General features: G+C 66.2%; 100 protein-coding genes, 1 pseudogene and 1 riboswitch (2 of these 102 only partly in view). Of the genes and pseudogenes, 55 read left to right on the top strand and 46 right to left on the bottom strand.

Annotated features, from left to right (window positions below):
* The 7 genes from HZ989_RS05495 to HZ989_RS05465 form a co-directional block, all read left to right on the top strand.
* A protein-coding gene (locus HZ989_RS05495) for a LamG domain-containing protein (protein WP_209322621.1) crosses the window boundary here: on the top strand, positions 1 to 2,055 show its 3' portion. 1,743 nt of this gene lie to the left of the window's left edge; 2,055 of the gene's 3,798 nt are visible here — the last part of the coding sequence; its start codon lies beyond the left edge, outside the window; it ends in the stop codon at positions 2,053 to 2,055.
* Between the two features lie 118 nt (positions 2,056 to 2,173).
* Positions 2,174 to 2,956: a glycoside hydrolase family 88 protein gene (locus tag HZ989_RS05490; protein ID WP_209322620.1), complete on the top strand. Its 783-nt coding sequence runs from the start codon at positions 2,174 to 2,176 to the stop codon at positions 2,954 to 2,956.
* Positions 2,950 to 4,152, top strand: coding sequence for an alginate lyase family protein (locus tag HZ989_RS05485; protein WP_245162468.1), 1,203 nt, complete (start codon positions 2,950 to 2,952; stop codon positions 4,150 to 4,152). Before HZ989_RS05490 ends, HZ989_RS05485 begins: the two co-directional genes overlap by 7 nt.
* 314 nt (positions 4,153 to 4,466) lie before the next feature.
* Positions 4,467 to 7,319, top strand: coding sequence for a TonB-dependent receptor (locus tag HZ989_RS05480; RefSeq protein ID WP_209322619.1), 2,853 nt, complete (start codon positions 4,467 to 4,469; stop codon positions 7,317 to 7,319).
* A 129-nt stretch (positions 7,320 to 7,448) separates the two neighbouring features.
* Entirely contained in the window at positions 7,449 to 9,335 is a 1,887-nt protein-coding gene (locus HZ989_RS05475; RefSeq protein WP_209322618.1) for a hypothetical protein, read from the top strand.
* Positions 9,336 to 9,392: 57 nt separating this feature from the next.
* The gene (locus HZ989_RS05470; protein ID WP_209322617.1) at positions 9,393 to 9,578 is read left to right on the top strand and encodes a hypothetical protein; all 186 of its coding nucleotides are present in this window, start codon (positions 9,393 to 9,395) and stop codon (positions 9,576 to 9,578) included.
* Between the two features lie 153 nt (positions 9,579 to 9,731).
* Positions 9,732 to 11,105, top strand: a complete 1,374-nt coding sequence (locus tag HZ989_RS05465) for a DUF4861 family protein (RefSeq protein WP_209322616.1) — start codon at positions 9,732 to 9,734, stop codon at positions 11,103 to 11,105.
* 91 nt (positions 11,106 to 11,196) lie between these two features.
* Here HZ989_RS05465 and ccoS read toward each other — a convergent pair whose 3' ends face one another.
* The 8 genes from ccoS to ccoN are packed head-to-tail and all read right to left on the bottom strand — an operon-like array spanning position 11,197 to position 18,928.
* Positions 11,197 to 11,430, bottom strand: coding sequence for a cbb3-type cytochrome oxidase assembly protein CcoS (gene ccoS / locus HZ989_RS05460; RefSeq protein ID WP_245162511.1), 234 nt, complete (start codon positions 11,428 to 11,430; stop codon positions 11,197 to 11,199).
* 32 nt (positions 11,431 to 11,462) lie between these two features.
* On the bottom strand, positions 11,463 to 13,631 hold the full coding sequence (locus HZ989_RS05455) for a heavy metal translocating P-type ATPase (RefSeq protein ID WP_209323049.1): 2,169 nt from the start codon (positions 13,629 to 13,631) through the stop codon (positions 11,463 to 11,465).
* Positions 13,628 to 14,116 (bottom strand): FixH family protein, encoded by a 489-nt coding sequence (locus tag HZ989_RS05450; RefSeq protein ID WP_209322614.1) that lies wholly within the window; start codon positions 14,114 to 14,116, stop codon positions 13,628 to 13,630. The genes HZ989_RS05455 and HZ989_RS05450 overlap by 4 nt, the downstream gene beginning before the upstream one ends.
* Complete coding sequence (ccoG, locus tag HZ989_RS05445; RefSeq protein WP_209322613.1) at positions 14,113 to 15,645, bottom strand: cytochrome c oxidase accessory protein CcoG; 1,533 nt, start codon at positions 15,643 to 15,645, stop codon at positions 14,113 to 14,115. Before ccoG ends, HZ989_RS05450 begins: the two co-directional genes overlap by 4 nt.
* A complete protein-coding gene (gene ccoP / locus HZ989_RS05440; RefSeq protein ID WP_209322612.1) occupies positions 15,642 to 16,544 on the bottom strand; it encodes a cytochrome-c oxidase, cbb3-type subunit III in 903 nt (300 codons plus the stop codon). Before ccoP ends, ccoG begins: the two co-directional genes overlap by 4 nt.
* Entirely contained in the window at positions 16,537 to 16,710 is a 174-nt protein-coding gene (locus HZ989_RS05435; RefSeq protein WP_209322611.1) for a cbb3-type cytochrome c oxidase subunit 3, read from the bottom strand. The genes ccoP and HZ989_RS05435 overlap by 8 nt, the downstream gene beginning before the upstream one ends.
* Complete coding sequence (gene ccoO / locus HZ989_RS05430; protein WP_209322610.1) at positions 16,707 to 17,444, bottom strand: cytochrome-c oxidase, cbb3-type subunit II; 738 nt, start codon at positions 17,442 to 17,444, stop codon at positions 16,707 to 16,709. The genes HZ989_RS05435 and ccoO overlap by 4 nt, the downstream gene beginning before the upstream one ends.
* 8 nt (positions 17,445 to 17,452) lie before the next feature.
* The gene (gene ccoN, locus HZ989_RS05425) at positions 17,453 to 18,928 is read right to left on the bottom strand and encodes a cytochrome-c oxidase, cbb3-type subunit I (protein ID WP_245162510.1); all 1,476 of its coding nucleotides are present in this window, start codon (positions 18,926 to 18,928) and stop codon (positions 17,453 to 17,455) included.
* Between the two features lie 281 nt (positions 18,929 to 19,209).
* Here ccoN and HZ989_RS05420 point away from each other — a divergent pair, with 281 nt between their 5' ends.
* A complete protein-coding gene (locus HZ989_RS05420) occupies positions 19,210 to 19,470 on the top strand; it encodes a hypothetical protein (protein ID WP_209322608.1) in 261 nt (86 codons plus the stop codon).
* A complete protein-coding gene (hemA, locus tag HZ989_RS05415; protein WP_209322607.1) occupies positions 19,470 to 20,714 on the top strand; it encodes a 5-aminolevulinate synthase in 1,245 nt (414 codons plus the stop codon). Before HZ989_RS05420 ends, hemA begins: the two co-directional genes overlap by 1 nt.
* A 160-nt stretch (positions 20,715 to 20,874) precedes the next feature.
* On the opposite strand, the gene HZ989_RS05410 is transcribed toward hemA, so the two are convergent.
* The 3 genes from HZ989_RS05410 to HZ989_RS05400 form a co-directional block, all read right to left on the bottom strand.
* Positions 20,875 to 21,537, bottom strand: coding sequence for an OmpW family protein (locus HZ989_RS05410; RefSeq protein WP_209323048.1), 663 nt, complete (start codon positions 21,535 to 21,537; stop codon positions 20,875 to 20,877).
* Between the two features lie 103 nt (positions 21,538 to 21,640).
* Positions 21,641 to 23,035, bottom strand: a complete 1,395-nt coding sequence (gene hemN, locus HZ989_RS05405) for an oxygen-independent coproporphyrinogen III oxidase (RefSeq protein ID WP_209322606.1) — start codon at positions 23,033 to 23,035, stop codon at positions 21,641 to 21,643.
* Between the two features lie 96 nt (positions 23,036 to 23,131).
* The gene (locus HZ989_RS05400; RefSeq protein ID WP_245162467.1) at positions 23,132 to 23,938 is read right to left on the bottom strand and encodes a helix-turn-helix domain-containing protein; all 807 of its coding nucleotides are present in this window, start codon (positions 23,936 to 23,938) and stop codon (positions 23,132 to 23,134) included.
* On the opposite strand from HZ989_RS05400, the gene HZ989_RS05395 reads away from it, so the two are divergent.
* Both HZ989_RS05395 and manD read left to right on the top strand, forming a co-directional pair.
* On the top strand, positions 23,925 to 24,395 hold the full coding sequence (locus HZ989_RS05395; protein ID WP_209322605.1) for a hypothetical protein: 471 nt from the start codon (positions 23,925 to 23,927) through the stop codon (positions 24,393 to 24,395). The two genes, HZ989_RS05400 and HZ989_RS05395, sit on opposite strands and share 14 nt — an antisense overlap.
* 135 nt (positions 24,396 to 24,530) lie before the next feature.
* Positions 24,531 to 25,799, top strand: coding sequence for a D-mannonate dehydratase ManD (gene manD, locus HZ989_RS05390; RefSeq protein WP_209322604.1), 1,269 nt, complete (start codon positions 24,531 to 24,533; stop codon positions 25,797 to 25,799).
* Here manD and HZ989_RS05385 read toward each other — a convergent pair.
* A complete protein-coding gene (locus HZ989_RS05385) occupies positions 25,789 to 26,067 on the bottom strand; it encodes a hypothetical protein (RefSeq protein ID WP_209322603.1) in 279 nt (92 codons plus the stop codon). The genes manD and HZ989_RS05385 overlap by 11 nt on opposite strands.
* Before the next feature lie 259 nt (positions 26,068 to 26,326).
* Here HZ989_RS05385 and HZ989_RS05380 point away from each other — a divergent pair, with 259 nt between their 5' ends.
* The 4 genes from HZ989_RS05380 (at position 26,327) to HZ989_RS05365 (ending at position 32,533) form a co-directional block, all read left to right on the top strand.
* Positions 26,327 to 27,157, top strand: a complete 831-nt coding sequence (locus tag HZ989_RS05380; protein ID WP_209322602.1) for a general secretion pathway protein GspK — start codon at positions 26,327 to 26,329, stop codon at positions 27,155 to 27,157.
* A 259-nt stretch (positions 27,158 to 27,416) separates the two neighbouring features.
* Positions 27,417 to 28,937, top strand: coding sequence for a hypothetical protein (locus HZ989_RS05375; RefSeq protein ID WP_209322601.1), 1,521 nt, complete (start codon positions 27,417 to 27,419; stop codon positions 28,935 to 28,937).
* A gap of 79 nt (positions 28,938 to 29,016) precedes the next feature.
* A complete protein-coding gene (locus HZ989_RS05370) occupies positions 29,017 to 31,665 on the top strand; it encodes a TonB-dependent receptor domain-containing protein (protein ID WP_209322600.1) in 2,649 nt (882 codons plus the stop codon).
* Between the two features lie 154 nt (positions 31,666 to 31,819).
* Positions 31,820 to 32,533, top strand: a complete 714-nt coding sequence (locus tag HZ989_RS05365) for a hypothetical protein (protein ID WP_209322599.1) — start codon at positions 31,820 to 31,822, stop codon at positions 32,531 to 32,533.
* Here the strand turns inward: HZ989_RS05365 and gspD are convergent.
* Genes gspD through gspG form a run of 5 tightly spaced genes read right to left on the bottom strand, consistent with a single transcriptional unit; the run spans position 32,530 to position 36,825 of the window.
* Positions 32,530 to 34,599: a type II secretion system secretin GspD gene (gene gspD, locus HZ989_RS05360; RefSeq protein ID WP_209322598.1), complete on the bottom strand. Its 2,070-nt coding sequence runs from the start codon at positions 34,597 to 34,599 to the stop codon at positions 32,530 to 32,532. The two genes, HZ989_RS05365 and gspD, sit on opposite strands and share 4 nt — an antisense overlap.
* A 9-nt stretch (positions 34,600 to 34,608) precedes the next feature.
* Positions 34,609 to 35,508 (bottom strand): type II secretion system protein N, encoded by a 900-nt coding sequence (locus tag HZ989_RS05355; protein WP_209322597.1) that lies wholly within the window; start codon positions 35,506 to 35,508, stop codon positions 34,609 to 34,611.
* Positions 35,505 to 35,873, bottom strand: coding sequence for a type II secretion system minor pseudopilin GspI (gene gspI / locus HZ989_RS05350; RefSeq protein ID WP_209322596.1), 369 nt, complete (start codon positions 35,871 to 35,873; stop codon positions 35,505 to 35,507). Before gspI ends, HZ989_RS05355 begins: the two co-directional genes overlap by 4 nt.
* The gene (locus tag HZ989_RS05345; RefSeq protein WP_209322595.1) at positions 35,870 to 36,361 is read right to left on the bottom strand and encodes a GspH/FimT family pseudopilin; all 492 of its coding nucleotides are present in this window, start codon (positions 36,359 to 36,361) and stop codon (positions 35,870 to 35,872) included. The genes gspI and HZ989_RS05345 overlap by 4 nt, the downstream gene beginning before the upstream one ends.
* Positions 36,361 to 36,825, bottom strand: a complete 465-nt coding sequence (gene gspG, locus HZ989_RS05340; protein ID WP_209322594.1) for a type II secretion system major pseudopilin GspG — start codon at positions 36,823 to 36,825, stop codon at positions 36,361 to 36,363. The genes HZ989_RS05345 and gspG overlap by 1 nt, the downstream gene beginning before the upstream one ends.
* 175 nt (positions 36,826 to 37,000) lie before the next feature.
* Between gspG and gspL the strand changes: the two genes are divergently transcribed.
* From gspL to HZ989_RS05320, 4 genes are read left to right on the top strand one after another with little or no spacing between them, the layout of a single operon-like run.
* Positions 37,001 to 38,059: a type II secretion system protein GspL gene (gene gspL, locus HZ989_RS05335; RefSeq protein ID WP_209322593.1), complete on the top strand. Its 1,059-nt coding sequence runs from the start codon at positions 37,001 to 37,003 to the stop codon at positions 38,057 to 38,059.
* A complete protein-coding gene (gene gspM, locus HZ989_RS05330) occupies positions 38,056 to 38,547 on the top strand; it encodes a type II secretion system protein GspM (protein ID WP_209322592.1) in 492 nt (163 codons plus the stop codon). The genes gspL and gspM overlap by 4 nt, the downstream gene beginning before the upstream one ends.
* The gene (gspE, locus tag HZ989_RS05325; protein WP_209322591.1) at positions 38,544 to 40,031 is read left to right on the top strand and encodes a type II secretion system ATPase GspE; all 1,488 of its coding nucleotides are present in this window, start codon (positions 38,544 to 38,546) and stop codon (positions 40,029 to 40,031) included. The genes gspM and gspE overlap by 4 nt, the downstream gene beginning before the upstream one ends.
* Positions 40,031 to 41,254, top strand: a complete 1,224-nt coding sequence (locus tag HZ989_RS05320; protein ID WP_209322590.1) for a type II secretion system F family protein — start codon at positions 40,031 to 40,033, stop codon at positions 41,252 to 41,254. Before gspE ends, HZ989_RS05320 begins: the two co-directional genes overlap by 1 nt.
* A gap of 10 nt (positions 41,255 to 41,264) precedes the next feature.
* Here HZ989_RS05320 and HZ989_RS05315 read toward each other — a convergent pair whose 3' ends face one another.
* On the bottom strand, positions 41,265 to 42,017 hold the full coding sequence (locus HZ989_RS05315) for a hypothetical protein (RefSeq protein ID WP_209322589.1): 753 nt from the start codon (positions 42,015 to 42,017) through the stop codon (positions 41,265 to 41,267).
* Here HZ989_RS05315 and HZ989_RS15305 point away from each other — a divergent pair.
* The 3 genes and pseudogenes from HZ989_RS15305 to HZ989_RS05305 all read left to right on the top strand — a co-directional run.
* A pseudogene (locus HZ989_RS15305) lies at positions 41,966 to 42,103 on the top strand (hypothetical protein); the annotation flags it as partial. The gene HZ989_RS05315 and the pseudogene HZ989_RS15305 overlap by 52 nt on opposite strands.
* A 3-nt stretch (positions 42,104 to 42,106) precedes the next feature.
* Positions 42,107 to 42,646 carry a type II secretion system protein GspJ gene (locus HZ989_RS05310; protein WP_245162466.1) on the top strand — a complete coding sequence of 180 codons (540 nt, stop codon included), beginning with the start codon at positions 42,107 to 42,109 and terminating at the stop codon, positions 42,644 to 42,646.
* Between the two features lie 594 nt (positions 42,647 to 43,240).
* Complete coding sequence (locus tag HZ989_RS05305) at positions 43,241 to 44,347, top strand: hypothetical protein (protein WP_209322587.1); 1,107 nt, start codon at positions 43,241 to 43,243, stop codon at positions 44,345 to 44,347.
* 375 nt (positions 44,348 to 44,722) lie between these two features.
* Here HZ989_RS05305 and hfaB (HZ989_RS05300) read toward each other — a convergent pair whose 3' ends face one another.
* From hfaB (HZ989_RS05300) to HZ989_RS05275, 6 genes are all read right to left on the bottom strand, one after another.
* Complete coding sequence (gene hfaB / locus HZ989_RS05300) at positions 44,723 to 46,015, bottom strand: holdfast anchoring protein HfaB (protein WP_209322586.1); 1,293 nt, start codon at positions 46,013 to 46,015, stop codon at positions 44,723 to 44,725.
* Positions 46,012 to 46,878 carry a holdfast anchoring protein HfaB gene (gene hfaB, locus HZ989_RS05295; RefSeq protein WP_245162465.1) on the bottom strand — a complete coding sequence of 289 codons (867 nt, stop codon included), beginning with the start codon at positions 46,876 to 46,878 and terminating at the stop codon, positions 46,012 to 46,014. Before hfaB (HZ989_RS05295) ends, hfaB (HZ989_RS05300) begins: the two co-directional genes overlap by 4 nt.
* Positions 46,879 to 46,910: 32 nt before the next feature.
* Positions 46,911 to 47,405, bottom strand: coding sequence for a holdfast anchoring protein HfaA (gene hfaA / locus HZ989_RS05290; protein WP_209322585.1), 495 nt, complete (start codon positions 47,403 to 47,405; stop codon positions 46,911 to 46,913).
* A 70-nt stretch (positions 47,406 to 47,475) separates the two neighbouring features.
* A complete protein-coding gene (locus HZ989_RS05285; RefSeq protein WP_209322584.1) occupies positions 47,476 to 48,090 on the bottom strand; it encodes a hypothetical protein in 615 nt (204 codons plus the stop codon).
* 441 nt (positions 48,091 to 48,531) lie between these two features.
* Positions 48,532 to 49,749 carry a cation:proton antiporter gene (locus tag HZ989_RS05280; protein WP_209322583.1) on the bottom strand — a complete coding sequence of 406 codons (1,218 nt, stop codon included), beginning with the start codon at positions 49,747 to 49,749 and terminating at the stop codon, positions 48,532 to 48,534.
* Between the two features lie 15 nt (positions 49,750 to 49,764).
* A complete protein-coding gene (locus tag HZ989_RS05275) occupies positions 49,765 to 50,784 on the bottom strand; it encodes a cupin-like domain-containing protein (protein WP_209322582.1) in 1,020 nt (339 codons plus the stop codon).
* 116 nt (positions 50,785 to 50,900) lie between these two features.
* Between HZ989_RS05275 and HZ989_RS05270 the strand changes: the two genes are divergently transcribed.
* Both HZ989_RS05270 and HZ989_RS05265 read left to right on the top strand, forming a co-directional pair.
* Positions 50,901 to 52,415: a tryptophan halogenase family protein gene (locus HZ989_RS05270; RefSeq protein ID WP_209322581.1), complete on the top strand. Its 1,515-nt coding sequence runs from the start codon at positions 50,901 to 50,903 to the stop codon at positions 52,413 to 52,415.
* Between the two features lie 368 nt (positions 52,416 to 52,783).
* The gene (locus HZ989_RS05265; RefSeq protein ID WP_209321105.1) at positions 52,784 to 53,740 is read left to right on the top strand and encodes an IS481 family transposase; all 957 of its coding nucleotides are present in this window, start codon (positions 52,784 to 52,786) and stop codon (positions 53,738 to 53,740) included.
* A gap of 170 nt (positions 53,741 to 53,910) precedes the next feature.
* On the opposite strand, the gene HZ989_RS05260 is transcribed toward HZ989_RS05265, so the two are convergent.
* Entirely contained in the window at positions 53,911 to 56,691 is a 2,781-nt protein-coding gene (locus HZ989_RS05260; protein ID WP_209322580.1) for a TonB-dependent receptor, read from the bottom strand.
* Positions 56,692 to 56,981: 290 nt separating this feature from the next.
* On the opposite strand from HZ989_RS05260, the gene HZ989_RS05255 reads away from it, so the two are divergent.
* Positions 56,982 to 58,790 (top strand): alpha-amylase family glycosyl hydrolase, encoded by a 1,809-nt coding sequence (locus HZ989_RS05255; RefSeq protein ID WP_209322579.1) that lies wholly within the window; start codon positions 56,982 to 56,984, stop codon positions 58,788 to 58,790.
* Between the two features lie 11 nt (positions 58,791 to 58,801).
* Entirely contained in the window at positions 58,802 to 60,439 is a 1,638-nt protein-coding gene (locus HZ989_RS05250; RefSeq protein WP_209323045.1) for an alpha-amylase family glycosyl hydrolase, read from the top strand.
* A 2-nt stretch (positions 60,440 to 60,441) separates the two neighbouring features.
* On the opposite strand, the gene HZ989_RS05245 is transcribed toward HZ989_RS05250, so the two are convergent.
* Entirely contained in the window at positions 60,442 to 61,494 is a 1,053-nt protein-coding gene (locus HZ989_RS05245) for a LacI family DNA-binding transcriptional regulator (protein WP_245162464.1), read from the bottom strand.
* Positions 61,495 to 61,570: 76 nt separating this feature from the next.
* Between HZ989_RS05245 and HZ989_RS05240 the strand changes: the two genes are divergently transcribed.
* The 9 genes from HZ989_RS05240 to HZ989_RS05200 all read left to right on the top strand — a co-directional run bounded on the left by HZ989_RS05240 (position 61,571) and on the right by HZ989_RS05200 (position 77,327).
* Positions 61,571 to 63,634: a glycoside hydrolase family 97 protein gene (locus tag HZ989_RS05240; protein WP_209322577.1), complete on the top strand. Its 2,064-nt coding sequence runs from the start codon at positions 61,571 to 61,573 to the stop codon at positions 63,632 to 63,634.
* The gene (locus HZ989_RS05235) at positions 63,631 to 65,151 is read left to right on the top strand and encodes an MFS transporter (RefSeq protein WP_209322576.1); all 1,521 of its coding nucleotides are present in this window, start codon (positions 63,631 to 63,633) and stop codon (positions 65,149 to 65,151) included. Before HZ989_RS05240 ends, HZ989_RS05235 begins: the two co-directional genes overlap by 4 nt.
* Positions 65,148 to 66,074, top strand: a complete 927-nt coding sequence (locus HZ989_RS05230) for an alpha/beta hydrolase (RefSeq protein ID WP_209322575.1) — start codon at positions 65,148 to 65,150, stop codon at positions 66,072 to 66,074. Before HZ989_RS05235 ends, HZ989_RS05230 begins: the two co-directional genes overlap by 4 nt.
* Before the next feature lie 15 nt (positions 66,075 to 66,089).
* Positions 66,090 to 68,498 (top strand): glucan 1,4-alpha-glucosidase, encoded by a 2,409-nt coding sequence (locus tag HZ989_RS05225; RefSeq protein WP_209322574.1) that lies wholly within the window; start codon positions 66,090 to 66,092, stop codon positions 68,496 to 68,498.
* A 32-nt stretch (positions 68,499 to 68,530) separates the two neighbouring features.
* Positions 68,531 to 68,738, top strand: a riboswitch (cobalamin riboswitch).
* A 150-nt stretch (positions 68,739 to 68,888) separates the two neighbouring features.
* On the top strand, positions 68,889 to 70,850 hold the full coding sequence (locus HZ989_RS05220) for a TonB-dependent siderophore receptor (RefSeq protein ID WP_209322573.1): 1,962 nt from the start codon (positions 68,889 to 68,891) through the stop codon (positions 70,848 to 70,850).
* A 96-nt stretch (positions 70,851 to 70,946) separates the two neighbouring features.
* Entirely contained in the window at positions 70,947 to 71,816 is an 870-nt protein-coding gene (locus HZ989_RS05215) for an ABC transporter substrate-binding protein (protein ID WP_209322572.1), read from the top strand.
* 5 nt (positions 71,817 to 71,821) lie between these two features.
* The gene (locus tag HZ989_RS05210) at positions 71,822 to 72,799 is read left to right on the top strand and encodes a FecCD family ABC transporter permease (RefSeq protein WP_371812982.1); all 978 of its coding nucleotides are present in this window, start codon (positions 71,822 to 71,824) and stop codon (positions 72,797 to 72,799) included.
* Complete coding sequence (locus HZ989_RS05205; RefSeq protein WP_209322570.1) at positions 72,796 to 73,581, top strand: ABC transporter ATP-binding protein; 786 nt, start codon at positions 72,796 to 72,798, stop codon at positions 73,579 to 73,581. The genes HZ989_RS05210 and HZ989_RS05205 overlap by 4 nt, the downstream gene beginning before the upstream one ends.
* A gap of 338 nt (positions 73,582 to 73,919) precedes the next feature.
* Positions 73,920 to 77,327 carry a TonB-dependent receptor domain-containing protein gene (locus tag HZ989_RS05200; RefSeq protein ID WP_245162463.1) on the top strand — a complete coding sequence of 1,136 codons (3,408 nt, stop codon included), beginning with the start codon at positions 73,920 to 73,922 and terminating at the stop codon, positions 77,325 to 77,327.
* A 122-nt stretch (positions 77,328 to 77,449) separates the two neighbouring features.
* Here the strand turns inward: HZ989_RS05200 and HZ989_RS05195 are convergent, their stop codons facing one another.
* The 3 genes from HZ989_RS05195 to HZ989_RS05185 are packed head-to-tail and all read right to left on the bottom strand — an operon-like array spanning position 77,450 to position 80,926.
* Positions 77,450 to 79,072: a family 43 glycosylhydrolase gene (locus tag HZ989_RS05195; protein WP_209322568.1), complete on the bottom strand. Its 1,623-nt coding sequence runs from the start codon at positions 79,070 to 79,072 to the stop codon at positions 77,450 to 77,452.
* A gap of 25 nt (positions 79,073 to 79,097) precedes the next feature.
* The gene (locus HZ989_RS05190; RefSeq protein ID WP_209322567.1) at positions 79,098 to 79,268 is read right to left on the bottom strand and encodes a hypothetical protein; all 171 of its coding nucleotides are present in this window, start codon (positions 79,266 to 79,268) and stop codon (positions 79,098 to 79,100) included.
* A gap of 56 nt (positions 79,269 to 79,324) precedes the next feature.
* Positions 79,325 to 80,926, bottom strand: coding sequence for a pectate lyase (locus HZ989_RS05185; protein ID WP_209322566.1), 1,602 nt, complete (start codon positions 80,924 to 80,926; stop codon positions 79,325 to 79,327).
* A 180-nt stretch (positions 80,927 to 81,106) separates the two neighbouring features.
* On the opposite strand from HZ989_RS05185, the gene HZ989_RS05180 reads away from it, so the two are divergent.
* The 7 genes from HZ989_RS05180 to pelA all read left to right on the top strand — a co-directional run bounded on the left by HZ989_RS05180 (position 81,107) and on the right by pelA (position 88,760).
* Positions 81,107 to 82,237 carry a fumarylacetoacetate hydrolase family protein gene (locus tag HZ989_RS05180; RefSeq protein ID WP_209322565.1) on the top strand — a complete coding sequence of 377 codons (1,131 nt, stop codon included), beginning with the start codon at positions 81,107 to 81,109 and terminating at the stop codon, positions 82,235 to 82,237.
* Positions 82,234 to 82,992, top strand: a complete 759-nt coding sequence (locus HZ989_RS05175) for an SDR family NAD(P)-dependent oxidoreductase (RefSeq protein WP_209322564.1) — start codon at positions 82,234 to 82,236, stop codon at positions 82,990 to 82,992. Before HZ989_RS05180 ends, HZ989_RS05175 begins: the two co-directional genes overlap by 4 nt.
* Positions 82,993 to 83,036: 44 nt before the next feature.
* Positions 83,037 to 84,470 (top strand): sugar porter family MFS transporter, encoded by a 1,434-nt coding sequence (locus HZ989_RS05170; protein ID WP_209322563.1) that lies wholly within the window; start codon positions 83,037 to 83,039, stop codon positions 84,468 to 84,470.
* Between the two features lie 62 nt (positions 84,471 to 84,532).
* Complete coding sequence (locus HZ989_RS05165) at positions 84,533 to 85,975, top strand: aldehyde dehydrogenase family protein (RefSeq protein WP_209322562.1); 1,443 nt, start codon at positions 84,533 to 84,535, stop codon at positions 85,973 to 85,975.
* 3 nt (positions 85,976 to 85,978) lie between these two features.
* Positions 85,979 to 86,833, top strand: a complete 855-nt coding sequence (locus HZ989_RS05160) for an SMP-30/gluconolactonase/LRE family protein (protein ID WP_209322561.1) — start codon at positions 85,979 to 85,981, stop codon at positions 86,831 to 86,833.
* A complete protein-coding gene (locus tag HZ989_RS05155) occupies positions 86,830 to 87,702 on the top strand; it encodes an aldose 1-epimerase (protein WP_209322560.1) in 873 nt (290 codons plus the stop codon). The genes HZ989_RS05160 and HZ989_RS05155 overlap by 4 nt, the downstream gene beginning before the upstream one ends.
* A complete protein-coding gene (pelA, locus tag HZ989_RS05150; protein WP_209322559.1) occupies positions 87,699 to 88,760 on the top strand; it encodes a pectate lyase in 1,062 nt (353 codons plus the stop codon). Before HZ989_RS05155 ends, pelA begins: the two co-directional genes overlap by 4 nt.
* A 51-nt stretch (positions 88,761 to 88,811) precedes the next feature.
* On the opposite strand, the gene HZ989_RS05145 is transcribed toward pelA, so the two are convergent.
* Positions 88,812 to 89,567 carry a FadR/GntR family transcriptional regulator gene (locus tag HZ989_RS05145; RefSeq protein WP_209322558.1) on the bottom strand — a complete coding sequence of 252 codons (756 nt, stop codon included), beginning with the start codon at positions 89,565 to 89,567 and terminating at the stop codon, positions 88,812 to 88,814.
* A gap of 162 nt (positions 89,568 to 89,729) precedes the next feature.
* Here HZ989_RS05145 and HZ989_RS05140 point away from each other — a divergent pair, with 162 nt between their 5' ends.
* The 7 genes from HZ989_RS05140 (at position 89,730) to HZ989_RS05110 (ending at position 101,639) form a co-directional block, all read left to right on the top strand.
* Positions 89,730 to 91,526: an IlvD/Edd family dehydratase gene (locus tag HZ989_RS05140; RefSeq protein ID WP_371812981.1), complete on the top strand. Its 1,797-nt coding sequence runs from the start codon at positions 89,730 to 89,732 to the stop codon at positions 91,524 to 91,526.
* 90 nt (positions 91,527 to 91,616) lie between these two features.
* Entirely contained in the window at positions 91,617 to 92,405 is a 789-nt protein-coding gene (locus tag HZ989_RS05135) for an ImuA family protein (RefSeq protein ID WP_209322556.1), read from the top strand.
* Positions 92,296 to 93,861, top strand: coding sequence for a DNA polymerase Y family protein (locus tag HZ989_RS05130; protein WP_245162462.1), 1,566 nt, complete (start codon positions 92,296 to 92,298; stop codon positions 93,859 to 93,861). Before HZ989_RS05135 ends, HZ989_RS05130 begins: the two co-directional genes overlap by 110 nt.
* Complete coding sequence (locus HZ989_RS05125) at positions 93,858 to 97,238, top strand: error-prone DNA polymerase (RefSeq protein ID WP_209322555.1); 3,381 nt, start codon at positions 93,858 to 93,860, stop codon at positions 97,236 to 97,238. The genes HZ989_RS05130 and HZ989_RS05125 overlap by 4 nt, the downstream gene beginning before the upstream one ends.
* A 44-nt stretch (positions 97,239 to 97,282) precedes the next feature.
* On the top strand, positions 97,283 to 98,806 hold the full coding sequence (locus HZ989_RS05120) for a UxaA family hydrolase (RefSeq protein WP_245162461.1): 1,524 nt from the start codon (positions 97,283 to 97,285) through the stop codon (positions 98,804 to 98,806).
* Positions 98,807 to 98,893: 87 nt separating this feature from the next.
* On the top strand, positions 98,894 to 99,556 hold the full coding sequence (locus HZ989_RS05115; protein ID WP_209322553.1) for a DUF305 domain-containing protein: 663 nt from the start codon (positions 98,894 to 98,896) through the stop codon (positions 99,554 to 99,556).
* Positions 99,557 to 99,581: 25 nt separating this feature from the next.
* Positions 99,582 to 101,639, top strand: a complete 2,058-nt coding sequence (locus tag HZ989_RS05110) for an LVIVD repeat-containing protein (protein WP_209322552.1) — start codon at positions 99,582 to 99,584, stop codon at positions 101,637 to 101,639.
* A 40-nt stretch (positions 101,640 to 101,679) separates the two neighbouring features.
* Here HZ989_RS05110 and HZ989_RS05105 read toward each other — a convergent pair whose 3' ends face one another.
* From HZ989_RS05105 to HZ989_RS05095, 3 genes are read right to left on the bottom strand one after another with little or no spacing between them, the layout of a single operon-like run.
* On the bottom strand, positions 101,680 to 102,840 hold the full coding sequence (locus HZ989_RS05105) for a glutathionylspermidine synthase family protein (RefSeq protein ID WP_209322551.1): 1,161 nt from the start codon (positions 102,838 to 102,840) through the stop codon (positions 101,680 to 101,682).
* Between the two features lie 12 nt (positions 102,841 to 102,852).
* Entirely contained in the window at positions 102,853 to 103,596 is a 744-nt protein-coding gene (locus HZ989_RS05100) for a PspA/IM30 family protein (RefSeq protein WP_209322550.1), read from the bottom strand.
* 15 nt (positions 103,597 to 103,611) lie between these two features.
* Entirely contained in the window at positions 103,612 to 104,055 is a 444-nt protein-coding gene (locus HZ989_RS05095) for a YjfI family protein (RefSeq protein WP_245162460.1), read from the bottom strand.
* 343 nt (positions 104,056 to 104,398) lie between these two features.
* Between HZ989_RS05095 and HZ989_RS05090 the strand changes: the two genes are divergently transcribed.
* From HZ989_RS05090 to HZ989_RS05065, 6 genes are all read left to right on the top strand, one after another.
* Positions 104,399 to 105,061: a YjfK family protein gene (locus HZ989_RS05090; protein WP_209322548.1), complete on the top strand. Its 663-nt coding sequence runs from the start codon at positions 104,399 to 104,401 to the stop codon at positions 105,059 to 105,061.
* A gap of 12 nt (positions 105,062 to 105,073) precedes the next feature.
* Positions 105,074 to 105,487 (top strand): DUF350 domain-containing protein, encoded by a 414-nt coding sequence (locus HZ989_RS05085; protein ID WP_209322547.1) that lies wholly within the window; start codon positions 105,074 to 105,076, stop codon positions 105,485 to 105,487.
* Positions 105,488 to 105,495: 8 nt separating this feature from the next.
* The gene (locus tag HZ989_RS05080) at positions 105,496 to 106,110 is read left to right on the top strand and encodes a DUF1190 domain-containing protein (protein WP_209322546.1); all 615 of its coding nucleotides are present in this window, start codon (positions 105,496 to 105,498) and stop codon (positions 106,108 to 106,110) included.
* 92 nt (positions 106,111 to 106,202) lie between these two features.
* Complete coding sequence (locus HZ989_RS05075) at positions 106,203 to 107,516, top strand: UDP-glucose/GDP-mannose dehydrogenase family protein (RefSeq protein ID WP_209322545.1); 1,314 nt, start codon at positions 106,203 to 106,205, stop codon at positions 107,514 to 107,516.
* Positions 107,517 to 107,527: 11 nt separating this feature from the next.
* Entirely contained in the window at positions 107,528 to 107,803 is a 276-nt protein-coding gene (locus tag HZ989_RS05070) for a DUF4160 domain-containing protein (RefSeq protein WP_209322544.1), read from the top strand.
* Complete coding sequence (locus HZ989_RS05065) at positions 107,793 to 108,074, top strand: DUF2442 domain-containing protein (protein WP_209322543.1); 282 nt, start codon at positions 107,793 to 107,795, stop codon at positions 108,072 to 108,074. Before HZ989_RS05070 ends, HZ989_RS05065 begins: the two co-directional genes overlap by 11 nt.
* Here the strand turns inward: HZ989_RS05065 and HZ989_RS05060 are convergent, their stop codons facing one another.
* From HZ989_RS05060 to HZ989_RS05000, 13 genes are all read right to left on the bottom strand, one after another.
* Complete coding sequence (locus tag HZ989_RS05060; RefSeq protein WP_209322542.1) at positions 108,075 to 108,476, bottom strand: hypothetical protein; 402 nt, start codon at positions 108,474 to 108,476, stop codon at positions 108,075 to 108,077.
* Positions 108,473 to 109,888, bottom strand: a complete 1,416-nt coding sequence (locus HZ989_RS05055) for an NAD(P)(+) transhydrogenase (Re/Si-specific) subunit beta (protein WP_209322541.1) — start codon at positions 109,886 to 109,888, stop codon at positions 108,473 to 108,475. The genes HZ989_RS05060 and HZ989_RS05055 overlap by 4 nt, the downstream gene beginning before the upstream one ends.
* The gene (locus tag HZ989_RS05050; protein ID WP_209322540.1) at positions 109,885 to 110,232 is read right to left on the bottom strand and encodes a DUF86 domain-containing protein; all 348 of its coding nucleotides are present in this window, start codon (positions 110,230 to 110,232) and stop codon (positions 109,885 to 109,887) included. The genes HZ989_RS05055 and HZ989_RS05050 overlap by 4 nt, the downstream gene beginning before the upstream one ends.
* On the bottom strand, positions 110,229 to 110,531 hold the full coding sequence (locus tag HZ989_RS05045; RefSeq protein WP_209322539.1) for a nucleotidyltransferase family protein: 303 nt from the start codon (positions 110,529 to 110,531) through the stop codon (positions 110,229 to 110,231). Before HZ989_RS05045 ends, HZ989_RS05050 begins: the two co-directional genes overlap by 4 nt.
* Positions 110,531 to 110,914 carry a hypothetical protein gene (locus HZ989_RS05040; protein WP_209322538.1) on the bottom strand — a complete coding sequence of 128 codons (384 nt, stop codon included), beginning with the start codon at positions 110,912 to 110,914 and terminating at the stop codon, positions 110,531 to 110,533. Before HZ989_RS05040 ends, HZ989_RS05045 begins: the two co-directional genes overlap by 1 nt.
* The gene (locus HZ989_RS05035; protein ID WP_209322537.1) at positions 110,911 to 111,210 is read right to left on the bottom strand and encodes a hypothetical protein; all 300 of its coding nucleotides are present in this window, start codon (positions 111,208 to 111,210) and stop codon (positions 110,911 to 110,913) included. The genes HZ989_RS05040 and HZ989_RS05035 overlap by 4 nt, the downstream gene beginning before the upstream one ends.
* Complete coding sequence (locus tag HZ989_RS05030; RefSeq protein WP_209322536.1) at positions 111,207 to 111,500, bottom strand: hypothetical protein; 294 nt, start codon at positions 111,498 to 111,500, stop codon at positions 111,207 to 111,209. The genes HZ989_RS05035 and HZ989_RS05030 overlap by 4 nt, the downstream gene beginning before the upstream one ends.
* Entirely contained in the window at positions 111,500 to 111,844 is a 345-nt protein-coding gene (locus HZ989_RS05025) for an NAD(P) transhydrogenase subunit alpha (protein WP_209322535.1), read from the bottom strand. The genes HZ989_RS05030 and HZ989_RS05025 overlap by 1 nt, the downstream gene beginning before the upstream one ends.
* Complete coding sequence (locus HZ989_RS05020; RefSeq protein WP_209322534.1) at positions 111,844 to 112,983, bottom strand: Re/Si-specific NAD(P)(+) transhydrogenase subunit alpha; 1,140 nt, start codon at positions 112,981 to 112,983, stop codon at positions 111,844 to 111,846. Before HZ989_RS05020 ends, HZ989_RS05025 begins: the two co-directional genes overlap by 1 nt.
* 164 nt (positions 112,984 to 113,147) lie before the next feature.
* On the bottom strand, positions 113,148 to 113,423 hold the full coding sequence (locus tag HZ989_RS05015; protein WP_209322533.1) for an aa3-type cytochrome c oxidase subunit IV: 276 nt from the start codon (positions 113,421 to 113,423) through the stop codon (positions 113,148 to 113,150).
* 68 nt (positions 113,424 to 113,491) lie between these two features.
* Positions 113,492 to 113,707 carry a BrnA antitoxin family protein gene (locus HZ989_RS05010; RefSeq protein WP_245162459.1) on the bottom strand — a complete coding sequence of 72 codons (216 nt, stop codon included), beginning with the start codon at positions 113,705 to 113,707 and terminating at the stop codon, positions 113,492 to 113,494.
* Between the two features lie 19 nt (positions 113,708 to 113,726).
* On the bottom strand, positions 113,727 to 114,026 hold the full coding sequence (locus HZ989_RS05005) for a BrnT family toxin (RefSeq protein WP_209322531.1): 300 nt from the start codon (positions 114,024 to 114,026) through the stop codon (positions 113,727 to 113,729).
* Positions 114,027 to 114,064: 38 nt separating this feature from the next.
* Positions 114,065 to 115,343 carry the 3' portion of a M3 family oligoendopeptidase gene (locus HZ989_RS05000; protein WP_209322530.1) on the bottom strand. The gene runs 530 nt beyond the window's last position, so only the last 1,279 of its 1,809 coding nucleotides appear in the window; its start codon lies off the right edge, out of view; the stop codon is at positions 114,065 to 114,067.

Genomic DNA, 115,343 nt, shown 5'->3' with positions numbered 1-115,343 from the left:
GTCTTTCTCGACACCCGGGACCGCATACTGGACAACGATCACAGCCTGTACCTGACCGTGGCCGCCGCCGCTTCCGACTTCAGTGCCGGGAGCCTGGACGGCATGGGCGTCCGCCTGATCTTCAAGACCCGCGACGCCGCGCGTGCCGAGCATGTCGCCGACCGTCTGATGCAGATAAAGGACAACTACGGCTTTCTGGTCGAGGAACGCCAGATCACGCGGGACCTGGCGCTGTTCGACCGGTTCTATCGCGACCTGACCGATCTGCTGAGGATCGATCCGGACAATGTCGAGGGTCGCGCCTACTGGAGCGAATGGAACGCGGCCCAGCCCCTGCCCGACTTCGTCCAGCCGATCCCTCCCGCCGGCGTTCCCCTGTGGGCCTTCCGTCAGACAGAGGCACTGAAGCAGGTGCGTCATTTCGTGAACTGGTGGATCGACAACCGCCAGGTCAACGGCGAGTTCGGAGGCGGGATTTCCGACGATACGGACCTGACCAATCAGTGGGTTGGCCCGGCCCTGATGGGGGTCGATCCGGACAAGCTCAACGCCTCGCTGAATGCACTCGTCGAAGCGAGCTATCGCAACGACATGTGGGACCAGGGCCTCAACCGGATCCAGACCGACGAGCTTCACACCTACGAGGAAGGCATCAACGCCATCAGCCAGGCGGCCTTGCTGAACCGCGGCGATCCCGTCGCTATCGAGCGGTTGATGGCGACGGCGCGGCGTTACGCCGACATCACGGCGATCAATGCGGCCGGCCATCGGCACATCATCTCGAACAACTTCGGCGGTTCGCTGTTCGCCCGCGAAACGCCATGGGACTGGTCGAAGGGCCAGTCGCATCTGATCCTGCATCCCGGGATGCTCCTGGTTGACTACAACGGGTCTCCGGAACTGAGGTCACTGCTGCTCGAACTGGCGGACGGTTACGTCGCCCATCGTCAAACCGGCACCGACGGGACGATCTCCTGGCCGGCGGACATAAACTGGACGACGGACGCACAGCGCGGGTCCGGGCTTGGGCCGACCGCGATGTTGCTGTGGGCTGCGTGGCGGTGGACGGGTGCCGCTGCCTATCTGGAGCCACTGGGAGATCCTGCGCGCTCGGCAGAGTTCGCGAACGTCAACAGCGACGTCGGCCGCGACCTGGGCCGACCGGAGCTCGATCAGCGCTATGTGGACCTGGCCAGTGCGCCGGACGCACCGGCCGATGCCCTGACCTTCGCTGCCGCCGAGACAGGAAACCGTGAGCCGCTGGAACGCCTGTATGCCCGCGAGCTTCAGTCGGCCTCGGTGCGCATGCGCATGCAGACCGAGGACCACTGGTGGACCGACCGCGTGGAGGTGCCCAGCGTGCAACTGCAGCGCGCGAGGCTGGGCGGCGTCGCCCACGCCCGCAACCGCATCGTTCCGGGCCACAGGATCAGCTGGCGCTTCGACGATCCCGAAGACGCTCTCGGAACGGCCATCCTCGTGCGCGAACCGGCCGCAGACGGGTTTCGCGTCGTCGTCTGGAACCTGTCGAACCGGCCCGTGCGCGCGGCGATCACGGGGGCCGAAATCCAGCCCGGAACCTGGCGCGTCACTCAGGGACCGGATGGGGACGGTGATGACCGTGCCGACACGGCGGAGGCCCGGACGGTCCCGTTCGGACCGGGCGAGGCCCTGCCGCTGATCCTGCCACCCGATGCGAGTGTTCTGGAGTTCCGGCTTGTCGAAGCCGGGCCGGCGATGGCGATCCGCCCGGATGTCGGGATCGGCCGGTCCGATGTGACCATCGACGGCCACCAGATGACGGTGTGCGTTCACAGCCTTGGGTCCGTCGCCTCACCCTCGGGGCGGGTGGTCGTGGAAACGGCCCAGGGCGTGCCCCTCACCAGCGCCCCGTTCGAAGCGCTGGAGGCCCCGAACGATCTTCGGCCGAAGGTCCAGACGGTGACCCTGACCCTTCCGTCCCTGGTACCGGAGGACAGCCGGATCCGGCTGGTTCTCGACGGCGAGCCGCTCGAGATCAGCCGCCAGAACAATGTGGTCCCGTATGCGCCCTAGAACCGTGCGTCTCGGTTCCCTCTTGCTCGCGGTCGCATCGGTCTCGGGGTGCGTATCCGTGCCGGAGGCTCCGCCACCGACATCGATTTCAGCGACCAATCCGGCATGGAGCGCCGGTGTGCTGGAGGTCGTCACGCCGCTGGTCGAGCGCCGTCTGGCGGCGAACGGTCAAGGACGGATCGAGGCGGGCCATCCTCTTTTGCCACTCGGCCTGGACGCCCTCGGCCGGGCAAGCGGCGACCCGCGATACTTCACCGCGGCCGCACAGGCCAAAGTGACCGGCGCAGAAACGATCCCGATCACAATACCCCGTATCTGCGCCGGGTCTGACTGTCGGAGCAACGATCTGCTCCGGGGTTCCGATCTCTGGGTCGGGCCATGGGTAGGCGAGTCGGGACGGGCCAAGGTCGCTTCGCTCGACCTGGCATTCCGGCGTATGGCGCTGACCCTCTTCGACCGCGAAGCCCTGCTGTTTCATGCCAATGAAGACGCCATCGGCGAACGGCATTTCGACGCCAAGATCAATGCGACAGCCTTCGCCGCCCTGACCCGAATGGTGGATGCCTTGCCCGCTGAAGACCTGGCTCGCCTCGAGTATGTCGCCCTGTACCGTGAGATGGCACGCACGGTTACCCGCACCCAGGGGCCCGACGCCTTGTGGCACGCGCGCCTCGACGATGGGTCGACGCCGGCCGATATGGGTGCCTCGGCGTTGTTCGTGTTCGGGCTGACGTGGGGTCTGAACACGGGAATGCTGAGCTTCAACGAGGGCGAAAGCGCGGCCCTCAACGGCTGGGACGCTCTTCGGACCCCTGATCGTCTCGCGGCGTTCGAACATGATGACGCAGCCCTGGGAGCGCTTTTGCTCGCCTCGGCCCAGATGGCGGAACGCCGATGGTAGGCCAGGTCACGCCCGGAACATCAGGACGGTCGTGGCCGGTATCGCGCGCCGCAGCCTGTCTGCTGGCGGGCCTCCTGATCACCCTTGCCGCCCTGGCGCATGGCGAGGCCAGGGCCGAAGGGCAGTCCATGCCGCCGGTCTTGATCGAGGAACCCGCATCAGGGTTCGCCCTGTTCGGGCCGGGAGCCGAAGATCGCTTGCCGACCCATATCGGCACCATGGCGGCCGACGCCGTGATCGCCAATGCCACGGTTGGCCTGTCCAGACCACCGGGTGCCATCCCCGTGATCCACACCGAGGGCACCCTCCCCGGCCGAGGCATTCGAGAGATCAGTGGCCGGGCGCGAGAGGACTTTCCGATCTCCCTGTCTCTGGGTCTCGCCTATCGGCTGACGGGCGAGCGTCGCTACGCGGAGCGCGCCGAGGTCTATCTGATGGCCTGGGCGGAGACCTATCGCTGGTCCTTCAACCCGATCGACGAAACCGGCTTCGATACCCTGATCATGACGACCGATCTTGTTAGCGACGCCCTGACGCCGGACGGCAAGACCCGGATCGACGCCTTCTGGCGAGCCCTTGCGATCGGTTACCTGGACGCCATGGACGGCACCCCGATCAACGCAGGCACGAACTGGCAAAGTCACAGGATCAAGCTGGCAACGCTCGCGGCCTATCGGATTGGTGATCCGGCGCTGATCGACCGTGCCAGGGCCGCCTATCGCCGCCACGTCAGCAACAACGTTCTTGCCGACGGGACCGTCCACGACTTCCACGAGCGTGATGCGATCCACTACGTCACCTACAATCTGGATCCCTTGATGACGGCGGCTCTGGCGGCAAGGGTTCATGGTGAGGATTGGTTCGGATGGCGGAATCCTGCCGGTGCTGGCGCACGCGATGCCGTCTCCTGGCTCCTCCCCTACGCGGATGGCAGGCTGACCCATCAGGAGTTCGTCAACTCCCGGATCAAGTTTGACGCAGACAGGGCGCGAGCCGGGCAGCCGGGCTATGCGGGGATGTGGGACCGCGCCGGCGCGGTCAATACGCTCGGAATTGCCAGCTTGCTGGAGCCTGAATTCTGCGACCCGTATGCTGCCCTGAAACGGGCGACAGGGCGTCCCGCAGCCGTCTGGATCGATTGGCTTGGACCAGCGTCGGCAAACCTGGCCGTATGCACGCCTCCAAACCGGACATGATCCGGATGACGTGGTGATGTCCTGGAGGTCCTCGTTGCCGTCGCCGAACGTAGCGACGGCCGGTCGAAAGCGGCATCGACACCGGCTATGGGGCCGCGCGGGTCTGGCGGGACCGCATCGAGCTGACGTTTACACCTAAGGTCCACAGAAGCGTGTCCGGACGATCTACACCATCACTCATTGGTGTCGGCATCTCGTTGTTGCCCGAACAATGACATAGGCAGCACTTGACGAGCTGAATGACACCGGTATCAATGAGGGATTGAACCGAAAAAGCTTCACCAAGAAGCAGACGGTCAGGGGGAGAGAAAACGATGATTCTGCGATCCATTCTGTTCGGCACCGTCGCAATGGGTGCCATGGCGACGAGCGCGTTGGCCCAGACACCACCCACGCCACAGGAAACAATGGTCGATGAGGTGGTCGTCACCGGCTTCCGTCGGTCGCTGCAGGCCGCGATCGATGTGAAGCGCAACGAGAATTCGATCGTCGACTCCATCAGTGCGGAGGATATCGCCGACTTCCCCGACCTCAATCTCGCCGAATCGCTTCAGCGCGTTCCCGGGGTGCAGATCGATCGTGACGGCGGCGAGGGCCGCTCGATCAACGTCCGGGGTTTGAGCTCCGACTTCGTCCGGGTTCGTCTGAATGGCCTCGAAGCCCTGGCGACCACCGGCGGCCGCGACCAGGGGCGCGCCAACCGCAACCGGGGTTTCGACTTCAATGTCTTCGCCTCGGAGCTGTTCAACAGCATCACCGTGCGCAAATCGCAGGAAGCCTCGGTCAATGAGGGTTCGCTGGGGGCCACCGTCGATCTGCAGACGGCCCGCCCGTTCGACTATTCGGGCTTCACCTTCGCCGCCGGAACCCAGGCCACCTACAACGACCTGTCGGAGAACACAGGCCCCCGCGCAACCGCGCTGATCAGCAATCGCTGGCTGGATGGCCGTCTGGGTGCGCTGGTCTCCGCCGCCTACAGCAAGCGCGAAACCTTCGAGGACGGCTCCAGCTCGGTCGGCTTCCGGGTCCCTGCCGACGACGGCTGCGTGCCCACCACGGTGGCCGGGGTCATCACCTCCTACGTCAACTCCACGCGCTGCTACCAGTCGGTCGGAACGATCACGACCGCCGACGGCCGTACGCTGACGGGTCTCGCGGCCCAGGCAGCGGCCCATCTGGCGGCCCATCCGCGCATTCCGCGCTACGGCCGCATCACCTACGATCGCGAGCGCCTGGGCGTCACCGGGTCCATCCAGTTCGATGTGACCGACCGAACGCGACTGACGTTCGACTCGCTCTACGCCAAGCTGGACCAGACCCGGAACGAGGAGTTCCTGGAGATCATCAGCCCCGCGCGTGAAGCCGGCGTCCAGGGCTTCCGGGCCATGGATCTGGTCCGCGGCGTCATCGACAACAACGCGACCCTGATCAGCGCGACCTTCGACGACGTCGACGCCCGCACCGAACAGCGCATCGACGTCCTGTCGACGGAGTTCACCCAGAACGCCCTGACCCTGACCCACGAATTCACCGATACTTTCCGGTTCCGCGGGCTGGTCGGCAGCTCCGAAGCCATCGGGTCCAACCCCCAGCAGACGACGGTCTCGTTCGATCGCTATGACGTCGACGGCTACAGCTACGACTATTCGGGCAACAAGAACGTCCCGGCCTTCAACTACGGCTTCGATGTCACCAACCCGGCCAACTGGGCGCTCAGCCCTTCGGCCACGCTGGGCGACGCCTCGATCATCCGTCTGCGTCCGAACAAGACAGAGAACACCTACGACACGATCGAGGCCGAGTTCACCTGGGACTTCAACGACAGCCTGACCTTCCGTGCCGGAGCCTCGCAGAAGGAGTTCGGCTTCTCGGTGGTCGAGAATCGCAAGGCGGTCGAGGCCGTCCCGGCGACCGCCCTTGCGCTCCTGGCGGCCCGCGGGGTCACGATCGACCAGTATTCGACCCGCGTCACCAGCCTGAACCGGGGATCCCTGACCCTGCCTGGCTCCACGCCCGCGAGCTGGGTCATCCCGGACATTGCCAAACTCGATGCGCTGATCGGTTTCAGCTGCAATTGCGTCAATGATTTCGGTGACTTCCGGGTGACCCCGTTCGCGGGTGAAACGCGGGCCGTGAACGAGACATCGAAAGGCATCTTCCTGCAGGCCGACTTCCAGACCTCGCTGATGGACATGCCGGTCCGGGGCAATCTTGGCGTCCGCTATGTCGAGACGGAAGTGAATGCGACCGGTCTGCTGGGGACCCGCACCCTCAACCTGACCAACACCTACGAAGACACCCTGCCTGCTCTGAACGTCTCCATCGAGCCGGTCAGCGATCTGATTGTGCGCTTCGCCGCCGCCAAGGTCATGGCGCGACCAGCCCTCAACCAGCTCACCCCGGGTGGTACGGTCGCCCAGGGCGTGGCGGACGTCACCCTGACCGTCGGCAACCCGTTCCTGGACCCCATCCGCGCCACCAACTACGATCTGAGCGTGGAATGGTATCCCTACGACGAGGCCCTGTTCAGCTTCGCCCTGTTCCACAAGTCCATCGATTCCTTCGTCCAGACCGTGCGTGAACGCCTGCCCTTCTCGGAGACGGGTTTCCCGAACGACATCCTTCCGGCAGGCGTCCTGCCCTCGTCGGACGTCATCTTCACGTCCAGCCGTAACACGCCGGGCGGGGATCTGGACGGGTTCGAGATCACGCTGCAGACGCCGTTCAACTTCCTGCCCGAGACGTTCCGGGGCCTGGGCGGCCTGTTCAACTACACCAAGGTCGAATCCGAGGTCGAATATATCGTCAGCCCGACCCTGGGCACCACGACCCGGCAACCCATCGTCGGTCAGTCGCCCTCCTCATGGAGCGGCACGCTCTACTACGAGAAGGGACCGTTCGAGGCGCGGGTCTCGGCCACCTATCGTGACGAGTATCTGATCCGCGTTCCCGGGGCCAACAGCAACGACGTCGAAGGCAAGGCCGAGTCGACCAACATCGACATGTCCATGTCCTATGACATCGGAGACAGCCTGACCGTCTCGTTCGAGGGGATCAACCTGACCGACCAGTATGACGAACGGTGGATCAACAGCCGACGCAAGAACAACCTGAACTACGAACACACCGGCCGCGAGTTCGTGTTCGGGGTTCGCTACCGGTACTGACCCGTCTACGCCGCTCACCTCCTCATCCTGCACTCTCTTCCCTGAAGTGACTAAACCGGCACCCATGTGGTCAGGGCCACGGTGCCGGCATCTTTTTACGACGCCATTCGGCCAAAGAAGGGGACGCGCGTGAGCGGCATCACTACCGGCCTTCGACCCGCCTGCGTCGCGATGGTCGCGGCGCTTGCCGTCGGGTGCGCGACGCCACCGGCCGTCCAGGCAGCGCCCGTCCCGGTGCCGCCCGTCCCGATGAACCGGACCGTGACGGAACGGCTCAACCCCCAGGTCGAGGCACTGCTGGTCCGGCTGATGACCGAGCGGCGCGACATGGTGATCGACGGACAGCGGGTCTTCGGGACGACGGACAAATTCCTGCCCGGCAAGATCGCCGTCGGCATGGCCAATCTGATCCTGGAGACTCCGGCGGACGATCCCCGGCGCGCCGTCTATATCCGCGGTTTCCGGGACATCACGGCCATGACCGTGGACGACGTCAACACGGAATGGGGCATCTACTATTCTCTACTCGCCCTGCACCGGCTGCAGAAGGCCGGCCTGCTCGAGGCCGCTGTCGATCCCGGAATTCTGGCACGGCTGAGGACCCAGCTGGACTGGCGCAGCTTCGTCCGGGAAGCCGACCTGACCCTGATCAACCTGCCCAACAACTACTATGGTGTCGCCTACAGCGTGGCCCAGTTGCGGAACCTGCTCGGCTGGGAAGATGCCGCCGCCGCCGACGCCCTCCTGGCCAAAACCCTTGATCACTATGCCACCTATTCGGATTTCGGCTTCGCGGACGAGACGGATGGGCAGGGTCGCTTCGACCGCTACAGCGTGCTTCTGATCGGTGAGATCGCCCAGAGGTTCATCGATGTCGGTCGCGAGCCGCCCGAACAGGTCAAGGCCTGGCTCCGCCATTCCGCCGAACTCATTCTTCTCCGTGCCGGTCCCGCTGGGGACGGTTTCGAGTACGGCCGCTCGATCGGGGCCTACGGGGAAACGGCCATGCTGGAGGTGCTGACCGCCGCCGCCGTGCTCGGCTTACTGACGCCCGAGGAGATGGACGTCGCCTATGCCTTCTCCTGCGCCATCACCGCCCGCTACATGGACTTCTGGGTGGACCCGGACACCGGCTCGGTGAACCTGTGGGACAAGGGACGGCGCACCGATGCCTATCGTGCCAGGCACCGGATCCTCGGCGAGAACCTCAGCCTCGCGCGACAGCACGTCTACACCAATGCGCTATGGAATCGGCTGGGATACAGGGACAGGATCCCCACGGCCGACCTGGCCGCCTGGCGCGCTTCCCGGCCCCGGGCGACCCTGACCTGGTTCGACCGCGGCGAGCAGGATCGGGCCCTGCTGACGGTCGTCGATGGTACCCGGCTGTTCGGCCTTCCCGTGATCAACGGGGGGGCGGGCCAGCACATGAACAATCCCTATTTCCCGATTCCCTACTCGCCGGGGCTTGTCGCCGGCTCGCCTGACGCGGATTTCCCCCAGCTGATCACGCGCGTCACCCTTGACGACGGCACGGTGCTGCAGCCCCTGGCCTATCATCGCAATGTGGTCATGACCGAGACCGGCGACGCGGTTCTGTTTCAGATGGACCAGCCGGCGATGGACCGGATGGGAGAGGCCGCCCCGCGCCCGGACGACCGCATACGCGCCGAAACCACCTATCGCTTCACCCCCGGTGCAATAGAGCGAACCGATCTATACACGCCCTCCACCGCGCTCGGCCCGCTCGACCTTGATTTCGAGTTCGCGGGGTACCAGCCGATATCCGGGATGACGCGCGACGGCGATGGCTGGACCATCCAGTACGTCGGCGAAAGCCTGCAGAGTCTTCGCGTGACCGGGCTGGAGACCTGCGAGACCCTTCCAGTGCAGCCCGTCCATGCCAGCCCGACGGGCAGGTTCGCGAGTGTCGTCCACTGCCATTCGAACGGCCGCCCGGCGCACGTGCCGATCAACCTTGGATGGCGCATGACCTACGCTGACGCGGGGCACTGACGGCGCGCAACTGAAGGGTGGCAGGTCAGTTCCCCTGAGGTGATCCGGACCGTAGTGATGATGTTCGTGAAGCACCCGGCAGCGCTATGGCACGTCGAGACTCTGCTGGCCAAGCGCGGCATCGACATCTGTTACCAGACGGTGCGCCCCCGGTGGATCCGGTTCGGTCCGATGTTCGCCGCCGAGATCCGCAGGAAGCGGGTCTTCACCTCCTGGCGGGGCATATCGTCGGGGTCGACGTGAAGATCAGTGGGACATGGCCCTCACGCCCCCTGCCCTGACTGTGTCGCGTGGAGATGTGTTAGCGTCGCTTCGACAGCATCGGCCGACGGGCATATCGACCGGACCTTGAATCAGCAGTATTGGCCGGCTGATCGGCTATCCTGGGGGGCACAGATGATCGGCTCATTCATTGCGGTTTTCCTCGGCCTCGCCGCCGATCCTGCGCAGGCCGACGGCGCGTGGTACACGCAAGGGACGTTCGAGCCCGTACGGCGGGTCGCGATCCAGGTCCGAAATCCCCTCGACGTCGCGCGAACCAACAGCCCGGTGATCATCCAGAGATCCGATCTGGGGCCGCTTCAGGATATCCACGAGCTCCAGATGACCCTGGTGGATCCGAAGGGCGTCCCGAACGCGGAACCGTCCGCCCGTCAACGCGCGCTTGAGGGGGCTCACGGCCAACTGGCCGAAACCAATGGCCATGCCTTTCCCTACCAGTTCGACGATCTGGACCAGGACGGGCTGTGGGACGAACTGTTCTTCATGGCCGACTTTGCTCCCGGCGAGACAAAGACCGTCTATGTCTATCTCGGAACCCAGGAACGGGGATGGGCCGCCCACCGGACCCATGCCGCGACCGGCAGCTACATGCGCCACACGGTTCCGTTCTGGGAGAGCGAGACCTTCGGCTGGAAGCTCTGGTATCCGACCGACATCGACGTCTACGCCAAGCGCACGCCGCAATTGATGAGCCAGCGCCTGTATATGGAGAACCTCGATGGTTATGCCGTCTCTCTGATCGACCCGGGACTGGGATCGGACATCATGAGGGTCGCGTCGTCGTTCGGCGGCGGCGGAATCGGCCTGATCGAGGATCCGGCGCACCCCGAGGTCATCACCCGCCCCCGCTTCGGGCCCGGCTCGGAAGGCAACTTCAACGGCGGCCCAGTGTCGTCGCCGCGATACGCCTTCACCGTTCTGGCCAATGGACCGGTCCGCAGCATGGTCCGGATCCGTACGATGAACTGGAACACACCTCACGGCTCCTATGAGCTGGACCAGGTCTATAGCAGCTATGCCGGGCAGGATTATTCGACCGCCCGGGTCGCCCTTCGCCAGATCGACCCTGCAGGCCCCGCCCCACGGTTTGTGGTCGGTATCCGCAAGCATCTGAACGAGGACACCTATGTGCAGGAGGGCGGACTGGTGGTCTCCGCAGCGCCTGAGGTGATCCGCAATCCCGATGATCTGGAACAGGTTCAGCCCGACATGACGGTCGCCTACGCCGGGACGGCCCTGGTGGTGCCCGATCGGCTTTCGCCGACCTACGCCTTCGCGCCACAGGACGAAGGCAATCACGTCATGAGCATGCCGATGACCGCCGACGGCCGGTTCGATTATCTTCTGGCCGCCGGATGGAGTGAAGGCCCGAACCGGCGGACCGCAAGTGCGTTCGCCGACTATGTCCGCACTGTTGCAGGCGAATACAACGCCCCCGTGGTCTTTGTATCGATCAGCTCCGAGATACGAACTTCAGAGGCACCGTGACGGCACCGCCGAGGCTGGCGGACCATCGCACCACCGCCACCGTTCGGGGTTGGCGGTCTCGTCCTGACTCCACGCGTCGAAGCCTCCGGACTCATCTCGGCGCGCTCCCGAACCGCCTTCGACGACAATCCCGGCGTTCGGCCTGTTTCGAGGCGTCAGCGCCGTCATCGCCGCCTCCATGTCCCGCCGACGCCGGACCGGGACGTGGAGACGCGATCGGATTCGGTTCGTCGATGAGTATCCGTTCGGCGGCACCCTTCACGTCGTCGTACTGGCCCGAGCGAAGCGTCCAGACGAATGCCACCACCGCAACAAGACCGAGCATGACCGAAAACGGCGCGAGAATGAGAAGGATGTTCATCGGGCGGCGCGCAGCCTGAGCGCGTTCAGGGTGACGACCAGCGACGACCCTGACATCGCCAGGGCTGCGACGAACGGGTTCACCAGACCGATCATGGCGGCAGGTGCGGCGACCAGGTTGTAGAGCGCGGCAAACCCGAAGTTTTCCAGCGCGCGCCGACGCGATGAACGGGCGACGTCCAGTGCTTCGACGACCGCCATCAACCGGTCCTGGGTCAGGACCAGATCGGCGGCGTTCTGGCTGGCCTCGATCGCCGATCCCGGGGCGATCGCGGCGTGAGCGCGCGCGAGGGCCGCGGCGTCGTTGAGGCCGTCTCCGACCATCAGAACCTTTCGCCCGGCGGCGGCAAGACGGTCGACGGCCTCGGCCTTGTCCTCGGGCAGAAGCCCGGATCTCCAGGCCTTGATGCCGACGCTGTGTGCCACCGCTTCGACCACGCCCGCCTGATCGCCGGACAGGATCTCGACGGTCAGTCCACGGGCCAGCAGGGCCGCCACTGTCTGCGCCGCGTCCGGCCGCGGCGTGTCGGAGAAGCGCAGTCGCACCTTGGGCCCGTCCTCGAAGCCGAACCAGAGTTCCGTCTCGGACCCGCTCAGGGTCGGAACGCCGACGAAGGCCGACCGGCCCAGACGGGCGCGCCGACCATCGATCAGACCTTCGACGCCGAGGCCGACGTGCTCGATCACGTCCGTTGCAACCGGCCCGTCACCCGCGACACGGGCGACGGCGCGCGCCATCGGATGGTTCGAGGCCCGGGCCAGGGGTGCCGCCATGGCCACCACACACCGGGGTGTTTCGATCAGGACGGGCCGACCCTCGGTGACGACGCCGGTCTTGTCGAAGACGACGTGATCGACCTCGGCCAGCCGCTCCAGGGCGGCGCCGGATTTGACCAGGACGCCCCGGCGAAACAGCCGGGCGGAGGCCACGATCTGAACGGCCGGAACCGCCAGCCCGAGGGCGCAGGGGCAGGTGACGATCAGGACGGCGACAGCGCGGATCAGCGCCTCGCGCGGGTCGAGTCCCAAGGCCCAGCCGCCGGCGAAGGTCAGCAAGGCTGCGGCGTGGACCACCGGGACATAGAGCGCCGCCGCGCGATCGGCGAGACGCACATAGCGCGACCGGGACTGCGCCCCGGCGTCGATCAGCCGGGCGATTTCCGCCAGGGTCGAGTCCTCGGACCCGGCCTCGGCGCGGAGGGTCAGCAGGCCGGCCAGATTGACCGCCCCGGCCCGGCAGAGCTGGCCCCGCGCGACCCGTTCCGGCGCGCTCTCCCCGGTCAGCAGGCTGTTGTCCAGCAAGGCCTCGCCGTCCTCCAGAATGGCGTCGACCGGGATCCGGTCGCCGGGCCGGACCCGGATGCGATCACCGGACGCGACATCGCCCAGCGGGATCGACCGTTCACGACCGGCCCCATCCACGAGGCAGACGGTCGGTGCCTGCAGGGCCAGAAGATCCCCGGCGGCGCTGCGTGCGCTGGCCTTCAACCGATGATCGAGCCAGCGCCCGATGAGCAGCAGGAACAGCAGGGAGACCGCGGCGTCAAAATAGGCGTCGCGTCCATTCAGGATCGTCTCCGAAAAACTGATGGCCAGGGTCAGGATGACGCCGACCGAGATCGGCACATCCATGTTCGCACGGCCGGCCCTCAGCGACCTCCAGGCGGACTCAAAGAAGGTCATTCCGGCGAAGATCGCGCAGGGTGCGCCCACCGCCGCCGACATCCACATCATCATCGTCCGGGTCGCCGGGCCCAGTTCCTGGTCGAAAAGACCGGCCCAGAGGGGCACCGAGAACATCATGGCGTTCATCGCCCCGAAACCGGCGACGGCGAGGGCCAGGATCAGCTTGCGTCCCTCGCGATCGCGCTGTTGCAGGGCAGCGCCCGGATCGTACGGCGTGGCGGGATAGCCCAGGCTGGCGAGGGTCCCGATGACGCGGCCCGGATCGATCGCCCCGGCGGACACCTCGATGGCCAGTCGGCCGGTCGAGAGATTGAGGCGGGCGGACAGGACGCCGGGCAGGGCCGAGACCTCGCCTTCGATCTTCGAGATGCAGCCAGCGCATCGCGCGCCCGTGACCAGGAGATCAAGCCTGTCGCGGCCGTCCTCCCGCCGTCGGACAAAGGCCGACATGTCGCGTCCGATGGCGGCATCCAGGGTCATGGCCATGTCAGTCTCCTTTCGGCGACGATCCGCCGCCCGGTGCCGTCGGTCGCATCGATGCGCACATCCCAGACCCCTGTGAGGGCAAGGGCGGCCTGATACCGACCGGGCTCGATCTGGGTCAGCCGGACCTGGGCACGGCCCTGTTCTGTGGCCGGCCGCTGGAGCAGTGCGGACGCTGTCAGATCAGCCAGCGGTGCGCCGTCCCGGTCCTCCAGCAGGACTTCGAGACCCGCTGGCGTGGCCCTTGCGCCCGCCCGCCAACCCAGGGCGTCCTGGACGCGCAGCCGTTCAAGCTCGGCGTTGTAGATCAATCCGGTTTCGTAGGGTTTGGCCTCGACCTGGCCAGGGTGGGTCCGGTAGGCGATGACGAGAAAGCTCATGTCCACGGTCACGACCACGGCAAAGAAGGCCACGACCCCGGCGGCGACATGCCAGCCCTTGATCGTGAACGGGGGTCGGGACAGGGCGGCGGGGATCATCATCGGTCGTGGTTTCCGTAGTCGAAGGCGGTCCTGACGACCTTGGTGTCGCCGCCGGAAATGATCTGGAAGGACGCGTCCTGGCCCTCGTCATCGTCGTCATCGTCGTCCTCGCCCCCCTCCCCGGCCCTGGCGTCCGCAGCGGCGGCCGGGACGGTGACGAACAGACGCAGCGACGTCACGACATTGGGGGCCAGGTCCACCACCAGGGGGCCGGAGCCGGGGTGGCCGGGATCGGTCAGGACCGCGCCAGGGACCCCCGCATAGCGAATCTGGACCGTTGCCGTCTCGAAGCCGTGGTTGGCGAGCTTCAGGGTATAGCCGTTGCGCACCGCGCCATCCTGCAGCTGGACATAGGCCGGGTTGCGGTCTCTCAGGGCGTGGGCCCCAATGGCCTCCCGCGTGCGGAAGCCCTGGATCATCAGGCCGCTGACCAGCACAAGGGCCCCGGCATAGTACAGGGTGCGCGGACGGATCAGCCTGTGTTGCGGCTTGCGGCCCTCACAGCGTGCAGCGACGGCCGCATCGGTGTCATAGGCGATCAGGCCGCGCGGGCGTTCGACCCGGTCCATGATCTCGTCGCAGGCGTCGATGCACAGGCCGCAGTTGATGCACTCCAGCTGTGCGCCCTTGCGGATGTCGATGCCCATGGGACAGGCGACCACGCACTGGTTGCAGTCGATGCAGTCGCCCCGCCCGGTCCAGGTTTCGGTCTTCTTGTGCGGGCCGCGAGGTTCGCCCCGGTCGTAGCGATAGGTGACCTGGAATGACTGGTCGTCGAGCATGGCCCCCTGGATGCGCGGCCAGGGGCACATATAGGTGCAGACCTGTTCGCGCATGTGGCCGGCGAAGACATAGGTGGTGAAGGTCAGGATGGCGCACGACACATAGGCGGTCATCGGCGCGGTCCCGACCCAGAAGGTCCGGATCAGGTCCGGCGCATCGTGGAAATAGAAGATCCAGGCCCCGCCGGTCCCGAAGGCGACTCCGATCCAGACCGCATGCTTGCCGACCTTGCGCCACAGCTTGTCGAAGGACATGGGCGCAGCGTCCAGCCGCATGCGCGCGTTCCGGTCGCCCTCGAACAACCGCTCTATATGGATGTAAAGGTCGGTCCAGACGGTCTGCGGGCAGGCGTAGCCACACCACAGTCGGCCGAACAGGGCGGTCACCAGGAACAGGGCGAGCGCCGCCATCACCAGCAGCCCGGTGATGAAATACACCTCCTGCGGCCACAGCTGGATCATGAAGAAATAGAACCGGCCGCCATCGAAGTCGACGAGCACCGCCTGGTCCGGCAGGGCCCCCGGGCGCTCCCACCGAATCCACGGCGTGATGTAGTAGATCGCCAGCATGACGATCAGCAGCGCCCATTTCAGCCAGCGCCACGGGCCGTGGACGAGTTTGGAATAGATCGGCGTCCTGGCCTTGTAGAGGCCCGCGGGGCGCGCCTTCTCGCGCTGGCGTTCGGCGACGGAAACCGGACCCGTCGTCGGCGCGCGCTCGCGGGTCCGGTCGATGATGATGGTCATGGCGCGGGGGCTTCGACCTTCGCGACCGAGGGCTCGCCGCCGCCGGCGTTGACATGGATGTAGACCGCCAGGGCCTTGATCACCGCCGGCGAGAAGCGATTGCCCCACATCGGCATCACCCCGTTGCGGCCGTTCTGAAGCTGGCCGGAGATGGCAGCCCGGTCGGAGCCGTTCAGCCATTCCCGATCGGTCAGATTGGGCGCACCGAACTCGCGCGACCCCGTGCCCGTGGGCATGTGGCAGGCGGCACAGTTGGCGGCGAACAGGGGCGTGGCACGGGCGACGGCGGCCCGATCAGCCTCGCGGCCGGACAGGGCGATCACATACTCGGTCAGATCGCCGATCTGGGCTCCGGTCAACAGGCCGTCGCGACCGAAGGCCGGCATCATCGACATCCGCGTCTCAGGGTGACTGGAGCGGACGCCGACCCGCAGCGTATGCTCGATCTCCTCAAGCGAGCCCCCCCAGAGCCAGACGTCGTCGCGCAGGTTGGGATAGCCCTTGGCACCCCCGCCGCCCGCGCCGTGGCAGCTGGCACAGTTGTCGCCGAACACCGACTGGCCGACGGCCAGGGCATGGGCCTGCATCGCAGGGTCCGCCTCGATCTGCTGAAGGGAGGCCGAGGCCAGTATGGCGTCGCTCTGCCCGCGCTGGATCTGAAGGGCGTTCAGCTCCTTCACCACATCGGCCCGGGCGGACTGCTTCAGCAGCCCCGGCGTGTAGCCATGAAGCCCCGGCCAGGCCGGCATCAGGATCCAGTAGACCACGGCGAAGGCAATGCAGCCGTAGAAGATCCACAGCCACCAGCGCGGCAGCGGGCTGTCCAGCTCCTTGATGCCGTCCCATTCGTGGCCGGTCGTCTCGATGCCGGTGTGGTCGTCGCGCTCGCGGTCAGACATGGTCGCCCTCGTCCTTCTCGAGCGGGAGTTGGGCGAGGCGGCGGAAGGCCTCGCCATTACGGGGCCAGAGCGCATAGGCGAGGCCGGCAAAGAAGATCGCGCCGAAGTAGACCAGCCCGCCCTGCTGGGCGAAGCGGGCCACGGTCTCGTAGTCCAGGCCGCTCATCGCATATTGTCCGGATCTTCGGCCTGATAGGTGCGGAAATCGACCATCGTGCCGAGTTGCTGAAGATAGGCGATCAGGGCGTCCATCCTGGTCAGACGCGCCGGATCGCCGTCGAAGTCGCCCTGGATGATACGGGGGCCGTATCGGCCCCGCAGGGCGGAGGTTTCGCTGGCGTAGGGATCGACCTGGGCCCGGGCGTCGGCCTCGGCGTTCTCGATCTCGTCGTCGGTATAGGGCACGCCCACCGTCCGCATCGTCGCCAGCTTGGCGCGAATGGCGTGCAGATCCAGATCCTTGTCGGCCAGGAAGGCGTAGGGAGGCATGTTGGACTCGGGCACCACCGAGCGCGGATCGCCGAGGTGCTGGCGGTGCCACTCGTTGGAGTATTTGCCGCCGACCCGTGCCAGGTCCGGCCCGGTGCGCTTGGAGCCCCACTGGAACGGATGGTCATACATGCTCTCGGCGGCGAGACTGTAGTGGCCGTAGCGTTCGACCTCATCGCGCAGGGGCCGGATCATCTGGGAGTGGCAGCTGTAGCAGCCCTCGGCAATGTAGATGTCGCGACCCGCCAATTCGAGCGGGGTATAGGGGCGAACGCCCTCGACCTCCTCGATCGTGCTCTCGACCCAGAACAGCGGCGCGATCTCGACGATGCCACCGATCGAGACGACGATGACGATGCCGAGGATCAGCAACAGAGAGTGCCGCTCAAGCGGTCCGTGTTTCTTCCACATGGCGATCCTCACTCGGCCGGCAGCAGGTGCGGCGCGATCGCCGTCTCGGAGGACTCCGAGGACGGCATGCGGATCGTTCGCCACAGGTTGTAGGACATGATGAGCGTGCCGCTCAGGAACATCAGGCCGCCGACGGTGCGGATGACGTTCTCGATGTGCTTGGCGGCGACGGTCTCGATGAAGCTGTTGGCCAGGTAGCCGTCGGGCGTGTACTCGCGCCACATCAGGCCCTCCATGATGCCGGAGACCCACATCGCGGTGATGTAGAGAACGATGCCGGTGGTCGCGATCCAGAAATGCCACTCGACCAGGGCGTTCGAATACAGACGGTCCTTCTTCCAGAGCCAGGGGACCAGGCAGTATATCGCGCCGAAGCTGATGAAGCCGACCCAGCCCAGCGCCCCGGAGTGGACGTGTCCGATGGTCCAGTCGGTATAGTGGGACAGGGCATTGACCGTCCGGATGGACATAAGCGGCCCCTCGAACGTCGACATGCCGTAGAAGGCGATGGCCACGACCATCATCCGCACCACCGGATCGGTGCGCAGCTTGTCCCACGCCCCCGAGAGGGTCATCAGGCCGTTGATCATCCCGCCCCAGGACGGCATCCACAGCATGATCGAGAAGGTCATGCCCAGGGTCTGCGCCCACTGGGGCAGGGCGGTGTAGTGCAGGTGGTGCGGGCCAGCCCAGATGTAGATGAAGATCAGTGACCAGAAGTGCACGATCGACAGGCGGTAGGAATAGACCGGCCGTTCGACCCGTTTGGGCACGAAATAGTACATTATTCCCAGAAAGCCGGCGGTCAGGAAGAAGCCGACGGCGTTATGGCCGTACCACCACTGCACGAGGGCGTCCTGGACACCGGCGAAGACCGAATAGCTGCGCGCTTCCAGCAGACCCACCGGAACGGCGGCATTGTTCACCAGATGCAGCAGGGCGACCGTGACGATGAAGGCCAGGTAGAACCAGTTGGCCACATAGATGTGCGGTTCCTTGCGCTTCCAGATCGTGCCGAGGAAGACCAGGAGATAGGCGACCCAGACAATGGTCAGCCAGATGTCGACGTACCACTCGGGCTCGGCGTATTCGCGCGACTGGGTGATGCCCGCAAGATAGCCGGTGGCCGCCAGGACGATGAACAGCTGGTAGCCCCAGAAGACGAACCACGGCCACATGCCGCCTGCCAGGCGCGCCCGGCAGGTCCGCTGCACGACCCAGAAGGAGGTGCAGATCAGGGCGTTTCCGCCGAAGGCGAAGATCACGCCGGATGTGTGGAGCGGACGCAACCGGCCGAAGTTCAGCCAGCCGGCTTCCGGGAAGTAGAAGATGTCCGGCCAGGACAGCTGGGAGGCGATGACCACCCCGACCAGCATTCCCACGACACCCCAGAACATGGTGGCGATCACCCCGGCGCGAATGACGCCGTCCGAGTAGCGCAAGGGATCGGCTCGGAACCGTCCGTTGTTGATGCCCAGCGTCATGGCCGCAAGCGAAAGCACGCCGGCGATGAGCAGGATGGTTCCGTGGAAGCGGAATGCCGGGTCGTCGGTGAAGGCCGTCGCCAGAAGGGCGATGACGGTCAGCACCCCGAGGGTCACGAAGAGCGTGATGGCCCCGAACTGGAGTTCGTCAGTCTGTGGTCGATTCGGCATGCACGCCCCCTTGTCTCCGGGGGCTTTGCCGCACCGCTGCGGCGTCCGCTTTGATCTATCGCAAAGCAGAATGGCGACGTTCGGGATGTTATGGTCGGCGGAGGGCCCCGATGCCGATCACTGACGACCTGGAACGCAAAATCATCGCCGGCGGCCTGCTTGGTCTGGCGTGTTCGTTGGGCGGCCTCGCCTCGGCACTGACCGTCCTGGCCCTGGACCACATGGCGATGACCGCCACGCTTTGCGGACCGACGAGCGGACATTGCATGGCCTGTTTCGGAGCCGTCGCCTGCTGGACGGCCACCCTAGGAGCGGCTGCCGCCGGCACGTCACTGCTGCGCTTCAATGCCGTCCATGGAGCGAGGGCATGATGCGCGACACCACGAGTCGTTTCGACTACACCGCCGCATTCCAGTCCGCTGTCGATCAGGTCAGGGACGAGGGCCGCTATCGGGTCTTTGCCGATCTGAAGCGGGTGCGGGGTCAGTTCCCCCGGGCCGTGCGGCGTCGCGCGGACGGGACCGAGCAGGACTGCGTGATCTGGTGCTCCAACGACTATCTCGGCATGGGCCAACACCCGGCCGTGCTGGAGGCCATGTCGGCCGAGCTGGACGCCGTGGGCGCCGGGGCCGGGGGCACGCGCAACATCAGTGGCACGACGCGCTCGGCGGTCGATCTGGAGGCCGAGCTGGCAGCCTGGCACCGGAAAGAAGCGGCGCTTCTGTTCACCTCGGGCTATGTGGCCAATGAGGCGACGTTGACGACGCTGCAGAAGATCCTGCCGGGTCTGATCATCTTCTCCGACAGCCTGAACCATGCCTCGATGATCGCGGGCATCCGGAACGGCGGCTGCGAGCGGCATGTCTTCCGGCACAACGACCTGGTGCATCTGGAGACCCTGCTGGCGGCGGCCCCGGCCGATGCGCCCAGGCTGGTGGCGTTCGAGAGCGTCTATTCGATGGACGGCGACATCGCCGACCTGGCAGGCACCATCGCCCTGGCCCGGAAATACGGGGCCCTGACCTATCTGGACGAGGTCCACGCCGTCGGCCTGTACGGCGCGACCGGGGCGGGCGTGGCCGAGCGGGACGGGGTGCTGGACGGCATCGACATCGTCGAATGCACCCTGGGCAAGGCCATCGGCGTGATGGGCGGCTATATCGCCGCCGACGCCGTGATCGTGGACGCGGTCCGCAGCTGGGCCTCGGGCTTCATCTTCACCACCTCCCTGCCGCCGGCCCTGACGGCGGGAGCCCTGGCCTCGGTCCGTCACCTGAAGACCCACCCCGAACTGCGCGACGCCCATCAGGAACGGGCCGCGACCCTGAAGCGCCGCTTTGCCGAGGCCGGCATTCCGGTCATGCCGTCCGAGAGCCATATCGTCCCGGTCTTCGTCGGCGATCCGGTCCATGCCAAGATGATCTCGGACATGCTGCTGGAAGACCACGGCATCTATGTCCAGCCGATCAACTATCCGACTGTGCCCAAGGGCACCGAGCGCCTGCGCTTCACCCCCTCGCCCAACCACGACGACGCCATGATGGACGCCCTGGTCACGGCCATGGACCGGCTGTGGACCCACTGCAACGTCGCCCGGATGCCGGTCGCGGCGTAGAGCTTGATCGTTTGAGGTGGACCCGCTGTCGGCTTTCACCCATGGCCGGGCGGCTAAGGGAAAGTATGTGTTCTCCTTCCCCGGAGGCTGCGGGTCAACGCAACCGAAGAACGCGCGACGCGCAGGCGACGGCCGTCGGAGACGACCGCCGCCGGCATGGTCAGAACTTGCGGCCGATACCGAGCGAAACGACCCATGGATCGAGGTTCACGTCGCTTTTCAGCGTAGCGGCGTTGATGGTGGCATCGGTGTTGAACCAGACTTTCTTGACGTCGACATTCACGGTCCAGGGGCCGGAAACAGCAATGTCCGCGCCTGCCTGAAGCGCATAGCCGAGGCCGTCGTCCAGCTTGACGTCGAAGCCGTTCCTGTCCTCGCCGCTGAAGAACAGCATGTAGTTCAGACCGGCACCCGCATACGGACTGACGCGCGCCTCCGGTGCGGGACGATACTGGAGCGTGACCACGGGCGGCAGCACCCAGGTCTCGTGAACCGCCACATCGGTTGTGCCGCCCTGGGCCCGGATCTCATGGCGCGTCGCGCCCAGAATCGCCTCGACCGAGATATTGTCGGTCAGGAAGTAGGTAAAGCCGAGCGTCGGCATGACGTCATCGCCCACATCGACATTCAGACCTGTGGCGGCACCGGCGGCGGTGGTGATGGCATCGTCGGCGCTGGAGGCCACATCGGTGATCCGGCCGGTGACGATCCAGTCGCCCTTGCGGGCGACTTGCCAGTCCTGGGCGGAAGCGGGCGCGGCGAGCGCCGCGAGGGCGATGCCGGTTCCGAGGGCGGCGATCCGGAGGGAGTTGTGCGAGCGCATCTTGAGGTCCACGACGCGGTCCGGTCGCGGAATGCGTCCGGTTGGAGGCGTCGCGGATGGTGTGAACCGGGTGCCGGTCGGACGCCTTGACCTATCGCAAACCTCAGATCATGCGCCCGTGTCTGCCGGTGGCCGGAGCGAGCGATGTGTCGAACGCGGCGCAGATCAGACGCACAAAGGGTCGACCCAGATCGGTCACCGAAACGCGGTCGTTTTCGCAGACGACCAGGCCGTCGGCGACCAGCGGCGACAGTCGCGTCAAGGCTGCCGAGAACCGATCCGGCGCGGGACCCTGCGAGCGCTCCATCTCCGCCAGGCTCACGGAGAAATCACACATCAGCCGCTCGATGACCTCGGCGCGGCGGCGGTCGTCCTGGGTCAGGGCCAGCCCGCGCGCGACAGGGAGCCGGCCCTCGGTCACGGCGGCGCGCCAGTCGCGCTCGATCGTGTGGTTCTGCGCATAGCCCGTCGTCGTCCGCCCGATCGAAGAGGCGCCGAGCCCGATGAGGGTCGCGGCATCATCGGTCGTATAGCCCTGGAAATTGCGATGCAGCCTGCCCGATCGCGCCGCGATCGCCAGGCTGTCTTCTGGCAAGGCGAAATGATCGAGGCCTACGGCCTGATACCCGGCGTCGGTGAGATAGGCAGCGGCGGCCTGGCTCTGGGCGAATCGTTCTGCGGGTCCTGGCAGGTCGGCTTCGTTGATCAGCTTCTGATGCGGCTTCAGCCAGGGCACATGCGCATAGCCGAACAGCGCGATGCGCGCAGGCCTCAGGGTCGTTACCTGGTCGAGGGTGGTGAGCAGGTCATCCCTGGTCTGCAGCGGAAGCCCGTACATCAGGTCCAGGTTGAGCGATCCGACGTCGGCGGCGCTCAGCCAGTCGGCGGCGCGGGAGACCGTCTCGAACGGTTCGAAGCGATTGACCGCCTGCTGCACGCGGGGCGACAGATCCTGCACGCCGAGGCTGGCCCGGCTGAGGCCGTTGCGGGCCGCTGCGCGGACCCAGGTCCGGGTCAGGCTTGAGGGGTCGAGTTCGGCCGCGATCTCGGGCTCTGAAACGAAGGCAAAGGCCTCGCGAAGCCCGGCGAAGAGCCGGTCGAGATCATCGGTGGCCACCATGTTCGGCGTACCGCCGCCCAGATGCAGCCGGGCCACGCGCTGACGTCTGCCCAGCGCCGCTTGCGTCAACCTCGCCTCCTCGATCAACAGATCGATATAGCTTCGGATGGTCGCGGAGCGATTGACCGCGCGCGTGTTGCAGGCACAGTACCAACAGAGCGTCCTGCAGAACGGGATATGGACGTAGAGCGAGGCCGCTTCGTCGGCCGGTACCACAGCGAGCCACTCCTCCCACTCGCCGGGTCCGACATCAGGCATGAACTGCGCTGCCGTCGGGTAACTGGTGTAGCGAGGCAGATTGGCGTCGTATCGCCCGATCAGGGACGCGGCCCGAAGCGCGCGTTGCGTCTCCCCGCAGACGGCATGTGCCAGGGTCATGGTCAGGCTCCGTAGCGTCGATCCCCGCGACCGACGTCACAGCCCGCCTAGAGCCGCCTCCGGGCACGGTCTTTGACCTCGGTCAAACCGTGGTGATCAAGCCTCGCCGTCTGCCAGTGCGCGGAGCCTGTCCGGCTGTTCGATGCGGATTTCCGTGAGCGACATCAGCCGGATCACGCCCTGTGTCTTCAGACGGGTGAAGACCCGGCTGACGGTCTCGATCGTCAGGCCGAGGTAATCGGCGATCTCGGCGCGCGTCATGGGCAGGTGAACACGGCCCGAAGGTCCCGGCCGCGCGGGGTCGTGGTTCGGCATCTCCAGCAGGAAGGTCGAGACCCGTTCGAGCGCGGTCTTGCGCCCGAGCAGCAGGATCTGGTTCTGCGCCGCCGCCAGCTCGTGGTTGGCCCGATCCAGAAGGGCGGTCTCCAGCGCCGGTGTCTCGCGGATCAGCGTCCGGTAATCAGTCTTGCGGAACCTGCAGGCTGTGACCGGTTCGATCGCTTCGGCCGAGAACACATACAGATCGCCGGTCGCGAGGCCCAGAAAGTCGCCCGCGAACAGGAAGCCGGTGATCTGTCGGCGGCCATCGGACAGCAGCCGGTAGACCCGGACTGACCCTGAGGTGATGTTGAACACATGCCGGGCCGGATCATCGGCACGGATCAGGGTATCGCCACCGTTCAGTACCAGATGCTCGGCCAGCGTATCGAGACGGCTGAGATCGGCATCATCGATACTGGCGCAGACGCTGAACGGACGGGCACCACAGGTGTCGCAGGCATTGCTGCGCCGACGGTCCGTGCAACCGGCCGGGAGAGCCTTCAGCTCCAGCATGCTCAGGTCCTCCTTGTCCGTCGAGGGCGTCGGCGTATGCCCGGCCAACGACTGTTTGAGCGAGATCAATGCGGGGCTTCGACATTGGGGCAAAACTCACCGGATGACCATTGTGGTGAAACCCATGGAGCCAAATGAGTTGGCCGACGGGCTCGTCCTGGCCCGCCTCGGTCATGCGCCATTCGACGAGCGGGCTTTGCGCGACGAGCTGGCGACCCTTGCCGATGAAACCGTCGACGGTGGGGTCCTTCTCGCCCGGAACGGTGCGGGACGTCCCTGCGGATTGATCCTCTATCGTATTCTGGTTGTGCAGGGCGGTCGGCCGAGCCTGCAGATCCTTCGACTGGTCGCTTTCGATCTGACAAATCCCCAGCTGATCGCGGACGCCCTGGTGGAAGAGGTCTTCCGACGGGCCCGCGCCCAGGGGTGCGAAACCTTACGCACTGTTCGCTTCCTGACCACACCGGCTGACACAATCAAAGCCGTGCGCGCAGCCAGTGTTGCAGAGCTTCACAGCGTCTTCTGAGTCTTGATGGCTCGAGGCGGTCCGAGCGAGGCGGTAAGGTCGGTTCATGATGTGGTCATGCCGCCCCGGTGGTAATCTCCTTCTCAGGGTCGGGCCATTTTCGCCGATCCATTCCCTCTACTGCTTGAGTTTCGCATGATCGATCGCTCACCGGCCGCCATTCCCCAGATCCCTTCGCGTCCCGCGCGCGCGACGGCGACCATCACGGATGCGCGCGTCATCGTGACCTGTCCGGGCCGAAACTTCGTCACCCTGAAGATCACCACCGCCGACGGGACCTGTGGCCTCGGCGACGCCACGCTGAACGGGCGCGAGATGGCCGTCGTGGCCTATCTGGAAGCTCACATCTTACCCCTGTTGATCGGCAGGGATGCGCACCGGATCGAGGACATGTGGCAGTTCCTCTATCGCGGGGCCTACTGGCGTGGCGGCCCGGTCGGCATGACGGCCATAGCCGCTGTCGACGTCGCCCTGTGGGACATCAAGGCGAAGATCGCGGGCCTGCCGCTGTATCAGCTGCTCGGGGGTGCCTGTCGCGACGGCGTCACGGTCTATGGCCACGCCAATGGCTCGACCATTGAGGAGACGGTGGCCGAGGCCCTGCGCTATCGCGACCTGGGGTATCGCGCCATCCGGCTGCAGTCCGGCGTGCCGGGCCTGAAGAGCACCTACGGCGTGTCGCGCGACAAGATGTTCTACGAGCCGGCTGACGCCGACCTTCCGACCGAGAACGTCTGGTCGACCGAACGCTACATGACGACGGTTCCCGCGCTGTTCGACGCCGCACGTGAGGCCCTGGGCCGGGACATCCATCTGCTGCACGACGTCCATCACCGACTGACGCCGATCGAAGCCGGGCGGCTGGGCAAGGACCTCGAACCCTACCGTCCATTCTGGCTGGAGGACGCCGTCCCGGCCGAAAACCAGGCCGCCTTCCGCACCATCCGCCAGCACACAACGACTCCCCTGGCCGTGGGCGAGATCTTCTCCTCCATCTGGGACTGCAAGACCCTGATCGAGGAGGGGCTGATCGACTTCGTGCGGGCGACTGTGGTCCACGCAGGGGGCATCACCCACCTCAGGCGGATTGCGAGCCTGGCCGACCTGCACCACGTCCGCACCGGTTGTCACGGTGCCACCGACCTGTCGCCCGTAACCATGGCCGCGGCCCTGCATTTCGGGATGTCGATCCCGAACTTCGGCCTGCAGGAATACATGCGTCATACACCCGAGACGGACGCCGTCTTCCCGCACGACTACGCTTTCCGGGACGGCATGCTGCATCCGGGCGATGCACCAGGGCTGGGCGTGGATCTCGACGAGACGCTGGCCGCCACCCATCCCTACAGCCGTGCCTATCTGCCGGTGAACCGCCTGGAAGACGGGACCCTGTTCAATTGGTAGGCCGGGCCGTCGTCATCCTCGAAGATGAAGCCACGGGGCAGGAAGGCCCTGTCCGACGCAAGGGGGTTAAGACGATGCCCGGCCCGACCAGACATGCGGCACGCGCAGCATTCGGGAAGGCTCCGTTCGGATCGGTGCCGCTGGTGTCGATGGCGGACTGGGCCACGGTCACGATGCCGGGCACCTGACGAAGGAAGCGGACGTCGGCGATCTCATCTTGCGCGATCTCGTTGGCGTACGGGCGGATCATCGTATCGGTGAAGTTCACCTGGGCCTCGCCAGTAACGGCGCCCCGGATTCCGGTCCCGCCGAGGTCGCTTCAGCACAGGCTGCGTTTCGGGCCTGGTTGAACACCTCACCTGAAGCCCGGGGGCCTGACGGCAACCGCCCGCACCTTCCCCGTCAAAGTCGCGTCTTCGCCGAAGGCCCTTGTGGCGTTTGCAGGCGCGGACCCGACGCGCAGGCCGAAAGTCGGGCTTGCCGCTGCAGGGCACCGGGTCTAGTGCGCCGGGTCAGGAGACGATCCGATGGAACGCCGGCCCGACCGCGAAGGCATGATCCTGCTGAATGTGCTGCTGGTCGTCGCCATGGCCAGCGTCACCGTCCTCATCATGGTCGCCGGACAGGATATCGAATTGCAGCGCAGCGCGCGTCTGAGAGACGTGGCCCAGGCTTCGGCCTATGCGCGCGCGGGCGAACTGTCGGCCATCACGAGCCTGCGGCGCGACGGTATCGTCGCGGCGGGCACGGACAATCTGGCCGAACCCTGGGCGGCCCTGTCGCAGACGTCGATCGCCATTCCACGCGGACGCTTCGCCCTGACGATCGAGGACGAGCAGGCCCGCTTCAACCTCAACGCCCTCGCAGGCGGCCAATCGGGGCCGATCGACCTGTTTCAGCGCATCGGCGCATCCGCGGGGGTCGCGCCCGAAATCCTGGTCCGGATCTCGACGGTCGTGCGGATCGCGGGTCCCCTGACGGATGATCGATTGCTGATCGCCTCGGGCGTTTCCACCGCCGACCTGCTGCGGCTTCGGCCATTCGTGACGATCCTGCCTCCGGAGGCGGAGATCAATCTGAATACGGTCGGGGAACCCTTGCTGGCCCTGATGCTGAACGACCCGGATCGGGCCCGGGAACTGATCGTCCAGAGGAAGAGGGTCGGCTATCTGGTTCCGGCCGACCTGGCGGCAGTCGGGAGTTCCCCGCAAGGTACGGGCTTCACGTCGGATCATTTTCGGACCGTCACGGCCGTCTCGGTCGGGGACGTGGAGCAGGTGATGACCAGCCGCCTGACGCGCACGGCGTCGGCGGGCGGCGTCGATGTCGTCGTCACGGATCGAACCCCGGGCCTTTAGGACGCGCCTGCGGCCCCCGGGACACGATAGTCCGGTTGTGCCGCTCGGGCGGGCCGATTCAGGTGGCGATCAAGACGTAATCGCGACAGCTGCATGAAGAGTCTGTCTATATATTTTCAGTATCCGGACGTTCCGTAACAAAGCGTCGATTTTCTGTCACCTAGCCATCGCAATCGGGCCTTAAAGCCGCCTCTGGGGTTGCTGGGACGATGTCGTTCGGACGCGTGGCGACCCGCACATTTAACGCGAGGAATGCCCGATGCTTCGTCTGACCAAGGTACTGATGGCCGGTGCGGCCGTGATGGCGCTGGCCGCCTGTGGATCCGCCGAGGTGGCCTCCCCCGGTGAAGGCGACTTCGGTACCGCCCCGACCACGCCCACCACGCCGGTTGTTCCGCAGCCCGGCAATGGCGTCCCCGCCACCAGCTGCCCGACGGGCCTCGTCAACATCGGCACCGTCGCCAACAACACGCTGCGCGCCTGTCAGCTGCCCGCCACCATCACCGGAAGCCTCCAGCTTTCGGTCGTGCCGGGCGTGATCTACGCCATCAGCGGCAAGACCCAGGTCGGTATCGATCTCGGCGCCAACCCTGCCACCCCCGCTCCGGGCGGCCTCGCCGGCCAGCTGACGATCGATCCGGGCGTCAAGATCTTCGCCCGCGCCGCCGGTGACTATCTGGCGATCAACCGCGGATCGAAGATCTTCGCCGAAGGCACGGCGACCAACCCGATCATCTTCACCAGCGCCGACGATATCGAGGGCCGCAACAACAATTCCTCGCAGCAGCAGTGGGGCGGCGTCCTGATCGCCGGCCGCGCGCCAATCGCCAACTGCCCGACCGGCGTCACTGCGCCGAACGAGGCGTGCGTAGCTGTGACCGAAGGCACGCCCGACGTCCTGCACGGCGGCAACATCGCGACCGACGATTCGGGCCGGATGCGCTATTTCCAGATCAAATATTCGGGCTTCCCGCTGTTCAACAACGTGGAACTGCAGTCGCTGACCCTGGCCGGCGTCGGTTCGGGCACGACGATCGAGTTCTTCCAGTCCTACAACTCTTCGGATGACGGCATCGAGATCTTCGGTGGTAACGTCAATCTGCGGAACCTGGTCATCACGGGGGCCGACGACGACGCCCTGGACACCGACACCGGCTGGCGCGGCGCGATCCAGTTCGCCATCGTGACCCAGCGTCCGACCATCCCGACCTCGGGCAGCCGCGGTCTGGAATGGTCCGCCGCACCCTCGGGCACGGCCTATTTCTCGGCTCCGAAGATCTCGAACCTGACTGTCGTCGGCCGCAACGCCGCCGTCGCCGCCGACAGCCTGATCGTGCTGAACACGGGCACCAACCCGACCATCATCAACTCGGTCTTCACCAACCCGTCGACCTCGGCCGCCGCCTGCCTGGACATCGACGACGCCCAGACGGTCGCGAACAACCCGATCTTCCGCTCGGTGGTCTTCTCCTGCGCCCGTCCCTACGAAGACGACACCAACGTGAACGCTGCCGCCACGGCTGCCGTGTTCATCACGGGCACCAACATCAATAACAACTCCGCCTACACGCCCACGCTGACGGCTCCGGCCGGTGCGACGATCACCAACCAGAGCCTGACCTTCATCAACGGCGCGACCGAAAACGCTGTCACGGTGACCCCGGCTCCGGCCGTCAACGCCTACTTCCAGGCCGTGACCTACATCGGTGCCGTCCGGAACGCGGCGGACACCTGGTACCTGGGCTGGACCTGCGGTTTCGCAGCCGGCTCCAACTGCTGATCGTGAAGGCCGGGCGGCGTTCACGACCGGACGCCGCCCGTTTTCGCTTCTCCTTCACATCCCCTTCAAGGCGCAGATCATGAAGACCGTCACTCTGACCCTGAGCGGGGTTCTCCTGGCCACCAGCGCGCTGATCGCGCCGGGCCTGGCATACGCTCAATCGACCCCAACACCCGTCGAGGCCCCGGGCCCGACCACCCAGACCCCGGCCGAAGAGGCGCAGGACGCCGAGCCGGAGGAAAACCAGCTCGACGAGATCGTCGTTCTGGGTCGCTACATTCCCGAGCCGAACCGCCAGAGCCCCGAAGTCGCGGCCTTCCTGACCTCTGAAGACCTGGAGCGCACGGGCGACGCCAATGCCGCCGAGGCCCTGACGCGCGTCACGGGCCTGTCGATCGTCGAGGGACGCTTCATCTACGTCCGTGGTCTTGGCGAGCGCTATTCGTCCGCCCTGCTGAACGGGTCGCCCCTGCCCAGCCCCGAGCCGCTGCAGCGCGTCGTGCCGCTGGACCTGTTCCCGGCCGAGATCCTGGAAGGCGTCACCGTCCAGAAGACCTATTCCGTCAACTTCCCCGGCGAGTTCGGCGGTGGCGTGATCGACCTGAATACGGTCGATACGCCCAACGAGCCCTTCTTCAACATGACCGCCTCGATCGGTGGCAACACCGAGACGACCGGTCAGGACGGCCTGATCTATTTCGGATCACGCACCGACTTCCTCGGCTTCGACGACGGCACCCGTGAAGTGCCCGGCGAACTGGCCCTGGCCTTCCGGTCGGGCAAGCGCATCGTGTCCTCCAACTACACCCGCGCCGAAATCGCCCGGATCGCCCGGTCGCTGGAGAACGCCCCGCTGCGTCTGCTCCAGGAAGAGACCACGCCGATCAACGGCAGCTTCCGCGTCACCACGGGAGCCTCGACCGAGACGGGTCTGGGCACCCTGGGGGCCCTGCTCGTCGCAGGGTACGACAACAGCTGGCGTGGCCGTGAGGGCGTGCGTCAGACCGGCCGGATCGACAACCGCCGCCTGGTGGTCGGCAACGACTACGATTTCCGTTCCAACCAGAACGACATCAAGCTGAACGCACTGGGAGCCTTCAGCCTGACGAACGAGTTCAACACGTTGAAGTGGACCAACCTCTACGTTCGCAACGTGACCAAGGAGGCCCGGTCGACGCAGGGCATCCAGGACTCCAGCGGCTTCCTGCGCACCGACAATACCGAGTGGTTTCAGCGCGAACTGTTCTCCAGCCAGCTGGCCGGCGGACACACGCTGACGGACCGCATCGAGTTCAACTGGCGCGCCGCCTATGCGAAGACGACCCGCGACGCGCCGTACGAGACCCGGTTCGGCTATGGCCGGAACGCGGCCGGGAACCTGTCGCACAATGTCGGAACCAATCCGAACATCTCGTTCAGCACCCTGGATGACGACGTCGTCTCGGGCGGCGCGGACCTCAGCTATACCCTGCCGCTCTCGGATTTCCGCGAGGCCAAATTCTCGGTCGGCGTCTCGTCCTCCGACAACAACCGCACCTCCGAGCGCCGGGATCTGCGCTTCGCGCCCATCTCAACCCTCAGCACCGACCAGCTGGAGTCGCGGGTCGACTATCTGTTCTCGGACTTCAACATCGGCCAGTACATCACCCTGTCGGAAGACACAGTGGCGAACGGCGCCTATGAAGGCGAGCTCCAGGTCAACGCCGCCTATGCCCAGGTCGAGGCCGAGGTCATCCCCCTGGTCAACATCACGGCCGGCTGGCGCTACGAGGATGCGCAGCAGGACGTGGTCCTGGTCGATCAGTTCACCGGCTCGCGCGCCATCGGATCGTCGCTCGCGAAATCCTACTGGTTGCCGGCCGCCACGGTCACCTGGAACTTCGCCGAAGACCTGCAACTTCGGGTCGGGGCGTCCAAGACCATCGGCCGTCCCCAGTTCCGCGAACTGGCCCCCCAGGCCTATACGGACACCGAGTCCGACCGGACCTTCATCGGCAATCGCTATCTGCGCGATACCCAGCTGATCAACGTCGACGCCCGTTTGGAGTGGTATTTCGCCCGTCAGCAGTATCTGACCGGCGGCCTGTTCTACAAGGACATGTCCAATCCGGTCGAAACCAGCGCCATCCAGGGCGGCGAAGGCATCCAGCAGACCTTCCTGAACGCGCCGGGGGCCACGATCATGGGCGTGGAAGTCGAGGGCAAGAAATATTTCGAGTTCCCCGACAACGGCATGTCCTTCATCGCCAACAAGCGCTGGCTGGTCCAGGCCAACTACACCTTCTCGGACTCCGAGATCCAGGTCGGATCGGGCGACCGTATCCGCACCGAACAGAACCTCGGCGTTGGCGAGAGGGCGACGAACCTGCTGACCGACGGTGCCCGTCTCCAGGGCCAGTCCGAGCACGTCGCCAACCTGCAACTGGGTTGGGAGGACGACACGGACCGGTCCCAGGCGACGATCATCGTCAACTATGTGTCCGAGCGGATTTCCGCCCGCGGCATCGCCGGCAACCCCGACCTGATCCAGGATCCGGGCGTGTTCCTCGACTTCGTGTACCGCAAGGACTTCACGGCGGCGGGGCGCGAGCTGGGCTTCGCGCTCGAGCTCCGCAACCTGCTGCGGACCGACTATGACGAGTTCCAGGAGCTGGGCAGCAGCCGGATCAGCATCAACAAGTACGAGCTGGGCCGTAGCGCGTCGGTCAGCCTGACCGCCCGCTTCTAGACCAGCAAGACGTCTGTACGTCCGACGGCCGCTCTCTCCACGGAGGGCGGCCGTTTCTTTCTGCCACCGCGAACCCTGCCTGCCCCCGGGCTGCCGTCTTCACGCATTCCAGAGGTCATGGAGGGGCACGCCACCGCGTGGTATTGAACACCCCATGCTGACCCGCGCATCCGGATTGCTCTTCCTGACCCTGATGCTGGCCCCGGCCGCAGCACTGGCACAGTCGTCGGCAGCGACGCCCATCGTTTCGACAGCCGCCGAACCGGTGCAGTTCTATGTCTTCAGCTTCAACGAGACGCCGGCCGCAGAGGCCGCACAGGACGTGGTCGTTTCGGCTTTGGGATACGAGCTCGATATCGATCCGGCGACCCCGACGGGCGTTGTGACCTTTTCCGCCGATGGCCAATATTCCGGCCCGGCCCTGCTGCAGGATTTCGGCTCGGCCTTACTGGACCAGGACATCGCCCTGATCCGCATGCGGCCGGGCGTCTACACACTGGTACCCCGCATGAACGCGCCCATACTGATCGCCCGGGGCGGGGTGCTGATGGCCCTGCCGTCACCGACTGCATCGGCAGGGCCGGCCCGCGCTGCGTCCGAGGCCTCGCCCGTTCCGGTCTATGGCCGCGCCCGATGGTGGGATGGGGCTATGGGTGCCATGCTGCTGTTCTTCGCAGGAGCCTTTGCCGGGGCAGCGGCCCTGTTCGGTGGGCAGGCCGTCTATCGCCGCAGCGCGACACCTGAACCGACCTTGCCGCCCGTCCTGCGCCTGGCGGACCAGCGTGAACACAGGGAGCCGTCGGTCGAGACGGCCGATGCGGATATCGATCTTGTCATTCCCAGCTTCGAGACGCGGCATCCAGTCTAGAAGACGTCGTCGACTTCGTTCGGCAGGCGTGGGTCGCGAGCGATCGGCGGGGGCCGGGTCGGATCGACCCGAACCGGTTCGTTTGCCCTCAATCGATCGAAGCTCTCGCGCGCCGAGGCGGCCACATCCTCACTGGTCCTCAGGATCGTCGGCTTGAGGAAAATGAACAGCGTCCGGCGCGTCTGGCTGTCGCGGCGCGAGCGGAAGGCGTTGCCGACCAGGGGGATGCTGCTGAGTCCGGGCACCCGGCTGTTGTTCGACATCCGGTCGTCGACCACGAGCCCGCCCAGAACGATGGTCTGTCCATCGTCGGCGAGGGCCGAGGTCTGGATGCTGCGCCGGTTGGTCACCAGGTCCGCCGCCCCCGCCACATTGGTTGTGACCAGCGACGAGACCTCCTGGCTGACCTCCAGCTTGACCACGCCCCCCTCGTGCACGCGCGGAATGACCCGGAGCGTCAGGCCAACGTCCTCGCGGCTGATGGTCGTAAAGGGATTGGTGGAGTTACCATCCGTGGCAAAGCTGCCGGTCCGGAACGGGACGTTCTGACCGACCACGATCTCGGCCGGATCGTTGTCCAGCACTGTGACGCTGGGGGCGGACAGCAGGTTGGCGGCGCTGTTGGTCCCCAGGGCCTGGAGCAGCAGCCCGAAATCGCCTTCAGAACCCGCCGCCAGAGACAGCCCTTGCCCCAGCAGGCGACCCGTCGGATAGCCCAGGGCCGTCAGTACGATCCCCAGGTCGTTGCCGGCGTTCGAGAAGCTGGTACCACCAACAAGGCCCTCGTCGGGCACGGCACCGCCGACGGCCAGCTGTGCCCCGATCTGTTCGCCCAGTTCGCCGGTGATCTCGACGATGGCGACCTCGATCTTCACCTGGGCGCGGCGCAGGTCCAGCTGGCTGATCACATCCTCCAGCATTTCGACCGTCGCCGGCGGGCCGCGCATGACGACGGCGTTGAGCTCGGGCGAGGCCTGGACCGTGACACCTTCCAGAGTGAACGCACCGGGTCGGCTGGCCGAACCCGACGAAGACGGCAGCGGGGTCGCCCCTGCTTCGCCCGATGACGAGATCGCGCTGGCCGCCTGGGCCGCTGCGTCACGATTGTTGGCGCTCAGGCTGGCCAGTCCCGTCTCCTGGCGCAACGAGCGCGCGACCGGATTGGTCGCTGACGGCTCCCCCCCCAGCAATCCCCGCACGATCTCCGTGATGGATTCTGCGTCCGAGTTCCTCAGACGCACGACCCGCGTCACCGGGGTCGCCCCGCCGGGGGTGTCCAGCGCGGCGACGATCGACCGGGCCTGGGCCAGGTCCGGAGCATCGCCCCGTATCAAAAGCACATTGGATCGCTCGTCTGCCGTTATGCGTGGCCCGCCGGCGTCCGACCCCAGCAGGGCTCCGACCGACTCGGCGACCTCCGTCGCATTGGCGTACCGCAGGGCAATGCTGTCGAAGCTGGATCCGCCGCCATTGTCGAGCGTCAAGGCCAGCTGCTGCACGCGCCGGATGTTCTCGGCATAGTCGGTCACGACCACGCCATTCGGCTCGGTGATCGCCTCGATCGCCCCGAACGAGGACACAAGCGGCCGGAGCGCCCGTACCGCCTGGTCGCTCGGCAGGTTCCGCAGCCGGATCAGACGGGTGATGATCTGCTGGTTCGAGACGGCCGCCCCTGTCTCGGATGCGCCGCTCTGGACCACAGTGGCCTGGGGCACGACGCGCCAGACGTTGCCGCTGCGCACGGCCGCGAAGCCCGAGGTTCGCAGCACCGACAGGAACAGCTCCCACACGCCGTTGCGGCTCAGAGGCTCGGCCGAGACGACATTGACCTGACCCTGAACCTGCGGGTCCAGAACCAGGGTCCGGCCGGTGATCCGCGACACCTGTTCAGCCACATCCTTGATGTCGGCCCCGCGCATGTTGATGACCACGTCCTGCATGGCGACGGGCACGGGCGCGACCGACTGGCCTCCGGTCGTCGCCGCCATGGTGACGGGCGCCGCAGGTCCCGCGACCAGCGTCAGGGCGAGGAGGCTCGTCGTGGACAGGCGGAGGATTTTTTTCACGCCGGGCTCCTAGCGAAGGGGAAGGTTGAGGGTCAGGCGACGACCGCCCCGAACGACGACAACGGTGGCCTGACCAGACTCGCGTGCGCGGTTGACCAGCGACTGGTCACTGGCCGCATCGCCGACGGCCTGGCCGTTCAGGGTCTCGATCACATCTCCGGGCTGCAGGCCAAAGCGGCGCAGCTCGGCCGAGGGATTGGCCCCGATCCGATAGCCCCCGGCGCTGGCGGTGGCCCCCAGCATGGCCGCGGTCTGTCCGACATTCGGCGCGGGACCGGTCGACGCGACCGGCGCACGCGGTGGGGCGGCGCTGGCCGTCGCCGCCGTGGCGATTGGCGACGCGCTGGCCAGGGCGGCCTGGGCCTGGGGCGACAGCGGGGTGGTGCCGACGGGAGCGACCGTGATCCCGGCCCCGGGTGCTGCGGCCCCTTCCGGGGGTGCAGCCACGATCGGCACGGGAAAGTCGAGGCGTTCCCGTGTTTCGCCGACCTTCAGGATCACATGATCGACCCCGATGGCCTCGATCACGGCATTTCCCGTCGGGGACTGGCCAACACCATAGATCGCCGCTGGCCCGTCACCGAACGAAATCAGGGCTGTGGAGGCGCCGGGCGGGAATGCCATCAGCACGCCCTTCAGAACCAGGCCAAGGCTGGAAGCCGGCAAGCCACCTGCCGAAAGCGCTCCACCCCCGAACGGGGCCAGGCCGACGATCCGTGCCACATCGGCATCGGCCCCGCCCGCCTGCGCGCCCGGCGGCGGCAGGGATTCAGCCACAGCGACTTCCGACCGGCCGTCGTCCCAGCCCGTCAGCCGCCAGGTCAGTCCGGCCAGGGCCAGGGCCAGTGAACCCACAACCACGACGCTGACGACCCTCAGCGCGATCTCGTCCCTGCGGTCCGGGCTCACGACGCCAGCCCCGACAATCGATCGACGAAGCCCGACAGCCGGACCAGATCCCGGGTCGTTCCGGCCGGTCCCACGGTGACGTCGACAGCCACCAGATCGGGATCGTCCGTTGCCCGGCGCGCGACCCTTACCGACCAGTCGCGATCCATCATCCGCACCGTAGAGACGTCCGGCGAGGACGCGGTGCCTTCAAGGTTGAGCTCCACCAGCCGGTTCTCTGCCACCCACTGTGCCACCACCCGCTGCTCCAGCCCGCGCACGCCGTCGACATGCGACTGGGTCGCACGGGTCAGACCCACGGTCGCGATCGCCAGGATGAACAGGGCCACCAGCGCCTCCATCAGGGAATAGCCTGATCGTTTCATGCTGCAGCATCCGCCACCGGGCGTGCCACCGCGTTCAACCCGTCGAACTCGACCCGCCAACGTTGGTCGCCCCTGGCCAGACCGAAGGCCGCGACCGGCTGGGCGCCGTCGGGATCGATCGTCACGGGGGAGGATACGCCCAGCCCCGTCATGCGGACGCCTTCAGGCAACCGGTGCCGTTCCGCCAGGGCATCCACCACACGGTCCGCCTGGCCATCGCCTCGAACGAAGCCATAACCCTCGGCGTCGAACGCCAGCTCCAGCGGACGCCGCGTGGTCAGCACCTCGTCCGCGGCCAGCCTCAATCGGTCAGCCAGCCGGTTCGCCTCGCTCTCGACGCCAAGGCCCCGGTCGCCCAGCCCGACACCCAGGGTCACCACCCCGGCCATCACGCCGACGATGGCCAGCACGACAAGGATCTCGACCAGCGTCATGCCCGACCGGCGGGCCTTGCAAAGACCGTCGATGTGTCCCCCGACACGGACCATCAGCGCGTCTTGTCGCTCAGGTCGGCATCGAGCTCGTCGCCGCCTTCCTTGCCGTCCTTGCCATAGGACAAAAGATCGTAGGCCCCGCCCGTGCCGGGACTGCGATAGATATAGGCCTTGCCCCACGGGTCGGTTGGCACCTCCGGCAGGTATCCGTCGGCCGCATAGGACAGCGGTTCCGGTGGCGACGTTGGCTTTGTAACCAGCGCCTTCAGTCCTTGCTCCGTGGTCGGATAATCGCCATTGTCCAGTCGATAGACCCGCAGCGCCGTCGCGATCGTCTTCAGATCCGTCTTGGCTACGGTCACCCGCGCCTGATCCGGACGGCCGATGACGTTGGGCACGATCAGGACGGCCACCACAGCGATGATGGCCAGGACCACGATCATCTCGACCAGCGTCAGGCCCGCCCGGCGATCCCGGCGTGGCGCCGCTGCTCGATGACGTTCTGACAAAGTAATCATGACACTTTTTCTCATGAACGCGGGCAGTGGCGACAGGCGGATTTTGGCTGCTATAGACCGGGGTGCGCCTTGCAGCCACGCCATTCTACAGAGTTCCCCGATGCTGGGTCGACCCGTCCGTTCGAACCTTCCGAGTCGAGGCTTATGGCGCATTGTCGATGACAGAATCTTGGCAGTGGACAGATCTTATTCCGGACCCACCACGGTTCTGGTGCCGTCGGAAGACGTTCTGACCGTCGTGGTCGATCTGCCCTTCGCCACCCGCGCCCAGCGGATCGCCGCGCTTCCGTTCGCTCTGGAGGACGCCGTCGCCGAGCCCCTGGCCACACTTCATTTCGCGCTCGGGACCGAGGTCGCACCGCGCCGTCATATCGCCGGTGTCGTCCGCCACGCTCGTATGCAGGGCTGGATCGCCCTGTTGACCGAAGCCGATCTGGACCCCGCCGTCCTGATGCCGGACGCCATGGCCCTGCCCATGCCGCCGGAAGGCGTCTGGGTCGTTCGCATCGACGGCGATCGCTGCCTGGTCCGAACCGATAACGGGGTCGGCTTCGCCCTGCCGCTGTCGGCGCTCGACGGAGCCTGGACCGCGGCCGGGCGTCCCCGCCTCATCCCGCTCGGCGACACCCTGCCCGCCACCTTCGCCGGAGCGGTCAAGGCCGACGCGATACATTCCGGCACGACGGGTGAACCGGTGATAGTCCTGCCGCCGCTGGACCTCCGCCAGGGTGCCTACGCCGCCACCCGCGCCACATCTGCCTCGGTCCTGCCTGGCCTGGCCCTGGTCGCCGGGATCGGTGTCATGGCCCACATCGCCCTGCTCGGCCTCGACGCCGTCCTGCTGGACCGGATGGCCGACCGCAAGGAGGCAGAGGCCCGCGCCGTGCTTCAGGCCATCGCCCCGGCCACCACCCCCGACGAGGACGTCGTCGCCGCTGCCGACCGCATCGTCCCCAATGCGGGGTCGGGCGTCCGGCCCTTCACCCGCCTGCTGGCCCGGACCTCCGGTGCCCTGCCGGGGGCCGGTGCCGTCGCATTCAACAGCGCCACCTATGCGCCCGGCAGCCTCGACCTTGACGTGGTGGTCTCCGATGCGTCGACGCTCGATCGCGCCGTCCAGGCCCTGACCGCAAGCGGCCTGACCGCGTCGGGTGCCCTCTCCGACGTTGACGCCGCCACAGCCACCAGCGGTCTGAACGCGACACTCGGGGTCGCGACCGGAAGCACGGGATGAAGGCCCCTGTCCTCCTGAACCGCGCCTCACCCGCGCTCGATGCCGCCACCGCCTGGTATGCGGGCCGGTCCCGACGCGAGCAGATTCTGCTGGCGGTGTTGGGTGGCCTCCTGACCGTGGCGGTCCTGTGGCTCTTGATCCTGCGGCCGCTGCTCGATGCGCGCGCTACCGCGATCGACCGCATCGCCGCCTATGAGACCGTCATGGTCCGCATCCGCACCGCCGGGCCGATCGCACCGACCGCCGCAAGCCTGTCCGGCCCGCTGGAAACCGCTATCCCGGCCCAGGCCGCGACCTTCGGAATCATTCCCGCCAGCGTCACCCCCGACGGCGACGCCGCGACCGTGACGGTGACCGAGGCCCGCTACGACAGCGTCATCCCCTGGCTGGCCGGTCTGGAAGCCTCAGGTGCCACCCTGTCATCCGTCCGCATCGACCGGGGCAGCCAGGCCGGTGCGGTCAACGTATCAGTCCGCGTCCAGCCATGAGCCTCGCCGAAGACACCACCCTCGCCCCCGCCACCCTCGCCTACGGTTTCGCCCGGCGGCGCGGAGCCATGATCCTGCGCGGGGGAGACCGCCCGGTCTGCCTGCACCGCCGCTCGGCGACGCTGGAGACCCTGCTGGAGGTCCGCCGCGTCAATGGCGGCGACATCGCCTTCGAGGCCGTGGACGACGACCGGTTCGACGCCGTCCTGCGCGAACAGACCGGCAGCGAGGCTACCCCCGCTTCCGACTATGCCGCGTCCGAGGACGACCTCGCCGCCCTGGCCGAGGACGCCGCCGCCGTCGACGACCTGCTGGACAGCCGCGACGACGCGCCGGTCGTGCGCTTGATCAACGCCCTGCTGCTGCAGGCCATCCGGGACGGGGCCTCGGACATCCATATCGAGGCCGAAGAAAAACGGCTGATCGTCCGCTTCCGCATCGACGGAGTCCTGCGCGAGGTCCTCGAACCCGCCCGCGCCCTGGCCCCCTTGCTGGTCAGCCGCATCAAGGTCATGGCCCGCCTCGACATCGCCGAGAAGCGCGTCCCGCACGACGGCCGTGTCACCCTGCGCATCGGCGGGCTCGACGTCGACGTCCGGGTCTCGACCATTCCGTCCCAGCACGGGGAGCGGGTCGTCCTGCGTCTCCTCGACCGGGGCTCGACCAGCCTCGATCTCGCCCAACTGGGCATGAGCGACCGCGACCTCGACACGTTCGAGCGGATGATCACGCGCCCGCACGGCGTCATCCTGGTCACCGGCCCCACCGGCTCCGGCAAGACCACGACCCTCTATTCCGCCCTGACCCGTCTGAACGACCGCCGCCGCAACATCATGACGGTCGAGGATCCGATCGAATATGCCCTGGACGGGATCGGCCAGATGCAGGTGAATGCCCGCATCGACCTGACCTTCGCCCGCGGCCTGCGCGCCATCCTGCGTCAGGACCCCGACGTCATCATGGTGGGCGAGATCCGCGATCACGAGACGGCCGAGGTCGCCGTGCGCGCCTCCATGACCGGCCACCTGATGCTGTCCACCCTGCATACCAATACGGCGGTCGGCAGCGTGACCCGGCTGATCGACATGGGCGTGGAGCGCTATCTGCTGGCCCCCATGCTGTCCGGCCTGATCGCCCAACGACTGGTGCGTCGCCTCTGCCCCCACTGCAAGGCCCCGGCTGATGCCACCCGGAGCGACTCGGAGGTGACCGGCGGCCTGGTCCCCGTCGGGGCCCACATCTTCCGCCCCGTCGGCTGTTCCGAATGCCGGGGCGAGGGCTACAGGGGTCGGCTCGGCGTCTATGAGGTCATCGAAGTCGACCAGGCCATGCAGCAGGCCATCCATGACGGTGCCGCCGAGGCCGATCTGATCCGCCTCGCCCGCCAGCGCGGCCCCGGCCTGCTCGAGGACGGCGCCGCCAAGGCCATGGCGGGCGAGACATCCATCCAGGAAGTCGCGCGCGTCGTCCGCGAGGACGTCTGATGCCGGTCTATGCCTTCCAGGCGGTCGATACCGAGGGCAAACCCCACAAGGGCACGGTCGAAGCCGCCTCCGACGTCGGCGCGCGCCAGCTGGTCCGCGACCGGGGCCTCCTGCCCACCGGCGTCGCCCTGGCCGGAGAGCGCAGGAAGACCGATCTGTCCAGGGGCATCGTCATCTTCCAGAGGGGCATCAGCTCCAGGACCCTGTCCGCCGTCACCCGCCAGCTCTCGACCCTGATCGGATCGGACATCCGCATCGAGGAGGCGCTGCGCATCGCCGCCCAGCAGACAGCAGGCCAGCCCGTCGGCTTTGTCCTGACCGATGTGCGCTCCGCCATTCTCGAGGGTCGCAGCTTCGCCTCGGCCCTGGCCCGACATCCGAAGGTCTTCCCCGAATACTACCGCGCCTCGATTGCGGCGGGCGAACAGTCGGGCAGGCTGTCGACGGTTCTGGCCCATCTGACCGAGTTCGTCGGCAATCAGGAGAAGGCGCGCCGCAAGGTCCAGCTGGCCCTGCTGTATCCGGCACTGCTGGCCGTCGTGTCGCTGCTCATGATCACCCTGATGATGGTCTATGTGGTCCCCGATATCGTGAAAGTCTTTGTTTCGCGCGGGGCCGAGCTACCCTTCCTGACCCGCGCCCTGATCGCCCTGTCGACCTTCGTCCAGGCGTTCGGTCTCTACGTCCTGATCGCCCTCGGCGTGGCCGGGGTCGCCTGGAACCGCTGGCTGGCCATCCCGGCCAACAGCCGCCGCTTCGCCGAGTTCCTGCTGAAGACCCCACCGTTCCGCACCTTCGTCCAGCACCTGAACGCCGCCCGGTTCGCCGGGTCACTGGCGACCCTGGTCCGGTCCGACGTGCCTCTGGTAGAGGCGCTTCAGGCCTCGGCCGCCGTCACCCCCAACCGCTATGCCCGCGAACGTGCCTTTCTGACCGCGGCCCGCGTGCGCGAAGGGGCCTCACTGCGCCGCGCCATGGCGGAGGCCGACGTCTTCCCGCCCCTGCTGCTGGCGATCGTCGCAGCAGGCGAGCAATCGGGCAAGCTGGGCCACGGTCTGGAACGTGCGGCCCAGGATCTGGAGCAGGAACTGGACAGCCTGGTCCAGGCCCTGGTGTCCCTGGTCGAACCCGGCGTCCTGCTGGTCATGGGCGGCATCGTGCTTCTGATGGTGCTGGCCATCCTCATGCCGATCGTGAACCTCAACAACCTCGCCGGACTGTGAGCAAGGCCGCCTACAGTTTCGTGTCGATCGACATCGGCGCGCCGATCCCCGGCAGCAGCCCGACCCCGGCTGGCTCGACCGAGGCCGTCAGGGTGCCGTCGGACTGGATCCGCGCCTTCAGCACCGGTTCGGTCGCGCCCACCCGGGTGAAGACAACATTCGACGCACCCTCGTCGGCCGTCAGCGTCCCGGTCAGCGGAGCGATCGGGGTGGCCGCCCCGCCGGTGGCCGCGCACTCGCCGGATCCGCCGAGGATGCGCCCGGTACCCGTTGGTGCCCCCTTCAGCGCCAGGCCTTCGACCTCCAGCCGCATCACGGGCGAACAGGCGAACGGCAGGCCCGGAGCCACAGCGTTCAGCATCCGCATCGATACCGTACCCTCCAGGTCACGGATCAGGACACGACCCGGCCGCGCCAGGACCTGGGTCGAGGCCTCGGTGTCCGGCCCGCGCAGGGTGATCCGCGTGGCCGCCGACAGATGCAGGATCGAAGAGAGGGGCATCAGCGTCCAGCCCGCCCCGAACCCGCCCGGCATGGCGCGCTCGCCCGACCAGACCGTCCCCACCGCCTGGCGTTCGCCGTTCGAGGACCGGGCGACGATAATCTCGGACGGGGCCATGGCGACGAGACCCAGCACATATGCGCCGACCCCAACGCCGGCCAGGACCACGCGCCAGCGGGTGACCTGGGCCGTCAGGCGCTCGAACTGAAATGCGCCCCCTGCCCGACCGTCATCGCCGTCGCGTGTTCTCCAGACCTTCATCACGGGGCTCTCTCCGGCTGTCGTCGCCGCATAGCACGAAGGCCGACCGACCGCGCCAGGGTTTCACCCTTGTCGAGGTGCTGATCGCCATGGCCCTGTTCGCCCTGATCGGCATCGCGGGCTTCACCCTGCTGGACGGGGTGCTGCGGACACAGGGCGCGACCGAGACCCGGCTGGCGCGGATGGCAGAGATTCAGCGCGCCATGCTGGTCGTCTCGACCGACCTCGACCAGATCACCGGGGAACTCGCCGGATCGGCCGACACCCTGTCGTTGCAGAAAACCAACCTGTCCGGCGAGGTCGTCAATGTGCGCTATGCGCTCGACAACGGAACCCTGGTCCGGACTGTGGGGGGGGAGACGGGCGAGCGTCGTCAGGTGCTGATCGAGGATGTGTCCGCCGTGCGCTGGACTTTCCATCGACGGCGCGGGGACTGGCTGGAAGGGTGGCCGCTGCAGCCGGAGATCGCATTGACGACAGAGATGGCGAGCCCGAACGACGGGAGCACCGCCGTCGCGCTGGATCTGACGCTGAACGGGCTGGACGCAAAACCGGGCGCGACGCTTCGTCGTGTCGCTTCCATTCCGCTGATGGAGCCGCCGGAGCCTGTCGCTTCCGCGCGCCAATAGCGACAGCGGCGTTTCGCTGATTCGGTATCGGTCGCCGACCAAGACCCGGGAGGAGTGCAGGCCCTGCGTCCGGTGCCGTCGAACAGTTTTGCGGCAGCCGCCGACCAGCCGCCCGGCGAGGCCTCGATCGCAAGCCTGGTGCCTGATCAGGCAACAAAGCCTGTGGAGCTATCGCAACACACTCAGAACTCGCTACGACCGCGGCGTCCACACCTTCATGTCCGCCATCACCATCGCCCCAGCCGTCGTCTGTTGACCGTGAAACAATGATTCCTGACCCGAGATACGGGCCTTTAATGGCGTCTTGATCATTTAAGGAGACGAACAAGGCCATAAGCCCTTGTGATACATCGTATGTACTTTTGGCCGTCCGGCTTGAGACAGCCCGGACGCAGGATCGATCAATTCAAGCCGGGTCCCGACCCGCAAAACAGGGAAATACAGATTTTCACACGGATCGGCTTTTTTTATGAATGACGATAGCCAATTAATGCCGACGTGGCCCGGCCTCTTGAATGGCCGAATGGGGATCAGTTCGACCCTCGGCACAACCTTGAGCATCCTCAACGGTGGTGCTTATAGCTGGAGGTTCAGTTGACCTATCGTTCTTTTCGCAGTCTGGAAGATCTGGAACGTACAGGTTCAACTGCACGTATACTAAACTTGCTGAAGGTTTATCGAGAAAATGGCAAAGAACAGGAATGGATCGAGAAACCTCTATTTGTCAATCGAGAGTTAAATACAAGCATAATTATCAAGCACAGACTTCGGCAGAACGAGCACGATAGATTTTTTGCTCCTCGAAAAAATGCGACCAAAATAGTAATACCTATCGAAAAAAGCGACCTGAAAACAGGCGGAAGATATATATTTGTAAATCAGATTAATTTTGAAGACGTAATGCAGGAGCAATTCGGTATTACCAGAGATAGTCAAGACCTCGTCGTTCTTGATATCATGGATAAACTACCTTCTCTTGATCCCTTTCTTCTAAAGGAACGTCTGTCGCGGTCGAACATAAATCCCGCAAGTTGCTATTTTGCCTTAAGCGATAGCGACCTTCAAGCCATGCACGATTTTGTCAAGGTAGAAATCACACCCCTTGTCAAACTGAGCATGGAGGATCCGAATGCCGAGACTCGATCGATAGATCGTATGGCTGCCATGATTTTATCAAATGCACCCGGTGCGAATAATGATACGCTCGGAAAGACATTAAGACTTAATCCAAGTCAATTTCAGGAAGGTGTTTTCTCCTGGAAGGGATTCCTATATTATAAATGGTCCCTGGGTGCGCTGCTGAAAGACATATCCGGCGTTGCGGATAGAATCACGAATGTAACACCTATCGGTGCTATGGATAGCGCGTCCAGAGATTACATATCAAGAAGCAGAAAATTTCTCCGAAAAGAAATCGGCCGCGCTTGCCTGGAGGTCCGCAATACAATCAAGATATATGAAACAGCATATAGTGCGTTGACTGTTGATGGCAATCCCTCAGCCTTCAAGAACTTCCTCCTTGAGGCGCCTGCACTATTCGATCAACTCGGTGAGCAGATCGGCGTAATAGAGCACATCGTGAGTTTTTCTAAACATCGTTTTGGTCCCAGATCTGCGTCAATAACCGCCGAAGAGCTCATGGATATTCTGATGGATTTTGAAATGAGCCTGCGCAGGCAGGATATTGACGATCTGGGCTAGGCCCGCTTCTGATTTGAATGCCTGCATCTTGCGCGATGTGCGTCCGAGGCTTGCGGCCGGTTTGTGAGGAACAGCCTGCAGACCATCCGGGCACCGTCCCGGCGCGCAGGGTTTCCGGCATCCGCATGATTGTCATGACACCGAAGAAGGCCGGAGCCTCCATCGCTGGACGGCCGCCCTTGCAAGGCCAGCAAGCCCTCCCTGGCCAGCAGGTCTGATGGGCCGTCGCCGTCCTTCCTAAAGGACGGCCCCGTCCCGCTGTCGCTCAAGGGAGGCAGGGGTGCGTGAAGGCGCGGCAGATCCGGAGGAGCTGTCGCAGCCGACAAGACGCCAATGCCTGGTCCGCCGCCCAGGGTAGCCAACTGCCCTGACGGGCTAGCCACCGGCTCGCAATCGTCCCGGGCTCGAGAACGGCTGCCTGTTGCGGTCCATGACTTCGGGCCGTGCGCCTTCGTTCGCTTCCTGGCCCGGATTGAATGGGCGAGTGTCCAGCCCTGTCTCTGTCCTGGGAGCCGTCTCCCGGCGGACCCTCCAGCCGTTTGGATCGAGGCGTGGCCGGACCATGGTCCCGGGCACAGCGACCCGGTCGGGGGCGTTTGAAACGGCCGGGCCGAGGGCCTCGGCTCCGGACCCCCGCGAGGCCAACCCCACGATTGAGCGTGGAGCCATGCCCGCGACGTTCGTCACGCCCTGAACGGCTGCCGGAGCCTGTCGTGTTTCGGCCGCGACCGATATCGTCGGTGCAACGGGATCGGCGATCGGGAGAGGCGCCGAGAATGCCCGAAGACGGCGATAACCTCCCGAGGTATCGACGGTCTGGTCAGCCGGGAGACAGGTCGAGCCTGTCAGGCCGTAGAGCTCAGCTGACACATCAAAGACGCCGCGCTCGATGAGGGCGCGTACCCCGAGCTGTAGCGGCTCCAGAGCACTTCGCCCGCCCGACAGGTCGACGGCCACACCGCCGAAGATGTCGAACACACCGGCGCGAATCTCGCGGCCGACGATCTGTTTCTGATAGGCGGCGATCGCCACCACCTCCTGGGAGATGGAATCCACCAACCGCAGGTCAATCGCCACATTCATGACGAAGCGGGAACCGCCGAGGATTGTCTTGGGGTCCTCGGGGTTGATGGCCCCCACGCCCAGCTGCCCGCCCGATGACTCGATATTGTAGTTGAGCTCGGTGATGCCGCCGACGAGGTAGTAGCGCGAGCCGGCGATCTGGCCGGCACTAACCGGGCGCAACGGTCCGGGGGATTCGCCGGCCCCGGTCGGGGCATCGGAAAGGACCTGGGCGGTGGCATAGGTGCGTTCGACCTGGGCGACCGTCTGGTCCGCCCGCTCGACCAGCGGAACCCCGGCCCGGCCCAGGGCCGTGACAGCGAACAGCGAGGCCCCCTGGGTCACCCGGCGGCCCGTCTCGAGATCCAGCTTGCCGGTGAGATCCGCGATTTCGCCGACCGCCAGGCGGGGCGCGGCGATGCGCAGGCCGGCGGCGGTATCAGCGAGGCAGGTCAGGGCCGGCGTCAGGGGCGTGGCATTGGCGGTCGCCGGAGCACCCCCGACCGGCGCGGCATAGAGGCCGGTGGCGGGATCAAATTTCGTCGACGCGCATCCCGAAACAATCGAGGACGTCATCAGGACGGCGATCAGGATGCCGCGAGTCACGAATCGATCTCTGCCCTCTCAAGGCACCCACTATAGGCCTCGGGAGTCTGCATGCCAGCCAGCAGTTCGAAAATGCCCCGTTCGACGAGGGTGCGGACCGCTGCCTGCAGGGGTTCGACCGCCTGGGTGCCGCCGGATACGACACCACCGACAGTGTCGGTGCCGCCGGTCACGCCGAGGTTCATCTCGCGGCCGAGCAGCTGCTTCTGGAAGGACACCGTATCGACGACGATCTGGGAGCGGCTGTCGACGAGGCGAAGGTCGAGGGCGACGTTCATGACATAGCTGGAACCGCCGACGCGGCCCCTCAGGCCGGTCAACTCGGTCTCGCCGAACTGGGCATTGAGGCCCGACGACTGGATATTGTAGTTCAGCTCGGTGATCCCGCCGACGATGAAATACTCCGACCCGGCGACCTGACCGGCGAAGATCGGACGGAAATTCTCGGCTGACTGCCCGGCCAATTCGGGCGTATCGGACAACAGGTGCTTCTGGGCGTAGTCCAGCTCGAGCTGGGAGACGGTGTTGTCCAGCCGCTCGACGACCGGTGAGCCGGCGCGGGCCAGGGCGGTGATGGCGAACAGGGAGGCCCCCTGGGACACGCGGGCCCCGGTGTCGAAATCAACCCGTCCGGTCAGGTCGCCGATGCGACCGACGGCCATCCGGGGCGTCCTCAGGCCGAGGGTCTGGTTGCGCTCGGCGAGACAGGTCAGGGCGACCGTATAGGGTGTGGCATTGCCCGAGGCATGAACCCGACCGCCGCGAACCGAATTGTCCGGCGTACCGGCGGCGGCCAGTCCCGGAGCCAGCAGGCTGGCGGCGGTCAGGGCCATGATCAGAAGACGGTTGGGGCGGCGGGTCATGTCAGGTCTCCGGGAAGGGGAAGAAGGGGCGGTCAGCGCGGGGGCGTGGTCCCGCTAGGTGCGACGGCGCTGGTGGTCCCCCGGGTCGAGTTGGCGGTCACGGACCCGTTGGCGGTGACGGCACCGGTGTTCGTCTGGTTCGAGTTGACGATCACAGTGTTCCAGGACCCGGCGACAGAAACCGTCAGGAGATTGCCGATCGCCGTGCTCGAAGAGCTGACGGCACCGGTCGAGAAATAATCAGCGCCGCTGACGGCCTGATCACCCATATTCCCATCGGATTCGAAATAGCTGTTCGAATCAGACTGGATAACTCCATTGACGATCAGTCGGTTACCCGTCCGTTCGCGGGAGGAGGACCCATAGGTCCGACCCTCCATCTGACGACCGTTGGCATAGCCGGCTTCATAGGTGGCCAGCGAACCGCCGCGCGCGGGTGCGCTCTGGGCGAGGACCGGCGTCGCCACGATAGCACTGCCGGCGAGGGCGAGGACGGCACGTTGCAGGATTGACCGGGAGCGGTTCATGATGCGACACCTTTGCTTTGACGTTGGTGTCGCCGCGTTGCAGCGCGACGACACCGGGGAGTCAGTGGTTTTAGAAGCCCGTGACGGTCAGGCTGTTGCCGATGGCGGCAGCCGTTGCCGTGACCGAACCGCCAACGTCGCGGACCGTGGCGGTCATGTTGGCGTAGACGCCGGCCTGGTTGATCTGGGTCGAAGCCAGGCGGCCGAAGTCGGTGTCGATGCTGGCCGAGTTGCTCAGGGCCGCCGAGGTCGAAGCCACGTCGCCGCCGACATCAGTGATCGTTGCGTTCAGGTTGGAGGTGGGATCGTAGCCCGCCAGCTGGGTGTTGTTGAGAACGCCGACCCATTCGCCTTCGATGCTGGCCGAGTTGGCGATGGCGGCGGAGGTGGCGGACACGTCGCCATCGACGTCCGAGATCGTGGCCGTGAGGGCCGATTGGGCGTCGCCCCAGAAATTCTGGTAGTTGTTCAGAGTGGCGAGGCCGCTGCCTTCAGCAGTGAACGAGTTGGCGATCGCCGCCGAGGTGGCGGACACGTCGCCGGTCACGTCGCTGATGGTCGCGTTGAGCTGGGCCCGGATGTTGGCGTTGTTGCGCTGGCTGTTGTCGAGGCTCTGGGCCTGCGCCGCGCCGGCGGAGGCGGCGATTGTGAGGGCGGCAGCCAGAATGGCGTGAGACGTTTTCATCGTTCTGTTCCTTTCGATGCCGGGGGTTCGGCATGGGGAAATCAGCAACGACCGTACCAATCTCATCTCTCAGAGAGATTCAGAGTTCATTTACCTTGATTCAACGGAAAACGCGCTGTTTTTCGCCTAGAACGCGAATTCCATGCGTTCGATGGGCTGTATTGAGTTAATGGAAACTATGATCAGAAGGATTTTATTAATGATGAATTCATACGGGAATCTTCATTAACCTCGAAATGAAACACGCGGTCGAACCAATATGGGATTTATTCGACGCTGTGACTGAAGACTTGCCATTCGGGATCGCGGATTCCTGGTAGGCACACGTCGGCGGCCGCCGGATTCGACCGTGACGCCCCCTTCGCCCGCATCCCGAACTGCGTCATCCATCGACGCGGCACCGTCTCGTGCAGCCCAGGCTCCCGGGCACAGCACCGGGCATCAGCCGGGCGCTTCCGACCCGCGCACCTCGGCTGGTGCCTTGAGCATGCGCGTGACCAGGGGGATGGTCAGCATCGTCGATCCAACGGCCATCAGCAGCAAGGCGGTGAACGCGCTGTTGGTGATGATGGCCTTGTCCAGAAGGATGCTGGCGAAAATGATCATGATCAGCGCCTTGGTCTGAAGCAGCCAGCCGATGATCCCGGCTTCCCCCTTCGGCCACTGCAGGATGCGCGCGGCAAGGTGCACGCCGACGAGTTTTCCGATGATGGCCGCTGTCAGCAACAGGGCTGCGGCTCCGAACACGGCAAGCCCGCCAACACCCCATTCGGTACGCAGGCCGGTCGACAGGAAGAAGACCGGCATAATGGCCATCACGATCGCATCTCGAAAACTCTCCATCTGGCGCCGATCAAAGGAGCCGGGCTCGATGATCGCGCCGGACAGGAAGGCCCCGACCATGAAATGCAGGCCCGACCAATCGGCGGCGAACCCGCAGAGCGCAAGCCATATCAAGCCGAGGTACCAGCGGTCCTGGGCCGCAAGGCGCCGCATCAATGCGCGCACGGCGAAACTCGCCAGGGCGAACCCGACCAGGAACAGACCCTGTCGGCCAACGCGCTCCCAGTCGAGGAGGATCAAGGCCAACACCGCCCAGATGATGATATCGTCCAGACTGGCATAGCGCAGGACACGCTGGCCCAGCGGCAGCCTCAGGATGCCGAGCCTGTCCAGGAACAGCACCAGGATCGGAAGGGCGGTGACCGCGCAGGCCATACCGATACCCAGGATCACTTGCCAGCGAAGACCATCGGTCCCGATCCAGCCCGGCCACTGGGTCAGAAACAGTGCCGCGCCCGCGCCCAGCGCCATCGGCACGATCAGGGCCAGGCTCGCCGTCGTCACCGTATCCGTTCGATTCCGCCAGGCCGCTTTCAGATCCAGTTCGACGCCGGCGATCCAGACGAACAGCATGACCGCCCACCAGGCGATCCCGTTCAGGGCACCGATGACGGGCGGCGTGAAGACCGTGGAATAGTAGACGGGAAAGACCGCTCCCAGGACTCCTGGTCCCAGCAGGACCCCGGCAACGATCTGGACGACCACGAGCGGCGCATAGGTGTCGGTCCGTCCCAATCGCCATACCAGCCAGGGTACGGTCAGGATGATCAGCATCGCGATCAGGAAGAGCTCCGGCGTGTTCATCTTGGTGTGCATCGTCCTGGCCCTGCCCTAGCGCTGGAGTGATTGTAGCAGGATGGCCTTGATCCGTGCCCGGATGGATCCTGTCATGGAGCCCAGAATACCACGCGCGTCAGGCGGCAGGTGTGCCACCGGATCGTCGCCCGTCTGGAAGATGTAGTGATCGAAGAAGGCACGCCATTGCTGGCGCTCGCCCGGCGGCAGGTCACGGATCGTCAGCAACGCATGCAGCATCGTCAGCATCGGCGTGGTCAGATACTCCGGACCGTCCCGCCACCACAGATTGATCATGGCCCCGAAATCCTCGAGCGACTCGACGTGGTGCCACCAAAGGCTGGGCAGGTAGAGGGCGTCACCCGGCTCCAGTTCGGCGACTTCGGCGACGGCCAGGGCAGACCTGTATTTCGGATGGCGCTCGAAATCCGGTTCGACGATGTCGACCAGACTGATCGGCTGGCCGGCCAGGGTCAGGTCGATCGGCCCGACATAGAGGTTGCCGATCTGGTCGGGGGGAAACAGGGTAAAGCGGCGTCGCCCGGCGACCACGCAGGCCAGATTCTGGGCCAGGTCCCAGTGCGCCGCCGTCCGGGATCTGTTGCCGATCCACAGCGAGGTGAGCCGCTCCTTGCCCGTTTCGAGCAGCGGCATCGGATGCGCCTCGGCCATGCCGGGCAGAACCTTGGGCAAGGGGACGCCGCCGGCATAGATGTGTCCCTGCTCGCCTCCGGGATCGCGGTTCAGCACCTGATCGAGCAGGGACTTCAGAGGAATGCTTCGCTGCTCGTGATTGAAGCCCTTCAGGTCATCCGAATAACCGAACCGCCCGCCCGTTTCCGGTTCTCCGAAAAAGGCCCGAACCGGCGTGCCGCTGTCGTAGCTCAGGAGGTAATCGGCGAAGGTTCGGGGCGAGGTACGCGCCCGGGATACGGCGGGCCAGTCGTCCACCAGTCCCTTGAGGACCGCCGGGCGGCCCAGCGGGACGATCTCGGATTCGAACCGGGCGCGGTCCATGCCGACATGGACGGGCACGGTTCGCGGAGATGCGTTCATGCCGACACCATGGCAGGGTTGGAAGGGCGTAGATTCGGTCTGCCGAAAGGGATTCCGGCCCTGCCATCGCGCCGCGAAACTGCTAGAATTCGCGGATGAGGAGCGGGACCAGGACCATGGCTGAACCGATCAAATCCGTGCTCGTCGTCGGGGGCGGCACCGCCGGCTGGATGGCCGCCGCCGCCCTGAATCGATCGCTGGGTCCACACTGCAAGGTCTCCCTCGTCGAGAGCGATGACATCGGTATCGTCGGCGTCGGCGAGGCGACAGTGCCGCCGATCCGCGACTTCAACGCCCTGATCGGCCTGGACGAAGCAGAGTTCATGCGCGAGACGCGTGCGACGCTGAAGATCGGTATAGAATTCGTCGATTGGGGCTCGCAAGGCAATCGCTACCTGCATCCCTTCGGCACCTTCGGCCCGGGCCCGACCCTGTCCGAGTTCCAGCAATCGTTTCTGGCGCTGCGCGCGACGGGACGGATTGCCGATGATCTCGACGCCTATTCCCTGTGCGCCCAGGTCTGCAAGGCGGGCAAGGCGGGGGCCCGAGATCCGGACCCACGATCCCCGCTGAACGCCCTGTTCACCGCCTATCATTTCGATGCCGGTCTCTATGCCCGGTACCTGCGCAAGGTCTGCGAGAGCCGGGGCGTCGAGCGTATCGAGGGCGAGATCGTCGATGTGCTGCAACGTCCCGACGAGGGATTCGTGGATCGGGTCCGGCTCAGGGACGGGCGCGAATTGCCGGCCGATCTGTTCATCGACTGCACCGGGTTCCGCGCCCTTCTGATCGAGGGTGCGATGAACGCCGGGTTCGAGGACTGGAGCCACTGGCTGCCCATGAACCGGGCCTGGGCCGTACCCTGCGAGCGGGTCGGCCCGACCACGCCCTTCACCCGATCCACGGCCCGCGAGGCCGGCTGGCAGTGGCGCATCGCCCTTCAGCACCGCACAGGTAACGGTCACGTCTACTGCTCTGACTTCATGGGCGACGATGAGGCGCGGCAAATCCTGCTCGACAACCTCGACGGCCCGGCCCTGGCCGACCCGCGTCCCTTGCGGTTCACGACCGGGCGGCGAAAGGCGTTCTGGTCGAAAAACGTCGTCGCACTTGGCCTGTCCAGCGGCTTCATCGAGCCGCTGGAATCGACCAGCATCCATATGGTGCAGTCCGGCATCTACCGGCTGCTTCAGCATTTCCCCGACAGTCGATTCAGTTCGGTGAACATCGAAAGCTACAATCGCAGGCTGGGGGCCGAGGTCGCGCTGATCCGTGATTTCGTGATCCTGCACTATCACGCGACCCAGAGGGACGACACCGCCTTCTGGCGACACATGTCCAGCATGCCGGTCCCGGACACGCTGAGCCAGCGTGTCGAAGCCTTCCGTGATCGCGGGCTGCTCTACCAATCGGGCGCGGACGAGTATTTCAGCCAGGGGTCGTGGCTGGCGGTCATGTATGGGCAAGGCATCCATCCGACTGGCCACAACCCGCTGTACGACCTTCAGAACCTGGACCAGATCCAGGCAGGCTTCGGTCAGATCGCAGCGCGCTGGAAACAGACGGTGTCCGCCATGGCCGATCACGATGATTTCCTGAAGGCCAGTGGCATGTGGGCCGAGACCGCCTGAGAGCCCACACAGGGCGCCATTTCAATGTCCGCCGGTGACCGGCGTCGCAAACCCCCAGGCAAGGAACTGCGTCGTCACATAACCAAGGGCCAGACCCGTGCCCTTGGTGGAACGGGGGGCGTCGGTCATGCGCGGTTCGATCCTCTAGCGCATGATCGTTTGAGGTGGACCCACATCGTGGGTCCAGCCGAAAGCGTGAATCATGCGCTCACTCATATCCGGAGCCTGTGTCACGGCATCGGCGGAATCGCGAAGCAATTCCACCTCAGCCGATCAGGCTCTAGGTGTGAGCTCTCAATAGGTTGTCCATCCGGTCCAGGCCGGGGAAGCTGGAGTTGCAGACTTCAGAGACTTCCTCGGAGGACCGAATGAACGTGCATGAGAATGCCCGGCTGACGGCGCATAGTCGAGCCGATCTGGTGCGGCGGGTGGTGGATCAGGGCCAGCCGCGCAAGGTCGTGGCGGCGGCCTTCGGCGTCGATCCCAAGACCGTCGGCAAGTGGGTAAACCGGTTCAGAACCGAGGGCACGGCGGGTCTGAGGGATCGTTCGTCGCGTCCGCACCGGCTGCGGGCCCCGACTCCGACAGGGGTCCAGGAGCAGATTATCGCCCTGCGCCGGCAGCGCTTCACGGGCCAGCAGATCGCCCGCGACGCCAAGGTGTCGCCGGCCACGGTCAGCCGGATCCTGCGCCGCGTCCGCCTCAGCCGCATCCGCGACCTGGAACCGCCTGAGCCGGTTCGCCGCTACGAGCGCGACCTTCCCGGCGACATGATCCACATCGACATCAAGAAACTGGGCCGCTTCGACCAGCCCGGCCACCGCGTCACCGGCGATCGAACCAGACAGTCCAACGGGCGCGGCGTCGGCTGGGAGTTCGTCCACGTCTGCATCGACGACGCCTCACGCATCGCCTTCAGCCAGATACGGCCCGACGAGAAGGCCTCGAGCGCCGTCCCCTTCCTGAAGGCGGCTATCGAGTACTACGCCGGACTCGGCGTCACCGTGACCCGGGTCATGACCGACAACGGCTCATGCTACAAAGCCTTCGCCTTCCGCGACGCCTGCAAGGCGCTGGGCCTCAGGCACATCCGCACAAAACCCTACACGCCAAAGACCAACGGCAAGGCCGAGCGCTTCATCCAGACCGCCCTGCGCGAATGGGCTTACGCACAGAAATACCAGAGCTCGGATCGACGCGCCGCCGAGCTTCCGTTCTGGCTACACCGATACAACTGGCATCGACCACACGGCGGCATCAAACGACAAACACCCATCAGCAGACTCGCCCTCACTGGGGACAACCTGTTGAGGCTCCACATCTAGGGCGGCTCGAGCCCGCCGTTGTGCCACAAGCAGACGAGGCGCGACGCACAGGGCAAGACCCGTCGACCCCGAAACGAAAGATGGCCGCGCGGTTGCCCGCGCGGCCAGTTTCAAGCCTCAGGAGGAGGCAGCCGTCCCGGAAGGGGAATTCGGGACGGCCGATGATCGCATCAGTAGCGATAGTTCAGGCCGATCAGGAACGTCCGGCCATAGACCTGGTAGTCGATGACCTGGCGTTCATCGCCGTTCTGGAATGTCGAGAACGGTTCGTCGGTCAGGTTGTTGACCTGGGCCAGGATCGAAGCCCCTTTCAGAGGTCCGGACTGGAACTCATACCCGATCTGGGCATCGACGACGTTTTCCTCACTCACGCTGCGCAGGGTCCGGCCGTTACCGAAGCCGGCGACCTCACCCAGGAAATCGGAGCGGTAGCGATCCGAAATCCGCGCCTGGAAGCCGTTGGCCTCATAATAGACGGTCAGGTTGGCGACGGTTTCCGACAGGCCCGGCAGCGGGGTCGCATTGTTGCCATCCGGCTTGATCTCGCTGGAGGTCTGCGATGCACTGAACTGGAAGCCGAAACCTTCCAGCGCCGGAACGAAGACATCCAGCGGCACAGACAATGCGAACTCGACGCCCGAGATATAGCCGCCGTCACCATTGTCAGGAGCGCCGACGACACCCTGATTGATGACCGGGATGATCCCACCCGTCGGATAGCCTGTGAAGTCGAAGATCTGGTTACGGTTGTAGACGAAGGTTTCGAGGTTCTTGTAGTAGCCAGCCAGCGAGACGTAGCCAGTCCGGTTGGCAAAGTAACGCTCGTACGAGATGTCGGCCACATCGGCGATCGTCGGCCGCAGGTCAGGATTGCCGCCGCCGCCGCCCCAGGGCGAGTTCACGTCCGGACGCGCGCCTGGAATGTTCTTGGAGACGTCGAAGCTGTAGTTTCTCGAGGCCCGCATGTCATCCATCCGGGTCCGCGCCAGGGTGCGCGCGGCGGCGAAACGCAGGAACTGATCCTGTCCAACTTCAAGGATGAAGTTCGAAGACGGCAGGAACTCCTGGTACTCGGCACCGCCGCTGACCGCTGTAGAACGGGTGCTTGCACCGGTCCCCGACGCCGCGAACCCGTTCGAGCTCTGGTCTGTGGAGACGTACTGCAGGCCGATATTGCCGGTCAGGGGCAACGACCAGAGCGTGTGATCAATGTTGAGCTGCACATAGGCCGCATTGACCTTTTCGGTCACTGCCCAGTTGCCCGACAGGACATCGGCGTTCGGGTTGCGCACCTTGTTATAGAACCCGGAGTTCACGAGCCTCAGAGCATCGTAGCTGATCACCGGACCCAGACCGAGGTAGGTCAGCTGGGTCGACGGCAGCAGAAAGGCAGCCGGCACGGCGGGGCTGGCCCCTCCCGGAACGCCCAGGAAGTACTGGTCGTTGACGAACGACTTCTCGCGCTCCGAGATGTTGACACCGAACTTGATCGAGCTGAACGGCCCGCTTTCGCCCAGCTGGTGGGTGGCCTGCAGACGCAGCGCCTTGATCTCGTCCTCGATCGAGGGATTGTTCAGATAGCCGTCCTGGCCGCCGGGAATGACATCGCCGCCCCAGCCTTGCGGGCTGGTCAGACGGATCAGGTTCGGATCGGCGTAGTTCAGAGTGCGGGTGAAGGTGGCGACATTGTTGCCGTCCAGCGAGAATCCGATCGAATCCAGCGCACCGGTAACGTTCCGCCCCGTGCCCGAATAGGTCTCCAGGACCATGTCCTCGCGTTCGACCTTGGAGTAGCTCAGGTCCGCCATCAGCGACCAGTCTTCGCTGGCCTCGAACACCGTGTTCCATCCCAGTGAGGTGATGTTGCTGTCCCGCGTGTTGACGTCGTTGCGGATGACGCCCTTCACATTGTCGAAGGTGCCGGCCGTGACAAAGCCGTCCCGGACGGTCGAGCCCGCACGCAGAGCCGGCCCGGGGCGGCAAGTCGGGGTCTGCACTTGAGGCGTACCGCAGGCTCCGGACGAGCCACCCCACCACAGCGGAAACTCGATGCCCCGCAGGATCTGGGTGTTCTGGAACTCCGAATAGAAGGCGTCGATCGTCGAATGGAACCGGTCGTTCGGCTGGAACTCGACCGTGCCCATGAACCCGTCACGCTCGAGGTTCGACGACATCACATAGGGCTTGACCCCGCCGATGATGAAGGCTCCGCTGCCGGTCGTGGGATAGCCCCAGCTGTTGTAGCGCTCTGACTGATAGGGGCTTTCGATGTGAGCGTAGCCGAGCGCGACGCCGATCGTGCCGTCGGCGAACTGGTCGATGTAGGACAGGCTGTAGCGATTGCCGGTGTCCTCGCTGCCCGCGTTCAGAGCCCCGATGTCGTTCTGCTCATAACGCACATTGGCGGCGATCGCGCGACGGCCGAAGGCCAGCGGGCGGATGGTCTGCAAATCGACGGTCCCGGCCAGACCCTGGCCGATCAGCTGGGCGTCGGGCGTCTTGTAGACGGTCACGCTGCTCAGCAGTTCCGAAGGATACTGGTCGAACTCAACCCCGCGGTTGTCGCCGGTGGTGACCTGCTCGCGCCCGTTCAGCAAGGCGGTGGTGAAATCAGGGCCCAGGCCGCGAATCGAGATCGCCTGGGAACGTCCGTCCAGGCGCTGCGCCGTCAGACCGGGCAAGCGGGCCAGCGATTCGGCGATGGACACGTCGGGCAGCTTGCCGATGTCCTCGGCCGTGATGACCTCGACGATCGAGGTGTTTCGCGCCTTGGCTGCGATCGAGCTCGCGATGGAGGCGCGAATACCGGTGACGACGATCTCATCGACCTGGGTCTCGTCCTGCGGTGTCGACGTCTGTGCGTGGGCGACCTCGCCCATGGCCAGCAGCGCCAAAACGCCTGCGGCTCCCCCCGCCATCAGTCGCGCGCGTGTATTCGAACGGATTCTCATTGACATTCTCCCTGGCGGCCATCTCGCGTTTCTGGCGAAGCGATCCCGAACCGTTCGCAAAAATATGCAAACTTTTGTCGAGATGGCAAGCCGGTAATTCTCGTGGCCATAATTGGGCACGACCCTGCATCCCTGCATCTACAAGAAAAGCGCGATATTGCGGCGCACCATCGACTGTCCGCACGAAGCCAGGGGACCGTATCGGCATTGACAGCGCCTCACGCGGACTGCAAAATCTTGCAAAGAAAGTGCCTGGGCTATGCATCCGGGACACAGTGGGACGAAAATCCATGACCCGAAAAGCGCGTCGTCTATGGGGTCCGGGACCCGTGAGCCTGGCAGCGCTCATGATCATGCTGGGCGCGCACCCGACTTTCGCCCAGGCCACGGCCGATTTTCGCGAGCGACGGCCCCAGGACGAGGTCATCTATTTTCTGTTGCCGGACCGGTTCGATAACGGCGACCCGACTAACGACACCGGTGCCATTCCTGGCGGGCGACTTGAACATGGCTTCGACCCGACCGACGAAGGCTTCTACCACGGAGGGGATCTGGCCGGCATCGAGCGTCGCCTCGACTATATCCAGGGACTGGGGGCCACGGCCATCTGGATGGCCCCGATCTTCAAGAACAAGCCCGTGCAGGGCGCGCCGGGTCGGGAATTCGCCGGAGCCCACGGCTACTGGATCACGGATTTCACCCGCGTCGATCCTCATTTCGGGGACGAGGCGGCCATGCACAGACTGGTCGATGCCGCCCATGCGCGCGGCATGAAGGTCTATATGGACATCGTCGCCAACCATACGGCCGACGTCATCCGCTACCGCGAGTGCCCGGCCAATGACTGTACCTATCGCAGTCGCGCCGACTACCCGTTCACGCGGCGGGGCGGGATCGACGGGCCAGCGATCAATGACGGGTTCGACGGCAGCGACTTCGACCGGTTGACGCGATCGGACTATGCCTACACGCCCTATGTTCCGGCCGGCGAAGAGACGGTGAAGGTGCCAGCCTGGCTGAACGACCCCGCCTACTACCACAACCGTGGCGATTCGACGTTTCGCGGCGAGAGCTCGATCGACGGCGACTTCGCCGGCCTGGACGATCTGATGACCGAACATCCGCGCGTGGTGGCGGGCATGATCGAGATCTTCGGCGACTGGATCGATCGTTACGGTATCGACGGCTTCCGGATCGATACGGCCAGACACGTGAACCCGGCGTTCTGGCAAGCCTTCGTCCCGGCCATGCTGGAACGGGCGCGGGCCAGGGGCATTCCCAACTTCCACATCTTCGGCGAGGTCTATGACGTCGACCCTGCGGTGACGGCGCGCTTCACCCGGATCGACGGCTATCCGGCCGTGCTCGACTTTCCCTTCCAGTACGCAGTGACGGACATGGTGGCGCGCGACGTCCCACCGACCGCATTGGCCAGGGTGTTCGACGCCGATGCGCTCTACGAAGGGGGCGCCGCCGGTGCCCTGGGGCTGCCGACCTTCCTGGGGAACCACGACATGGGACGGATCGGGGGTTTCATCCTGACCGCGAAGCCCGACATATCCGACGCCGAGCTGCTGCAGCGTGAGACGCTGGCCCATGCGCTCATGATGTTCAGCCGGGGCGTTCCCACGCTCTACTACGGCGACGAACAGGGCTTTACAGGCGCGGGCGGCTATGGCGCAGCGCGCCAGGATATGGCCGACACCCAGGTCGCATCCTACAGGGACGACCGGATTGTCGGAGGTGCCCGGCCGCCCTTCGCGACCGGCGCGCCCCTGTACCAGGCGATCTCCGCGATGGCGCGTCTGCGTCAGGCGGATGTTCGCCTTCGTCGCGGCCTGCAGACGGTGCGCTTCGCCGCAGAAACACCGGGCATCCTCGCCCTGTCGCGGCGTATCGACGACCTGCCGGGCGAGACCCTGGTCGTCTACAACACCTCGGCTGCTCCGATCACCGCCAACATCGAAGTCGATGCGGCCTCAGCCACATGGTCGACCGTCCGCGGCGCATGCCCTGCGGCGGCCTCGGCACCCGGCAGCCTGCGCGTCACCGTTCCCGCATTCGACTATCTGATCTGTTCTTCTGAAGGTGTGCGTTGACTGCCGAAGTTCTGACCCACGCCCCGGCGGCCGCCAGACCGGCGCCGGCTGCCGACACCCGGGAATGGTGGCGGGGTGCGGTCCTCTATCAGATCTATCCGCGCAGCTTCGCCGACAGCAATGGGGACGGGATCGGCGATCTGCCCGGCATCACCGCCCATCTGGATCACGTGGCATCGCTTGGGGTGGACGGCATCTGGCTGTCGCCCTTCTTCACCTCGCCGATGAAGGATTTCGGCTACGACGTATCGGACTACGTCGGCATCGACCCGATCTTCGGCACCATGGCGGACTTCGACAGGCTGGTCACCCGGGCCCACGCCCTCGGCCTGAAGATCATCATCGACCAGGTCTATTCCCACACCTCCGACCAGCACGCCTGGTTCCAGGAAAGCCGTCAGGACCGGACCAACCCCAGGGCCGACTGGTATGTCTGGGCCGATGCGAAGCCGGAAGGGTCTCCGCCGTCGAACTGGCAGTCGGTGTTCGGCGGCCCGGCCTGGACCTGGGACGCCCGCCGACACCAGTACTACATGCACAACTTCCTCAAGGAACAGCCGCAGCTGAACGTGAGGAACCCGGAGGTCCAGGAGGCCCTGCTAGCCGTCGCCCGCTTCTGGCTGGACCGCGGGGTGGATGGGTTCCGGTGCGACGCGCTCAACTTCGCCATGCATGACCCGGCGCTGACAGACAATCCGCCAGTTCTCGCTCCGGGCAAGAGAACGCGGCCGTTCGACTTTCAGCAGCACATCCACAATCAGTCACACATCGACATCCTGCCGTTCCTGACGCGTCTCAGGCGCGTGGCCGACAGCTACGACGGCGACCGGTTCCTTGTGGCCGAGGTCGGAGGAGAAAGAGCCGACGAGGAAATGAAGCTCTACACCCAGGGCGCCGAACGGCTGCAGTCGGCCTATGGGTTCCTGTATCTGTATGCGCCCGAACTGACACCCATGCTGGTCGAGCAGGGCCCGGCGATGTGGCCGGGGACACCGGGCGAGGGCTGGCCGTCGTGGACGTTTTCCAACCACGACGCGCCCCGCGCCGTGTCCCGCTGGGCCCAGGGTCGCGATCCGAAGGCCTATGCGGAGATGGCCCTGCTGCTGCTGATGTGTCTGCGGGGCAACGTCTTCGTCTATCAGGGCGAGGAGCTGGGTCTGCCGCAGGCGGATGTACCCTTCGAGCGGCTGGTCGATCCCGAGGCCATCGCCAACTGGCCCGAGACCCTGGGTCGCGATGGCGCGCGCACACCGATGCCATGGAAGACCGGTAACGGATTTTCGGGCTTCTCGGAAAGCGAGCCATGGCTGCCGATCGATCCTCGCCACAAGGCATTGACAGTCGAGGCCCAGGAGCGGGACCCGGGATCCACGCTGCACCTGGCTCGCCGACTGATCGCCTTGCGTCGGGCACATCCGGCTCTCCGGACGGGCACGATGACGGTGATCACGGCCACTGACAGCCTGCTGGTGTTCGAGCGGACGTATGCAGCCGAATCCCTGCTTTGCGTCTTCAACCTGGGTCACGAGGACATCGCCTGGACCCAACCTCGTGGATGGACGACGATCGAGTCGGTAAACGATACCGCGCACAGCTGCGACCGCCTGCCGCCCATGATCGGCCGGATTCTCGTCCGGACGGCCGGGTGATGTCAGCCGCCGCAGGTCTCGCGGACGATCAGGTCGGTGGGAATCCGCTCGGATCGGCCGCCGCCCTGCCCGGCGTGGTCCAGCAGCTTGGAGATCATCAGACGACCGGCCTTCATCGTGTCCTGCGCGATCGTCGACAGGGCCGGTCGGCTGTACCGGCTGAACGGTACATTATCGAAACCGATGACCGAGACGTCTCCAGGCACCGACTTGCCGGCGTGCAGCAGGGCGCGCACCGCCCCGAGCGCGATAAGGTCGGACGCGGCGACGATTCCATCGAAATCCAGTCCCCGGCGCAGCATGGAATCGACCGCAGCCTCGGCGCTCTCGACCTCGAAATGGGCCGGAACGATCAGGTCGGGATCGACGCTGAGCCCGGCGGTCTCGAGCGCCTCCTGGTAGCCCCGTTGACGTTGCTGCGCCTCGGGCGGATCCAGGTCACCGAGGTAGACGATCCGCTTTCGCCCCAGTCGGGCCAGATGCGACGTCGCCCTGCGTCCGCCGTTGATGTTGTCCGATCCGATCGAACAATAGTTCTGGTCGGGCAGCTCGGCCCCCCAGACAACGAACCGTCCCTCCGTCTCGGCGATCCGGTTGAAGGCCGCGTGCAGCGTCGACTGACCCAGAAAGATCACCCCGTCCGCCCGGCTGGTGGTCATGGCGATGCTGAGGTCGTGCAGATTGGCGGGCGAGACGTGGCTCATGACCAGGTCGCAGCCGCGTTCGCGCGCCGCCTCTCCCACCCCGGCCAGGAGTTCGAGAAAGAACGGATCGCTGAGACGGCCTTCGCGGCCCTGCGGCCGCGGCGTCACAAGGGCGATCGTGCCCGACGCGCCGATCGGAGCCGCAGGCATATGGCGTCGGAACGGATAGTCGTGCTCGCGGGCGAGCTTCCAGATTTTCTGCTTTGTGCGCGTATTGACGGCCGGGCTGTCGTTCAGGGCACGGGACGCCGTGGCGATGGACACGCCGGCCAGAATGGCGATGTCCTCCAGGCGGGTCGATCGTTTCGTCAAATCAACCCCGCCGTCTCTGCAAAATTTGCTGCAAACCACGTCATCGCCGCATCTGCACCCTGCAGGCGACGGTTGGCAAGAGCTTCGCTTTAGAAGCCGCACCGGAGTGAAGCCCATGCGTTTTCCTTTTGTCGTGCTGGCCATCATGGCCCTGTGCACACCGGCCTTGGCCCAGACGCCGCCGCCCGCGCCGGCCACGGTTTCGTCGCCGGACGGGACCCTGTCGGTCAGCGTCACGACCGACGGTGACGGACGGCCCAGCTATGCGGTCACACGTTCGGGACAGCCGGTCATCGCACCGTCGCGCCTGGGCTTCATCCTCACCGACGCACCAAAGCTGGAGCGCAATCTGGTCGTGACGGCCGAGGTCCCCACAGACCATGACGACACCTGGGAGCAGCCCTGGGGCGAGCGGCGATTCATCCGCAACCACTATCGCGAACTGCGCGTCCACCTGCGCGAGCGGACCGCCCTGGCACGCAGTTTCGATGTCGTCTTTCGGGTCTATGACGACGGCCTCGGCTTTCGCTACGAGTTCCCGGAGCAGGCCGCCCTGCCCGTCCTGAACATCGGCTCGGAACTGACGGAGTTCAACATCGCCGAAGACGGGGAAGCCTGGTGGATCCCGTCGCGCGAGTGGAATCGCGAGGAGTATCTCTACCACCGCACCCCGATCGAGGAGGCGTCCGGCACCCAGACCCCGCTGACGATGAAGCTGAATTCCGGTCTGCATATCTCGATCCACGAGGCGGCACTGGTGGACTATGCGGGCATGAATCTGCGCCGGGCCGAAGGTCGCCGTTTCGTCGCCGACCTGACGCCGGGCTTCACCAATGCGGCAGTGGAGCGGACCGCCCCCTTCCCGACGCCCTGGCGCACCATCCAGATTTCGGAAACGGCTGGCGGCCTGGTCGAATCCAGCCTGATCCTGAACCTGAACGAGCCCAATGCGATCGGTGACGTCAGCTGGTTCAAGCCGATGAAATACGTCGGCATCTGGTGGGAGATGCACCTGGACAGGGCGACCTGGGCGTCCGGCCCGCGCCACGGCGCGACGACCGAAAACACGCGGCGCTACATCGATTTCGCAGCGGCCAACGGCTTTGGCGGCGTTCTGGTCGAGGGCTGGAACATCGGCTGGGACGGCGACTGGTTCGGCAATGGATCGGACTATTCCTTCACCCAACCGTATCCCGACTTCGACCTGGAAGGCTTGGCCGCCTATGGTCGCGAACGCGGCGTCCAGCTGATCGGCCACCACGAGACCGGCGGCAATGCGTTCCATTACGAGCAGCAGATGGCGGACGCCTTCGCTCTGGATCAGCGCCTGGGCATCACAACGGTCAAGACAGGCTATGTCGCGGACGCCGGCGGCGTGCAGGTTCGGGGACCCGACGGCCAATCGACCTTTGCCTGGAACGAGAGCCAGGCCATGGCTCGCCACCACATCGCCGTGCTGGAAGCCGCCGCCGCCCACCACGTCGCGATCAATCCGCACGAGCCGATCAAGGATACCGGGCTGCGCCGCACCTATCCCAACTGGGTTTCGCGGGAAGGCGCGCGCGGGATGGAGTTCAACGCCTGGGGCCAGCCCGGCAATCCGCCCGAGCATGAGGTGAACCTGGTCTTCACCCGGCTTCTGGCCGGGCCGATGGACTTCACCCCAGGCATCTTCGGCATGGTGACCCGCAGCCCCGACGGAGTGGCCACGACCTGGGCCAAGCAACTGGCGCTCTATGTGACGATCTACAGCCCCATCCAAATGGCGGCCGACCTGCCCGAGAACTACGAAGCCAACCCCGGCCCTTTCCAGTTCATCAAGGACGTCGCCGTCGACTGGGATGAAACCCGCGTTCTGAACGGCGAGGTCGGCGACTACGTCACCATCGTGCGCAAGGAACGCGGCGGCCGCGAGTGGTTCCTGGGCTCCATCACCGACGAGAACCCGCGTGTCCTGAGCGCCGCCCTGACCTTCCTCGAGCCCGGCGTGCGTTATCGCGCCGAAATCTACCGCGACGGTCCACACGCATCCTGGCGCGACGGTGGCGGCATGAGTCGCACCGACATCGTGATCGAGCAGCAGGAGGTGACCGCGGGCGACATCCTGACCCTTCGCCTCGCCCCGGGCGGTGGTCAGGCCATTCGTTTCGTGCCTCTGGGCCGGGGAGCACGCCAATGATCGCCGTTCCAAAGATCCTGACCATCCGGCCGAGGCTGAACGCCCTGGCCATCATGAACATGTGCGTCGGCTTCTTCGGCATACAGATCGGGTTCGGACTTCAGAACGCCAACACCAGCCGCATCTTCCAGACCCTGGGGGCCGAGGTCGACAGCCTCGCCATCCTCTGGATCGCAGCCCCCCTGACCGGCCTGCTGGTTCAGCCGATCATCGGCTATTTCAGCGACAAGACCTGGAGCCCGCTGGGTCGGCGCAGACCCTATTTCCTGGTCGGGGCCGTGCTGACATCCCTGGCCCTGGTGGCCATGCCGAACAGTCCGAGCCTCTGGTTCGCGGCAGCGACGCTCTGGATCATGGATGCATCGATCAACGTCACCATGGAACCGTTCCGCGCCTTCGTCGGCGACCTGCTGCCGGACGAGCAACGCACGGCCGGCTATGCGATGCAGAGCTTCTTCATCGGGGCCGGCGCGGTGTTCGCATCCTGCCTCCCGTGGATCCTTTCGAACGTGCTGCACCTCAGCGCGACGGCGGCTGACGGCATGGTGCCCGATACCGTGCGCTGGGCCTACTATATCGGAGCGGCCGCCCTGCTGGGAGCGGTGCTGTGGACCGTCATCACCACGCGCGAATACAGCCCCGACCAGATGGCGGCTTTCGAGGCCAACCATGCCTTGCCCGGCAAGCCCGGTATCGACGATCAGGCCCCAGCTCGCTCGGTCCGCGCCTATATCAACGGTGGCCTGATCTGGGTCGTGATCGGCGCGGCCGGGTTCGGCGGAGTCGCCGTGGCGGGTGTGGAAAAGGAGCTCTACGTCCTGTTCGGAGGCATCGCCGCCTTCGGCCTGCTGCAGATCGTCGTCGGGGCCATGCACGCGAGCCGGACAGCGAACGGCGTCACCGAAATCGTCGACGACATCTTCCGCATGCCCTCGACGATGCGCAGCCTGGCGGTGGTCCAGTTCTTCACCTGGTTCGCCCTGTTCGCCATGTGGATCTACACCACGGCGGCCGTGACCACGGTCCATTATGGCACCACCGATACGACCTCGGTCGCCTACAACACCGGCGCGGACTGGGTCGGCGTCCTGTTCGGCGTCTACAATGGAGTGGCGGCGCTGGCGGCCTTCCTGATCCCGGTGCTGGCGCAGAAAACCGGGCGCAACGGAGCCCATGCGATCAATCTCGTGCTGGGCGGCCTCGGCCTCATCGGCATCGCCCTGATCCGGGACCCGGCCCTGTTGTGGCTTCCGATGATCGGTGTCGGCTTCGCCTGGGCGTCGGTCGTGTCCATGCCCTATGCCATCCTGTCGGCGGCGGTGCCGGGTCGGAAAATGGGTGTCTACATGGGCATCTTCAACATCTTCATCGTGGTGCCCCAACTCCTGGCGGCGACCATTCTGGGCCTGATCCTGAAGACCTTTTTCGACGGTCAGGCCATCTGGGCACTGGGGATCGGGGGCGTGTCGTTCTTCATGGCCGCTGCCTGCGCCCTGCTGGTCAAGGAGCCGAAATGAACTTCGACCGCCGCGCCATCCTGAGCCTGATCTGCGCTGCCCCGTTCGCGGGTTCGGTCCGAGCGGACGTGCCGACCGCCGGCCGACTGGTCGACTACACCGACATGGCATCGACCCATGCCGCGGCGCGCAACGTCACCGTCTGGTTGCCACCGGGCTATGACGAAGGGTCCGGGCGCTATCCCGTCCTCTACATGCACGACGGCCAGAACCTGTTCGATGCGTCGCGCACTGCCTTTGGCGAATGGGGCGTGGACGAGCATCTGGCGCGACTTTCCCAGACCGGTCAGGTCCGCCTGCCGATCGTGGTCGGGGTCTGGAACACACCGCTTCGCCTGCGCGAATACGTCCCCGCCGACCTGATCACCGCCCTGCCCGAAGAAGTCAGGACGAGCCTCTTGGGCATGTATGGCGGCGAGCCCTTGTCGGACGGCTACCTGCAGTTCCTGGTCGAAGATCTGAAGCCCATGATCGATGCGACCTATCGCACCCTGCCCGATCGTGACGACACCCTGATCGCGGGATCCAGCATGGGCGGCCTGATCTCGCTCTATGCGATGATGAAACATCCGGAGGTGTTCGGCTCCGCCGGCTGCCTCTCGACCCACTGGCCGCTGAGGCTGGAGCGGCTGGAGGGCGACGCCCTGGAACGCTGGCGCGAGGCGGTGGTCCTGGCCTGGTCCAGCGTCATCCAGCGCGGCCTGCCCGACCCCGCCACGCACCGGCTTTACATGGATCGGGGGGACGAGACGCTCGACGCCTTCTATCCCTCGTTCCAGTCGCGCATCGACGGCGTGATCCGCGCCGCCGGTTGGGGACCGGACCGGTTCCGCACCCTGGTCTTCCCCGGTGCCGAACATAACGAGAAGAGCTGGAACAGCCGTCTCGACGCCCCCCTGACCTTCCTCCTTTCGCCCGCCTGACCAGAGAGTATGTCCATGCGTAAACTGACCCATGCCCTGCTGCTCGGTGCCGCCGTCCTGCCGTTGATGGCCTGCGCATCGATGCCTCTGTCCACCGGCGCGTCCGCGATTCCGGTGGCCGAGACAGTGGCGCCCGGTGCGCCGGGGGCCGCCACGACCTGGTCGAGCGCGGCCAAGACCGGCGTCGGGGCCTCATACGAAGCCTATGTCGACGGGCAGTACCGCGACGGCGGTCCGACAGGCCCGGTGTCCAGGGTCTGGTTCTCGCTCGCCGACGGCGTCCTGACCGAGACGATGTACGGTCTGATCCACGAGGCACAGATCAAGGCGCTGCGCTTTGCCGTGGTTTCTGGCGACCGGCTCGGCATCGAGGGCACCGACACGGTCAGCCGCACGGAGTACCTGCACACGGACGCGCGCGGCCGCCCCCTTTCGCCCGCCTATCGCGTGGTGACGGAGAGCGCCGACCATGCGTTCGAGATCGAGAAGCGCGTCTTCACCGATCCCGACAGCAACGCCCTGATCCTGCGCGTCACGATCACGGCAGGCTCCGCCCCCGTCACCCCCTATCTGATCCTCGAGCCGCACATGGCCAACACCGGTGGCGGCGACCGGGCCCAGGCGACGGCCACGGGCCTGCACGCGAGCGAGGGGGACGTGCACCTGACGCTGCGCCCCGGCCAGCCGTTCGAGGCGGCCAGCGCCGGCTTCCTCGGTACCTCCGACGGCCTGACCGACCTGCGGGCGAACGGCCGGCTGACCCACACCTACGCCTCCACCGGCGATACGCCCGGTGCGGTCGTCCTGACGGGATCCCTGCCGACGATCGCAGCCGGCCAGAGCCTGACCCGCGACTTCGTCATCGGTTTCGGCCCGACGCAGGCCGCGTCCGAAGCCGCCGCCGACGCCAGCTTCACCACCGGGCTTGACGAAGTTCTCGCCCGATTCAACGGCGAGGGTGACCGCGTCGGTTGGAAGGACTGGATCGGGTCGCTGACCGAACTGCCCCGGATGGCCGAGGTCGCCACCGACGGCGGCAAGCTGGCCTATGCCTCGGCCCTGATGCTGAAGGTGCAGGAGGACCGGACCTATGCGGGTGCGCTGATCGCGTCGCTGTCCAATCCCTGGGGCGCCACGGTCGACGCGACACAGGCCTCGACCGGCTACAAGGCCGTCTGGCCACGCGACTTCTATCAGGTGGCGATGGCCCTGATGGCATTGGGCGACAAACAGACACCCCTGGCCGCCTTCCGCTACCTGCCCCAGGTCCAGGTCGACGCCGAAACGCCCGGCAATACCGGCGCGACCGGCTGGTTCCTGCAGAAGACCCATGTGGACGGGCAGATCGAATGGGTCGGGGTCCAGCTGGATCAGACCGCCATGCCGATCATGCTGGGTTGGCGTCTATGGAAGGCCGGCGAGGTCTCCGACGCCGAGATGGCCCGGATGTATACCGCCATGATCAAGCCCGCCGCCGATTTCCTGGTCGATGGCGGCAGGATCGGTCTGGAATGGAACGACCGGACCATCACGCCCCCCTGGTCTCAGCAGGAGCGATGGGAAGAGCAGGAAGGTTACTCGCCCTCGACCACCGCCGCCGTCATCACAGGCCTGACGGTCGCATCAGAGATCGCGCGGGCGTCCGGGGACGCCTCGTCCGCGGACCGCTACCAGGCCGCTGCTGATGACTACGCCGGCAAGGTCGAGGCCCGGATGTTCACGACCGAAGGCTCGCTCGGCGACGGCGACTATTTCCTGCGGCTGTCCCGCAACGAAGACCCCAACGATCGCGCCCCCCTCGGCGAGAACAATGGTCAACCGGCATTGCCCGAGGACCGCATCGTGGACGGCGGGTTTCTGGAACTGGTCCGCTATGGCGTGCGGGCCGCAAACTCGCCCTCGATCGTCAGCACCCTGCCCGAATACGACGATCAGATGCGCGAGGATCGTCTTCGCGTGCGTTATGATCTCAACGGATCCCCGGGCTGGCGGCGCTATGGCAACGACGGCTATGGCGAGAACACCGACACGGCCGGAAACTACGGCCTGGGCGGTATGACGCCCGGTCAGCGTGGCCGCGTCTGGCCGATCTTCACCGGCGAGCGCGGCACCTATGAACTGGCCCGCCTTCTGCAAGACGGTACGGCCGACCCGGCTGCGATCGATCGTATCCGCCAGACCTATGTGCGCGGCATGGAAAGCTTCGCCAACGATGGCCTGATGCTTCCCGAACAGGTCTGGGACGGCGTGGGACGGACGCCGTCCGGCTATGCGATCGGGGAAGGCACAGACTCCGCCACCCCGCTCGCCTGGACCCATGCGGAGTATCTGAAGCTGCTCCGGTCCCTCGCCGACCGCGCCGTCTGGGATCGCTATGGTCCGGTGGCCGAGAGATACGCCCGCCAGGGTCGGCCTTCGTCGTGATCGCCGTCCTTGCCGATACCCTGGCATTGGCCTAGAGCGACGTTGCGACAGGTTCCTCAGAAATGGGGATTAATAGGGAACTCGGGTGTGAACCCCGGGCTGCCCACGCAACTGTAAGCGGCGAGCCCGCGCACCATGGGCCACTGGATCTCGAAGGCAAAAGCCGGAGGATCTGGGAAGGCGGCGCGCACCGGCATTGACCCGCAAGCCAGGAGACCTGCCTGTCGTGGTCGTCCTTCGCGCGGACGTGGTGTGCCGGGCGGAACGGGATCAGACCCGAATGACGACGTCTGTTGGGCCGCGCGTGCGCGTGGTCGCGACCGGGCGTGTCTCCTCGCCTGAACGCGGCCGTTCGCAAGTCGGCTCGTCGTCAAACGAGGGATTGGACCCATGAGGAACGAACTGACCATCAGCGCCGTCACCGGTGCGCTCCTGCTTGCGACCAGCGCCGCGAACGCACAAACCGCAACTTCCGCCATGGATTCGAGCCTGCTCGACGACGTGGTGGTCACGGCCAACCGTTCTGCACAGTCGGCCGAGCGCGTCGGCCAGTCGGTCACCGTGCTGACGGCGGTGGACATCACGACGAGCCAGACCGTCGGCGTCGCCGACCTTCTGCTCCGCACGCCGGGCGTGAGCCTGTCGCGCAACGGCGGGATCGGCGCGGCGACCGCCCTTCGCATCCGCGGTGCCGAGACGGACCAGACGGTCGCGGTGATCGACGGCGTCAAGCTGAACGATCCGTCGGGCACAGGCGGCGGGTACAATTTCGGCAACCTGCTGGTCGGCGACATCGCGCGTATCGAGGTGCTGCGCGGCGCCCAGTCGACCCTGTGGGGCTCCCAGGCCATCGGCGGCGTGGTCAACATCGTCACCGCCGAACCGACCCGGCCCTTCCAGGCCGGTCTCGACGCAGAGGCCGGGTCGCGGGGCACGACCTATCTGCGCGGAAACATCGGCGGGATGACCGAGCGCGTGACGTGGAGGCTCGCCGGCGCCCACTATCAGAGCGACGGCTTCTCGGCCTTCGCGCGCGGTACCGAGCAGGACGGATACGAGAACGTCGGGCTCAGCGGTCGAGCCCGCATTCGCGTCACGGACGGTGTGTCCATCGACCTGCGCGCCGTCTATTCGGACGGAACGGCCGGGGCGGACGGATTCCCGTCACCGGCATTCGCCTTCGCAGACACGCGCGAAACCGCCAGCACGCGGGAACTCGTCACCTATACGGGGTTGAACGTCGACCTGCTCGACGGGCGGCTCAGCAACCGGCTCGCCTACGCCTATACGCGGACCGACCGGGAGAGCCGGAACCCGGACCAGGCCGTCACTGCCGTGACCTTCGACGCCGACGGCCTGAACAGGCGGTTCGAGTACCAGGGCGTGTTCGACGTTCAGAAAGGCTGGACCGCCACCTTCGGGGCCGAACATGAGGATTCGGCGTTCAATTCGGCCTCGCCATCATCCTCCCGGCCGAACCCCCCGCGGGCGAATGCCGACATCGGGACTTACGGCTTCTACGCCCAGCTACAGGCCGAGGTCATCGACGGCCTGACCCTGACGGGTGGCGTGCGTCGCGACGAGCACGACACCTTCGGCGGCAAGACCCTGGGACAGGCCGCGGCCGCGTGGTCGTTGAACGCGGGCTCGACGGTGCTGCGCGCCAGCTTCGGCCAAGGCTTCAAGGCCCCGAGCCTGTACCAGCTGTACAGCGACTTCGGGAACACGACCTTGCAGCCCGAGGCGGCCGACGGCTGGGACGCGGGTGTCGAACAGCACTTGCTGGACAACAGCCTGACCCTTGCCGCGACCTATTTCTCGCGTGAGACGACCAATCAGATCGACTTCATATCCTGCGCCTCCACGGTAACGCCGGCGTCGGCACCTCAGTGCTTCCGCAACGGCGTGCGGCGTTTCGGCTACTACAGCAACATCGCCCTGACAGCGGCGGACGGCGTCGAACTGGCGGCGGACTACGAGATCGGGTCGTTGACGATCACCGCCAACTACACCCGGACCGACACCGAGAACCGCACCCCGGGTGCCAACCTGGGGCGTCAGCTGGCGCGCCGCCCGAAGGACGCAGCCAATCTGACCGTCGGCTATGTCTGGCCGTTCGGTCTGTCGACCGCGATAGCCTTGCAGCACGCGGGCGACAGCTTCGACAATGCGTCGAACACCACCCGTCTGGAGGGCTACACCCTGGTCGATCTGCGCGCCTCCTATCCGCTCGGCGAGACGCTGGAGCTTTACGGCCGGATCGAGAACGTCGGCGATGAGGTTTATGAGACGACACGCCACTATGGCGTAGCGGGTCGCGGGGTCTTCCTCGGCCTGCGTGCGCGCTTCTAGCCAGGCGATGCACGCACCCATCCCTCACCGCAGAAGACTGGACGGGGCGCATACGGACGACCCGTCCGCGCGCCTGCGGTCCAGGATCGATCTCTGATGGGCCCGGACCGGAGAGCTCTGGTGGCGGGCGGCCTGGCCCTGGCCGGATGTGGCAGCGCGCCCCCACCGCGCCCGCCGGTGGCCGACGGTCGCCCGCAGCGCATCATCTCGCTGAACCCGTGCCTGGACGTCATCCTTGTCAGGGTCGCAGACCGGTCACAGATCGCAGCCCTGAGCCACTGGGCGCGCGACCCCTATGGATCGACGATCGCCGACATCGCGAAAACCCTGCCCCATACCTACGGAACGGCCGAAGAAGTCATCGCTCTCCGGCCCGATCTGGTGATGACCAGCCAGTATTCGTCGCTGGCCATACGAAATGCCCTCGGGCGCCTTGAGATTCCCACCCACCTGTTCGGCGTGCCCGAGACAATCGCCGGGAGCCTGGAGCAGGTCCGGACAGTAGCCGCCCTGGTCGGACATGCCGATCGCGGCGAGGCATTGGTGAAACAGATCGAGGCCGCCATCAGCGCCGCCGCTCCGGTGCCCGGATCGACGCCCCCTTCTGCCCTGATCTTCATGCCGGGCGGGTTTGCTTCGGGGCCAGGCACGCTGATGGACGAGATGATGCGGCGCGCGGGCTTGCAAAATGCCGTCACGCGCTATGGCCTTACGCGAACCGGCAATGTGCCGCTGGAAAGACTGATCGCCGATCCGCCCCGGATCCTGCTGTCAGGCGAATCCTGGCCGGGCGCGCCGAGCCGGGCCGAACGGATCATGGAGCATCCTGCGCTCGGGCGCGTCGCCAGCGATATGCGCCGGGCGGTCTTTCCCGAACGGTTGCTGTTCTGCGGCGGGCCGGTCCTGATCCAGACCGCGGCCGCGTTGAGGCGCGCCCGCGAGGTCGCAACGTCGAGGCTCGGATGAGGCCCGTGAACCGATCCGTTCTGTATGCGGCGCTGATCGCCCTGCTGGTGATCCTGTCGGGGATCAGCCTGATGGCGGGACGCGTCTGGGTCCCCTTCGAGGCCTGGCTGCAGCCCGATGTCGATCCGCGCTGGGCCATCGTGTTCGAGCTGCGGCTGCCGCGCACGCTGCTGGGGATCGTCGTGGGTGCGGCCCTCGGGCTGTCGGGCGCGGTGCTGCAGGGCTACACGCGCAACCCCCTGGCCGATCCGGGTGTGCTGGGCGTGTCCTCGATGGCGGCGCTGGGTGCCGTGCTGACCCTCTACTACGGCGTGACGGCGGTCGCGCCCTGGGCTCTGCCGGTCGCGGCGATCAGCGGGGCGCTGATCGGGGTCGGCGTGCTGATGCTGCTGTCGGGCTCGGCGTCCAGTCTGGTGACCTTCATCCTGGCGGGCGCGATCCTGAACATCCTGTCCAGCGCGGGCGTATCGCTGGCCCTGTCGCTGGCTCCCAATCCCTGGGCGGTGAACGAGATCGTCGACTGGCTGATGGGCTCCCTGGCGGACTGCAGCTTCGAGGAGGTGTGGATGGCATCACCGCTGATCGGGCTCGGCTGTGCTCTGCTGCTGACCCTCGGACGAGGGCTGGACGCCCTGACCCTGGGCGACGTCGGGGCGCGGTCCCTGGGCATTTCGATGCCGCGGATGCGCTGGACCCTGGCGCTGGGCGTCGGCCTGGCGGCGGGCGCGAGCGTGGCTGTGACCGGGGTGATCGGCTTCGTCGGCCTGGTGACGCCGCACCTGCTGCGGCCCCTGGTCGGGGCCAGGCCCGGCGCGCTGCTGGTGCCTGGCCTTCTCGGAGGCGCGGTCATCGTGCTGGCGGGCGACATCCTGGTGCGGCTGACCCCGTCGGCGGACGAGGTGAAGCTGGGCGTCGCCATGGCGGCCCTGGGCGCGCCCTTTTTCCTTGTCCTGCTGCTGCGCCTGAGGAGCAAGATCGCATGAGCGTCCTGTCCTGCACTGCGCTGGGCGTGAAGATCGGGCACAGGTCGATCCTGTCGGACGTCAGCCTGTCGATCGCGGCGGGCAAGGTCACCACCGTGGTCGGCCCGAACGGAGCCGGAAAATCGACGCTACTCGCCTGTCTGGCGGGTCTACGCCAGCCGACCGCGGGCATCACCCGGCTGGACGATGCCCCACTGACCGGGCTGAAAGCGCGCGAGCGCGCCAAGCGACTGGCCTTTCTTCCCCAGACGCCAGAGATCGCCTGGACTGTCGACACGCGGACACTGGTGGCACTCGGCCGTACACCCTTCATCGGAGCGCGAGGTCCGGCCCGGGACGACCATGCGGCGGTCGACCGGGCCATGATGGCCGCCAATGTCACAGCGTTCGAGCACCGGATCGTAGACACCCTGTCGGGCGGAGAGCGGGCGCAGGTCTTGATCGCGCGGGCCCTGGCCGGAGAACCCGAGTGGCTGCTGGCCGACGAGCCGCTGACGGGCCTCGACCCCGCGCACCAGCTGGATGTGGCGGCCCTTTTTCGTCGGCTGGCGGACGACGGGGTCGGCGTCGTCGTCACGCTGCACGACCTGTCGATGGCGCTGAGACTATCGGACCGCATCATCGTCCTGGCCGACGGACGTGTGCTGGCCGACGACCCGCCCGCCACTGCCCTGTCGCCCGAGATGCTGAAGCGCGCCTATGGTGTGGAGGCCAGCCTGACCCGTGGGCCGGGGGGCCCCCGGGTCGATGTGATACGGCGTGCCCGGAGCCTGATCGGCTGAGGTAGAATCGCTTCGCGATTCCGCCGACGCCGTGAATCAGGCTCCGGAAATCAGCGAGGGCATGATTCACGCTTCCGGCGGTGCGGATTACATGGGACCAGAAAGTCGCACCACATCCGGGCTCAGGCCGATGCCCCTTGCCAACCAACATTTGTCATACTAATCGGGAGCCGGGCGCAGTGGCCGTTTATGTCAAATTGACACCGGTATCATCGACTGTGTGAATTGGCCGAAGGGCCGGGTTCAGGCTCCGTAGAGGGCCGAACGGTGGAGGGTTGAAGACTATGAGAACAGCACATCTGCGTCATCTGCGAACCGCGGCTTCTGCCGGCGTTCTGATGTTCACGCTCGCGACCTCCAGCGGGGTCTGGGCTCAAACCGCCCCGACATCTGCACCGCAGGACGAGGCGTCCGAGGTCGACGAAGTGGTCGTCACAGGTATTCGTGGTGCGCTGCGCAGTGCCCTGGCGACCAAGCGCAACGCCAACGTCATGGTCGATGCGATCAACGCCGAGGACATCGCCGACTTTCCGGACGCCAACCTGGCCGAGTCGCTTCAGCGCTTGCCGGGCGTGTCCATCGACCGCGACAACGGCGAGGGCCGCACCATCACCGTACGCGGGCTGGGCAGCGACTTCACCCGCGTCCGTCTGAATGGCGTCGAGGCGCTGTCGACGGCCGGTGCCTCCATCGCAGGCGATAGCCCGAACCGCAGCCGCGGCTTCGACTTCAACACCTTCGCCTCCGAATTGTTCAACTCGCTGAAGGTCCAGAAGACCGCTTCGGCCGAAACGGAAGAAGGCTCGCTGGGGGCCACGGTCGATCTTCAGACCGGCCGGCCGCTTGACTACTCCGACCGCCGCTTCGCGTTCTCGGCGCAGGATGCCTATTACGAGAATGGCGAGACCAACAATCCGCGCTTTGCCGGACTGGTTTCGGACCGCTGGCATTTCGATGGCATTGGCGAGGTCGGTATCCTGGCCTCGGCGGCCTTCAACCGTCGCGACCAGACGATCGACAGTTATCAGCGCCAGGCCGGTCAGTCCGACTACATCTATCGCGGCGCCACCTTCGCAGGCACACCGAACATCGCCGCCGGCAGTCAGATCCAGACCCGTCAGGGCTTCGCCGCCCCCACCGGTACCAACTGCAATGGCACGCTGCCCGGCATCGTCGGTGTCATCCCCGGCGTCAACATCACCAACCAGTCCTATTGCGACGCGCTGCGCGGCTCGAACCCCACGGCCTATGCACTGATCAACAGCCCGATCGGCTCGACCCTGCGCAACAACAATGCGACGGGGACGGCCGCGGGCAGCACGGTCGCGGCCGGCTCGCTGGTCCGTATCCCGGCCCTGCCGACGCTGAACCAGCAGGACCTGCATCAGGAGCGCACCGGCCTGACCTTCTCGGCCCAGTGGCGCCCGAGCGAACGGACGACGATCAGCTTCGACGGCGTCTATTCGCAACTGGACCAGATCTCGACCAACTACCAGATCGTTCCCGTCGGCCTGAACCGCAACAACACCCAGGGCACAGCCAACCCGGCAACCTATCAGCTGGCCAATGCGACGGCGACCGGCACAGCCGCCCAGAGGCGCGCGCTGTATGCGACCTGCAACGCTCGCGCCGAGACGGCGATCCTGGCCGGTATCGATTGCGGTCAACAGATCTATGGCACCACACCGGTCGCTGGAACGCTTTCGGGCTTCAGCTTCAACCCGAACAACCTGGAACCCTTCGACTACTACAACAGCCCATCGTCGCGCGGTTACATCGCCGATCCCCTGGGGCTGGGAATGCGCAATGCTCTGATCGGTCGGCCGGGAATCCGGCTGATCGATGCGGCGCTGAGCCCGACGGGTGCCAACGCCGACTATCTGGTGCTGAGCAACGTCGACATGCGGTCCGCCGCGGACGAGGCGCGCTACACGACCTTCTTCCAGCAAGGCACGGTGAATCTGGAGCACGAGTTCAGCGACACGTTCCGGATGCGGGCGATCTATGGCGAGAGCCGCTCGGTCAACAAGACGCAAGGCTCACTGGTCGAGTTCACCCGCCTGAACTCCGGCTCGGGCGCGGCCGGCGACGGCTATTTCGTCTATGATGCGCGCGGCGGCGGCGACATGCCATCGCTCAATTTCGGCTTCGACGTGGCCAATCCGGCCAACTGGGACGTGGTCAAGGGCTTCTCGGCAATCCGCTACTTTCAGCGGACGGTCGACAACCACTACGAAGGCGGCAACATCGACTTCGCCTGGGACGCCAATCCGTATCTGACGCTCAAGACCGGGATTCAGCGCAAGCGCTACACCTTCTACACGACCGCCCTGCAGCGTGAATCGGCACGCGAGACGCTGAACCCCAGCCTCATCGAGGCGGGGGCCACCATCGGTCAGGTCGGTGCCGTGCACACCTTCGGCCAGGGCCTCGACCTGCCGACCGGAACACCCACGCGCTTCTATGCCCCGGACCTGGACGCCTTCCGCAACCTGTTCGACTTCGAATGCAACTGCGTCAACAAGTGGAACGACTGGCGCATCTCGACGAAGTTCAACTTCGCCCAGACCTTCGAGATCAAGGAAACGGACCTGAGCTATTTCATCCAGGCCGACTTCAACGTTCCTGTCTTCGGTCGCGACCTGCGCGGTAACGTCGGTCTGCGCCGCGCCCAGACGGGCCTCGACTCCAACGGCTTCACCAATCGCGGCCGGGCGATCAGCGCAGACAACGACTACAACAACACCCTGCCGTCGCTGAACCTCGCCTATGAGGTCGCCGACGACATGATCATCCGGCTGGGTGTCGCCAAGGTCATGTCCCGCCCGCTGCTGGGCAACCTGGCCCCCAGCGTCACGGCCTTCACCGTGCCGAACGGCCTGGGTGCAACGACGGGCGGCGCAATCACGATCGGCAACCCGAAGCTGGCTCCGTTCACGGCCACCAACTACGACCTCAGCTTCGAATGGTATTTCCAGCCCGACGCCCTGTTCTCGGTCGCCATCTTCGACAAGGAAGTGGAATCCTTCCCGCAGACCCTGGTCGGTGACGGCACCCTGTCGTCCATTCTGGATGCCACAGCCATCGCCGAGCTGCGGGCCGAGTTCGAAGTCCTGGCCGCCGACACCACCCAGTCAGCCGCTGCGCGTCAGCAGGCCCAGAACCAGGTCGACTACATCAACGCGGATCGCCCGTTCGGCATCCGTCAGTTCCGCGATGCTCCGGGCGGCTACATCCGCGGCGTCGAGGTCAACTATCAGCAGAACCTGATCTTCCTGCCCTGGTATTTCGAAAACCTGGGCATCCAGGCCAACTACACCCACCTCGAATCGGAGCTGAACTACATTCTGACACCGGCTCCGCTGGTCACAGGCGTGGGGCCATTCACCGGCGCATCGCCCGACGCGTTCAACTTCACGGTCTTCTACGAAGTGCCCAGGTTCTCGGCGCGCGTCTCGACGGCCTATCGCGCGGACTATGTGACCCAGTATCCGATCGCCTCGGGCACGACCGATCCGGGCTTCTCGGACTCGCCGCTGGTCAACGACTTCCTGGGCAGCGAGAAGACGCTGAACGTGGATGCCTCGGTCACCTACAAGCTGACCGATTTCGTCACCCTGACGGCCGAAGCCCTGAACCTGACGAACCAGACGACCAACCGCTGGGGCTACGCCGACGATCGCGTGACCACCAACTATGGGTCGACGGGACGTCAGTTCTTCATCGGTGCCCGCGCCGTCTTTTAGGACGTCCCTCGAAGACATGGATCAGAATGGGAGCGCCGGTTTCAACCGGCGCTCCTTTTCGTTTGGCGAAACATGGATTTGGAGCGGACCCGCCCTCTTTCGCCAAGCCACTCACCGGACGCCTACAGGGCGCGGTATCTGAAGTTCCTGAAACGGGCCTCGCCCTCCCCGGCCGCATAGATCGCAGGCCGCAGCATCATGAAGCCGCCACGGACGTTCTGGTTATAGCCGGACACCTCCATGCCCCGATCAAACCTCTTCCAGGTCACCCCGTCGGCAGACGTGTCGAAATAGACATTCTGGAAGGCGTTGGTCAGGCGGATCTGCATCCGGGAGCCGTAGGCGTGCTCGGGCCGACCCCGCTCGATGCCGTACTGGTGGGTGACGAACCTGGCCGGGTCGAAGCCCAGCCCGGCATACAGCTGGCGATCATAGAACAAGATCAGACCGGCGACCGTGGCCGGATCGATCTCGATCTCGCATTCCAGCACATAGCCCTGATCCCCCTGCACGAAGGTCAGGGGCGAACAGTCGCTGGGGGCCGTGCCCTTGGCCCGCATGTGCAACACCCCGTCGGCCCGGGTCAGGCGGGATTTCTCATCCGCCTGCGGATCGTAGAAGCTCCACTGGATACCGAACTTGTCGGTCGAGAAGTCGTCCGACAGCGCCATGCCGTGAGGCACGGCCTGGCCCCCCGCCGGGATCGGCAGGGGCGTCGCCAGATCGCCGCCCCTGGCGCGAAACCAGCCGTCCTCGGTCCATTCGACCGGATCCAGCAACGTCTGGCGCCCCAGGCTCCAGTAGGCGTTCTCATAGCCGTGGTAGACCATGTACCAGTCGCCGGCCGGTCCCTCGACCAGGGTCGCATGGCCCCGCGACCACCATTTCTCGGCCCCGGACACGGTGCGCACGATCGGATTGTGCGGGCAGTTCTCCCACGGGCCGTGGATCGACCGCGACCGGGCGGCGATCACCATATGCCCGGTCGGCGGACCAGCGGTGCCACCCACGGCCGTGATCATGTAGAAATAATCGCCCCGCTTCATCAGCTTGGGCCCCTCGGGCGCAAACCCCTCGACGATCCAGTCGTCGGGATAGCGCCAGGGGTCGTAGACGTGCTCCAGCGCTCCGTCGGTCGCCAGGCCGTCGTCGGTCAGCCTGACCCGGTCGCCCCCGCTCAGGAACAGATAGCGCTTGCCATCCTCGCCAACGATGTGGCCGGGATCGATCCGGTTGGGCAGTTTCAGGTCGATCGGCTCGGACCAGGGTCCCTCGATCGCATCCGCCCAGATGACATAGCTGGACCGGTAGTCGGGAAAGCGCGCCGGAATATAGACATAGTAGCGATCTCCGTGCTTGCACAGCTCCGGAGCCCAGACCGAGCCGATATTGGTCGTCAGGGCCGCGACCACCGGCTGCCAGTTCACCAGATCGCGCGAATGCCAGATGTGGATGCCGGGCACGGATTCGAACGACGAGAAGGTCATATAGTAGTCGTCGCCGTCCTTCAGGATCGAAGGATCGGGGTGATCGCCCGACATGATCGGGTTCAGATAGGTGCCGTCGCCCAGATCGGCCTTCCTCTGGTTCTCGATGCCCCGCGCCCATCGCATGTGCGCCCATTCACGGCCCAGTGGCGCGGCGTCCTCGTTGCTCTGGGCCAGAACCGAACGGCCCGGAAATGCGGTCAGGGCAACGCCGCCCAGAAGGCTCGACAGCGCCGCTCGGCGGTGGATGGATGGCATGGCGAACCTCGGTTGAGACAACAAATCAGCGGACGAAGAGCGCCAGAGCCCGGATCGTGCCGTCCGGGTTGTGGACCGGATCGACGACCCTGGCGCTTCCAGGCGTGTTCCGGTCGGACAGTTGCGTCTGTGACGGAAGCGCCGCTGCGGGCAGTGTCGGCGCGTCGTTCGACGAAGCGGCCTCGATCCGAGGCAAGGCGACCGCCGCGCAGCGCACCCCGAGGCTATGCGTGCGCCCCGACCTGAACGGCCTCATGCGGCGTCAGTCTCACGCAGATATCCGATCAAGCGGCTCATGTTGTTGATGTACAGACCCGTGGAAATGCCTGTCGGACCCGTCGGCTCGGTAAAGGGTGAAGTGTCCCAGTCATCGCCGACCTGGCCGCGATCGACGAAGCCGGGCGGCGGCTCAGCGGGACCATCACCCCGGTAGGGATGGCTGGTCGTGCGAAGTTCCTGGGGCCAGTAGCCTTCGTCGTTCAGCCCGGCGATCAGATCGACGACAGCGTCGGCCCGCGCTGCGGCAGCCGTGACGTTCAGGTCCGACCCGCCCACCGCCTGGGTGATGACATAGGGGGGCAACAGGGACTCCCCTCGCCCGAGCAAGACCGAGTTTCGGGTCGCCTGTTCGGGCGTCAGGCCTTGCACACGTTGATAGCGGGCGCGCAGTCGGGCGACGTCGATGTGCTTCTCCGGCCGAATGCCTGCGGTGTCGAAATCGGTCCAGTATTCCCCGTTCTGCGCGTTAGAGCCGCGCCGGTGGGTGGCGATCAGCCGACCCGTGCCCGGCTCGTAGTTGCGATAAAAATTGCGGCCGTCGGCGGTCCATTGATCGCGCGGAAGTTCGAGGCCGGCGATCCAGTCGATCGCCTCGCCGACCCGCGCCAGATATTTCGGCTCGCCGGTCAATTCGTAATAGTCGAGCAGCTGATTGACCGCCGCCGCCGTGCCGTGAGGCGTGATCGAGGCGGGCTCATAGGTCCGGGCCGGTGCCGGCTTCAGATCCGGCGTGTACTGCATCGCCCAACCGGGGGTCGGCTGCGGCTGCCGCAAGGCGATCATCAGCTCCATCGCGCGCACCAACGGCTCGCGAACGCGCTCCTGGCCCAGTTGCTGGAGCACCAGCAGCAGGAAGTCGATGTTCTCCTGGGCGACCTCGTCGTTCAGGGTGATGTGTCCGGTATAGTCGGGGCGTCCGTGATTGCTGAACTCGCCCGCCTTCGGGAAACGCTGCGGCCAGCCGCCGACCGGATACTGGCTGTCCAGAACGAAGCCGATGACCTTGTCGACGGCAGCCAGGAAGCGGGGCTCGCCCTTCTCCCGATGCAGCCGGAGCAGGAATCGTCCGCACTCCACCGTCGCATGGTCGTCGAAGGTCGCGTTGCCGTAATAGTGCTGGAATTCCTCCAGCCGCCAGCCATTGCGGCCGATGGTTTCGTACCAGCGACGCAACGACGCCTCGCCGTCGAAATCGATGATGTAGTTCCAGCCCCCGCCGGGATGCTGGCCCGCGATCAGGGCGTCGCCGGCGCGCTCGGCCGCCTCGTAGTAAAGCGTCTCGCCCGTCGCGTGGTAGGCGTCGAGAAAGATCTGCCCCATCTCCGGCGTGCCCGGGGCCTGGGTCCAGATCATGCCGGGCCAGGCCTCCATCTCGCCCCAGCGGCGAGACAGGTCCGCCAGATACGACCAGACATAACCGCCACGGGTCGACACACGCTCGGTCATGAAGGTCGTGGCGCGGCGCATGGTGTCCATGACGGCCTCCCGCTCCGCGCGCGGTGCCACCCACGCACCCACCGCGCCCGCAAGCGGTGCAGCGGAAGCGCCGACAAGCCAGGTCCGTCGCGTCAGCATTCGACAAATCCTCCGACTACAGGGAAGTCCGATCTTCGTCGGCACCTCCGCACAGCTTCTCGCTCACTGATGATATGATAATACTTTTGAATGGAATGCTAGGGAGTCCGGCATGACAGTCTGGACCAGAGCCATCCATGTTATCGCTACCACATCGGCAGAATGTGGACGGAGACGCGCGTGAAGCTGATTGACGACATGCCCGAAGACTGGCGCGAAGGGTCCTTCCTCGGCCGCCTGCTGTTGGCCGAAGGTCCAACACCCGTCCTGCTGCGCCGTGGCGAGGTGCTCGACATCTCGGCGACCGCACCGACCACGGCACAGGCGATCGCCCGGGGTCATACTGCGTCGTTGACCGGCAACAATCTGGGCCCCCTCGACGCTCTTCCCCTCAACGACGATTCCGCGCTGCCCCGCCTGCTGCCGCCGCTGGACCTGCAATGCGTGAAGGCCTCCGGCGTCACCTTCGCCGTCTCTGCGGTCGAGCGCGTGATCGAGGAACGCGCTCGGGGGAACCCTGGCGCGGCCCGGACGATCCGCGCCGCTCTTGCCGAACGCGTCGGCTCCGATCTGTCGGCGGTCAAACCGGGCTCGTCCGAGGCCGAGGCCCTGAAGTCCGTGCTGATCGAGGAAGGGCTCTGGTCACAGTATCTCGAAGTCGCGATCGGCAAGGACGCGGAAATCTTCACCAAGGCCCCGGTGCTGGCCACCGTGGGCTGGGGAGACCAGGTCGGGGTTCGCTCCGACAGCGCCTGGAACAATCCGGAGCCGGAGATCGTGCTGGTCTGCGACCCGACCGGCACGGTCGTCGGCGCAACACTGGGCAACGATGTGAACCTGCGCGACATCGAGGGCCGTTCGGCCCTGCTGCTCGGCAAGGCCAAGGACAACAATGCCTCGGCGGCCGTCGGTCCCTTCATCCGGCTGTTCGATGAGACCTACGGCATCGAGGACGTGCGCAATGCCGTCGTGTCCCTGACGGTTACGGGCAAGGACGGGTTCGTCATGTCGGGTCAGTCGTCGATGCGCCTGATCAGCCGCGATCCGCTCGATCTGGCGGCCCAGACCTGTTCGTCATCGCACCAGTATCCGGACGGCTTCGCCCTCTATCTCGGCACCATGTTCGCGCCGATCGACGACCGCGACGCGCCGGGTCAGGGATTCACCCACAGGACCGGCGACGAGGTCTGCGTGTCGTCGCCGAGGCTGGGCGTGCTGCGAAATCGGGTCACGGCCTGTGAGGATGCGCCGCCGTGGACCTTCGGCATCTCTGCCCTGATGGCCAATCTCGCCGGGCGGGGCCTGCTGTGAGCGGAGCCCTCTATCCGTCGCTGAAAGGCCGCCTCGTGGTCGTAACCGGCGGCGGCAGCGGCATCGGGGCGGCGTTGACGGAAGGGTTCGCGCGGCAAGGCGCGCGGGTGGTGTTTCTCGACGTCGCCGAGTCCGAGTCCCAGGCCCTCGCCGTCGCCCTGGCGGACTGTAGTCCGCCGCCGCTGTTCCGGGTCTGCAATCTGCAGGAGCTGACGGTCCTCCGCACCACCCTCGCCGGGATCATCGCCGAACACGGCCCCATCGATGTGCTGGTCAACAACGCGGCCAACGACGACCGGCACACCCTGGCGGAGGTCACCCCTGCCTATTGGGATGACCGCATCGGGGTGAATCTGCGCCACCTGTATTTCGCCGCCCAGGCCGTCGCGCCGGGCATGCGCGAACGGGGTCGAGGCGTCATTCTGAACCTGGGGTCGATCAGCTGGCATCTGGGTTTGCCCGACCTGTCCATCTACGAGACCGCCAAGGCCGGGATCGAGGGCATGACACGAGCCCTCGCGCGCGAACTGGGCGTCGATGGCGTGCGGGTCGCCTGCATCGTCCCCGGCAATGTGAAAACACCCCGCCAGATGAAATGGTACACACCCGAGGGCGAGGCCGAAATCGTCGCCGCCCAATGCCTGAAGGGCCGGATCGAACCGTCGGACGTCGCGGCGCTCGCGATGTTCCTGGCCTCGGACGACGCCCGTTTCATCACGGGACACGAGTATTTCGTCGACGCCGGCTGGCGCTGAGCGAACAATCGGGCCGTCAGAGCCCTGGAACGGAGGAAACGAGAATGGCAGGACCGACAGGCGGATCAGGACCCGATATCGCGGGGACCGATCAGGTCAATATGGCGTTTATCGCCCTGATCGTCGCGGTGGCGACCATCGGTGGCTTCATGTTCGGCTACGATTCCGGCGTCATCAACGGCACCCAGGACGGGCTGGAGAGCGCCTTCAACCTGTCGGCGCTGGGGACCGGTTTCAACGTCGGGGCCATCCTGCTGGGCTGCGCGTTCGGGGCCTTCGCGGCGGGGCGTCTGGCCGACCTGATCGGGCGCAAGACGGTCATGCTGATTGCCGCGGCCCTGTTCATCGTCAGCGCGGTCTGGGCCGGTGCCGCCGACAGTTCCGCCCACTTCATCATCGCCCGCTTCATCGGCGGTCTGGGAGTCGGGGCGGCCAGCGTCCTGACCCCGGCCTATATCTCGGAGGTCACCCCGGCCTCGATGCGAGGTCGGCTGTCCAGCGTGCAGCAGATCATGATCATCACCGGTCTGACGGGTGCCTTCGTCGCCAACTATGCCCTGGCGGCGACTGCGGGAGGATCGACGGCGGCGTTCTGGCTGGGCTTCCCTGCCTGGCGCTGGATGTTCTGGCTGCAGGTCGTGCCCGCCGCCATCTATCTGGCCGCCCTGCTGTTGATCCCCGAAAGCCCGCGTTTCCTCGTGGTCAAGAATCGCGACGCCCAGGCCGAGGCGGTCCTGTCCAAACTGTTCGGCCCGACGGCCGGAGTCCGCAAGGTCGCCGAGATCCGCGCCTCGCTGGCCGCCGACCACAAGCCCAGCTTCCGCGACCTGCTGGACCCCGCCACCCGCAAGGTCCGCCCCATCGTCTGGGCCGGACTGATCCTGGCGGTGTTCCAGCAACTGGTCGGCATCAACATCGTCTTCTACTACGGCGCGACCCTGTGGCAGTCGGTGGGCTTTTCGGAGAACGACGCCCTGCTGATCAACATCGGCTCGGGCACCCTGTCGATCCTGGCGTGTCTGGCGGCCGTCGCCGTCATCGACAGGATCGGCCGAAAGCCCCTGCTGCTGATCGGTTCGGCCGGGATGTTCGTGACCCTGGCCATCGTCGCATGGTGCTTCTCGCAGGCCCAGACGATCGACGGCGCGGTGCACCTGCCGGGCCAGGTCGGGCTGATCGCCCTGATCGCGGCAAATGCCTATGTCGTCTTCTTCAACCTCAGCTGGGGTCCGGTGATGTGGGTCATGCTGGGCGAGATGTTCCCCAACCAGATGCGCGGCTCGGCGCTGGCGGTGGCCGGGTTCGCCCAGTGGATCGCCAACTTCGCCATTTCGGTCAGCTTCCCGGCCATGGCGGCGGGACTGGGCCTGCCCGCGACCTACGGCTTCTATGCCGCCAGCGCCCTGGTGTCCTACTTCCTCGTTCAGGTCTGGGTTAAGGAGACCCGGGGTCGCGAGCTGGAAGACATGACCGGCTGATCGAGCGACCCCCTCCCCGGCGACGCTCCCCCGTCGCCGGTCTCTTCTTCAAAGGATACGCCATGACCGAGACCCTGAACCTCAGCCACCTGATTGACGGCGAGCGTGCGGAGGTGGCCCGGCCGGGCGAGAGCCACAATCCATCGAACACCAATGAGGTCGTCGCCCGCACCCCCGATGGCGGTCAGGCCGAGGTCGACGCCGCCGTCGCCGCCGCCAGGGCCGCCTTCCCGGCCTGGTCAGAGGCCTCGCCCGAGGTTCGCTCCGATGTGCTGGACCGTGCGGGGACGCTGGTCATGAAGCGACGCGAGCAGCTGGGTCGCCTGCTGTCTCGCGAGGAAGGCAAGACCCTGGCCGAAGGCATCGGCGAGACTGTCCGCGCCGGTCGTATCCTGAAGTATTTCGCCGGCGAGGCCCTGCGCCGTCACGGCCAGAACCTGGACAGCGTCCGCCCCGGCGTGGAGATCCAGACCTATCGTCAGGCGGTCGGCGTCTATGGCCTGATCACGCCCTGGAACTTTCCCATCGCCATCCCGGCCTGGAAGGCCGCGCCCGCCTTGGCGTTCGGCAATACGGTGGTGATGAAGCCGGCGGGACCGACGCCCGCGACGGCCTCCGCCCTGGCCGACATCCTCGTCGAGGCGGGCGTCCCGGCGGGTGTGTTCAACCTCGTGATCGGTCGGGGCGGCGTGGGCCAGGCCATCGTCGATCATCCGGACGTGGACGGCCTGTCCTTCACCGGATCCCAGAGCGTGGGTGCCGGCGTGGCCCTGGGGGCCGTCAAGCGTCAGGCGCGGGTGCAGTTGGAGATGGGCGGCAAGAATCCGCTGATCGTGCTGGACGATGCCGATCTGGTACGCGCGGTCGCCATCGCGCTGGACGGGTCGTTCTTCGCCACGGGTCAGCGTTGCACAGCCTCCAGCCGCCTGATCATCACCGACGCCATCCACGACCGGTTCGTCGCCCTGCTGGCCGAGAGGGTCGCGGCCTTGCGGGTCGGCGACGCGCTGGACCCCGACACCCAGATGGGCCCGGCCGTGTCCGAAGCGCAAATGGAGACCAGCTACCGATACATCGACATTGCCCGCGCGGCGGGCGGCCGCATCGTCACCGGCGGCGAGCGGCTGAGCCTCGCCAACCCCGGCTGGTACGTCCAGCCGACCCTGATCGCCGACACCGATCCGGCCATGCGCATCAACACCGAGGAAGTCTTCGGCCCCGTCGCCTCAACCATTCGGGTCAAGGATTACGAGGAGGCCCTGTCCGTCGCCAACGGCACCGAATTCGGTCTGTCGGCCGGCATCGTCACCACCAGCCTGAAGCACGCCCGCGACTTCCAGCGCCGTGCCCGCGCCGGCATGACCATGGTCAATCTGGCGACGGCGGGCGTCGACTATCACGTGCCGTTCGGGGGCTCGAAAGGCTCCAGCTACGGTGCCCGCGAACAGGGCTTCGCCGCCGTCGAATTCTTCACCCAGACCAAGACCAGCTACTCCTGGAGCTGAGACATGTCGGAGCCGGAACTGGTGTGGGACCTGGGGGCGGAACTGGGCGAAGGCCCGGTCTGGGATGCTCCACGCCGCGCCGTCTGGTTCGTCGACATCAAGGGTCGCAAACTCCATCGTTACGGCGTCGATGACGATGCAAAAGCATCCTGGGAAACGCCCGAGCAGACGGGTTTCGCCCTGCCTGCCGAGGACGGCTCGCTGGTCTGCGGCGTGCGGGGCGGCCTGCACCGGTTCGATCCGGAGAGCGGTCAATTCGATCTCATCGTCCGGGTCGAGGAGGACCGTCCCCAAAACCGTCTGAACGACGGCTTCGTGGCCCCGGACGGATCGCTGTGGTTCGGGTCGATGGACGACACCGAGGCGACGGTCTCGGGCGCCCTCTATCGCTTTCACAACGGCAAGGTCGAGCGCCACGACGACGGGTATCGCGTCACCAACGGTCCGGCGATGAGCCCCGACGGGCGCACCCTCTATCACCACGACACGACGACACGACGCATCTTCGCCTTCGACCATAAGGACGGGGTGCTGACCAACAAGCGACTGTTCGCCGAGACCACGGACGGGTTCTCGGACGGGCCCAGCGTCGATGCCGAGGGCGTGCTGCACGTCGGCCTGTTCAATGGCTGGGGCGTCGCGCGTTTTTCGCCGAGCGGCGAGCGAATCGGGACCATCCGGTTTCCGGTCCAGACGGTGACCAAGGCCGCCTTCGGGGGCGACGACCTGCGCGACCTGTATTGCACCACCGCCTGGCTGAACAACGCCGACAAGCGGACAGAGCAGCCGGGTCTGGGTGGTCTGTTCCGCGTCCGGGTCGATACCCCGGGCCTGCCCCAGCATCGGGTGCGGCTGTGATCACGCTGGAGCGGGACGACTGGGCGCTGTCGGTCCGGCCCGAGATAGGGGCTGCGATCACGCGACTGACCTGGCGCGGCCAGGACATCCTTCGGCCCGCGCCGGAGGGTGCAGGAGGGCCGCTCGAGACCGGAAGCTTTCCATTGGTTCCCTATGCCAACCGGATCGATCGCGGCGCGTTCGCTTTCGCGCATCGCGACGTCACCCTGCCGCCAACGCCCGGCTTCGAGCCCCATGCCCTGCACGGTGTCGGCTGGTTGAAGCCGTGGAGCGTGCTGGGAAGGGGCACCGAATTCGTCGACCTGGCCCTTTCGGCAGGGGCGAGCCCGGACTGGCCCTGGGTCTGGACCGCCTCCCACAGCTTTCGCCTCGATGCGGACGGACTGGAGATGACCCTCTCGATCACCAATGCGGATCGGGAGCCGATGCCCGCGGGTCTGGGCCTGCATCCCTATTTCGTCGTTGGACCCGGAACCGTGCTGACCGCACCCGCCCCACGCGTCTGGGCGAACGGCACCGACGGGATTCCCGAAAAACTGATCCCGGCCGCCGGTGTCATGGACTGGTCCGGGGGCGCGACCGTGACGGCGGCTCCGTTCGTGGACAACGCCTATGCCGACTGGTCCGGGCAGGCCAGACTGCGCCACGCCGACCATGCGGTTCACGTGACGGCCTCCGTCAATGCCCGCTGGCTGCAGATCTACGCCCCGCATGACGCCGGTTTCGTCTGCATCGAGCCGGTCACTCATCGCCCGAACGCCCACAATGCCCCCGCCGGGGAGGACACCGGCCTCAAGGTCCTGACGTCGGGCCAGACCCTGTCCATGTCGATGCGGATCGACGCCGCCTCCATCGGAGACCGCTCATGATCGCCCGCCGCTGGATGCCGGCCGTCATCGCCCTGACCGCTACCCTGGCCTCACCCGTCCTGGCCCAGACGGCCGATTGGAACGACCAGATCACCCGACGGGACCCCGACTGGTATGCGACGGCCGAGGCGCGAGCCATCGCCGACAGCGTCGTCGCTCACCAGTCACCGGAAGGCGGCTGGCCCAAGAACACCTCGCTGGCCGTGCCGCCCGACGTCACGCCCGTGGACGAACGTTCGAAGAATACGTTCGACAACGACGGCACCACCCTGCCGATGGCCTTTCTGGCGCGGGTGATTGCGGCCGGAGAGCGCCCGGCCGATCGCGCGGCATTCGACCGGGGTCTGGATTACACCCTAGCGGCCCAGTCTCCGAGCGGCGGCTGGCCCCAGTTCTATCCGCTGCGGCCGGGCTACTACACGCACATCACCTACAATGACGACGCCATGGTGAGGATCATGGTCCTGCTGCGTGAGATCGCGGACGGATCCGGTCCCTATGGGTTCGTCGATGCCGACCGTCGCGCGCGGGCGGGCGCGGCCGTAGCCAGGGGCATCCAGACGATCCTGGCCACCCAGGTCCGCCAGAACGGCGTCCTGACCGTCTGGTGCGCCCAACATGACGAAACCACGCTTGAACCCGCCTGGGCCCGCGCGTTTGAACCGCCGTCCCTGTCGGGCAGCGAGAGCGTCGGCATCACGCGCTTCCTGATGTCGATCCCCGACCCCTCGCCCACCGTCATCGCTGCGGTGGAGGGGGCCGTCGGCTGGTTCAGGGCCAGCGCCATCCACGGTATGCGCCTGCAAACCGTCACCGCCCCCGACGACGAACCGGACCTGCAGGTGGTCGCCGATCCACAGGCTCCGCCGCTCTGGGCGCGGTTCTACGATCTGGAGACGAACCGTCCGATCTTCCTCGGCCGCGACAGCGTTGTGCATTACGAACTCTCGCAGATCGAGCGCGAGCGCCGCATGGGCTACCGCTACTACGGCGACCGGCCGGCCGGCCTGCTGCGAGACGACTATCCGGCGTGGCGACGCCGTGTCGGCCTGTCCTGATCGTATTCTATCCGCAACAGGCCGCGCGCGGGCGGTTGCCCCGATACGCCTTCAGCCGGCGTCCTTCTCTGCCTCGACGCGCCTGTAGCCTGCGTCGATGACGGCGAGCATGGCGGCAGCGGCGGCCGACGCATTCCCGGACTCGATATGGTCCACGATCCGTTCGTGAAGATCGACGGTCTCACGATGCAGGACGGGGCTTCTGGTCGGCGGGCTGAGGGTGAAGGCCTCCAGCAGGGCTGTCTCGATCACGCTGGCCAGGGACCGCATCAGCGGATTTCCGGACGCCGCAGCGATCCGCAGATGCAGGTTCAGATCCGCCTGGGCGAACCCGTGTTCCGACTGCTGCTCGCGTCGCATGGCCTCGACAGCCGCCCGCATTCCGGCCAGGTCCTCCACGCCGCGATGCCGGGCCGCCAGGGCCGCCGCGGCCGGTTCCAGCGCGCGCCGGACCTCCGCCAGATGCCGACGGAACCGGGCGTCCATGCCGTTCGCCACCTGCCAGGCCAGAACTTCGCTGTCGAACAGGTTCCACCGCAGGGGATCGGTGACCTTGGTCCCGACCCGGGTCTTCACGACCAGAAACCCTTTGGCCGAAAGCGTCTTGAGCGCTTCCCGCAGCGCGGTTCTCGACACTCCGAACCGGTTCAACAGATCGGCCTCGCCGGGCAACTTGTCTCCCGGCGCGATGCGGCCGGCCAGGATGTCCTGGCCCAGCGAGCGAACGATCTGATCGTGGCTCGACACCGTCTTGCCCGGACCACGCGCGCTGGTCGACAGGCTGGTGAGAGGAGGGGCGGCCGTCATGGATTCCGCTTTATACGGTCCCCCCGCGTCCGCAAAGCAGACTGCGCCGGGTGAACCCGGCCCAAAAAGCCTGGCGACCGGTCGAGATCATTTATATGATGATATTATTTGAGGGGCCGCCGTTCGATATCGAAAGCGGGGGCGCTCCGGCGGATGCGCACGATGATCTCTCCACCCCGACGACCGCTTCGCTCCCGCGCCTGGTTCGACAATCCCGACAACCCCGACATGACCGCGCTCTATCTCGAGCGTTATCTGAACTACGGCCTGACGCTGGACGAACTGCGCTCGGGCAAGCCGATCATCGGCATCGCCCAGACCGGGTCGGACCTCGCGCCCTGCAACCGCCATCACATCGAGCTCGCCAAACGGGTTCGCGAAGGCATCCGTGAAGCAGGCGGTATCGCCATGGAGTTTCCGGTCCATCCGATCCAGGAAACCGGCAAGCGGCCGACGGCAGGCCTGGACCGCAACCTCGCCTACATGGGTCTGGTCGAGCTGCTGTACGGCTATCCGCTGGATGGCGTGGTCCTGACCATCGGCTGCGACAAGACCACGCCCGCCTGCCTGATGGCCGCCGCGACCGTCGACATTCCCGCCATCGCCCTGTCGGTCGGACCGATGCTGAACGGCTGGCTGAAAGGCGAGCGGATCGGTTCGGGCACCATCATCTGGAAGGCCCGCGAGATGATGGCGGCCGGGGAGCTGGACTATGAAGGTTTCATCGACCTGGTCGCCACTTCGGCCCCCTCGGTCGGTTACTGCAACACCATGGGCACGGCCTCGACCATGAACAGCCTGGCCGAAGCCCTGGGCATGTCCCTGCCCGGCTCGGCCGCCATCCCGGCCCCCTATCGCGAGCGGCCCCAGGTCGCCTATCTGACCGGCAAGCGCATCGTCGAGATGGTGCACGAGGACCTGAAGCCCTCCGACATCCTGACCGCCGACGCCTTCCACAACGCCATCGTGGTCAACTCGGCCATCGGCGGATCGACCAATGCGCCGGTCCATATCACCGCCCTGGCACGGCATTCCGGCATCGATCTGCCGATCAGGGACTGGCAGACCCACGGCCACGCGGTGCCCCTGCTGGTCAATCTGCAACCCGCCGGCAAATACCTGGGTGAGGACTTCCATCAGGCCGGGGGCGTGCCCGCCGTCATCGCCCAGCTGATGAGCAAAGGCCTGATCCGCGAGGAGGCCATGACCGTCAACGGCCGGACGATCGGTGACAACTGCAGGGGTGCCGATATCCTGCTGCCCGACGTCATCCGCACGATGGACGACCCGCTGGTCGAGGACGCCGGCTTCCTGGTCCTGACCGGCAACCTGTTCGACAGCGCCATCATGAAGACCAGCGTCATCGCCGCCGAGTTCCGCGAGCGCTACCTGTCCAACCCCGCCGACCCGAACGCCTTTGAGGGCCCCGCCGTCGTCTTCGATGGACCCGAGGATTACCACCACCGCATCGACGATCCGGCGACCGGCATCACAGAGCGCAGCGTCCTGTTCATGCGCGGGGCCGGGCCGATCGGCTATCCGGGGGCGGCCGAGGTGGTGAACATGCGCCCGCCCGCGCACCTGATCCGGGAAGGCATCCACGCCCTGGCCTGTATCGGCGACGGACGGCAGTCCGGCACGTCAGGCTCGCCGTCGATCCTCAACGCATCTCCGGAGGCGGCGGCGGGTGGGAATCTGGCGCTCCTGCGGACCGGCGATCCCGTTCGGGTCGATCTGAACACCTGCCGTGTCGATGTCCTGATCCCTGACACAGAACTGGCGGAGCGACGCATGGCGCTCGAGGCGGCGGGCGGCTTCCAGGTGCCCCCCTCCCAGACTCCCTGGCAGGAAATGCAGCGCGCCACGGTCGGGCAGTTGAGCACCGGAGCCGTGCTGGAGCCCGCACTCAAATACCACCGCATCATCGACCGCTTCGGCAATCCCCGCGACAACCACTGATCGACCGTTCGCGAGCCGTCCACCCCAACGACATCGCCCGTTCCATATGCCGCTTGACTCTCCCGGCCCGTCGGGTGGCATATAGAACAAATGAGGAACATAGAAGACAAGGAACGACGACTGGTCGCCCTCAGGGCGGGGCTGGCCAGGCTTGACCGGTCGCGGCCCGGCCGTGCCCGCGCGGGTCTTTCATCGGGCGATCAGGGCCTGCTGGACAGGCTGGATCCTCGCGCCGTTCACGACCTTTATGCCGGTACACCCGCCGATGCCGTGGCGCTGAACGCCTTCGGGCTGGGGCTGGCCGTCAGGGCGGCGGGCGGGCGACCGATCGTCTGGGCCATCCACCGTCTGGTGGAGACCGAGACCGGCACACCGCATGGACCGGGCCTGCATGAAATGGGGGTTCGGCCAAAGGATGTGCTTCTGGTCCGCGCCAGCGACATCCAGACCCTGCTGGCCGTGGGCGAGGAGGCCTTGCGCAGCCCGGCGGTCGGCGCGGTGCTGCTGAGCGCCTGGGGCGAGGCCAGGGCCATGACCCTGACCGCCAGCCGGCGTCTGTCGCTGGCCGCGCAGGCGGGAACCGCGACCCTGTTCCTGGCGCGGGCCGGCGCGGTCCCGGCCCCCAGCGCGGCCCTGACCCGGTGGTCCGTGGGCGCGGCCCCCTCCACCCCCCTCGAAGCCGGAGCGCCGGGCCGACCGTCTTTTTCCGCGACCCTGCTGCGTCACCGCGGTGGGGTCGAACCCCGCACGTGGATCATGGAGTGGGACCGTGAACGCCGGGCCTTCCTCGAACGGTCGCCGGTATCTGGCGCTGTGGTTCCCCTGGCTGCCGAGCGAACGCCTGCAACGTGGGGAACAGGCGAAAGCCGCGTCGCCTGATGCCGCTGATCCCCGACCGGTCGTCATGGTCGAGAAGGTCAAGGGTGCGCTGCGGCTGGCGGCGATCGATCCGGCCGCGTCCCGGCTGGGCCTGTCCCCCGGCATGACCCTGGCCGATGCGCGGGCACGGACACCCGAGCTGCGTACCGTCGCCGACGACCCGGATGCCGATGCCACCTTGCTGCGGCGAGTACTGAAGGATTTCGGGCGGTTCACCCCCCTGATCGCCCTGGACCCGCCCCACGGCCTGATGCTGGACGTGACCGGCTGCGCCCATCTGTTCGGCGACGAGGCCGGATTGATCCGCTCGGTCCGGCGGCGCGCCACAGGGGTCGGACTGAGCCTGCGCTGGGCCATGGCTGATACACCCCAGTCGGCCCGGGCCCTGGCGCGGTTCGGCCCCGGCGGCCTGTTCGCCGGACAGGACGCCCGCGCCGCCGTCCGTCGCCTGTCGGTCGCCGCGCTGGAACTGGCCGGGCCCGACGAACGCGCCCTGCGCCGCGCGGGACTGAAACGGCTGTCCGATCTGGACGACCGCCCCCGTGCCCCGATGGCCGCCCGGTTCGGGACCGACTTTCCCGCCCGTCTGGCGAGGGTGCTGGGCGACGAGGATGTGCGCATAACACCGCATCGCCCGGTCCCCGCCTGCGTCGTCGATCGCATCCTGGTCGAGCCCATCGTGACCCAGGACGATGTGGAGCGGGTGTTCCAGGACCTGGTGGCCGACGCCGTCGACCAGCTGGACCAGAGGGGCCAGGGCGGTCGCGCCTTCGAGGTCTTCTTCTATCGCCTGGATGGCCACGTCCGCCGCATCTCGATCCGAACCGGTCAGCCGAGCCGCGATCCCGCAGCCCTGCAGCGCCTGTTCAGGGAGCGTCTGGGGGCGCTGACCCATCCGCTGGATCCGGGTTTCGGCTTCGACCAGATTCGTCTGGCGGTGCCCTGGACCGAACCCGTCGCCCCGACACAGGACAGCATGGAGGGCGAGCGGCCCGGCACCGAGCAGGTCGGACACCTGATCGACCGGCTGGCGGCGCGGCTGGGCCCCGGGTCCGTGCTGTGCTTCCAGCCCTTCGGCTCGCACATGCCCGAACGGGCGTCACGCCTGCTCCCCTCCGGGATGGCCGGGCCCGAAGCCGAATGGCCCGAGCCCGACCCCGAGGATCCGCCGCTGCGCCCCTTTCAGATGTTCGACCCGCCCCAGCCGGTCGAGACCCTGGCCGAGGTGCCCGACGGCTCGCCCCTGCGTTTTCGCTGGCGGCGGGTGCTGCACCAGGTCGTCCGGTCAGAGGGCCCCGAGCGCATCGCCGGCGAATGGTGGCGCGCCCCCGACCAGCGCACCCGCGACTACTACCGGGTCGAGGACACCGAGGGCCGTCGCTTCTGGCTGTTCCGCCAGGGTCTGTACGGCCAGACACCGGAACCCCGCTGGTTCATCCACGGCCTGTTCGCATGAGCCGTCTCGATCCCCCCGGCGACTATGCCGAACTGGCATCCGCCAGCAATTTCTCGTTCCTGAGAGGGGCATCCCATCCCAAGGAGCTGGTGGCGACAGCGATCCTGCGTGGCCATTCCGGCCTGGGTCTGGCGGATCGCAACACCGTGGCCGGGGTCGTCCGGGCCTGGAGCGCCCTGAAAGCCCTGCGGGAGGACGGACTGTCGCCGCCCGACGTGATGCGCGAGGGATCGGGGCCCGGCGAGGTCACCTATGTCGAGGACCCCGCCAACGACCCGGCCCTGTCGGAGGAGGTCAGGCGACGCGCCGCCCGCTTCAGGCTGGCGACCGGCGCGCGCCTGGTCTTCAACGACGGGACGCCCGACATCGTCGCCTATCCCGGGACCCGCGCCGGATGGGGACGGCTGACCCGCCTGCTGACCCTTGGCAATCGTAGGGCCCTCAAGGGGCAGTGCGAGATCGGCCTGCGGGACCTGCTGGCCGCCCCCGAAGACCTGCTGCTGATCGTCATGCCGGACCGGCGGCCGGACCGGCTGGCGGCCGTTCTGGATCAGGTCGGGGCGGCCGCCCCCGGATCGACCTGGCTGGGGGCCGTCATGGGGCGCGGCGGCGACGACCGCCGTCGTCTGGCTCGCCTGAAGGCCCTGGCCGAAAGGGCCAGCCTTCCCCTGCTGGCCGTCAACGACGTGCTGTATCACGACGCGGAACAGCGCGACCTGCAGGACGTCGTCACCTGCATCCGCGAAGGCGTGACCATCGAGACGGCCGGGCGTCTGCTGAACGCCAATGCCGAGCGGCACCTGAAATCCCCGGAGGAAATGGCACGCCTGTTTCGTGATGCGCCCGAGGCCGTGGCCCAGACCCAGGCGTTTCTGGCGCGCGTCGGGTTCGACCTTGAACAGCTGCGCTATCAGTACCCTGAGGAACCCGTCCCCCCGGGCTGGGAGGCCCAGGCCTGGCTGGAGGACCTGACCTGGAAACATGCGGACCGTCGCTATCCCGACGGGGTGCCCGGGAAGGTCCGCGACCTGCTGGTCAAGGAACTGGCCTTCATCAGGAAGGCCGCCTTCGCCCCCTATTTCCTGACCATCTACGACATCGTACGGGTGGCGCGCGACAAGGGCATCCTGTGCCAGGGCCGTGGTTCGGCGGCCAACTCGGCGGTCTGTTACGTGCTGGGCATCACCTCTGTGAACCCGATGGAATCCGACCTTCTGTTCGAGCGCTTTCTGTCAGAGGATCGGGGCGAGCCGCCCGACATCGATGTGGATTTCGAGCACGAGCGGCGCGAGGAAATCATCCAGCACATCTACGACCGCTATGGCCGTCACCGCGCGGGTATCGCCGGCACCGTCATCCGCTATCGGCCCAAGAGCGCCATCCGCGAGGTCGGAAAGGTCCTGGGCCTGACCGAGGACGTGACCGCCCGCCTGGCCGGCAGCCAGTGGGGCAGCTGGGGGTCGGAAATGAGCGAACGCCACGTCGAACAGGCGGGGCTGGACGCCACCAACCCCATGATCCGGCGCGCGGTCGCCATGGCCATGCGGCTGCTGAACCACCCGCGCCACCTGTCCCAGCACGTCGGCGGCTTCATCCTGACCCAGGACCGGCTGGACGAGATGGTGCCGATCGGCAACGCGGCCATGCCCGACCGCACCTTCATCGAATGGGACAAGGACGACATCGACGAGCTTCGCCTGATGAAGGTCGATGTACTGGCGTTGGGCATGCTGACCTGCATCCGGAAGGCCTTCGACCTGATGCGCGAACACAGCGGGGTGGATCACGACCTGGCATCGGTCCCGCAGGACGATCCGGCGGTCTACGACATGCTCTGCCGGGGCGATTCCATCGGTGTTTTTCAGGTGGAGAGCCGGGCCCAGATCAACATGCTGCCCCGTCTGAAGCCGCGCAGGCTCTATGATCTGGTCATCCAGGTCGCCATCGTCCGGCCCGGCCCGATCCAGGGCGACATGGTCCACCCCTATCTGCGGCGTCGCAACGGGCTGGAAGAGCCGGACTATTCCCGGCCGGGGCCTGACTATCCTGCGAACGAGCTGAAGGTCGTGCTGGAAAAGACCCTGGGCGTGCCGCTGTTCCAGGAACAGGCGATGAAGGTCGCCATGGTCGCGGCCGAGTTCACCGACAAGGAGGCCAACGGCCTGCGCAAGGCCATGGGCACCTTCCGGGGCGACGGCACCCTGCACACCTATGAACACCGGATGGTCGGCCGCATGATCGAGCGAGGTTATGACCCCGCCTTCGCCCGGCGCTGCTTCGATCAGATCAAGGGGTTCGGATCCTATGGATTTCCCGAAAGCCACGCCGCGTCCTTCGCCCTGCTGGTCTACATCTCGTCCTGGATCAAGCATCACCACCCGGCTGCCTTCGCCTGCGCCCTGCTGAACAGCCAGCCGATGGGCTTCTATGCCCCTGCCCAGATCGTGCGTGACGCGCAGGAACACGGCGTCGAGACGCGGCCGATCGACGTCTCGCACAGCCTTTGGGACAACAGCCTGGAAGGACCGGCCGGTCGTCTGGCCCTGCGGCTGGGACTTCGCCAGATCGACGGCTTTCGCGAGGACTGGGCGACGGCCCTGGTCGCGGCGCGTGATCCGGCCATTACCGATCTGGAGACCCTGGCGCGGCGCGGGGGCCTGCCGGGTGCCGCGATCCGCAAGCTGGCCGACGCCGACGCCTTCCGCTCCATGGGCCTGGACCGGCGCGAGGCGCTGTGGGCGGCACGGAGACTGCCCGACGACGACGCCCTGCCCCTGTTCGCAGCGGCCGAGGCGCGCGAGCGCGGGGCCCGCGAGCTGGGGGTAGAGCCTGACGCGCAGCTGCCGTCGATGCGACTGGGCGAGCATGTCGCGGCCGACTACCAGACCTTCCGCCTGTCGCTGAAGGCCCACCCCATGGCCATCCTGCGTCCCGTCTTCGCGGCCGGGCGGGTGGTGACCTGTGCCGACACCCTGGCCCGGCGCGGCGGATCGACGGTGCGGGTCGCGGGCGTCGTTCTGGTGCGCCAGCGCCCCGGCAAGGGCAACGCCATCTTCGTCACCCTGGAGGACGAGACCGGCATCGCCAACGTCGTCCTGTGGGCCCGGATGTTCGAACAGTTCCGCCGCGAGGTCATGGGGGCCCGCCTGATGGAGGTCGAGGGTGTGCTAGAGAAAAGCCCGGAGGGTGTGGTCCACGTCGTGGCGCGGCGTGTCATCGACCGGTCCGCCGAACTGGCCCGCCTGTCCGAAGATCATGAGGTGGACATCCAGCTGTCGCGCGCCGACGAGATCGTCCGCCCCCAGCCCCCGCGCCACCCGACCGGCCGTCACCCTCGCGATGTCCGCGTCCTGCCCAACTCCAGGGACTTTCATTGAGCAGTCGCCCTCAAGCGCGCGACTCGATATCCTGACGCATGATCTTGACTGAGCTCACGTCCCTCGCCGCCCTTCGCCTGAATCGGGACGACGACGTCGCCGTCTGCGTCCGCGCGCTGGAGGCCGGCGAGACCTTACTGGACAGCGTCGTCGTCAACGAGACGATCCCGGCCGGACACAAGGTGGCCCTGCGCGACATGGTGCCCGGAACGCCCGTCCGGAAATATGGTCAGGTCATCGGCGCGACGACGGCGGCCGTGCGGACCGGAGACTGGGTTCATGTCCACAATCTCGGCATGGGCGAGGTCACGATGCGCGTCAGAGCCCATGAAGCGAGTCCCGCGACTGTCACGGCCCCGGCGCATCGCACCTTCGAGGGATATCTCCGCCCCGACGGTCGGGTCGGCACCCGCAACTATCTGGCCGTCGTCACCTCGGTGAACTGTTCAGCCATGGTGGCCCGCAGGATCGCGCGCGAGGTCGAGTCGCGGCTGGGCGACGGCTTTGCCAACATCGACGGCGTCGTGGCCGTGACCCATGGCTCCGGCTGCGCGATGGAGTCCTCGGGCGAGGCGATGGACGTCCTGCGCCGCACCCTGGCGGGCTATGCGCAACATCCGAACGTCGCGGGCGTGCTGATGCTGGGTCTGGGGTGCGAGACCAACCAGCTGTCCGGCCTGACCGAGGCCGAAGGCCTGGCATCCGGCGACACCCTGTCCACCATGACCATCCAGGGCGAGGGCGGTACATCCGCCACCATCGCGGCCGGGATCGAGCGCATGATGGCCATGGCGGAGGCGGCCGATACCCTGACCCGGATGCCTCAACCGCTGTCCGGCCTGGTCGTCGGCCTGCAATGCGGAGGCTCGGACGGCTATTCCGGCGTGACGGCCAATCCGGCCCTGGGTCACGCCGTAGACCTGCTGGTCGCACAGGGCGGCACCGCGATCCTGAGCGAGACACCCGAGATTTATGGCGCGGAACATCTGCTGACGCGCCGCGCGGCCGATCCCTCCGTGACCGAGCGGTTGATGGGGCGCATCGGCTGGTGGGAGCGTCATGTCGCCGCGACCGGCGGGTCCATGGACAACAATCCCTCGGCCGGGAACAAGGCTGGCGGGCTGACGACCATTCTGGAGAAGTCTCTGGGAGCGGTGGCCAAGGCGGGGTCGTCGCCGTTGAACGCCGTCTACAACTATGCCGAGGCGGTGACCGCGCCCGGCCTCGTCTTCATGGACACGCCCGGATACGACCCCGTCTCGGCCACAGGCCAGATCGCGGGCGGGGCCAATCTGATCTGTTTCACGACCGGCCGGGGATCGGTCTTCGGCGCCAAACCCGCACCCAGCCTGAAGCTGGCGACCAATACGGCCATGTACCGGCGGATGGCCGACGACATGGATCTGGACTGCGGAGAGATCCTGTCGGCCGGGGTTTCGATCCCGGAAATGGGCGAGCGCATTCTGGATTTGATGATCCGCACGGCCTCGGGCGAGCCGTCCCGGAGCGAGGCCCTTGGCTTCGGCGAGGACGAAATTCAGCCGTGGCGGCTCGGCGCGGTCATGTGACGGTGAAATTGCGGCTTGCCCCGTCCCGCTCCCCGCTCCTAGTCTGGGATCGTTCCGGGTCGCCCGGATGACGGGAGTGGCATGATCTTGAACCCGCTTTTCGCGCTTGTGCTGGCGGGCCTGCTCGAAGTCCCCCAGGCCGCGCAAACGCCGCCGATCTTCCATCCCGGCGCACCGGGCGCTGCGTCACGGACGATCACGGCAACGCAGGCGGTGGAACTGAGCCGGACCAGCTTCACCACGGGCGACGTCGAGTTCCTGCAGCATATGCTGGTCCACCACGCCCAGGCGGTGGAGATGGTCGAGCTGCTACAGGCACACGGGTCCAGCCCGCAAATCAAGCTGCTGGGCCAGCGCATCGCCCTGAGCCAGCAGGCCGAGATGGAGCTGATGCGTAACTGGCTGACCGATCGTGGGCAGCCGCTGGTTATGGCCGATATGCACGCCGGACACATGGCAGGCATGAACCACGCCATGCCGATGGCGGCCGCGGGCGATACGGCTCTGATGCCCGGCATGCTGACGCCCCATCAGATGCAGGCCCTGGCCGCCGCCCGGGGCCAGGCTTTCGACCGCCTGTTTCTTCAGGGCATGATCCAGCATCATCAGGGCGCGCTCGACATGGTCGATACCTTGATGGCCCAACCCGATGCCGCGCAGGATCCCATGCTGTCGGACTTCTCCAACTCGGTCGTCGCGGACCAGTCCGCCGAAATTCTGCGCATGCAGTCCATTCTGTCTGAACTCTGAACCCCGATACCCGAAGGAAACGGCCATGACCCTGCGTAGACCCCTGCTTTCCTCCGTTGCCGCCCTGGCCCTGTTCGTGACCGCGGCACCGGCCCTGGCCCAGATCCAGACCCTGGTGCCCGATGCCCGCACGACGCTGTCGCCCGGTCTGCGCGATGCCGGCGAAGCGGCCTCGGGCCTTGCGCTGGAACACTCGGTGGCGCCGCCGCCCGGCTTCTTCGATCCGGACGCCCTGTTCGCCCCGACTCCGCGTCCGGCCCCCGGATCGCCGCCTCCGGGCCCGCCTGCCCCGGATGCGCCCAAGCCGCGCTTCAGCCCCCTGGCCCTGGCCAACACCGACATGGCGATGTCCAATGGTCGGCTATTCGTCGGCAACTTCCACGGTTTCAACGCCTATGACGTAACCGGCGAAGGCGATCCCAAACTGATCCTGTCGGTTGTCTGCCCCGGTGGTCAGGGCGATCTGTCGATCCACGGCAATCTGCTGTTCATGTCGGTCGAGCAGAACCGCGCCCGTCTGGACTGCGGCACCTCGGACGCCGAGGGCAACGTCAATGCCGAGCGCTTCCGCGGCATCCGCATCTTCGACATCAGCGACATCTCCAACCCGCGCCAGATCGCGGCGGTCCAGACCTGCCGGGGTTCGCACACCCATACCCTGGTGCCGGATCCTGCGGACAGGAACGTGCTCTATATCTACAACTCGGGCACCGCAGACGTGCGGCCGACGGCAGAGCTGTCGTCCTGCAGCGGCGGGGCGCCCGGCACCAACCCTGACACGGCCCTGTTTTCCATCGATGTCATCAAGGTGCCGCTGGACCGTCCGGAAGACGCTGCGATCGTGAACCGGCCCCGAATCTTCGCCGACCGCACCACCGGAGCGATCGCTGGCCTGTGGGGCGGCGGCGCGTCCGGGGTGGCCAGCCAGCGGACGGCCCAGACCGACCAGTGCCACGACATCACCGTCTATCCGGCCATCAACCGCGCGGCCGGGGCCTGCAGCGGCAACGGCCTCCTGCTGGACATCTCCGATCCCGAGAACCCGACGCGCATCTCCGAGATGTTCGATCCGGACATGGCCTACTGGCACTCGGCGACCTTCAGCAACGCCGGCGACAAGGTCATCTTCACCGACGAGTGGGGCGGTGGCATCGGCGCGCGTTGCACGGCGGACTCGCCCGCCAACTGGGGTGCCAACCTGGTCGCCACCATCGAAGACGATAAGCTGAAAGGTCAGACCTTCCACAAGCTGCCCGCCCCGCAGGGCGCGACCGAGAACTGCGTCGCCCACAACGGCTCTCTGATTCCGGTACCCGGCCGCGACCTGATGGTCCAGGCCTGGTACCAGGGGGGTATCTCCATCATGGACTTCTCCGATCCGTCGAAGCCCATCGAAATCGCCTTTTTCGACCGGGGTCCGATCGAGGCCGAGCGACTGGTGGTCGGCGGTGAATGGTCAGCCTACTGGATGAACGGCCGAATCTACGCCAGCGAGATCGCGCGCGGTCTGGACGTGCTGAAACTGGTCCCCGGCGAATATCTGTCCGCCGCCGAGATTGCAGCGGCCGAGGCCGTCAGCGACGACGTCATCAACCCGCAGACCCAGGAAAGGGTCGAGTGGGCCGACAGTCCCGACGTCGCCACCGCCTATCTCGACCAGATCGCGCGTGTTCCGGTCGCGGCACCCGTGACCATCGACAGTTCGATCAAGGACCTGCTGGCCAACCCGCAGGGACGGGCAATCGTGGACAAGCACATTCCGCCCCTGTCGTCGGCTCCGTTCCTGCCTCAGATCGAGGCGATGACACTGGCTCAGATCGCACCGCTCTCCGACGGCCGCATCACACCTCAGATCATGGCATCGATCGAGGCCGACCTTAGCGCTGCATCGGCGAACGACACGGCGGCCCTTCTCGTTCAGGCCAGGGCGGCGGTGGATCAGTGGCGTGCCGGTGCGCGTGCGAACCGCCAGGCTGCTACGGCCCTGGCCACGGGGCTTACGGCAGCGGCGGAGACGGAAACGGGTGCCAGCAAGGCGCGGATGCTGGCGCTGGCCGCCATCTTCCAGCGGCGCGCGGGCTGAGCCGACCCGTCCCGCGACCGGCATCGGTCGCGGGACGGGGTCAGTCGCGGATCAGGTGCGGCACGAAGCGCGAGCGGTTGCTGGTGATCCGGCCCGCATCTTCGCGCAGACCGATACCGGCCGGTTGGTCACCCACGACCCAGGATCCGACAATCACGTGCCGGCCATCGAATACAGGCGCTTCATGCACGGCCTGCAGGATCGCCCGGCCGCTATAGCCGCCGTCCAGACCACTCTCGGTGCGGCCCGCCTCGACGATGTCGATGTTGGCCCCCTCGCGGGAGAACAGTGGCTTTCGGACGTGCGCCGCTGACAGGGCCGACGCCTTCGCATCGTCCTCGAAATACGACTCCAGCAGGTTGGGATGGCCGCCATGCCGCTCCCACAGCAGCGGCAGGATGCCCTTGTTGGACAGGATCGATTTCCAGGCGGGCTCCAGCACGGTGATCTCGGCCGTCGGCAGCGGCTCGGCATAGTCGTCGCGCAACATCTGTTCCCAGGGATAGAGCTTGAACATCGCCTGGATCAGCCAGTTCTGCTCGTCCACGAACCGACCGTCGGCATTCAGCCCGATGTCGCCGATGGCCACGAATTTCGGGTCCAGCCCGGCCTGTCTGGCCAGATCCTCAAGGAAGCGCACGGTCTGGCGATCCTCGACGAAGTCCGGGTCGGATGCGAAATGCACGAATCCGCCCATCGGGAAGATGGCCCGGAACCGGGCGATCAACGCCTCGTGCAGACTGTTGAACTGATCCGAGTCGGCCGGGATCGAGCCATCCGCGATCCGCTCCTCCAGCCACAGCCACTGGAACACGGCGCTCTCATAGACCGAGGTCGGGGTGTCGGCGTTGTACTCATAAAGCCTGGCGGACCCCTTGCCGTCGTAGGCGAAATCGAACCGCCCATACAGCGACGGGTCGCCCCGCTTCCAGCTGTCGGCGACATAATCCCGGAGCTTTTCCGGAATCTCCAGCAGTCCCATCAGCCGCTCGGACTTTACCGTCTCATCGACGAGATCCAGGCACATCTGATGCAGTTCGGCCGTCGGAGCCTCCAGCCCGTCCTCGATCTCGGCCAGCGAGAATTCATACGCCGCGGCATCGTCCCAGTAGGGCTCGCCCGAGTCGTGGTGCCAGGTGAACCCCAGCCCTTCGGCCCGGGTCTGCCAGTCGGGACGTTCGGGAAGCGTGATGCGTTTCATGGTGTCGGGCGGTCAGCCCGGCTCCTTCTCGCCCGGCGTCGACTGGCCGATGCGCGGCGTGACGACCGTCACCTCGGCCTGGGTCAGACGGGCCAGCACGTCATCCGCCGACGAATGGCCCGGCAGGATGCCCGCCTCCTTCAGCTTGGCGTCCAGATCGGCACCGGTCCGCTTGTCCTCGAACTCCTGACCGACTCGAAGGCGTTCTTCCTGCACCGCCTGGCGCTGCTTGATGCGCTGCAGGCTGTCGGCGGCCGAGCCGATGCGGGACTGGGCACCGGCGGATTGCAGGGCGACGGAGGTCTGGGCCCGCTGGACGCTTTCGTTGACCTTCACGATGTCGATCTCGCGACGCAGGGTCTCGATCTTCTGGTCGGTCGAGGCGATGGCGGTGCGCAAGCGCGCCTCGGCCTGTTTCATGTTCTCGATCACCGGCTCGCGCGTGGCGATCTCGGATTCCAGCTCGGCAATGCGTCCGGCGACTTCGCGGGCCAGATCGGTCTTGCCCTGGCCCAGGGCGGCGCGGGTCGAGCTTTCATATTTGACGATCTGGTCACGGAACGAGGCCATTTCGCTTTCGGCCATGCGGCGGCGCGCGACCAGACCGGCGAGGTCATCGCGGGCCTTGCCCTGTGAGGTATCGGCGTCGCGGATTTCCTGGTCGAGAATCTTCAGGGCGTTCTGGTCGACGACGGACTGGGCCGCGTCATGGGCGGTGCCGCGGAACAGGGCGGAGAGTTTGGTGAGCATGGACATGTCGGTGTCTCCGGTTCAGGCGGCTTGGCCAAAGGTTTCGCGCAGGGCGGTCGCGTCGATGGCGTTCTCGGCCAGGGTGCGCAGCTCGATCAATATGGTCTGTAGCGTCGTCTTTGAGGCCAGCTCGCCCATCAGCTCATAGACATCCTGATCGCCGACCGAGGTGATGGCGAAGTTCGACAGGGGCACGACGCGCTGGGCCTTCAGCAGGAATTCGTTGAAGCGGGCAGTGTCCGCCTGTTCCGAGACCGGCCACAGCAGGACCGAGACCACGATCTGCGAGCCCCCGACACTGAGATAGATCGGCAGATCGCCGTATTCCTGCATGGAGACCAGCAGGACCGGATCGGCCCCCTCCAGCACCCGGGCGGTCAGCTCGCCCTCGCGCACCAGGGCTGAGTCTTCCAGCGCCGCCTTGATGGTCGGCACGGTCCAGGCGGTTTCGATGACGGCGTCCATGTGAGGTTCGGCTCCGGTTGATGGTCTTGAGGTGGGGCGTGGGCGGCGCGGTGCAAGCGCGGGTCCGCGTGTGGAATCTGTAATGATGGCGTGCACTGCGGCGCGGACATCGTCGCGGCAACCCCGGGGAACCCAGAACTCCAGCTTCACCATACCCGCGTCGCGCCGCGCCTGTCGCCAGGCGCGGATGCGGTCGGTGCCCGGACTGGCAGAAATGTTCTCAGGGGTCGCCATGTTGCATGTAACGCGTAACATGAACGCTTGACGTTCTGCAAGCGAGGTGCGAATTCCGGTTATGGCCCCAGCCTTCCTGACCGATGGGATCTCGCGTAAGGACACTCCCATGTTCAAGCGTCTCTTCGGCGGACAGCCGGCGGCGGAACCCGCCAATCGATTGGCGGTCGTTCGCAACATGACCGTGGGACGAACCGTGTCGCTGGATCCTCTCGCCTGGCGTCGGCTGCAGCCCGAGACGGTCTTCAACCTGGACACCGACGCGCTGGAGATCACCGCCCAGGGCACGATCGCCCTGGACAGCGGCCAGCACGTCCACCGCTTCTATACCGACGACCACGTCATGCTTCAGGCCATGAGCGACGACGCCACAGGGGCGGAGGCCTATGACTTCTCGCTCTTCATGCCCTGGACCAGCGCCTATCCCCCTGGTCCGCGCGAGCGGCGGATATGGACCGACCGGCTGAGCGAGCCCGTGTTCGACGGCACAGCCGAAGACCTGCCCTCCTATCCCCGGTTCTGGTTCTCCGAGAGCGATGCCCGCCAGCCGCCCGTGACCCTGTGGGAGACGATCTGGGACAGCCGCACGGCGACCGTCCCCTATGCCCGCATCTTCCAGACCTGCATGCTTTATGCGCGCGATCTGGCCGGCGGGCGCGAGCTGATGCTGGCGCTGGAGATGGAGCCCGAGAAGGCCCCCGGAAAATCCGCCGACATCAGCCACGAGATCATGATCGGCATCCCCCTCGAGATGGCCGAGTTCACGGCCTAGGAAACCCATACAATGTTCGACTGGTTCGCCTTCCAGACCGGGGCCACGGCCTTCATCATCGCTTTCGTAGCGGCGATCGCCTTCTTCTCGGCCTTCAAATTCATCTACCAGATCGTCACGCCCTATCATGAGCGCGACCTGATCCGGCAAGGCAATACGGCGGCCGCCGTCGGCCTGGCCGGTGCCCTGGTCGGCTATGTCCTGCCCCTGGCCTCGGCCCTGTCGCACACGGTCAGCCTGCCGGAGTTCGCGGCCTGGGCCCTGCTGGCCGGGGTGATCCAGATCCTCGCCTTCCTGGTGGTCAGCCGCGTGCTCTACAAGGCCCTGGCCAGCCGGATCGAGGCGGGAGAGATGGCCGCCGGTGTCTATCTGGCCTCCATTTCCATCTGCGTCGGCTTGCTGAACGCCGCCTGCATGACGACGTGAGTGCGACCATGACCGACGCCCGGACCCCCGCAGAGACCACCACCATGCGCCGCCTGAAGCGGTCGCGCACCCTGCAGGTCACCAGCCTGATGGCCACGGCCAGCTTCTCGCTGGCCGCCTGTGGCGCACCCCAGGTCGCCGCTCCGCCGCCCGAACCGGCCCTGGCCTATACCTCGCTGGACGAGTGCAAGGCCGCCAATGACATCTCCGATACCGAATGCGACGCGGGGTATGCCAATGCCGCCAAACAGGCCGAGCAGACCGCGCCCCGTTATGCCACGCGCGAGGAGTGCGAAGGTCAGTGGGGCCCGGAACAGTGCCGCCAGAACAGCTCGGGCGGATCGTTCTTCACGCCCCTGCTGACCGGCTTCGTCATCGGCCAGATGCTGAACGGCGGTGGTTATCGCGGTGGCGGAGCGCTGTACCGCGACCGCGAGGGCAACTATCAGAACGGCTATGGCGGCGGTTATCTCGGCCGCGACTACCGCACCGGCCGCCAGATCGCCAATGGCCGCGACTATGGCACCGACGTGGCCCGCCAGGCTCCCTCGCGCGTCCAGAGCCGCACGACGGTCGTCTCGCGCGGCGGCTTCGGCGGCGGTGGGCGCGGCTTCGGGGGCTGACCCCGGAGGAAGCGCTCGCCCGCATTGACACGGTGCGCGGCCCTGCAGCATGACGAAGCGCTCCTCGCCGGGCGGAACGGGACGAATCGACAATGCGCGTGACCATGATCGGCACCGGCTATGTGGGCCTGGTGTCCGGAGCCTGCTTTGCCGACTTCGGCCATACGGTCGTCTGCGTCGACAAGGATCCGTCCAAGATCGAGCGGCTGAACGCCGGCGAGATTCCGATCTTCGAGCCCGGCCTGGACCAGCTGGTCGCCGACAACGTCAAGGCCGGTCGGCTGTCGTTCACCGTCGACGGGTCCGAGGCCATCCGTGATGCCGAGATCGTCTTCATCGCCGTGGGCACCCCCACCCGACGCGGCGACGGCCATGCCGACCTGTCCTATGTCTATGCGGCGGCGGAAGAGATCGCGGGGCTGATCCAGGATTTCACCGTCGTGGTGACCAAATCCACCGTGCCGGTCGGCACCGGCGACGAGGTCGAGGCCATCATGCGTCGCGCCAATCCCGACGCCCAGTTCGCTGTCGTCTCCAACCCCGAGTTCCTGCGCGAGGGCGCCGCGATCGAGGATTTCAAACGCCCGGACCGCGTCGTCATCGGGGTCGAGGACGAACGCGCCCGCGCCTTCATGGCCGAGCTGTATCGCCCGCTCAGCCTGAACGAATTCCCGGTCGTCTACACCTCGCGCCGCACGTCCGAACTGATCAAATATGCGGGCAACGGCTTTCTGGCGATGAAGATCACCTTCATCAACGAGATCGCCGACCTGTGCGAAAAGGTCGGTGCCGACGTCCAGCAGGTCGCCAGGGGTATCGGGCTGGACGGGCGGATCGGGTCGAAATTCCTGAACCCCGGCCCCGGCTATGGCGGGTCGTGCTTTCCCAAGGACACCATCGCCCTGGTCCGCACCGCCCAGCAATATGGTGCGCCGATCCGCCTGATCGAGACCACGGTGGAGGTCAACGATGCGCGCAAGCTCGCTATGGCCGAAAAGATCCGCACCGCCATGGCCGGACCGGGCGGCGATATCGCGGGCAAGACCGTTGGGGTGCTGGGCCTGACGTTCAAGCCGAACACCGACGATATGCGCGACAGCCCCAGCCTGGCCATCATCCCCGCGCTGCAGGCCATGGGCGCCACGGTCAGGGCCTTCGACCCCGAGGGCATGAAGGAGGCCCGCCACCTCCTGCCCGGCACCACCTTCGTCGAGGGGGCCTATGCCGCCGCCGAGGGGGCCGACGCCCTGGTCATCCTGACCGAATGGGACCAGTTCCGCGCCCTCGACCTCACCCGCATCGCCGGCACCATGACCCGCCCCCTGCTGATCGACCTGCGCAACGTCTACCGCGCGCACGAGGTGGCGGCCGACGGCATGGAATATGTGGGGATCGGCAAGCCGTAGGAGAAATCGAGGTGCCGACGATAGCCTTCTTTCATGGCATCGCCATCCGCATGTTCTTCAACGACCACGCGCCGCCGCACATCCACGCCTATCGCGGTGATCAGGAAGCGAAGTTCGACATCGAGACCGGGGCGCTGATCGGCGGCAAGCTGGCGGCGGCCCAGCGCAGACTCGTCCAGAAGTGGATCGCGATGTACAATGCGGAACTTCTTGCCGCGTGGCTGGCCGTCCGCAACGACCAGACACCGGAACGCATTCCGGGACCCGATGCCGACAATGACAACTGACATCGTCCGTGTTCGAAAGCTGGAACGGCTCGGCGACCATCGCCTGAAGCTGTGGTTCTCGGACGGTCGCGCGGGAGAATGGGACTTTTCTGCCATCACTCAACGCGACACCCCGATGACCCGCCCTTTGGCCGATCCTGCCTATTTCGACCGCGTCTTCCTGGAGTTCGGCGGCCTGACCTGGCCCAACGGCTACGACTGGGCCCCGGACGCGCTGCATGCCGACATGGCGGCGGCCGGGGCATTAAAGGTCGAGAGCGCGGCGGCTTAGTCAGAACTTGCGGCCTCGCGGCTCGGCGACCAACTGGTTTTCATCTTGCCAGACGATCAGACCTGGATCGCGGGTGGTCAGCACCTCGACGTGAACTCCACATGCTTCAAGAGCCAGCTTCAGCCTGTGCATTTGACGAATATGTTCGCCGGCCGCCGGCTTGAACCACGATAGGCCAGGCTGGCCGAAGCCCTTGTGCCCACCCACCGAGAATACCTTTGGAATAGCGAGATTCTCGTTAAACCACGATGCGATCGTTCGGGCCTCGACGATTGCCCAGCTGGGCTCATGTTCGCTCTCAACCGCTTCATCGATAGCCTTGAACAGCCCGAGGCGGCTGCGCTGCCTCCCGACGGATTTGAAACAGACGAACCGGACGTAGGTTCGGGCCGGCGAGCTCACAACGCCTTCACGATCCCCTCGACCATCTTCTTGGCATCGGCGAACAGCATCATGGTGTTGTCGCGGAAGAACAGCTCGTTCTCGACCCCGGCATAGCCCGCCGCCATGCCGCGCTTGATGAACAGCACCGTCCCCGCCTTCTCCACGTCCAGAATCGGCATGCCGTAGATGGCGCTGGTCGGATCGGTCTTGGCGGCCGGATTGGTCACGTCGTTGGCCCCGATGACGAAGGCGACGTCGGCGGTGGCGAACTCGGCGTTGATGTCTTCCAGCTCGAACACCTCGTCATAGGGAACGTTGGCCTCGGCCAGCAGGACGTTCATGTGGCCGGGCATGCGACCGGCGACAGGGTGGATGGCGTATTTCACCTCGACGCCCTCCTCCTTCAGCTTGTCGGCCATTTCGCGGAGCGCATGCTGGGCCTGGGCGACCGCCATGCCGTAGCCGGGGACGATGATGACCTTCGAGGCGTTCTTCATGATGAAGGCGGCGTCGTCGGCCGAGCCCTGCTTGACCGGCCGGGTCTCGACACGGGCCTCTCCCGCCGGACCGGAGTCGCCGCCGAACCCGCCCAGGATCACGCTGATGAAGCTGCGGTTCATCGCCTTGCACATGATGTAGCTGAGGATCGCGCCCGACGACCCGACCAGGGCCCCGGTGATGATCAGGGCGATGTTCTCCAGCGTGAAGCCCAGCGCCGCCGCCGCCCAGCCGGAGTAGCTGTTCAGCATCGACACCACGACCGGCATGTCGGCCCCGCCGATGGGGATGATCAGGGTCGCGCCGAGGATCAGCGACAACGCGAAGACGCCCCAGAAGGCCCAGACCGCCGAGCCTTCGGTGCCGATCAGGATGCCGATCAGGAAGACCAGCGCCAGCGCCAGGCCGATGTTGATCAGGTGCCGCGCCGGCAGGATGATCGGCGCGCCGCTCATGTTTCCGTTCAGCTTGGCGAAGGCGATGACCGAGCCGGTGAAGGTGATGGCCCCGATGGCGACGCCCAGCGACAGTTCGATCAGGGAGATGAGCTTGATCCCGCCCATGGGCGTGGCGATGCCGAAGGCGTCGGGCGCATAGACGGCCCCGACCGCGACCAGACAGGCCGCCATCCCGACCAGCGAGTGGAAGGCCGCGACCAGCTGGGGCATGTCGGTCATCTTGACCTTCGAGGCGATGAAGGCCCCGCCCCCGCCGCCGACGATCACACCGGCCGCCAGCAGCGCCAGGGTCAGCGGATCCAGCGCGCCCGTCGTGCCCAGCGTCAGCAGGGTCACGCCCACGGCGACGGCCATGCCGACCATGCCGTAGGTATTGCCCTGACGGCTCGTCTCCGGGCTGGACAGTCCGCGCAGTGACAGGATGAACAGGACGCCCGACGCCAGATAGGCCAGGGCCGCGATCGATGCGTTCATGTGTTGTCTTCCCCCAGCAGTCGTTCGATATCGGCGATCAAGGGCGGAAAATCCTCCCTGACGGTCATCACCACAATCGTCAGATCGATCTGACGATAGGCGTGAACCAGAATGTTCCGCATGTTGATGGCCCGTCTCCAAGGAATCTGCGCATGGTCGGTGCGATAGGTGTCGGGAATCTTGGCCGCTGCCTCGCCCACAACCTGGACGGCGCGGATCAGCGCGAAATGGGTTTTCATATCCGCTTCGACTTCGGTCGCACTGGAATCGCCAAGCAGATCAAGCGAGATTCGTGCGTACTCCGCGATGTCTTCCAGACGGAAACGGATCGGTGGATCGATCACAGCGTCACCAGGTCGCGGCTCATCCAGGCCCAGCGCTCAGGCTTCATCGAGTGCCGGTCCACAAGGTCGATCCTGCGTCCGATCCTATCCTCAAGATCAGCCATGATCCCACCGAGGTCGAACAGGGTCGGTCGACCAATCACGTCATAAACGACGTCGACATCACTGTCGGGGCGGGCCTCGCCACGCGCAACGGACCCCACCACGCCGACCAATTCGACGCCCAAGGCCCTAGCAGAAGGCAGCTCATCGCGGATAGCATCCAGGGCGCGGTCGAGCAGGGTGGCGGTATCCTCCATCAGAACACACCCACGGCCGCACGTTCGCCCACGCTCGCCGCGCCATCGGCCACCACATCCGCACCTCGTACGATCGCGATTCCCACCGGACCCGCGCCGCCGGTCTTGGTCACTGTGCAGTCGCCATTGTTGACAGGCCGCCGCCCGGCCTGCGGCCCCCGACCACGCGTGTTGAGGCGATTGATCCAGCGGTGGGTGTCATACTGGTTGACGCGAATGGTCGCGGGACGGAAGCGACATACCAGCGTCCAGGTCGCCCCGCCGGGAGCCGCGACATGCCAGTATAGTCCGCCCTCGTGGTTCGCGCCCAGGTCCGTCTGCGCCATGGCATGAGCCGGCACGGCGGCGAGAACGGTCGTGGCGACTGCGATCGCGCGCGTCATCGCACCGGCTCCTGCGCCGTCCGCGCCAGCCGCCACAGGGCCGCGGCGATGAACAGCGGTCCCAGCAGCACCATGGCCCAGTCCCACGACATCATCGGCCGGTCCTGGATCACCACCCGGGTCAGGATACCCGAGAACAGCATGACCACGCCGCAGTCGCGCCAGCGCAGCTTCTGGATCGCGTTCTTCTCGCCCAGCCAGCTCCACAGCCACATGGCCAGCCCGACGCCCGTGGCGATCCACGACGCCGTCCAGGCGATGGAGCCGGGGGACAGGTTGAGCACGTCGTGGGTCACTGCGCGGCCCTGTCTGAACGCAGGCGGCTTCCAAGCTTCCCGTATCCGTCAGCGCCCAGGAAGGCGGCCATGGCCACGAAAAGGATAGCCGGGAGCCAGTCATGTTGGACGGCATAATCTAACGCCTGCCAGCCCATGAAGACCATGAAGCTCGGATAGAAGAACACCATCAGGCCCAGTTCGATCCTGCGACGCGTCTCGACGCACAGTCTTCCGCTCGTGGCGACGAACACGAGGATCGCCAACAGACCCAGCGCCGCCGCAACCGAGAAAAAGACGATCAGAAACATCAGGTCGTCGCCTTGGCCTCGACCCTGGCGGGTCGTTCCTTCTTCTTGTACATGGCCAGCATCCGCCGCGTGACCATGAAGCCGCCGAAGATGTTGACGCTGGCCAGGGTCACGGCCACGACGCCCGCTCCCTTGGCGATCCAGGCATTCGGCCCGGCGACATCACCCGACACCGCCGCCGCCGCGATCAGGCCGCCGACGATGATGACGCTGGAAATCGCATTGGTCACGGCCATCAGCGGCGTGTGCAGGGCCGGCGTCACCGACCAGACGACATAGTAGCCGACGAAGATGGCCAGCACGAAGATGGCCAGGCGAAAGACGGTAGGATCGACGTGTTCCATCAGGCGGCTCCCTTGAGGCCTTCGTGCACAACTGAACCAGCGTGGGTGACCACCGACGCCTTGAGGATCTCGTCCTCCAGATCGAGCGCCAGCGCGCCGTCCTTGATCAGCAGACCCGTGAAGGCGACCAGGTTCTTGGCATACAGCGCCGACGCATCCGACGGGATCCGGCCCGGCAGGTTGGTATAGCCGACGATGGACACGCCGTTCGCCGTGGTCACCACCTCGCCCGGCTTCGATCCCGCGACATTGCCACCTGCCTCGACGGCCAGGTCGATCAGCACACTGCCCGGCTTCATCGAAGCCACCTGTTCGGCGCTGACCAGCACGGGCGCGGCGCGGCCGGGGATCAGGGCGGTGGTGATGACGATGTCCTGCTTTTTGATATGTTCGCCGGTCAGGGCCGCCTGTTTGGCCTGGTATTCAGGCGACATCGGCTTGGCATAGCCGCCGGCGGTCTGGGCGTTCTTGAACTCCTCGTCCTCGACCGCGAGGAATTTGGCCCCCAGCGATTCGACCTGTTCCTTGGTGGCGGGGCGGACGTCGGTGGCCGTGACCACCGCGCCCAGACGCCGGGCCGTGGCGATGGCCTGAAGCCCGGCGACGCCCACGCCCATGACGAAGACCTTGGCCGGGGCGACCGTGCCCGCCGCCGTCATCATCATCGGGAAGCCCTTGCCATAGGCATAGGCCCCCTCGATCACGGCCCGGTAACCGGCCAGGTTCGCCTGGGACGACAGGGCGTCCATGACCTGGGCCCGGGTGATCCGGGGCACGAACTCCATGGCGAAGGCGGTGACATTGGCCCCGGCCATGGCCGCGACCGTGTCCTTTTCGCGGTACGCGTCCAGCATGGCCACGACCACCGCGCCCGGCTTCATGGCGCTGACTTCCTGCGCCGTCGGTCCGCGCACCTTCAGGACCAGGTCGGCCCCTTCGAGCACGGCGCGGGTGTCCGGCTTCACCGAGGCTCCGGCGTCGGTGTATTCGCTGTCCGGAATGGCGGCCCCCAGGCCGGTCCCGGCCTCGACCGTCACGGTGGCACCGAGGGCGATGAGTTTCTTGACGGTTTCGGGCGTGACGGCGCAGCGCGTCTCGCCTTCACGGCGTTCCCGGGTCACGGCGATGGCAACGGCCAAGCGAATCTCCCCATCCGAAGCGGATCGATTGACGTTAGGCGTTGGAAGGCGACGGCGTCAAAGGTGAACCGCGCCCAAGCCGCGAGATGTCGCGCGTCGAGTGTCGGCGAACACTCCGGCGCGCAAGCAGCGAGCGACCGCGTCGCGCGCGTTAGCGCCTCGAATTAGTGATCTGCCTTCTTCCCGCCCTTCAGGAAGAAGAAGCCGGCCGCGCCCACGACGGCCGCCGAGATCAGGCCGCCGACGATGCTGCCGCCCGGCTGGAAGGCCAGGGTCAGGAACAGTAGCACGACTGCGACCACCAGCGAACCCCACTTGGCCAGGTCCTGGAACAGGGCCCAGGTGGCCGCCTGTTCCTCGATCGTCATCGTGCCATGCACATAGGCCTCCGCATCATGGTCGGCGGCGGCGTGCAGGGTGTCGTGATGATGGTCGGCCATGGCAGGGGTCCGGTGGTGAATGCGTTGTGGCGGGTCTTATAGCGACAGGGGCGGAAGGCTCAAGGCTTTCAGCCTGCCTTGGTGTGGGCCAGCATATACTCTCGCAACACACGGTTGACGGCCGTCTGGTATTTCGGCTCCGCGCTCTTGAACCAGGCGACCACGTCGGCGTCGAGGCGGATCGTCACGGCCTGCTTTTCGGGGCGATAAAAAAGCCCGCGCTTGAACCCGCTGAAGTCGGTGATTTCCGGTGCGTCACTGAAGTCGATGTCTTCGTCCGTCATGGCGTCGATGGCCGCGAGTTCAGCTGAGATATCTCTCGTCGCCGGTTTCATATCCCTTGATTTCATGTCTGCTCGCCTTTCGGGCCGTGATCACACGCACATAGATTTCACCGTCTTCGTCAACCCAGGTATGTCCAACGAACAGGATGGTCGTGAATCCAACGCGTCCGACAGTCCGCCAACGCATCTCGCCATCAACAACCCGGTCCATACCGCTTATGGCATCAGGATCTTCAAACACATGGATCGCCCAGTCGAACGCGATGCCGTGTTTGGCCAGATTGCTGCGCGCCTTCGCATCATCCCAGTCGAACTTCATCCACGTCACATTGTACTTACAATTTTGTATTTACAACTTCAACCCAACGCCTCGAACTGATCGACCAGCCGTTCCAGTCTCTGCGTCCCGATGGCCCAGAAGGCCGGGTCGCGCGGGTTCAGCCCGAACGGCTCCAGCGCCTCGACATAGGTCCTGGTTCCGCCTGCGGCCAGCAGCTCGCGATACAGCGGCGCGAATCCGTCCGGATCCTTTCGCCGCGTCTCCATCAGCGCCGCGACCAGCAGGTCGCCGAACGCATAGGCATAGACGTAGAATGGCGAGTGGACGAAGTGGCTGACATAGCTCCACCACGTCTCATAGCCGGGGTTCAGCGTCACGGCCGGGCCCAGCGACGCGCCCATCTCCTCAAGGAACAGCTCACCGAGCCGGTCGGCGGAGACCTCGCCCTTCGCCCGCTCGTCGTGAAACCGCGTCTCGAAACGGTGGAAGGCGATCTGGCGGACGACGGTGTTCAGCCCGTCCTCGATCCGCCCCGCCAGAAGACCCCGCCGCTCGGCCCTGGGCGCAGTCGTCAGCAGCCGGTCGAACGTCAGACCCTCGGCGAAGATCGAGGCGGTCTCGGCAAGGGTCAACGGCGTGTCGGCCAGAAGGGTCCCCTTCCCGGCCGCCAGGGTCTGGTGCACGCCATGGCCCAGCTCATGCGCCAGGGTCAGGACGTCGCGTCGCTCGCCCATCCAATTCAGGAAGACATAGGGGTGGCGGTCGGCCGTCACCGGGTGGGCATAGGCCCCCGACTGCTTGCCGGCCCGCGCGCGCGCGTCGATCCAGGGCTGATCGAAGAACCGCCCGGCCCGGTCGGCGAACTCGGACCCCAGGTCGCCGAAGCTTTCCAGCACCAGTTCGCGGCCCTGCTGCCAGTCGAACCCGCGCGGGGCAGTCGTCTCCAGCGGCGCATTGCGGTCCCACTGGTCCAGCGTGGACTTGCCCAGCGCCTTCGCCTTCAGCGCATAGTAGCGGTGCGACAGTTTCGGATAGGCGGCGGCAACCGCATCGGCCATGGCGTCCACCGCCTCGCCATCGACCTCATTGGCCAGGTGGCGGCTGTCGGCGGGACGTTTGAAACCGCGCCAGCGGTCCTCCATCGCCTTTTCGGCCGCGACGGTGTTGAGCGTGAGCGCAAGCGTCGAGGCCCGCGCCGCCAGGGCGGCGTTCAGCCCCTCGGCCGCAGAGCGACGCCTGGCCTCCTTCGGATCGGACAGCTGGTTGAGCGCCTCCGACAGCGTCAGGCTCTTCTTGCCGCTCTCGACCCGCAGCGCCGCCAGGGTTTCGTCAAACAGCCGGGGCCACTGGGCCGCG

This window comes from Brevundimonas sp. AJA228-03 (genome assembly GCF_017795885.1).
In the GTDB taxonomy this organism is placed as follows: domain Bacteria; phylum Pseudomonadota; class Alphaproteobacteria; order Caulobacterales; family Caulobacteraceae; genus Brevundimonas.
The sequence above is the reverse complement of the archived record's forward strand: the minus strand, read 5'-3'. Positions and strand labels throughout refer to the sequence as shown.

Coding starts and splice junctions, on each gene's coding strand:
- HZ989_RS05230 (WP_209322575.1), top strand. CDS start 65,148: ATGAACTTCGACCGCCGCGCCATCCTGAGCCTGATCTGCGCTGCCCCG.
- HZ989_RS05125 (WP_209322555.1), top strand. CDS start 93,858: ATGAGCCGTCTCGATCCCCCCGGCGACTATGCCGAACTGGCATCCGCC.
- HZ989_RS05010 (WP_245162459.1), bottom strand. CDS start 113,707: ATGACGGACGAAGACATCGACTTCAGTGACGCACCGGAAATCACCGAC.
- HZ989_RS05030 (WP_209322536.1), bottom strand. CDS start 111,500: ATGTTTCTGATCGTCTTTTTCTCGGTTGCGGCGGCGCTGGGTCTGTTG.
- HZ989_RS05005 (WP_209322531.1), bottom strand. CDS start 114,026: ATGAAGTTCGACTGGGATGATGCGAAGGCGCGCAGCAATCTGGCCAAA.
- HZ989_RS05255 (WP_209322579.1), top strand. CDS start 56,982: ATGACCCGAAAAGCGCGTCGTCTATGGGGTCCGGGACCCGTGAGCCTG.
- gspI (WP_209322596.1), bottom strand. CDS start 35,873: ATGAAACGATCAGGCTATTCCCTGATGGAGGCGCTGGTGGCCCTGTTC.
- HZ989_RS05045 (WP_209322539.1), bottom strand. CDS start 110,531: ATGGAGGATACCGCCACCCTGCTCGACCGCGCCCTGGATGCTATCCGC.
- gspE (WP_209322591.1), top strand. CDS start 38,544: ATGAGCCTCGCCGAAGACACCACCCTCGCCCCCGCCACCCTCGCCTAC.
- HZ989_RS05370 (WP_209322600.1), top strand. CDS start 29,017: ATGAAGACCGTCACTCTGACCCTGAGCGGGGTTCTCCTGGCCACCAGC.
- HZ989_RS05110 (WP_209322552.1), top strand. CDS start 99,582: ATGACCCTGCGTAGACCCCTGCTTTCCTCCGTTGCCGCCCTGGCCCTG.
- ccoO (WP_209322610.1), bottom strand. CDS start 17,444: ATGTGGAAGAAACACGGACCGCTTGAGCGGCACTCTCTGTTGCTGATC.
- HZ989_RS05145 (WP_209322558.1), bottom strand. CDS start 89,567: ATGACGGCCGCCCCTCCTCTCACCAGCCTGTCGACCAGCGCGCGTGGT.
- HZ989_RS05260 (WP_209322580.1), bottom strand. CDS start 56,691: ATGAGAATCCGTTCGAATACACGCGCGCGACTGATGGCGGGGGGAGCC.
- HZ989_RS05455 (WP_209323049.1), bottom strand. CDS start 13,631: ATGACCCTGGATGCCGCCATCGGACGCGACATGTCGGCCTTTGTCCGA.
- HZ989_RS05160 (WP_209322561.1), top strand. CDS start 85,979: ATGTCGGAGCCGGAACTGGTGTGGGACCTGGGGGCGGAACTGGGCGAA.
- HZ989_RS05205 (WP_209322570.1), top strand. CDS start 72,796: ATGAGCGTCCTGTCCTGCACTGCGCTGGGCGTGAAGATCGGGCACAGG.
- manD (WP_209322604.1), top strand. CDS start 24,531: ATGATCGATCGCTCACCGGCCGCCATTCCCCAGATCCCTTCGCGTCCC.
- HZ989_RS05320 (WP_209322590.1), top strand. CDS start 40,031: ATGCCGGTCTATGCCTTCCAGGCGGTCGATACCGAGGGCAAACCCCAC.
- HZ989_RS05055 (WP_209322541.1), bottom strand. CDS start 109,888: ATGAACGCATCGATCGCGGCCCTGGCCTATCTGGCGTCGGGCGTCCTG.
- HZ989_RS05465 (WP_209322616.1), top strand. CDS start 9,732: ATGATCGGCTCATTCATTGCGGTTTTCCTCGGCCTCGCCGCCGATCCT.
- gspM (WP_209322592.1), top strand. CDS start 38,056: ATGAAGGCCCCTGTCCTCCTGAACCGCGCCTCACCCGCGCTCGATGCC.
- HZ989_RS05140 (WP_371812981.1), top strand. CDS start 89,730: ATGATCTCTCCACCCCGACGACCGCTTCGCTCCCGCGCCTGGTTCGAC.
- HZ989_RS05090 (WP_209322548.1), top strand. CDS start 104,399: ATGTTCAAGCGTCTCTTCGGCGGACAGCCGGCGGCGGAACCCGCCAAT.
- gspG (WP_209322594.1), bottom strand. CDS start 36,825: ATGATTACTTTGTCAGAACGTCATCGAGCAGCGGCGCCACGCCGGGAT.
- hfaB (WP_245162465.1), bottom strand. CDS start 46,878: ATGACCCGCCGCCCCAACCGTCTTCTGATCATGGCCCTGACCGCCGCC.
- HZ989_RS05240 (WP_209322577.1), top strand. CDS start 61,571: ATGCGTTTTCCTTTTGTCGTGCTGGCCATCATGGCCCTGTGCACACCG.
- HZ989_RS05195 (WP_209322568.1), bottom strand. CDS start 79,072: ATGCCATCCATCCACCGCCGAGCGGCGCTGTCGAGCCTTCTGGGCGGC.
- HZ989_RS05015 (WP_209322533.1), bottom strand. CDS start 113,423: ATGGCCGACCATCATCACGACACCCTGCACGCCGCCGCCGACCATGAT.
- HZ989_RS05185 (WP_209322566.1), bottom strand. CDS start 80,926: ATGCTGACGCGACGGACCTGGCTTGTCGGCGCTTCCGCTGCACCGCTT.
- HZ989_RS05065 (WP_209322543.1), top strand. CDS start 107,793: ATGACAACTGACATCGTCCGTGTTCGAAAGCTGGAACGGCTCGGCGAC.
- HZ989_RS05165 (WP_209322562.1), top strand. CDS start 84,533: ATGACCGAGACCCTGAACCTCAGCCACCTGATTGACGGCGAGCGTGCG.
- HZ989_RS05380 (WP_209322602.1), top strand. CDS start 26,327: ATGGAACGCCGGCCCGACCGCGAAGGCATGATCCTGCTGAATGTGCTG.
- HZ989_RS05275 (WP_209322582.1), bottom strand. CDS start 50,784: ATGAACGCATCTCCGCGAACCGTGCCCGTCCATGTCGGCATGGACCGC.
- HZ989_RS05235 (WP_209322576.1), top strand. CDS start 63,631: ATGATCGCCGTTCCAAAGATCCTGACCATCCGGCCGAGGCTGAACGCC.
- HZ989_RS05420 (WP_209322608.1), top strand. CDS start 19,210: ATGCCGATCACTGACGACCTGGAACGCAAAATCATCGCCGGCGGCCTG.
- HZ989_RS05025 (WP_209322535.1), bottom strand. CDS start 111,844: ATGGAACACGTCGATCCTACCGTCTTTCGCCTGGCCATCTTCGTGCTG.
- ccoG (WP_209322613.1), bottom strand. CDS start 15,645: ATGACCATCATCATCGACCGGACCCGCGAGCGCGCGCCGACGACGGGT.
- HZ989_RS05100 (WP_209322550.1), bottom strand. CDS start 103,596: ATGTCCATGCTCACCAAACTCTCCGCCCTGTTCCGCGGCACCGCCCAT.
- HZ989_RS05450 (WP_209322614.1), bottom strand. CDS start 14,116: ATGATGATCCCCGCCGCCCTGTCCCGACCCCCGTTCACGATCAAGGGC.
- ccoS (WP_245162511.1), bottom strand. CDS start 11,430: ATGCTCGGTCTTGTTGCGGTGGTGGCATTCGTCTGGACGCTTCGCTCG.
- hemA (WP_209322607.1), top strand. CDS start 19,470: ATGCGCGACACCACGAGTCGTTTCGACTACACCGCCGCATTCCAGTCC.
- HZ989_RS05105 (WP_209322551.1), bottom strand. CDS start 102,840: ATGAAACGCATCACGCTTCCCGAACGTCCCGACTGGCAGACCCGGGCC.
- HZ989_RS05080 (WP_209322546.1), top strand. CDS start 105,496: ATGACCGACGCCCGGACCCCCGCAGAGACCACCACCATGCGCCGCCTG.
- HZ989_RS05315 (WP_209322589.1), bottom strand. CDS start 42,017: ATGAAGGTCTGGAGAACACGCGACGGCGATGACGGTCGGGCAGGGGGC.
- HZ989_RS05135 (WP_209322556.1), top strand. CDS start 91,617: ATGAGGAACATAGAAGACAAGGAACGACGACTGGTCGCCCTCAGGGCG.
- HZ989_RS05225 (WP_209322574.1), top strand. CDS start 66,090: ATGCGTAAACTGACCCATGCCCTGCTGCTCGGTGCCGCCGTCCTGCCG.
- HZ989_RS05285 (WP_209322584.1), bottom strand. CDS start 48,090: ATGAAAACGTCTCACGCCATTCTGGCTGCCGCCCTCACAATCGCCGCC.
- HZ989_RS05075 (WP_209322545.1), top strand. CDS start 106,203: ATGCGCGTGACCATGATCGGCACCGGCTATGTGGGCCTGGTGTCCGGA.
- HZ989_RS05265 (WP_209321105.1), top strand. CDS start 52,784: ATGAACGTGCATGAGAATGCCCGGCTGACGGCGCATAGTCGAGCCGAT.
- hemN (WP_209322606.1), bottom strand. CDS start 23,035: ATGACCCTGGCACATGCCGTCTGCGGGGAGACGCAACGCGCGCTTCGG.
- HZ989_RS05365 (WP_209322599.1), top strand. CDS start 31,820: ATGCTGACCCGCGCATCCGGATTGCTCTTCCTGACCCTGATGCTGGCC.
- HZ989_RS05480 (WP_209322619.1), top strand. CDS start 4,467: ATGATTCTGCGATCCATTCTGTTCGGCACCGTCGCAATGGGTGCCATG.
- HZ989_RS05220 (WP_209322573.1), top strand. CDS start 68,889: ATGAGGAACGAACTGACCATCAGCGCCGTCACCGGTGCGCTCCTGCTT.
- HZ989_RS05470 (WP_209322617.1), top strand. CDS start 9,393: ATGATGTTCGTGAAGCACCCGGCAGCGCTATGGCACGTCGAGACTCTG.
- HZ989_RS05270 (WP_209322581.1), top strand. CDS start 50,901: ATGGCTGAACCGATCAAATCCGTGCTCGTCGTCGGGGGCGGCACCGCC.
- HZ989_RS05345 (WP_209322595.1), bottom strand. CDS start 36,361: ATGGTCCGTGTCGGGGGACACATCGACGGTCTTTGCAAGGCCCGCCGG.
- ccoN (WP_245162510.1), bottom strand. CDS start 18,928: ATGACGCTGGGCATCAACAACGGACGGTTCCGAGCCGATCCCTTGCGC.
- HZ989_RS05485 (WP_245162468.1), top strand. CDS start 2,950: ATGGTAGGCCAGGTCACGCCCGGAACATCAGGACGGTCGTGGCCGGTA.
- HZ989_RS05085 (WP_209322547.1), top strand. CDS start 105,074: ATGTTCGACTGGTTCGCCTTCCAGACCGGGGCCACGGCCTTCATCATC.
- pelA (WP_209322559.1), top strand. CDS start 87,699: ATGATCGCCCGCCGCTGGATGCCGGCCGTCATCGCCCTGACCGCTACC.
- ccoP (WP_209322612.1), bottom strand. CDS start 16,544: ATGTCTGACCGCGAGCGCGACGACCACACCGGCATCGAGACGACCGGC.
- HZ989_RS05375 (WP_209322601.1), top strand. CDS start 27,417: ATGCTTCGTCTGACCAAGGTACTGATGGCCGGTGCGGCCGTGATGGCG.
- HZ989_RS05280 (WP_209322583.1), bottom strand. CDS start 49,749: ATGCACACCAAGATGAACACGCCGGAGCTCTTCCTGATCGCGATGCTG.
- HZ989_RS05040 (WP_209322538.1), bottom strand. CDS start 110,914: ATGACGCGCGCGATCGCAGTCGCCACGACCGTTCTCGCCGCCGTGCCG.
- HZ989_RS05095 (WP_245162460.1), bottom strand. CDS start 104,055: ATGGACGCCGTCATCGAAACCGCCTGGACCGTGCCGACCATCAAGGCG.
- HZ989_RS05410 (WP_209323048.1), bottom strand. CDS start 21,537: ATGCGCTCGCACAACTCCCTCCGGATCGCCGCCCTCGGAACCGGCATC.
- HZ989_RS05310 (WP_245162466.1), top strand. CDS start 42,107: ATGGCCCTGTTCGCCCTGATCGGCATCGCGGGCTTCACCCTGCTGGAC.
- hfaA (WP_209322585.1), bottom strand. CDS start 47,405: ATGAACCGCTCCCGGTCAATCCTGCAACGTGCCGTCCTCGCCCTCGCC.
- HZ989_RS05215 (WP_209322572.1), top strand. CDS start 70,947: ATGGGCCCGGACCGGAGAGCTCTGGTGGCGGGCGGCCTGGCCCTGGCC.
- HZ989_RS05170 (WP_209322563.1), top strand. CDS start 83,037: ATGGCAGGACCGACAGGCGGATCAGGACCCGATATCGCGGGGACCGAT.
- HZ989_RS05200 (WP_245162463.1), top strand. CDS start 73,920: ATGTTCACGCTCGCGACCTCCAGCGGGGTCTGGGCTCAAACCGCCCCG.
- HZ989_RS05435 (WP_209322611.1), bottom strand. CDS start 16,710: ATGAGCGGCCTGGACTACGAGACCGTGGCCCGCTTCGCCCAGCAGGGC.